This window comes from Ascidiaceihabitans sp. (assembly GCF_039986515.1).
Lineage (GTDB): Bacteria > Pseudomonadota > Alphaproteobacteria > Rhodobacterales > Rhodobacteraceae > Ascidiaceihabitans.
Map to the genome: position 1 here is coordinate 1 of NZ_JBDWQO010000007.1, position 112,815 is coordinate 112,815.

Sequence of the window (112,815 nt, forward strand, 5' to 3'; positions counted from 1 at the left end):
GCATCTTGCCGGAATTCGTCCGTCCGTTTCAGTCCCCTCTCGGGATCATGCTTCGCATAACCCTGCCGGGCGGGGCATAGTTCATCGCCTTTGTTGCAATAAATGCTATCAAAGGAACGGCATCAAACCGCGACAGGTCCAAACCTAGCAAAACTCAACCCCTTACGGACAGCGGAAAATAGCTCGCTGTTATCTACACGCCGTTCGACTGCTTCCAAATCGTTTGCATCCAGAAAAATCGACATCACATAAGGATCACTACCCGTGTGATAACTCGGAAACTTAGCTTGAATGGCCGGCGCGGCTCGGAAATTGCGATACAGTTGACCCACCACGAGCTTTGTTGGCGTACGATGATGCAGTTCCAGCACATATAGGCGGGATTTACCTTGGTAGGTGATGCCTAGCAGGCCATCTGGGGTGCAGAACTTCAGCCCAGTTTCATCTCATGCGACTCGGTTCACCGAAGGCGGTCGGCCATGCAATTTGGGACGGTCAGGATCAGCTTGGTAGTAATGTTGCCAGAAGTCGATCTTTGCGCCCGCGCGAGCGGCCCATTGCCGGATGGCGACGTGGGCTGAGGGGGGCCAGCCTGCATCTCTCAATAGGGCAGCAACTCGACGGTAGCCACTCTCGGGATATTTTCTTGCAGGAAATACCCTGACGTGCAGTGCATATCGACCAAACTGGCGCGTCAGCTCAATCATATCCTCGATCAAGCGTTCTTCGTCAGCGCGTCTCTGCTTTGTTTGGCATCTTGAGATAATGGAAGCTTAGCAAAATAGACGTTTGGAAAGCATGCAGGTTTTATTGGGCTGCTTTGGCGTATGCAGAGGCCAAAAAAAAATGTATGGTCGGTTCAAATGTATGAACAGCCACCGCTCACAAATCCGAATATTGTGCTGAACGACACCGGCGCAAAGAAACTCTGGCGCCGGTGTTCAAGTTGGGGGCCGCAGCTTTAGACCAGCGTTAGGTCGCTCGCCATTTGTCGCCCATCGCGACCTTCGGACATCTCGAACGTCACTTTTTGATTGTCTGCCAGTCCGGTCAAGCCCGACTGCTCTACGGCTGAGATGTGAACAAAAACGTCACTGCCGCCACCATCAGGTGCAATAAATCCGTAGCCTTTTGTGGTGTTAAACCACTTCACGGTGCCATTGGGCATGTCCGTGTCTCCTTTTACGTTTACGTCCACTCTGAAAGTACAGAGCCATTCCTGTGAGCGTTTTGAACAATTCGCCTTGCCAAAAAATTACCCACGGATAACAAGATTGTCCGATAACCAACGAAATCAAGGAAATGACTTGGTATTCTTTTGTATACCAAGGGCGCGTCCCTGACCGAGAGGCACGAAATGAAACTTTACGGATTGAAGAACTGCGATACCTGCCGCAAAGTCTTAAAGGCTTTGCCTGCTTTGGAATTGGTAGATGTGCGTGCGGATGGTATGCCCAAAGATGTGTTGGAACGTGCTTTTCAACAGTTTGAAGAGGCTTTGTTGAACACGCGGTCGACGACTTGGCGGGGCCTGTCTGATAAAGATCGCGAAGGTGCGCCGCTGGATTTGATCGCAGCACACCCTGCTTTGATGAAGCGCCCGCTGATAGATACGGGCGACGCGCTTTTTCTTGGTTGGACCAAAGACACGCAGGCGGCTTTAGGTCTCTGAACGCGGCTGTAAAGCACGGTCAAATGACAGTGGGCCCGCCCCTTTGATCACCAAAATCAAAAGCAACAGAACCCACAATGCGCGTTGGTCGGCAATCAATGCGCCGGACGCCTTGTCGAACCACGCGCCAAGGTCTTTGCCGCCCACGCCGTGACCTGTGACATCAACGATGGATTGCACAGCAACGAAGCCGATCATGCCAAGGGCAGACAAACGCGTCAAAAGCCCGACGACAATCAGGACCGGTAGAATAAACTCTGCCCACGTGCCGCCCAAAGCAATCAGATAGTGCAAAATGCCCAATTGGCTTGTGTCATAGCCCACGGCTTCAACCGCCTTGGGAAAGATCTGGATATAGGCGCTGTCGGACAGTTGGAAAATGCCCATAATCCCATCGCCCAGTTTGGTTTTTGCCGAGACCCAAAAATAGGAAAACAGAACACCTGCAAATACGATCCGTGCCAGTGTGGGCAAAATCCAGTCGTTGCGTTCGATCGCGCCAAAAATGGCAGTGTGAAGCTTTTTCATCAGTTCAGTCCTTTGTGGTCAAATCAGTCAATGCGTTGTTCTGGATAAGCAGCGTCAGAAGCGGGCCAAGATCGTAGTCAGGCGAAACAGCGGCGGCTGCATCTTGGGCATCCCCCATCGCGCCCCCTTGTGCTGTGATACTGAGCCATGCCGCGTCTGCAGCTGTTATGGCATGGGGGTCGGGGTCAAATTCGCGCCGCAAAATCAAAACGGATTGTGCAACATTGCGCGGTTTTTCCGCGCCGCTTACCATGTTGAAGCGCCAGATGTCATGCAGGGGCCAGTCTGACGTGATCACCCGCACATGCGGTGCAAGCTGCAAGGTCGCGTCGTTCAGCGCCTCTGTAGGCACCTCGGCAAAGCGGCCGGGATTCATGGCAGTGCTGTCTGCCGCATGATAACTTTCGCGGATTGCGATTTCCAGACGGGCCACATCCGGAAGATAACCGATATGGGCAAGTGGTGCGAAACCATCCAGAAAATCCGGCATTTGCCCGCCGTAGAACATCATCAAAGGCGAGGACGGAGGGTGGGCCCTTAAAAATAGTCCCGCCAACATGTCGAAGTTCTGGTCGCCAATCAATTTGACAAGGACCGGAAAGCTGGCGCGCAGCGCATCGCGCAACGCCACAGCCACGTTGTTGCGGTACACATCGTATCGACGACCGGCAGGGGCGCCTGCGCCGTCTTGCACGTTGACCGGCACGGGGGCCGTGCCATCCAAAAGTGCGCTGCGAAAGGCAGACAGCGTGGTGGAAGGGGGGCCAGTCATCGCGCTGCCAAATGAACCAATGCATCGGCCCCGCGCTGAGCTTCAAGACGCAATGTCGCCCAATCCGGCACATCGTTGTCCCATTCTATCAACACAGGGCGGGGGCCGGTTTTTGCCAGCGCATAGTCCAATAGATCCCAAACGGGGTCTGCTGCTTCACATCCGTGGCTGTCGATCAGCAATGGGGCGCCGTGATCATCTTGGTCTTCGTCGTGTCCACCAACGTGGATTTCGCCAACGGCTGCCAACGGATAGGCGTCGATGTAGCTTTGCGGGGAATATCCAAGGTTTGTGGCGGAGATAAAGACGTTGTTCACATCCAGTAACAACCCGCAGCCGGTGCGTTGGGTAAGCTCTGCCAGAAAATCTGTTTCGGACCATGTGCTTTCTGCAAAGGCCAAATAGCTAGAGGGGTTTTCCAACAGCATTTGTCGTCCCAGCGTGTCTTGGACCTGGGAAACATGGGCCGCCACACGGGCAAGAGTGGCGTTTGTGTATGGAAGGGGCAAAAGGTCGTTCATGAACTCTGCGCCATGGGTGGACCAAGCCAGATGTTCCGAAAAGCTTGCAGGATTGACCCATGCAACCAGATGTTTAAGACGGGCCAGATGGTCGGGATCCAACGGGGTTTCACCGCCGATCGACAGCCCAACACCGTGCACAGAAATTGCAAATGTTTCTGCAAGGCTGCGCAGTTGTGCCAACGGCCTGCCACCATCGCCCATGTAGTTTTCGGCATGTATTTCCAACCACCGGACAGGGCCGGGGGCGTGCAACAGGTCGCTAAAATGTTGGGATTTATAGCCGACACCGACCGCATCGGGCAAAGGGCGGTGTGCAGGTGAAGTGTCCAGCATGGTAGGCCCTTTCGTCTGTCGTATTGGGAGGTTTGGGCATTGTTCAACGCCCAAACCAAAATCGTCCGGTCAGAAAATTACGCAGGAATGTCGCGTGACAGTTCTTTCAGCGACCCTTCACGTGCTGCGCCGTCTGCTTGTGCAGGCAATTCAATTTCTGCACATGTGCCTGCGTCGACAAGTGTCCATGCGTTGCCTTGATAATCCACTGTAGAGGTTCCAGCGCATGTCGTGCCAGCACCTGCGGCGCAATCATTTTCGCCAGCCAAGGAAACGCCGTAGCATTTTTCTTTGGAAGCAGCATGTGTTGTTGTTGTGGTGGCAGCTGTCATTGCAGCAGCAACAGCAGACGCGAGAGCGACAGATTTCATTGTGTTTGACATGTTTTACGTCCTTCTAGGGCAGGTTAAAACTGAACTTGTGAAGACCAGTCTGGATGTATGCAGGCGATATTACCATTCACGAGCCTGTGTGTCACATGCGCGTCAGGGAATGGGCTTTTTTCCACCCATAAAACAATTGTTTCCTGATGAAATGTTACAGTCGGGCAGGGTTAATCCGCCCGACCTTGTAATATTTCAGCGCAAGTCAGGCGGCGTTGCATCGGCCTGCAACGTTTTTGTTACAGCGTCCAACGCTTCGACGCGTGTCTGTTTTTCGCCAAGGCGGCGTACTGTGACAGTGCGTTCTTCAACTTCGCGCGCACCAACGGCCAAGATCACTGGCACTTTGCCCACAGAGTGTTCGCGCACTTTGTAGTTGATCTTTTCGTTGCGTATGTCGGCTTCCGCGCGCACGCCTGCGGCTTTCAGTTGTGCAACCACATCATGCACGTAGTCATCGGCGTCCGAAATGATGGAAGCCACAACCACCTGACGCGGGGCCAGCCAGAAGGGCAATTTGCCAGCGTGTTCTTCGATCAAGATGCCGATGAAGCGTTCAAAGCTGCCCAACGTTGCACGGTGCAGCATGACGGGGCGGTGTTTGTCGCCGTCTGATCCCACATAGGTCGCGTCCAAGCGTTCAGGCAGCACGAAATCGACCTGATGCGTGCCGCACTGCCAGTCACGGCCAATTGCGTCGGTAAGCACAAATTCCAGTTTCGGGCCGTAAAACGCACCTTCGCCGGGGTTCATTTCAGGCTCGATCCCTGCGGCACGGGTTGCAGCCAGCAACGCTTGTTCTGCTTTGTCCCAAACCTCGTCTGATCCCGAACGCGTTTCGGGCCGATCCGAGAATTTCACACGGAAGTTTTCAAACCCGAGGTCTTTGTAGATCGAGGTTAGAAATTCGATGTAAACGGCGGTTTCCGATTCAATCTGGTCTTCGCGGCAGAAAATATGCCCATCGTCTTGGGTAAAGCCGCGCACACGCATGATGCCGTGCAAGGCGCCCGAGGGTTCATAGCGGTTGCACGATCCAAATTCCGCCATACGCAAGGGCAGGTCGCGGTAGGATTTCAGACCTTGGTTAAAGATTTGCACGTGGCAGGGGCAGTTCATCGGTTTCAGCGCGTTGACGGCCTTTTCACGCGCATGATCTTCGTCCACTTCGACGATGAACATGTTTTCTTGGTACTTCTCCCAGTGTCCCGAAGCCTCCCAAAGCTTGCGGTCCACGACTTGCGGTGTGTTCACCTCAACATAACCGCCTGCGCGTTGTTTGCGGCGCATGAAATCTTGCAGTTGGGTATAAATAAGCCAACCGTTGGCATGCCAGAAAATCTGGCCGGGGGCTTCTTCTTGCATGTGGAACAGGTCCATTTCACGGCCCAGCTTGCGGTGGTCGCGTTTGGCGGCCTCTTCCAGCATGTGCAGGTGGGCTTTCAGCTTTTCCTTGCCGGTGAAGGCCACGCCGTAGATGCGTTGCAGCATTTCGCGGTCACTGTCGCCACGCCAATAAGCACCCGCGATGGACATCAGTTTAAATGCATCGCCGGGCACTTGGCCTGTGTGCTGCAAGTGCGGCCCGCGGCACAGATCTTGCCAGTCGCCGTGCCAATACATGCGCAGCGGCTCATCGCCCGGAATGGCGTCGATCAGCTCAACTTTGTAAGGCTCGCTGTTGTCTTTGTAGAACTGAACGGCCCGGTCGCGGTCCCAGACTTCGGTGCGCACAGGTTCACGTTTGTTGATGATCTCTTTCATCTTCTTTTCGATGGTCAAAAGATCTTCGGGTGTGAATGGGTCCTTGCGGTCGAAGTCATAGTACCAGCCGTCTTTAATAACGGGGCCGATGGTGACGCGAGTGTCGGGCCAGATTTCCTGCACCGCACGCGCCATGATATGCGCGAGGTCATGGCGGACCAGTTCGTTGGCTTGCTCTTCGTCGGCCATGGTGTGCAGGGCAATGGTCGCATCCGCGTCAATGGGCCATTGCAGATCATGATGCGCACCGTTCACAGTGGCGGAGATCGCCTTTTTTGCCAATGATTTGGAAATATTTTCGGCGACTTGGGCAGGGGTGACCCCTGGGTCATAGTCGCGTGCATTGCCGTCGGGAAAGGTAAGAGAGACTGATGCCATCTGGGCACTCCTCGTCAGTTTGGCGCCTACGAAACGCCCGGTTGCGGGTTATGTGTTCGGGCGCTGTTTAGACGGGCGATAAGTCTATGGTCAAGAGGGGCCGTAACTGTTTGGTGGGAAGCGTGCTGAAATCACCAGATTGAGCAGTGCAAAGATCATGCAAAATGCGGCAGCATATCCAAGGGCATCGATGGACCACGTGGAGATGACGAAACTGCCGATCGCCGATCCAATGGCCGCGCCGATGTAGATACAGGCGGCGGTCAGGGCCAAAACCACTGGCGCTTTCGGGCCTGCCAACCCGATCAGCCGCATCTGCTGACCTGCCATAAACGACCATCCCGCCATGGCCCAGATCACGGAGAGGGCAAAGAAAGCGGGTACACCAACAGGCAGATGTGAATATAGCGGCATGATGATCATTTGTGCGCAACACAGAATGATCAGGGTTTTGTACCACCCCAGTCTGTCCGCCATAAAGCCCCCAAGAATGTTGCCCATAACGGCCCCGATCCCTGCCACAATCAGCGTAATCGAGATCATGTCGCGCCCCATTCCCATGCTTTGGCTGAACAGGGGCGCCATGTAGGTGAAAATCACATAGATCGAGCCCAAAAACAGCCCTGTAAAGGCAATCGCAAACATCATGCGTCCGTCTTTCAGGGTAGTGCGCAGATCGCCAAAGGTCACCGCCTGAAATTTCAGACCCGCAGGTACGAAGTGCCAGATCAGAAAGATGCAGGGGATATTCAGAACCACAACACCCCAAAATGCGAAACGCCATCCAAAGGTGTAGGCAATCCATGCGCCAGCTGGCACACCAATGACCTGTGCCAAGCTAAAACCGAACATGGCCGCAGCCAGAACACGCGCCCGTTGTTCGGGGGGGTACAGTCCTGCAACCACAGCCGCCCCGACGGGGGTGAACAAGCCCGCACCGGCAGCCGCCAACACACGCGCGGCCCCCAGCATGCCAAGCGACGTTGCCACAGCAGACAAGATGCCAGAGATCAAAAAGAGGCTTAGACCAAAGGTCATCACACGCCGCCGTCCGATATGCCCCGTCATGCTGACCAACACCGGCGACAAAACTGCGTAGGCCAACGCATACACGGTCATTAAGATGCCTGCGCGTTCTGGCGCCACATTCAATCCTGCGCCCAATGGCTCCAGCACACCGATGATGACAAACGCGCCAACTCCGATCAGGAAATTGCATGTCGAAATGACGGGCAGGATCATTTTGGGGGGCGGGGTGTCGGTGGATGTCATTGCGCACGATATGAAGCGACACAAAAAAAGAGCAAGTACATCGTCGCGTCGCGCTAAGCGTTTATGGTGGATGGTGCAAAAAGCGACAAAATGTCCACGATTTGCGACGATTTGCTGTGGACTCTCTGCGTCAGCCCCTTAAATAGTCCACTATAGGAAACTTTTCACAACCAACGCCCGAGGGTCACATGCCTGCATATAACACGTCATTTGAACTTTCCGTCGAAGACCTCGAACTGATCGAGGACGCCTTGCTCAAAAACAAACTGTCGCTGACGCAAAAGCAGTTGAAAGAAAACAAATCCGAAGTGCCGCAAGATGGCGGGGCCCGCCGCATCCACGATCTGCTGGGCCGTTTGCACAATCAAAAACAGTTTTTCCGCCCGCGTCAGGGTGTGTTTGTCAGCGGCTGACATAGACAACACCATTGGGGCTCTACGATCCCTGAACACCGGAAAACTTCAGCATCCGCATTGCACCTGATCGGTGCAACGCGCATTGTCTGTCCCAAAGGGAGAGACCGCATTGGCTGAAGTTGAATATCTGAACACAGACGCCGGACGACGCATTGCTTACCACCGTACCGAAGGCACAGGCCCTTGGTTGGTGTTTTTGGGTGGTTTGAAGTCTGATATGGAAGGCACCAAAGCTATCCATCTTGAAGCCTGGGCCAAATCCCGTGGACAGGCGTTTTTGCGTTTTGATTATTCCGGTCACGGACAAAGCTCTGGCCGTTTCGAAGAAGGCTGCATCGGGGACTGGGCCGAAGACACAGCCGCCGCAGTTTCTGCACTGACAGACGGGCGTGTGATTTTGGTGGGCTCCAGCATGGGGGGCTGGCAATCTTTGCTGTTTGCGCGTGCGCACCCCGACCGCATGGGCGGGCTGGTTACAATAGCTGCAGCCCCGGATTTCACCGAAGATGGATATTGGGCATCGTTTACAGATGCCCAAAAAGCTGCACTGCAGCAAGATGGGCAGGTCGAATTGCCATCAGATTATATGGACCCCTACATTGTCACGCGGCGCATGATCGAAGACGGTCGCACACAGCTTGTGTTGCGCACGCCGTTGGATTTGCCGTTCCCTGTGCGCATGTTGCAAGGCACCGCAGATTCCGCCGTATCAACAGAGCGCGCCATTGCGTTGCTGGACCATGCCACCAGCCCTGACATGCGGCTGACCCTCGTTAAGGACGCCGACCACCGGTTTTCCGATGATGCATGTTTGAACCTTATAGAAAACGCCGTTTTGGAGGTCATGAACCCATGAAAATGATAGGTCGGTTTTTTGTCCGCTTTGTCCTAACGCTTGTGGCTTTGGGTTTTGCGATGTGGGTGTTCGGGCCCTATGAGCCCGTTGATTACACGACAGATTTTGACGAAACACAATTGGAAGACAGCGTTGATGACTATCTTGCCACACAAGAAGCACGCTTTGATGACATTCGCCCCGACAGCGAAAAACGTGTTGTATGGGCGGGTTCGGAAGGAACGAAAACGGACTATGTGGTTGTGTATTTGCACGGGTTCTCTGCGTCTTCGCAAGAAATCCGCCCGGTGCCTGACGCTGTTGCAACCGATTTAGGGGCCAATCTTGTTTACACACGCTTTCAGGGGCATGGCCGCACAGCAGATGCCATGGGCGAAGGCACCGTGAATGGATGGATGCGTGATACCGTAGAGGCCTTGGCCATTGCGCGGAAAATTGGTGACAAAATCATCGTCTTGACCACTTCGACCGGCGGCACTTTAGCGGCCTTGGCCATGACGCACCCCGAACTTCAACAGCAGGTCGCGGGGGTTGCTTTCATTGCGCCCAACTTCGGTGTGAACAATCCGGCCGCCGCGCTTTTGACCATGCCTGGTGTGCGCGTTTGGGGGCCTGTGGTTGCCGGAAAAACACGCAGCTTCACACCGTTGAACGACGGGCAAGGCCGTGAATGGACCACAACCTATCCAACTGTCGCCGCAGTGCCTATGGCCGCCGCCGTTCAGGAAGCCGTTGGGCGTGATTACAAGGATGTGGCCATACCTGCGTTGTTCTACTACGCAGCAGAAGATCAGGTGGTGATTGCATCCGAGACCGACAAGATTGTCGAAAACTGGGGGGGGGCTGTCACGGTCGAACGCCCTATGTTGGGGGCAGGTGTCGATCCGATGGGCCATGTGATTGCAGGCGATATCATGTCACCCGCCATGACGGCAGCAGCCACAACGACACTTTTGAACTGGATCGGCGGCTTGCAATGATGGAGCAACGCATCAGCTTGATCACGCTGGGTGTGTCCGACATCGGTGTGATGGCTGATTTTTACACTGCACTGGGATGGTCGCGGGTGGACACCCAAGACGGCGTGGTTGCCTTCGATCTGATCGGGCAAACATTGGGTTTGTACCCGCTGCAAGCTTTGGCAGACGACCTGGGTCTGGCGGTCGAAGATTTGGGGCGCGGGGCATCGACCTTTGGGTACAACGCGCGTGAAAAGGCCGATGTGGCCCCTATACTTGCGGCGGCTGAAGCGGCCGGTGGCAAAGTGATTAAAGCCGCCCAAGACGTATTTTGGGGCGGGCATCATGGCTATTTCTCTGATCCTGAGGGAAATATCTGGGAAGTCGCCCACAACCCGTTCAGCCCCTTGGCCGCAAATGGTGCGTTTTGCTGGAACGGGCACGGCTGATGCGGCAACCGCGCAGCATGCGGAGCTTGGAAACACTCGGGCGTGTGCGCTTGTCCAAACACTTCTATATGCGCGACTTTTTGATGTCGGAAATCAGCGCGTTTCACGGTGTGCCGAACATCCCCGAGAACCCTGATCTGACTGTGGAAAACGGAACTGCGTTTTGCACGCAATTGCTTGATCCATTGGAAGAGACCTTTGGACGGATCGCGATCCGCTCGGGCTACCGTGCGCCGGCATTGAATGCCTTTGGCAATCGAAACAAATTGAATTGTGCACGCAATGACAACCCCTTGGAATGTCACATCTGGGACCGTGCGGACGGGGCTGACGCTATTGCGGGGGCGTCCATCGTGGTGCCGTGGTTCGCGGATCAGTACGACAAGGGGCGCGATTGGCGTGATTTGGCATGGTGGATCCACGATCACTTGCCCTATTCGGACATGTGGTTTTTTCCAAAACTCGCCGCGTTCAATCTGGTTTGGCGCAAGACACCTTTGGTGACGATTTCTAGCTATATCGCGCCGCGCGGGACGTTGTTGGGGGCCGGGCAAAGGCCAGAAGAAAACGCAAAGACCCGGGCCATGCGGTATTCGGATTTTCCAAAGTTTCGGGGGATCCGCTACCCCAGTGCAACGCGCTGAAAAGCGCTTTGGGCCGCTTGCACAAAGTGCAGCTTCGGGCCAAAGTGCGCGAAAGTGAAATCAAACGGATGCGCGGATAAAACCGGCAACGATTCCAACTCAAAAGGCAGGCAGAATGGCTGAACCTCTGGTTCTTCTTCCCGGTATGATGTGCGACGCGCGGCTGTTCGGGCCACAAATCGCCGAGCTTTCTGCGGATATGACGGTGACGGTGGCCCCCGTAACACGCGGCGAACGCATCGAGGAAATCGCCTCTGGGCTGTTGGATGAATTGCCTGCGCGGTTCGCGTTGGCAGGGCTAAGCATGGGCGGGATTGTCGCAATGGAAATATTGCGCCGCGCCCCCGACCGTATCACGCGGTTGGCTTTGATGGACACGAACCCACTGGCGGAAACACCCGTTGTCGCTGCGGCGCGGGAACCACAGATTATCGGCGCCCGCACAGGGCGGCTTGAACAGGTGATGCGGGAAGAAATGAAACCAAACTATCTGGCGCCGGGACCATACCGACACGAAGTGCTGGACCTGGTGATGGATATGGCCATGACGCTTGGCGCAGAGGTTTTTGTGCGGCAATCAAGGGCACTTCAACGCCGGCGGGATCAACAGGGCACATTGCGCAAATGCAAAGTGCCGACAATGGTCCTGTGTGGGGCACATGATGCGTTGTGCCCGATCAAACGTCACACGTTTATGGCAGAATTGATACCCTATGCGGAACTCGAAGTGATCGAAGACGCCGGACACCTGCCAACACTTGAATGCCCGGACCAAACAACGGCAGCCCTTCGCAAATGGATGGCGATGCCGTTGGTGTTGCGTTAACCGCCGCCGCTCAGGCATTCTTTTCGCCAAAAATATCCCGGGGAGGCGCATAGCGCCGGGGCAGAGCCCCAATCAACGGAGCAACTTTTATACATCCCATCCGCAAAGCAGGTAAGGTGGGTCCCGACCCACCAACCCTTTATGCAGCCGCGTTTTTATTGGCGGGTTTCTTGACCGGCTTTTTGGCGACGCCGCCGTTTGCGTGGATAAAGTCCATCACCAAAGGACGGATATTGTTGCGCCAGCCACTGCCTGCAAAAATACCGTAGTGGCCTGCACCGGGTTCAACGTGGCTTGCCTTTTTGGCGTCGGGCAATCCCGTGCACAAATCCAGCGCAGCGATGCATTGGCCAGGCGCAGAAATGTCATCATTGCCGCCTTCGACCGTTTTCACCGCAACGGTTGTGATTTTACCGATGTCGATTTTCTTGCCGTTGACCACAAATTCGTTTTTCGCGATTTCGCCATTTTTGAAAATGCGTTCAACGGTGGACAGGTAAAATTCGGCGGTCATGTCCATGACGGCCAGATATTCATCATAAAAGTTGTTGTGTTTGTCGTGCTCGGATGCATCGCCACGCGCAGCACGGGCAATCTGGTCAGAAAACGCTTTTGAGTGTTTTTCCGAGTTCATCGACATGAATGAAGACAACTGCAAAAGGCCCGGATACACCATGCGTCCCACGCCGGGGTATTTAAAGCCTACGCGCTGAATCATCATTTCTTCCAACTGGCCCATCGTGACGCGGTGTCCGAAATCCGTGACATCGGTTGCATTTGCGTCGGGGTCGATCGGGCCACCAATCAAGGTCAGTGACTTTGGCTGTGCGTCAGGTTCATCATCAGCCAAATAGGCTGTCGCGGCCAATGTCAGCGGGGCAGGTTGGCACACTGCAATAACATGTGTGTCCGGACCAAGGTGACGCAGGTAATCGACCAGATACATTGTATAGTCTTCGACGTCGAATTTGCCTGCACTCACTGGGATGTCGCGTGCGTTGTGCCAATCGGTGACGTAAAGTTCGCAATCGGGTAGCAATGAATGCACTGTGGACCGCAGCAGCGTCGCGTAGTGGCCTGACATTGGCGCCACCAGCAAAACGCGTGGCTTTTTGGATGTACGCTTTGCTACCTTGAAATGGATCAAATCGCCAAACGCGCCTTCGATCTCTTTTTCAACAGTCACAATTCGGTCTTTGCCGGACGCGCCTACGATTGTTGGGATGTTCCAGTCAGGCTTTACGACCATGCGCTGGAAAGTACGTTCCGTCACTTCGCCCCACGCCCGCATCCATTCCATCGCAGGGTTTGGGAACAGTGACATTGCGGGGTATGATCCAAGAGCAGCAGCAGATGCGCCAAGCCACTGATTCGTATTTCTGATGGTCTCCATCAGATCGTAAGTGGCCATGTACCGCATCGGTAACTCCTGTATTTACTGCCTTAGGGGCGACTTTGCGTCGTTATGTCCCTTAGCAATCAAACTATAAATGCTGCATTTGAACACAAATGCTGCAAGTGCGAAGATACGAGGGAAAAGTTAATATGACAACCAAAGACACCGCCAATACGGAGTTCTCTGGACAAAACCTCGAGAAAATGAACGAAAATCTACGCAAGGTAGAAGATTTATCGGCGCGTCTAACCCATGTCATGAAGAACCGTGCAGGGCACCAGAAAAGCCTGGATGGCCCGGACCAATCCCTTTTCGGGCAGGCCGCGACAGCCTATTGGTCCGAGGCCGTGCAAAACCCCGCAAAGGTGCTCGAACACCAATTGGATTACTGGTCCAAGACGGTGCAGCATTTTGTCGAAGCTCAACAGTCCCTCGCCAAAGGGAAGCTGGAAGCGCCGCAGGTCCCAGACGCTGGCCCGAAGGATCGCCGCTTTGCCAATCCGCTTTGGGACACGCATCCATATTTCAACTATGTCAAACGACAGTATCAATTGAACGCCGCAGCCCTTGAGCAAGCAGTTGATGATGTCACCGACATGGAACCATTGGAAAAGCAGCGTCTGGCCTATTTCAGCCGTCAGATCGTTGACATGATGAGCCCCACCAACTTTTTGGCCACCAATCCGGACGCATTGGAAAAGGCAGTGGCCACCGAAGGCCAAAGCCTAGTGACGGGGTTGGAAAACCTTGTGTCGGATCTTGAGGCCAACAACGGCGAGATGGTTGTGCGTCTGGCGGACGAAAGCGCGTTTGAACTTGGGGGCAACATCGCGACGACGCCCGGTAAAGTCGTCTACCGCAATCGCATGATGGAGCTGATCCAATTCAGCCCAACCACGGACACTGTACATGCCACGCCCGTGATCTGCTTTCCGCCCTGGATCAACAAATACTATATCCTCGACTTGAAAGAGCAAAACAGCTTTGTAAAATGGGTCACCGATCAAGGCTACACGTTGTTTATTGTGTCTTGGGTCAATCCGGACGCAACCTACGCGGACATCGGCATGGAAGACTATATTGTCGATGGCTATCTGGCTGCGGTGCGCGAAGTCAAAGCAATCACTGGCCAGGATCAGGTGAACGCAATCGGGTATTGCATCGCTGGCACGACGTTGTCTTTGACGCTGTCCTATATGAAACAACAGGGCGACACATCGATCAAATCGGCCACATTCTTCACAGCCCTGACAGATTTCGGAGACCAAGGCGAATTTACGCCCTTCCTGACGGATGATTTCATTGACGGCATCGAAGCAGAGATCGACGACAAAGGCATGCTGCCGTCTGTTATTATGGCGCGCACCTTTTCGTTTTTGCGCTCCAATGATCTGGTCTACACGCCCGCGATCAAAAGTTACATGCTTGGGGAAACGCCGCCAGCTTTCGATTTGCTGTATTGGAACGGGGATGGCGCGAACCTACCGGGCAAGATGGCGCGGCAGTATCTGCGCGGCTTGTGTCAGCGCAACGAATTGGCGACCACAGGATACGATCTGATGGGGCATCATCTGGTATTGGATGAAGTGGATGTGCCTTTGTGTGCTGTCGCCTGTGAAACCGATCACATTGCCCCGTGGAAAGACAGTTACCGTGGCGTGCAAAAGATGGGGGCCAAGAACAAGACCTTTATCATGACCCAATCCGGGCATATCGCAGGTATCGTTAACCCACCGTCCAAAAAGAAATATGGCCACTACACAAACCAAGACATGGGGCTTGGCCACGAGGACTGGCTGGAGGGCGCAGAATTTCATGAAGGATCATGGTGGCCACGTTGGGAAAGCTGGTTGAAAAAACGATCCGGCAAACAAGTCGCAGCACGGGTTCCCGGTGATGCCTCCCATCCTGTTCTGTGCGACGCGCCCGGGACATATGTTGTTGGTAAAGCGCCGCAATAGACCAGCTTTGCGGCCTTGCCACAGCGCTTTTGGTACGCCAAGCTCACAGCAGTGTTGTCGGAGGTAAAGTGATGAATATCGTGTTGGGTCAAATGACATCTCCCATATCAGGGGATATCACGCAGTTGAACGCCATCATCTTAGCGGATGCGCGCCGGACGGAAGCCAACCTTGGCTTTCACTTGGGGCGATTGTCGGGGGGATACAAAATACTGGTCCTCAGCCGGCGTCCGCAAGCCAGCGATTTTGAGTTTTCCGGCACGACCCTGCGATCCGGCGGGCGCGAGGGGCTGCCCGCAGACACAGACCAGAAAGACAAAGAACGCATGCGCATCCATGACGGGATCATGGGCGCACGCGGGGCCGATGGATATGCCGCAATGCAACAAGCGGCGCTACAAAATATTCAGGTCAAAGGGCCACAACGTCTGGTCAAGATTATGCCGGACATCCGGCACAACACAGATATGTCACCCAGCCAGCAATACCCGATGGGCGGAGGCTTTTTGCAGTGGACGCTCAAGAAACCGGGGCTGTCGTTCTTTTGTGCCGCGCAGGTGGCAAAAGACGGGTTGGTTTCGGTGCCGGGGCGGACATTTCAGCTTAACAGCGGCAATTTCGCAAATGATTATCCGCAGCGCGCCGAGTTTCAAAAATACCTTCAGCAGGCTTGATTCTGCCTTGCCGCAACGCAGCATTTCCTTTCGGGATATGCGGAAAGTTATGAAGATTCCGGTACTTTTTCCGTGTGGATTGCGTTTAGGTGTTCGTTAAGTTGCTATAAATAATAGATTTATTCCGAATATATGCGAGTGCAGAAAAATTGCGCTGCAACGCAGAAAAATCTTGCAATGCCGCGCTGCGGCATCTATATCTTTCTACAGAAGCGAAACGGGATGCTCTGAAATGGGATCTCACAATGCAAAAGGAATTATGACAATGGCTAAGACACAAGACATGACAGCGATGTTCAAAGACGTTATGGGTTCTTTCCCCGTCGACATGACAGCAATGGATGACGCGTTCAAAACAACAGCGTCCCTGAACGAAAAATTGTCTACAGTTGCTTTGACAGCTGCTGAAAAATCCGCTGAAGTTTCCAGCAAATGGACACAAGACACGTTGGCAAAATTGTCCGACATGTCCAAAGCAAAATCCGAGCCAGCCGATTATGCAAAAGCAATGACAGATTTCGCATCTGCTTCTGCTGAAGTTGCCGCTGAAAACATGGCCGCTTTCGCTGAAATCGCCAAAAAAGTTCAGATGGAAACAGTTGAGCTGATGATGGCCGCAGGCAAAGACATCTCCGAAGATGCAACAGCTGCAGTCAACAAAGCGACAAAAGACGTGACAACAGCCGCGAAAAAAGCCGCAGCGAAGTAAGCGTCACAAGCTTAGTGTAAAGAGTTTTCGCGCACGTCTCCTCCCTGACACGCGCGAACAAATGGGCGGATCCTTTTTAAGGGTCCGCCTTTTGCATTTGGATTACTGACTTCAAGCCATCCCGTAGCCCGTCGACGACCTTGCGAATGCGGGCCGTGTTGCGCACCTCTGGATGCGCTGTCAGCCAGACGGGGATAGAGGCCACATTCTGCGATGGTATCAGATTGACGACCGTTGTGTCGGCATCACCTATGGCAATTTGGTTAAACCCGACGCCAAACCCCGCACGCACCATTTGCCAACATACAACCTGATCGTCGGACCTAAATTTGAAGTGATCGCGCGTGGCCTCGATGCCCCTTTCGCGCAGCCCGTCCACGATCTGGGTGCTGCGATCATACCCGACCAAAGAATGATGCAGCAGATCTTGCGGTTCATCCAGTCCGCCATTGCGCTGGATATAGGCAGGGGTGGCATAGGCCCCGATCAACATATCGCCCACATGCTGCGCCACCACATCGTTTTGCGTGGGTCGGTACATGCGGACGGCGATATCGGCTTCGCGTCGCGACAAGTTGTTTGTTTCGTCCGATGCGACAATCTCAAACGCGATTTCAGGGTGTTTCACATGCAAGGTTGTTACCAGATCCGGCAGAATGTACGTGGCCATGATCTGGCTGGCGGTGATGCGCACCGTGCCTGTCAGGCCGTCGTTTTGGCCTTCATGCGCCATTGTCAATTTATGGGCGGCATCCGCCATGTCCCTTGCATGCTCCACCAACCGGAAACCGGGGTCCGTAAGGGTGACACCGGTTTTGCTGCGTTCAAACAATCGGGTGCCAAGCTGTTGTTCGAGAACGGAAATATGTCTACTTAATGTGGGTTGCGTGGCGCCAGTGGCCTGTGCCGCTGCCGTCAATGAACCATGCTGCGCAACAGCCGCGAAAGATTGTAACAAGGACCAGTCCATAGTCTACGCATCCATTTTTGAATGATATAATCCGAATTTTCCCAAATGATATTCAAATTATAGCGGGTTATCCAGTCCCCATTGAAACACCATTTCGGGAGAAAACAAATGAAACAGGTCGTGGTTCTTGGGGCAAAGGGGCGTTTCGGACGCTCTGCTGTGACGGCATTTCAGGCTAGTGGCTGGCAGGTGCGTGCCTTCGGGCGCAATTGGACCGGCATAGCGGAAGCAGGCGTGAAGCGGATAACCGGTGACGTGGTGGACGAAGCGGCCCTGAATGCGGCCTGTGCGGGATGCGACCTGATCATCAACGCGGTCAACCCACCCTATGAAGACTGGGCCGCTACGCTGCCTTCGATCACAAACGCCGTGATAAAAGCAGCAAAGCGGGTTGGCGCCACCGTGGTCATTCCAGGAAATCTTTATAACTACGGGGCAGGGTGCCCGCCTGTGTTACGTGAAGACACGGCGTGGCGTCCCACCGCACGAAAGGGGCACATGCGGGTGGACATGGAAAATGCTTACCGCGCGTCCGGGGTGCGTACCATTGTGGTGCGGGCGGGCGACTACATCGATACCGAACAATCGGGCAATTGGTTTGATGTGCAGATTGCCAAAAATGCACTCAAAGGGCGCACCAGCTATCCGGGCGTGTTGGATGCTTTGCATCCTTGGGCGTTCTTGCCTGATGTTGCTGCGGCGACTGTTTTGCTGTGTGAGCAACGCGACGCCTTTGACGCATTTGAAGAGTTCGGATTTGACGGGTACAGTTTGACAGGTCTGCAATTGGCCGATGCGATCGCCGTCGCCGTAAACCGCCCACAAAAGGTAGTTGGGGTGCCGTGGCGACTGGTCAAAGTGATGGGGTTGTTTAACCCAACACTGCGAGAGTTGGCAGAATTGCGCTATCTTTGGAATGTGCCCCACGTGATGGACGGACGAAAACTGATGCAAGCTTTGCCCGGGTTCACGCCAACGCCATTAAAGGATGCGATGCGCATCGCTGTGCGAAAAGACATACGGTAGCGTATGCGCAATATCCTTTCCTTTCGCCAATGATCTGCCTAAGCTGCGTTGCAGCACCATCTATGGGTGCAGCGCAGCACGCGTTCGGGGAGAATTTTTGTGGCAGCCACTCAAACACCATTGTTGATCAAGCGTTACGCCAGCCGTCGGCTGTATAACACCGAAACAAGTGATTACGTGACACTGGAAGATATCGCAGGGTTTATCCGCGACGGGCGCGAAGTCAAAATCGTTGATTTGAAATCCGGCGATGATTTGACCCGCCAGTATTTGCTCCAGATTATCGCAGAACACGAGAGCCGTGGTGAAAGCGTATTGCCCGTAGATGTTTTGAACGATCTTGTCCGCAGCTATATGGGCGGTGGCGCATCGGTCGTGCCTCAATTCCTGCAAGCGTCTTTTGACATGCTGCGGGATGGGCAAAGCAAGATGATGAACAACATGTCTGCCATGAATCCGATGTCCAAAGTGCCCGGCTTCGACATGATGCAAGCGCAGCAAGAAGCGTTCATGAAAGCGATGACTGGCGGCATTGGAACACCCGGTTGGACGGGTGGTACTACTGATGCGCAAAATGAAACGCCATCGCAGCCCTCTGGCGATACCGAAGATCTGGACGCGATCAAGAAGCAGTTGGCGGATTTGCAGGAAAAGCTGTCAAAGCTGTCTTGAATGTGACCCATGGAAGGGTGGGTTTAAACCCACCTTACTGACCCCTATTGCGGACCTAAAAATTGATATATCACGTGCCGTAAGCTCTTGGTGTGTCAACGCTTTCAGAAATCGCCTGCAACAAAACGCTTGCCACTTCATCCAATTCAGATTGCGTCAAACGCACCGGCAAACGTACGTCACACGCCCGCATCAACATGCGCTTGGTCTGTGGCAATTTTGGCAAGTCGGGAATGAACTGCCAATTCCAAAACGCCCGTGCGTTGTCGTCAGATAGCCCGAAAATTTGCACTTTGACCCCGGCGCGCGCTGCAGCTTCTGCAAATCCATACGCTTGCGTATCATCCATGCCTATCAGATTGAACTGAATGGAGTCAGGGGCACGTTCCTCTCCGGGCAACGGGTTTGGTACGGTGATATGCGGCGATTGATCAAGGATCTCAGCCAGATAGTCATGATTGCGCCGCCCGTCTGCAACACGCTGTTCCAATGCGGGCAATTGTGGCCGGATCACGGCCGCGGACAGATTGGACAAACGCAGGTTGTACAGCGGCAACTTGTTTTGCCATGTCGCAAAGGCATCCTGCAGCACTGGGTGTTTTTTCCAGTTATGCTCGTATGCGCCCGACATGATAATCGCGCGTGCCACAAGGTTTGCGTCATCCGTAATCAAGATGCCGCCTTCGCCTGCATTGATCATCTTGTAGGACTGAAAGGAAAAACAACCAACTTTGCCGATGGTCCCGATTTTGCGGCCATTCCAAAGGGTGCCCAAGCTGTGCGCGGCATCTTCTATCACCGGAATGTCCGCCGCGTCACAAAGCGCCATGATTGCATCCATGTCGGATGTATGACCGCGCATGTGGCTGATAATGACGGCTTTTACTGTCGGTAGCTTGGCCTCAAAGTCTTTTAAATCAACGCGGTAGTTGTCGCCCACTTCACACAGCACTGGCAGGCAGTCAGCATGCATGACGGCAGAGGGCACAGCGGCAAATGTAAAGCCAGGGATCAAAACCCGGGCGTCGCGGGGCAGATCAAGCGCCTTGAGAGACAAAAACAATGCGGCAGAGCATGACGACACAGCCAGCGCATACTGACTGCCCATCATCTGGGCGAATTCAGCTTCAAGCAAAGAAACCGGAGCACCCTGTGCTGCTGTATAGCGGAATAGGTCGCCGCTTTGCAGCAAACGGTCAATTTCTGTGCGTGCGGCGGCTGGGATTGGATCAGCATCATGCATATTTGGCGTAGTCATATTTCACATTCCTTATGTGCATCTTTGGTGATACTTAATACACAAGGAAAGCTTTTCCAAATTATTTTAACACGCGTGGCGTTTTGGCGCGGTCCCTAGATCCCCAAACGGTCCCGCAAAGCGTACCAGCTCATCGCAAGGGCCAGCAAAGGTGTGCGCATTGCACCACCGCCAGGAAAGGGTGTCGAGGGAATCGCAGCCATCGCATCAAAGCCGTCTGTTTGTCCTTCGATGGCCTGCGCCATCAATTGTCCCGCTTGCACAGCATTCCCCAACCCGTGTCCCGAATACCCGCCTGCACTTAAAACATTGGGGGCTGCTCGGTACAAAAATGGCAACCGTTTCATCGTGATGGCCAATGTGCCGCCCCACGCATAGTCGATGGGGATGTCTTTCAAGTGCGGGAACACTTGTGTCATAGGCCCACGCACCTTGGCTGCGATGTCTTTGGGAAACCGGTAGCCATAGCTTTCACCACCGCCAAACAAAAGCCGGCGATCATGGCTGAGGCGAAAATAGTTGACGACAAAACGACTGTCGGCGACGGCAACATCACGCGCCAGAACGCGTACTGCTTCGTCACCCAAGGGGGCGGTGGCTGCTATGAAATTATTGATGGGCATCACGCGACTGGCAACTTTGCGGTCGAGATCCCCCAAATATCCGTTGCCCGCCAGAACCACATGCGAGGCAGTGATACGTCCCGCATCGGTGTGCACTGTAGCTGGTGCGCCATGTTCAATTGATTGCGCGTGCGTACCTTCGAAAATGCGCACACCGGCTGCAACGCAAGCGCGGGCCAGACCTAGCGCGAATGCCAAAGGATGCAGGTGGTAACTGCCCATATCCAAAATTCCGCCCCTGTAGTCGGGCGAGGGGCAAATCTGGGCAAAACCCTGTGCGTCAAAACGTTCCAAAGAATAGGCGTAATGCGTGTCCATATGATCTGCGTACCGATGTAAATCGTCCACATCGGCTTGGCTGGACCCGCTCCAGGCCACGCCTTGTTTGACGTGGGCATCGACGGAATGCTCCTTGATCAGATCCAGACACAGGGCGACGGCATCCAACCCCATGCCCCACAAATGTTTGGCGTCATCGCGGCCAACCAATGCCTCAAGACCCTTTTGGTCTACACGCTGGCCTGTGCCCAATTGCCCTCCATTGCGCCCAGAGGCTCCAAAACCCACGCGTTGCGCATCGATCAAAACAACATCGCGCCCAGCTTGGGCCAAGTGCAAAGCAGTTGAAAGGCCTGTGTATCCGGCGCCCACCACACAAACATCCGCTGTCGCAGAACCTTTCAATGGGGCAAAGGGCTGCAAGGGCGTGGTTGTCGCCGCGTACCAACTGTCAGGGTAGGCCCCGCGCCGGTCATTGGAATAAATCAACTGCATGGCACCCCCGCGGTCCGCTTCACCTTGCTTAATAAACCTCCCCCGGAGGGTCCCAAGCCAGAAAACACCTAGACGTTGATCAAAAGATGCTCACGTTCCCAAGGAGAGATTTCTTGTAAGAACTCATCATACTCGGCACGCTTCACAATGGAATACACGCGGGCAAATTCTGTGCCCAGAACCTCGTGTAGATCGGTGGCTTCATCAAAAACGTCCAAAGCCTCACCCAAAGTGCGTGGAATATCACCTTCGCCGTCATAGGCGTCGCCTTTGAATTGCTTGTCGGGGCGACGTTCTTCCATAAGGCCCAAGTACCCACAGGCCAATGATGCAGCGATGCCCAGATACGGGTTGCAATCCATGCCCGCCAAGCGGTTTTCAACGCGACGCGCATTGGGGTCTGACAGCGGAATACGAATGCCGGTGGTGCGATTGTCACGGCCCCATTCAAGGTTGATGGGGGCCGCGTGATCTTTGACGTAGCGGCGATAGCTGTTCACGTAAGGCGCCATAACAGCCAGCGCGTTTGGCATATGGTTTTGCAGACCTGCGATGTAATGGAAAAACGCATCCGTTTCTCCGCCTTGCGGCCCGGAAAAGATGTTTTGCCCCGTTTCGATGTCCAAAATGGAATGGTGGATGTGCATGGCAGAGCCGGGTTCGTCTTTGATCGGTTTCGCCATGAACGTCGCAAAGCAATTGTGACGCAATGCGGCTTCGCGGATCAGACGTTTGAAATAAAACACCTCGTCGGCAAGCTTTACAGGGTCACCATGCAGCAGATTGATTTCCAACTGCCCTGCGCCGCCTTCCTGCGTGATGCCGTCAATCTCAAAGCCCTGCGCTTCGGCAAAGTCATAGATATCATCAATCACAGGACCAAATTCATCCACAGCCGTCATCGAATAGGCCTGACGCGCTGCCGCCGGACGGCCTGAACGCCCCATCATCGGCTCAATCTGTTTGGCGGGATCAATATTGCGCGCAACCAGAAAGAACTCCATTTCAGGGGCGACAACAGGTTCCCACCCTTGGTCACGATAAAGCTGCACAACACGTTTTAATACATTGCGCGGACTAAAACCAACGGGGTTGCCTTTGCGGTCGTAGGCATCATGGATGACCTGCAGTGTCCAGTCCCCTGTCCATGGGGCAGCGGTGGTTGTGGCCATGTCCGGTTTTAGGATCATGTCCTTTTCGGTGAACCCCTCTTCACCCGCAGCTTCACCCCAACCTCCTGTGATCGTTTGATAAAAGATACTATCTGGCAGATGAAAATAATCCTGACGGGCGAATTTCTTTGCAGGAACTGCTTTGCCGCGCGCAATGCCGGGCAGGTCTGAAATGATGCATTCCACCTCGTCCAAAGTCCTGCCATTCAAGTACTCTTTGGCAGGAGCGGGAAGTTTGGAAATCCAGTCGGAGGCCATCAGGCCCTCTCTTTCTTGAAAAATTCGGCCATGTTCTGGCCGATAGTGGCATTGTTGTTGGCCGCGCCCAGTTGCGATGCAGCGTGGTCCAGTCGGTCTTCTTCGACGCCGTCGCCTTTCAGGCGGATCAGGCCTTCGATGGCGGGGCTTTCAAATTCGGGATGGGGCTGGATTGTCCAGATTTGGTCGCCGTACACAAGCGATGCATGGGCGCAAAAACCGCTGCGACCAACAGTACGTGATCCGGGGGGCGGGGTCACAACCTGATCCTGATGCCACGCATTCAAAGCAAGCTTTTGCCCGTTGATTTCATATTCGACGCGTCCAACGGACCACCCACCGTCAAATTTTTCAACGCGCCCGCCCAGGGCCTGGGCGATAATTTGGTGGCCAAAGCAGACCCCGATCATGGGTTTGCCGCTGGCGTGAATATCGCGGATCAAGTTTTCCAGCGGATCTATGAAGGGATGGCTTTCGTAGGCCCCGTGTTTAGATCCGGAAATAAGCCACCCGTCAGCGTCGTCCGGGCCTAACGGGAACTTCATATCTACAACGCTGAAAGTCTCGAATGTAAAGCCGTGACCCTGCAGAAGTGTGCTGTAAAGCGCTTCGTAGTCGCCCAGCTCTGGCTGCAATTCCGGAACGAAATGGCCCGCTTGCAAAATACCGATCTTCATAGAAACCTCTTTGTTTTTGGCAGTCTAAGCATGGATGGATGCCACGGCAATGGGGTCAGACCCGTTCGAGCATAGCTTTCCACCGCTGGTCTTTCGGAACGTCCGTCATCTTTTTCAACTCTTGGCGCTTGGTCATGATCAGATTATCGATCAATTGCGGATGAAAGATGCGGGCCATGAAGGGGTCCGTTTCAAAGGCGTCGATGGCGCTTGATAAATCGCAGGCAAGGCCCGGTAGATTTGCGTCATAGGCATTGCCGACAACAGGGGCCGGAGGGACCATCTGGTCGTCTATGCCGATCATGACACTGCCCAATACGGCGCTCAGCAACAGATAGGGGTTGATGTCTCCGCCAGCGGTGCGGTGTTCAACACGCCGCGCTGTGTTTGGACCGCCCGGAATACGAACGGCGACGGTACGGTTCTCATAGCCCCAAGCGGCAGCGGTGGGCGCATGGGCGCCTGCAACAAACCGGTCGTAAGAATTGGTGTGTGGCGCAAAGATCAACGAACTGCCGGGCATTGCAGCCAAACATCCGGCAACAGCCTGTTGCATGGTTTCGGTGCCCTCAGGGCCGCCGTTGTCAAAAACGTTGTTGCCGTCCTGATCCACGACCGACACATGCACATGCATGCCATTGCCGGCATCGCCGGGATACGGTTTGGCCATAAAGGTCGCAGCCATTGCGTGTTTGCGCGCCAATCCACGCACCAAGGCTTTAAAGGCCCAGGCGTTGTCCGCCATCTCCATGGCCGGACCATGGCGCATGGTAACTTCGAACTGGCCGACGCCCGCTTCGGAAATGGCAGTTTCGGCGGGGATGCCCATCGCAAAAGCACCCGCATAAAGGTCGTCAAAAAATGGCGCAAAAGCGTCCATCTGGGACATGGACAAGATGGCAGAACCATCCAGCGGACGCCCACTGCGCGGGTTAACGGGGGCTTGGGGATGTGCACCGCTGTCATCGAGAAGGGTAAATTCCATTTCAGTGGCGGCGATGGGGGTCCAGCCGCGCGCTTCGAAACGGCTTAAAACACGGGCCAATGCGTGGCGCGGGTCGCCTTCAAAAGCAGCCCCTTCATCGGTGTACATCGACATGGGCACCAAAGCGGATTGCGCATCCAACCAAGGCACGGGCATCGGTGCGCGGCCCGTGGGGCGCAAAACGCCATCTGCATCACCTGTTTCAAAGACCAATGGGCTGTCTTCGATATCTTCCCCCCACAGGTCCAGATTTAACACAGACAAAGGCATACGAACCGCGCCGCTTTCCAGTTTCTTAGCGTAGGATCCGGGAACCACTTTGCCACGCATCTGCCCGTTCAAATCACATGCCGCGACCCGAAACGTTTGAAATTGTCCTAAGTCCATGGGCCTTCCAGTCCTAAATTCTCGGGTTCACCGGATAAGATTTGGCCGCAAGCGTAGTTTTGGGCGTACGTTTGACGGCAAATGACGATTTAAACGGCGGTTGATCGCGCCAAAAATAGAAATCACGATCAACGTCAGAACAATGAAGTACATTGCCAGAATGGGATAGGGAATAAACGGGTTGAAGGTTTTGTCGGCAAAGTAGCTTGCATAATAAAGGGCATCGCCGCGTTGCTGCCACGCTGGAAAACCACTGAAAAAGACCAATGTGGTGGCGTGAAACAAAAAGATGGCTTCGTTGGTATAGGCAGGCCATGCAAGACGCAGCATGGTGGGCCAGATCACGCGTTTGAAGCGTGACCACCCCGACAGCCCATAGGCATCTGCGGCTTCAACGTCACCTTTCGGGATGGACTGTAGCGCGCCGTAAAAAATCTCGCCCGAGTAGGCAGCCGTGTTGCAAAACAAGACGATCAAGGCCCCCAGCCATGCGGCCGTGAACGCATCAAAGAAGGGGGATACGGTCTTAAGCTGCAAAAACAGGAAGTACCCGAAAAAGAACTGGATGAACAAAGGTGATCCGCGAAACAAGAAGATGAACCATTCTGCGGGTTTGCGGACCCAAACATTGCCAGAGGCTTTGCCGACAGCCAAAGCCGTTGCAAAGACAAACCCCGCGATCAGGGCGACGATGCCGAAGTACACGTTCCAGATCATGCCGGACCCGATCAACGTAAACTGCTGGCACAGCGTAAAATCATCACGCGGCAGCAGGCGTTCTCCGTAGCCCACAGCACGCAGCCCGTAGGCCATAATGGTCTCGTAGCAGGTCATGCCGCTTTCCTTTGGGCTTCACCGCCAGATGTGGCTTGGCCTTTGGTCAGCCGGGCCATGATCCGTGACAAAACAACTTCGGATACTTTGGTAAAGGCCAAATAAAACACCAGCAATGCAAGGAAATACCACATCCGCCAATCGCCGTGCGGATAATCCGTGAACCGCGCAGTCTTGTTACCGCCCAATTCGCGGGCCCAATAAACAATGTCTTCGATGCCCAGCAGGAAAAGCAACGGGGTGGCTTTGATCAGGACCATCCACAGGTTTGACAAACCGGGCAGGGCATAGACCCACATCTGTGGCACCAAAATGCGCCAGAATGTTTGGCGCGGTGTCATGCCGTAGCTTTCGGCGGTTTCCAATTGCGCCTTGGGTACGGCGCGCATCGCACCGAACAGAACGTTTGCGGCAAAAGCACCAAAAACAATCGCAAAGGTGAACACCGCGATCATAAAACCATAACTTTCATGAACCCATTGCGGCGCGTTCCCCAGCGGCATTTTGGCCGCTTGGCAAACAACAAAATCGCTGCCCTGACGGATGGGTTGATCCCAATCGGGACATTTGATTTTGTGGCGGGCCCATTCGATCATCTGATCAAGGGCGATCACAAAGAACAGGAAAAACGCAATGTCAGGCACACCGCGCACAACGGCGATATATCCGCGGCCCAACCACGACAGCGGTGTCACGCGGCTGCGTGCGGCGGAGGCACCGGCAAAGCCGAATGCAAGGGCTGCAGGGGCGGTGATGGCAAGAAGCAACAGAACCGTCAGCACCGACCAATAAATCGACATATGTTTGCCGGTGGTCAGGTAACACGCCATCCATTGCCAATCAGGCAAGAGGCTGGGGTCTGTGCAAAAGCTAAAAATGGGATTGCCTCGTGGTGCGGCGCGATTGAAGAATGAAGAGACGGCTGTAGACAGGAAAGAGGGGGCTGAAATTCATCCAGCCCCCGCCGTTCGAGGTCTTAGAACTGACCGCCGATTTCCCATTTGGTCAACAGCGCGTTCAAGGTGCCGTCTTCTTTCATGGAACCGATGGCCGCATCGAATTTGGCGCGCAATTCGCCGTCGCTTTCACGCAGACCCATGCCGACGCCGCCGCCGATCATTTCTTCTTGGGCCAAAAGCATCATATCCGCTTTTTCGTCTGCGATTGGTGTCAGGAACGCTTTGTCGGCCAGAACCGCGTCTGCTTCACCGTTTTCAACGGCTGCGATTGTTTCTTCTGGCGTTGCAAATTCAACCAAAGTCGCACCGGAGGCTGCGATGAAAGACGCCTGAATGGTGTTTGTTTGTGCCGCGATGACGCCACCTTTGATGTCTGCGTCTGCGGACATTGCCAAGTAGGCGGAGGGGTCAGGCAATGTGTAGCCTTGCGTGAAATCAATCACTTCGTCACGCTCGGCTGTGATGGACATGCCCGCGATGATCGTGTCGTAGTTGCCGGATACGAGGTTCGGGATGATGCTGTCCCACTCGTTTGTGACCCATTCGCAGGTCAGTTCGGCACGTTTGCACAGCTCGTCGCCCAATTCGCGCTCAAAGCCGTCGACTTCGCCAGCGTCATTGATGAAGTTGTAGGGGGGGTAGGCGCCTTCGGTGCCCATGCGCACGGTTTTGCCGTGGCCGTCTGCAAATGCCATGCCAGCTGTCAGTGCCAGCGCGGCGGTGCCCAAGATCAGTTTTTTCATAGGTATTCTCCCGTTTGGTTTTTTTGTTTACGTCAGTGCGCGGTGGATGAAAGAAAGCCGCGCAGGCGTTCGGATTTGGGTGCGCCAAACAGTGCCTTTGGCGCCCCTTGTTCTTCAATAAGACCTTGATGCAAAAAGACCACGTGGTCTGATACATCAGCGGCCAGTTTCATATCGTGTGTGACGATGATCATGGTGCGGCCTTCTGCGGCCAAGTCTTTGATCACCTTGATGACTTCTTGTTCCAGTTCAGGGTCCAGCGCACTTGTTGGCTCATCAAACAGCAAAGCTTCGGGTTCCATGCAAAGTGCACGTGCAATCGCCGCACGTTGTTGTTGCCCACCCGAAAGCTGTGCGGGAAACACGTCGCATTTGTCGCCAATGCCCACCTTGTCCAGATACGCTCGTGCGGATTTTTCCACTTCGGACTTGTCACGTCCCAATACGGTCAGCGGCGCTTCCATGACATTTTGCAGAATTGTCATGTGTGACCAAAGATTGAACTGCTGAAAGACCATCGACAGGTTGGTGCGAATTCGCAAAACTTGGCGGCTGTCTGCGGGGCGTCGCCCATGCCCCTGACCCTTCCAGGACACAGGCTCGCCTTTGAAGACGATCTCGCCTTTCTGGCTGTCTTCCAAAAGGTTGCAGCACCGCAAAAGCGTTGATTTGCCGGACCCCGAGGAGCCGATCAAAGACACCACGTCGCCACGTTTCGCTGTGATATCAACGCCTTTAAGCACCTCAAGGGCGCCGTATGCTTTGTGCAAGCCGGATATGTCTATGACGGGTGTGGTTGTGTCTGTCACGATGTGAGATGCATCTTTGTTGAGTCTGTCGATGCAATATAAGGCGGCAAATTGTGTTACTTTGCAACTTGAAAACGACGGTTTTTCAGCAATTTACCTTTCGCTTGCCGTTAGGGCAACTTTGGAATGTCCAACGCGAGGTACGCAGCTTTGGGGATATGAACCAACCCTTTGAGGTGCAAAAGACCCAAATCTTCGGGGGTCGTGGCTTTGATCCCGGCTTGAACAGCACGCGCGATCATATCGGCGTCCGTTGAGTGCGACGTGATATAGGGCAGGCCGGGCGTGGGGACGGTTTTGTCTATGACGCGCAACTGCTTCACAAGTGCGGGATCCTGACGATGCAACATGCGCCACGTCAGCGCGTCCAGCGCTGCGAAATCCGCGTGTCCCTCTGCGACAGACTGTGCGGAAAGCGCATGGTCCCCTGTGGCAGGGCCGGTTTCGAAGGCAAGTCCAGCCTGTTTGAAATGCGCCACAGGTGCTGCCCACCCCGATTGCGAAAGCCCTTCGTTATACGCCATGTTGCGATGTTCAAGATCGCAAAGCGCGTGCGCGGGATCGTCTTTGCGCACCACGATGACGCTGCGGTAAAACCCCGGCGGGCAGCCTTCGATCGCGTAATCCGGCGTGCCGACAAGCTGCACCTTGGCGTGCAAATGGGCGCGGTAGGGCAGGCCGCAGGTTTGGGCCAACAACAAGTCGGGGTTTTGCCAGATGTCCCAAGCATCCCCGCCGCGCGTCAGATCATTGGGGGCATCGTCCAGAGTTTCGCTGATGTTTCGCCACAAAGCGTCTGTCGCAGCGGTGGCATAGGGCATGTCATACATGCCCAAAAATGCGATCAAACTGAAACCCTTTGCCGTGCCAGCGCACTGTCACGATCCGTGACACCCAAAAGGTTGGCAACAAGGCGTAAAAGCGCATCTTCTTCATCAGACCGGTTGCCGTCTGCCAACGCGACTTGCCACAAGGCTTCGATCACAGACAGGCGTTCATCGTAGGCCACAGCATCTTTGATGGCGCGGGTAAAGCGAACGGTGTCAGGGGCTTCGGTTTCAAGTTGTTCCGCATTTTCGCAAAGTGCTGCGACGGCAGCCGGATCAAGACCATAACGCGTCTTGGCGATGGATTCGACGCGTGCGCGTTCGGCGGCATCATAGTGACCATCCGAGCGGGCAACCCGGATCAACAGCGCAGTCAGCGCAAGCCGGGCATCGGTTTCGGGCAAAGGGGCGGGTTCGGGCTGTGTCAGCCTTTTTAAGAAATCTCCAAACATACAGACGGACATAGCCTTCCTGTCCCGCCGCGCCAATGGTTAACCCAAAATATTGATGTTCCCAAACCGCAGGTTGTCCAGTGCCAACCCTTGCGGGTCATCGTTCATGATGATGACGCCTGCAATATCGACGACGCCATTGTTGCGTTCAAAACCAACGGCATACTCATGCAGCCGCTGGACACGCAACGTTGTGATAACCGAACCGTCACGGCGCAGAAACATCACGCGGGCGCGTCCGCCTTCACCGCCGCGAATATCAAAAGCCAACGCCGCTTGGTCTTCATCAAACAGGATTGAAATCGCCCCTTCGCCTTGACCGTCACGGGACGGAAACGCTGCGCGCCCATAGCCGTTTAGCACCTTGTTGCCGCTCATCATAACCAGTGACATCGTCTGGCCCGGCAGACCTGCCTGAGGGGTCAGCGGATTGTTCGCAGGACCGCGAACAGTGTCGAAATCGCCTGTATATCCCAGCGTTTGCCCAACAAAACGCTCTGCCAGAACCACGCCGGGCAAAACCCAAGGATCGTTTATCAGATGGCCGGGACCCATCGTCGCACTTTGGTCTTCAAACGTGATGACACGGGGCAAGGCCAGCGTATTTGGATCGACCTGACAAACAGGTGTCTCACAGGCAAATGCGGGTGCGGCCAGAAGGGCAAAAGGCAGAATAAAGCGAAACATATCTGCCTTATACCACAGGTTGGCTTTAGCCCAAATAGCCTTCGACGATGATCATATTGCCGTCTGATACGTCGACGCGCATAGCCTTTGCCACTTGGTAGCCGTCACTTTCATAGCAGGCCACGGCGTCGGCATAGCTGGGAAATTCAATGACAACGGTACGTGTGTTCCACGTGCCTTCGCGCAGTTCTTGTTGGCCGCCGCGTACCAGAAATTTCGCGCCATATTCAGCCAGCGGTGCGGCGTTGGCGGCGCGATACTTGTCGTAAGCTTCCACATCGTGCACGACGTTATGCGCGATCCAATATCCTTTTGCAGTCATGGGGCAGACCCTTCTAAATCTTTGAGAAAATCTTTGATATGCGTTTTGTTTCTTCGGCCGCGCCGTAAGGTGGGTTTAGCACGAACATGCCGGACCCGATCATGCCGTGACCGGGTTTGGCGGGGGCAAATCGCACCTCATGGCACAGCGCATCGGGATAGGTTTGACGTAGCAAATTGACCATGCCCTCCTGTGCGTTGTTGGCCAGAACCGGATACCAGATGGCGATGATGCCGACATTCCAAGCGCGTGTATATTTGCGCAAGTCTTTGGGGATGCTGACGTAATCTGCTTTGATTTCATAGCTTGGATCAATCAGCATGACACCGCGTCTGGGGGTGGGTGGCAGCAGGCTGTGCGCCATCGCAAACCCATCCGCCTTGTGGCAGGTGGCGGGGTAGGGCGACATGTTCAGTTCCAGCGCCGCATGTTCTGTTGGATGCAATTCGCACAGGTGAATGCTGTCTGTGGGGCGCAACAGGCTGGATGCGATCAACGGCGATCCGGGATAGGCGTTTTCGCCGTAGGTTCCGGCGATTTGCGACAACGCATCCCCGTATGGATGATCCACAAAGGCTTGGCGCAGACGTTGAATACCGGCAGCCGCTTCGGCGGTTTTCAAAGCCTCCGCGTCGGTCAAATCGTATAATGCGCGCCCCGCATGTGTTTCAATATAGCTTAACGGTTTGTCCTTGGCCGTCAGATACCGCAGCATCCAAGCCATCAGGCTATGTTTATGAACATCCGCAAGATTTCCGGCGTGATAGATATGTTGGTAACTGAGCATGGCCGCGATATGAGGCGAAGCAGCTGCCCTGCGCAATGGAAAACGCAGTGGCAGACCGGGTTTTTATGCGGCTAGGGGGCGGCCAACCGCCCCAAGGTGTCTTCGCGCAAACTGGTGATGTATTTTGTACCGTCCGCGGTCTCGATCACACCCGTTGTAAATGCAAAGCCGCCATCCGGATCATGCAGGGTTTCCAGAACCTCACCGGTTTCGCTGATCCGTGCAACCAACCCATAGCGTGTGGCCTTGGGGCGCATGGCGGCGGGCAAGCGCATCACCAGTTTGCGCAAGAACGGCTTGGGGGCCAAATCGTCGGCCTGTTGGGATCTGGGGCTAACGAACCCCATCCAGAATGTGCCGTCTGGGGCGCGGCTGATATTGTCAGGAAAGCTTGGGGTGTTTGCCAAAACGGTTTCCACGGATGACCCGTCAAGGGACACACGGCGCACGGCATAGGCGCCGGTTTCGATCACCAGAAAATGTGTTCCTGCGGCGTTGATCGCAAGCCCGTTTGCAAATTGTAACCCATCAAGGATCACACGGGTCTGGCCCGTTGCAGGGTCATAGCGCAGCACGCGGCCATGGCCGCCGTGTTCCATCAGGTCAAGAAATGAGGCCGGAAAGGTGCCGCCGTTGGCCACAGCCCCGAATCTTGTCGACGCATCGGTAAAATAAATCGAACCGTCGGGGGCGATGTCCAAATCATCGGCGTAGTCGATGGGGGTGCCGTCGACGGTATTTGTCAGGACAGTCACAGTGCCTGCCGCATCCACTTGCACCAACCCTTTGGCGGCGTCTGCGATGTACAAAACCCCGTCATCTGTGGCCGAAATGCCCAACGGCAACCCGCCTGTGTTCGCAAATTCGCTGACTGTGCCATCCGCAGGATCATAGGCCAGAATTGCACCGGAATGGCTGGCCATATAAAGCCTGCCGTCCGCGCCGATGGCCGCATCTTCGGGGCCAAATTCACCGTTCAGCGCAATGCGGTCCATGGCTTGTAGGGCTGTGTTGGGGGAAAACGCCCCTGTGTATCCCTGATTTTGCGGCGCGTCCCATGGCTGCGGATCAATAGGGACGGGCCAAAGCGTCAGATACAACGCCCCCGCCCCCAAAAGAACGGCACTTGCTTTTAAGACAGGTTTCAACATGTGATCAATCTCCGATCCAACGGCCAAGAAAGCGGCCCTTGACCATCCACGACAGCCCAAACGCCCATAGCGCGGCAGCTTCTACCCAGAAGGTGACATTGTACAGGTTCCACCACGTCGGTTTGAACACAAAACTAACGGCCAACGCCCCAATAGATACAATCATCACAGTGCCCATGGCATAGTAAAGCGCGTTGCGGATGCGTTTTGTCTGGGTCAGGCTCCCATCGCTGTTCTTTTGATGCGGATCTGCGGCGGTGAACACAAACAGCGCAAACCACGCGAGAAACACAAAAAGGGTCGCGGCGCTTAGATAGTGCAAGCTGTCTGCGAACGAGAAAAGCGCGAAAGGCGTCACCAAATCCGGCAGGGCAGTGGCGTCGCCCGCGCCTTGCGTAAAGGCCATGATAGGACGGGCCAGAAACGTCGGATCGTCACAGCCATCGCCGCTTGTGGGAAACAGGGCGACACCGATGGCCGCGATCCCGGCCAGACCGGACAACCGCTTTTCGGCGCCCTTTGCGTCTTCGCCCTGATAGACCAGCAAGTACCCCCCGATGAACACGAGTGTGCCGATGAAAATACTGCCCAGAAATGGCGAATAGTAGGTGTGGCTGATGGAATCGCGGAAGCAGGCAGGCGGAATGCCGGGAATGGGACCGGTGAATGTTTGATAGTGGGCACCAACAATCATCACAAAGGGCAGACATAAGGCCAAAAGGCCAACAACAAAGGCCAGCTTCTTTGAACTGATTGCAGCATATCCGTTGTGATCGGGGGCTTGTTGGTAGCGGTGGCTGCTTGTTTGAAAAAGGGACATGGGCAAACTCGTTTGTTAAATGCAGACAAGTTTACCCATTTTACTCAGTTTGGCGAGTGTCGCGTTCTATACGGCTGTCGATTGAACCACCGCGGAACGGTTTAGACCAACCGCGACACATCCTTGGCGGCCCGTACAAAGTCGCGGAACAAGGGGTGCGGATCGAAAGGCTTGGATTTCAATTCGGGGTGGAATTGTACGCCAATAAACCATGGGTGATCCGGCCATTCCACGATTTCGGGCAAAGAGCCATCCGGGGACATGCCCGAAAAGCGAAGTCCGGCCTTTTCAAGCTGTTCTCGGTAGGCAATGTCGACTTCGTAACGGTGCCGGTGACGTTCGTCGATGGCGGTTTTTCCGTAAACTTCGGCCACTTTGGACCCGGCCATAAGCGTCGCATCATAGGCACCCAGGCGCATGGTGCCGCCTTTGTCGTCGCCTACTTTGCGGCTGACTTTGGCATTGCCCTGAACCCATTCCTTGAGGTGATAGACCACGGGTTCAAAGCGTTTTTTCCCTGCTTCGTGGTCAAATTCTTCCGAGCCCGCAGTCTTGATACCCGCCACATTTCGTGCAGCTTCAATGACGGCCATTTGCATGCCCAGACAGATGCCCAGATAGGGGACGTTGCGTTCGCGGGCAAATTGCGCCGCTTTGATTTTGCCTTCGGTGCCGCGTTCGCCAAATCCACCAGGGACAAGGATTGCTTGAAATCCTTCCAGCTTGGTGGCCACGTCGTCCGATTTGTCGAACACTTCGGCATCGACCCATTCCACGTTGACCTTCACGCGGTTGGCCATGCCGCCATGGGTCAGCGCCTCTTTTATGGATTTGTAGGCGTCTTCCAACTGCGTGTACTTGCCCACAATCGCCACGTTCACTTCGCCTTCCGGATTGTTCACGCGGTCCGACACATCGCGCCACACGCTAAGGTCCGGCTTGGGCGCAGGCGAGATTTGAAAGGCATCCAGAACAGCCTGATCCAACCCTTGGGCGTGATAAGCCAATGGCGCATCATAGATCGACGGCAGATCATAAGCTGCCACCACTGATTCCTTGCGCACATTGCAGAACAATGCAATTTTCTCGCGCTCTTTTTCGGGGATCGGGTGTTCGGAGCGGCACACAAGAATATCCGGCGCGATGCCGATGGATTGCAATTCCTTTACAGAGTGCTGGGTCGGTTTTGTTTTCAATTCACCGGATGCTGCAAGGTAAGGCAGCAACGTCAGATGCATGAAGATACACTGCCCACGCGGCTTGTCGTGGGAAAACTGACGGATGGCTTCAAAGAAGGGCAACCCTTCGATATCGCCAACGGTGCCGCCGATTTCGCACAACATAAAGTCCACATCATCACCGCCAACATTCAGGAAGTCTTTGATTTGGTTGGTGACATGGGGGACGACTTGGATCGTTTTCCCCAGATAATCGCCGCGCCGTTCTTTTTCGAGAACCGTGGAATAAATGCGGCCGGAACTGACGGAATCAGTGTTTTGTGCAGGCACCCCGGTGAAGCGTTCGTAATGGCCCAGATCCAGGTCGGTTTCTGCACCATCGTCGGTCACAAACACTTCGCCATGTTCAAACGGTGACATCGTGCCGGGATCCACGTTCAGGTAAGGATCAAGTTTGCGCAAACGTACCGAAAAGCCACGGGCTTGCAGCAAAGCCCCCAAGGCGGCAGATGCCAGCCCTTTGCCCAATGAGGATACAACACCACCGGTGATGAAAATATATCGTGCCATATGCAGGGTCGCTCCCGTGTGCGTCAAACGTAAGATGTGGGCTGAATAGGCAGCCGCAATCCACTGCGAAGTTCGCAGTATCACGGGATTTAAGCCTAACAGGATTCGGATCGGTGAAGCAAGGCAAACCGCAACATCCTGTTACAGGTTTTTGCCTGACCTCAAGGTATAGGTTTAGTCAGCAGATGGCACCAAAGGTGCGTTTTCGCCTTCTGAGGGTGGAAGCAGATCATCGACACCGGGAAGGCCGGGTGCTTCTGCACCAGCTTGTGAAGGTGTGACCCCCAAGCGGTCTACAACAGACGATCCAGACGCATTCTGCGCAGCAATGATCGTTAGGGATACCGACGTGATGATAAACCCAACGGCCAAGATCCATGTGAACTTTGCCATCGGTGACGCAGGTGGGCGTCCCGACATATTGCCACCGCCGCCGCCGCCCATGCCAAGCCCGCCGCCTTCAGAGCGTTGAACCAGCACGATGCCGACCAACCCCAAGGATAGGATAAGATGGATGATAAGGACGACGTTTTCCATAAGGAACCTGACTTCGGTTAAGCGCTTCGCGGGGTATCTATGCAAGTTTGCGCGATGGGGCAAGTGGGCGATTGCCAAAGGGTGCGTCTTTTGTGTGGCTTGGGCTGGACAGCGTGACCGCACCGCGCCATGGTCGCGGCATGCCACATGACCATTCTGACCACGATCACCCGCATGCACTGTTGCCCTCTGACCCCGCGTTGCGCGTCAAGGCACTGGAAACGATCTTGACGCAAAAGGGTCTGATTGATCCTGCAGCGCTGGATGAGATCATCGAAACCTACGAAACCAAGATCGGCCCGCGCAACGGTGCCGAAGTCGTTGCTCGGGCTTGGATCGATCCGGCCTTTCGGGAAGCCTTGCTTGAAGATGCCACAAAAGTAGTTTCCGAATTGGGGTTTTACGGTCGGCAAGGTGAACACATGGTCGCTGTCGAGAACACCAAAGATGTGCACAATATGGTCGTTTGCACATTGTGTTCGTGCTACCCGTGGCCGCTGCTTGGAATTCCGCCGGGGTGGTACAAATCAGACGCTTATCGGGCGCGTGCGGTGCGCGAACCGCGCAAGGTTCTGGCAGAATTCGGAATTACGTTGCCGGAAGACACTGCGATACGTGTTTGGGATTCCACCGCCGAAGTCCGGTATCTGGTTGTTCCGATGCGTCCCGAAGGCACCGAAGAAATGGCGCAGTCAGAACTTGTGGAGCTGATCAGTCGCGACAGCATGATCGGCACTGGATTGGCAGGCCAGACATGACCCGCGTTCATGATATGGGGGGGCGCTTCGGGGATGGCGTCATTGCCCAAGACGCGCAAGATGCCCCAGTCTTCCACGAAGACTGGCATGCACGTGCGTTGGCACTGACACTGGCAGCGGGTGGTTTGGGGCAATGGAATATCGACATCAGCAGACACGCCCGCGAATGTTTGCCACCCATAGATTATGCGCGGTTTTCGTACTATGAAAAGTGGATGGCCGGACTTGCAGGCTTGCTTGTCGATACAGGCGTCGTGACCCGGGCTGAACTCGCAGAGGCGCGCGGCCAAGGCGAAAGCACGTGGGCTGACAAACGGCTGAAAGCGGAAAACGTGGCGGGTGTTCTGGCATCTGGCGGGCCCGCCGACAGACCAAGCGACATTCCAGTGGCCTTCAAACCTGCGGACCAAGTGAGAACGCGCAAGATAACCGGCAACCGGCTTGTCGACGGTGGGCACACGCGGCTGCCAGCTTATGCCGCTGGGGCCGTCGGGCGGATTTTGCGGGTGCATGGGACACATATCTTGCCCGACAGCAGCGCCCATCGCTTGGGCGACGGGGCAGAGCCACTCTATGCCGTAGCCTTCGCCGCATCAGAGCTTTGGGCAAATCCCGAACACCCCAAAGACGAGGTGGTCTTGGATCTTTGGCAAAGCTATCTGGAGCCGGCATGACGCAACCGGAGCCCGTATTTGAAACCCCATGGCATGCGCAGCTCTTTGCACTGACGGTGCATCTGAACGAAGCAGGGCATTTTGTCTGGGCCGATTGGGCGGACCGGTTCGGGGCCACGCTAAAACGGCATGGGGTGAACAAGAACCTGAACGGCGGGGACGACTATTTCAAAGCGTGGCTTGAAACGCTTGAAACATATCTCGACCAGACCGGGGCGGCAGCATCGGCTGAGGTGGAAAGGACGCGGGACGCTTGGGCAGAGGCCTATCAAACCACGGCCCACGGGGCGCCGGTCAAGTTACCAGTCAAGTCTTAGGGGACAAAAACGCCCCCTTGTTCATCTCGCCAATGAAACCTCGGGGTTTGGGGCAGCGCCCCAATCGGGCATTTATTCGCGCGAAAACAGACCCGCTTTAAACAAAAAACGTTGCCAAGCGCCCTTTTGTGGCCACAAGCGGCGCTTGCGCCGCGCCGTGCCCGCCAGCCTGTTGAATTCATGCACGTCGATGATTTTTTCCGCGCACCCACAACCCTCTGCGTTCGCGACTTGGGTATAGTAAAATTTTGTGAAATCTTCAGGACGTTTCGCAATTCTACTCATCCACGTCGTCCATATCAGCCTGACCAGAAAGGGTGCGGCGCACATGGCTCCAACTTAGACCGATTCCCAAAACCACGGACAGGGCAACCAGACCCAACCAGGTGTTCGATCCGGGGTTCTCCAAATTGAGCAGCCCAAAATCATAAAGCACCCATAAAATTGCACCAACCAGCGCCAGGACCAATCCCATGCCAAAAGCCCCGATCGATCGAAGTGTGGCGCGCAGGTATATGATGTAGCCCACCAACAAGAGCAGTCCGGCCAAGACGGCCACGGACAATTGGGCGCTGCCGTTGTCAGAAACCCACGTAATATAGTTGTACGGGGTCGGGTTATATGTGGCGGCCAGCAACACAAAGGCGCAAACCCAACGCAAAAGAAAACCCATAAAACACTCCATTCATCTGTTCGCTGAACCTGCCTGTTCTGGCGCCGCGTGTCCAGATGGTGCGACCAATGTGGGTTTCGGGCATATTTCTGGTTTCGCCCTGCGCCTTGCGTGGGTATACCGACGCGGGTTTGATCAAAGACTCAGCGAATGAAGGACGAAAAGCCATGGCGAATGTTGTTGTTGTCGGTGCCCAATGGGGTGACGAAGGAAAAGGCAAAATTGTCGATTGGCTGTCAGAGCGCGCCGATGTGATTGCGCGGTTCCAAGGTGGACACAACGCGGGTCACACGCTGGTCATTGATGGCAAGGTCTATAAGCTGAACGCGCTGCCGTCCGGTGTCGTGCGCGGTGGGAAACTGTCGGTCATCGGCAACGGCGTTGTCCTTGATCCGTGGCATTTGCTGAATGAAATCAAAACGATCCGCGAACAGGGCGTTGAAATTACACCCCAGACACTGATGATTGCGGAAAACACGCCATTGATCTTGCCGATCCACGGCGAATTGGACCGTGCCCGCGAAGAGGCGTCGTCGAAGGGCACCAAAATCGGCACAACAGGGCGCGGCATCGGGCCAGCCTATGAGGATAAAGTGGGCCGTCGGTCTGTGCGCGTCGCTGATCTTGCCGACGCAGCCACGCTGGAAGCCCGCGTGGACCGCGCCTTGCAGCACCATGATCCTCTGCGTAAGGGCCTTGGCATTGATCCAATCGATCGCGACGCACTTGTGGCGCAGCTGAAGGAAATTGCACCAGCCATTTTGGAATATGCAGCACCGGTTTGGAAGGTTCTTGGCGAAAAGCGTAAAGCGGGCAAACGTATCTTGTTTGAAGGCGCACAAGGCGCATTGCTGGACATTGATTTCGGCACATACCCGTTTGTGACATCGTCTAACGTCATCGCAGGTCAAGCCGCCACAGGCGTCGGTCTTGGACCGACATCCATCGATTTTGTTCTGGGCATCGTCAAAGCCTACACAACCCGTGTCGGTGAAGGCCCATTCCCAACAGAATTGGACGACGCCGACGGTCAACGCCTGGGCGAACGCGGACATGAATTTGGCACAGTGACAGGGCGCAAACGCCGGTGTGGCTGGTTCGATGCCTGCTTGGTGCGACAAACATGCGCGACATCAGGTGTGTCCGGTATCTCACTGACAAAGCTGGATGTTTTGGACGGCTTCGAGACATTGAAGATCTGCACAGGCTACATGCTGGACGGCAAGGCATTGGATTACCTGCCCACGGCCGCGGATGAACAGGCCCGTTGCACGCCCGTCTATGAAGAAATCTCAGGCTGGTCGGAAAGCACCGAGGGCGCGCGGTCTTGGGCGGACCTGCCTGCGCAAGCTATCAAATATGTACGTCGCATCGAAGAGTTGATTGAATGTCCTGTGGCCCTAGTTTCCACTTCACCGGAACGCGAAGACACGATCCTTGTGACGGATCCGTTCGCCGATTGAAAAGGGAACTCTATGGCGTTGTCATATAAAGCACGCAGGCGCTGGGCGCTGGTCGTTTTGTTGGTTGGACTGCCGGTTTACATCATTATGTGCACGGTCGTGATGGCGTGGTTGACCGGTGAAGGCGACGCACCGTTGCCGTTTTTGGTGCAATTGTTGATCTACATCGGGTTGGGTGTGGTTTGGGCCGTGCCTTTGCGCAAGATTTTCAAAGGCGTGGGGCAGGCGGACCCCGATCAGCAAGGCTGATCTTTCAGCTTTGCGAAAACCCGCGACCCAGTGCGCGCCACCCCAAAACACCAACAAGGACCGCGCCAGCAGAGGCCACGTAGAATGGCAGAACCAAAGCGGCATCGCGTGTAAAAACGGTTTCACCCCACCGCACGATCAAACCCGACAAGATTAGACCGATGGGCATCAAGCCCCACGCCAACATGCGGTACAAACTGTTGACCCGCCCCAACAAAACATCCGGAATACTGCGTTGGCGGTAGCTGACAGAGACTGTGTTCCACGTGAGGCCGGAAAACTCGAATACCATGATCATCGCAGCAAGGCTTAGCCAATTTGGCGCATATGCGAACCCGAAAAAGCAGGGTGCTGACACCACCAAACAGACTTGTGCAGTGCGCATCGGCCCGTACCGTTTTATGATGGTTTCGGCTACAAAACCCGCGGCAATGCCACCAACAGCGCCAGCGGCCAACAAAAGGCCGTAGGCTGTGGCGCCTAAATTCAGGTTTTCCTGAACATGTAGAACAAGCGCTATCGCAGACATCTGAAAAAGCAGGTTCCAAGCCCCGGTGATCCACGCCATAGACCGCAACAACGGTGACCTCCGCAGGAAATCGAACCCTTCTTTCAGCTCTGATCGCCAGTTTGGGGCGGACTGCATTTCCGGCTTAAACGCGCCTTTTATCGGCCAAACCAGCCACAACGCTGCTACATAGGCCACTGCATTCAAAGCAAATGGCATGGGAATAATCGTCGCAATCAAAAATGCGCCCAAGGCTGGGCCGATCAGTGAATTCCCGACCAATTCGACACTCCATAGCCTGCCATTTGCAGCCTCTAGGCGTTCATGCGGAACAAGGCTTGGCAGCATGGTTTGGGCGGCATTGTCACGAAAAACCTCTGCACTGCCTACCAAAACCGCTGATAATAACAGCATATAGAACAAGCCGGGTTGCGCCAAACCGGTCTGAGGGGCGTCAGCCAGCGGCATCGCAAGAACCACCGCAACTGTGGCCGCTGCAAAGCCAAATGCGCGCAACACATCCATAGCTACAATCAGCCGGTGTCGATCCACGCGGTCGGTTATGACCCCTGCTGGCAATGCGAAAACGAACCACGGCAAGCGCAACGCGACTGGCATTAACGCGATCAGAAATGCATCGCGTGTCAGCAAAGTGGCCATCCAGGCCCACACGACAGTGGCAACGCCGTCTGCCAGATTGGTCAATCCTGCAGCTGCGACAAAGCGTGAAAACGGAGAGAGCGGGAGAATATGTTTCATACAGGTCCAGTTGGAGGATGAAGCATGGTTGAGGTCAAGGGCAAACGTGCTTCTGCGCGTGCATCGTTTGATGGAACGATGTGTCGCCCCTTCGTGCAACTGCACATTTGTGATTTTGCATGAAAGGCGTCATGCGCGTTCAGCATTAAAAAAGGGTGACGCCCGAGCAGAGGCGTCACCCTTTTGGGTCAGATGCTGCTGGCCGGCGTTAGCCTGCCGCGCGCGCATCCGGTCGGTAGCCGATGTCGCCTGTCACAGCAAAGCGACCACCTTTGATCTTTTCGATCTTACCAGCACGCAAAAGCTGGCCGAAAGAACGCAGACCATCTTCGCGGCTGAACTCTTCCTTTTCCACCTGACGCACTTTGTTCATCAACTGTGGGCGCGAAAATTGGTCGCGGCCTTCGATGAAGGACATATAAGATGCCGCGGCTTCCAAAAGATCGGGTAGTTTCACGGCACCCAATTCCGAAGCGTAGTCAGCAAAGCTATCTGCATCACCGCTGGCGATTTCGGGAGTTGACGCAACCCGGCGTGGCTGCACAGGCCCACGCAGATCCGTTTGCGGGGTATCGACACGTTGCTCTGCCACCAGTTTCAAAGGGGCAGGGCGCGGCGTTGTGTCGGGACGTTCCGACCGGGACCCACCATTGGCAGAAGGGCGGCGCGGTTTGACGGCTTTGGCCAGATCAGTGCGATACGCCACTTCTTGTTTTTCGCTGTCTTCGGCCACAAGCCCGCCGTCAGCTTTTTGGGCGGCAACCGCAGCACGCAAATGCGCAAAGGCTTCGCGATTTTGTGCCCCTTCTGCATCGTCCATCTCGGCGTCTGTTTGGGCCATAAGGCGCGACACATCTTCGTCAGGATTGCTTTCCGCCGCGATGTCAGCCTGCGTTTCGAGGGTTGCGTCCAATGCAATGTCCAAGTCTGACACAGCATCCTCGGACGGCGCAGTTTCCGCTTCGACCTGTGCCAGTTCACGCATCAGGTCGTCTTCGTCTTCGGGTGACAATGAACTTGGGCCAAGGTCCTCTTCGACTTCTTCAAGGTCACCTTCCGCAATAGCCTTTTCAAGATCGGCACGCTTTACCTTGATTACGCGGGCAACACGGCGTGGTGGAGCGGCTTTATTCGGGGCTTGAACGATCTCATCTTGTGCCTGTGCGCCATCCTCAGGCGCTGCGTCAAAGATGTTGTCGGATGCATCTGTAACCGCACCCATGGTGTCGTTAAGCATCGCGTCCAGATCGTCGTCGTCATCTGCATCGGTTTCGGCAACTTCGTTTGCGTCAAAGCTGCTTTCCAACCCTGCCAGAATAGCAGAAATATCATCATCGCCGTCCAGATCATCACTGTCTGTTTGCGTGGCTTCGGTTTTTGTTTCTGCAACCTGATCAGACGCGTCTTCCGTCTGTGTTTCTGGCATCTGAGCGCCAGGTGCGCTTACCGCAGCCATTTCATCGGCAGCCAAAGCAGCTTCAATATCTGCCAATGCGTCACCTACGATGTCGTCATCTTCAGACGCTGTCGCGTCTACTTGGATGTCATCATCGTCTGCCCTGTCATATTGCCCATCATATTCCAAACCGCCATCCACGTCCGCGGCGTCGGGTGTATCCGACACAACGCCAGCTTCAGCGTGTTCATCTTCGGAATAGTCATCATCATCGTCAGAGCTGGTTTCCGCGCTGGAGACAACGGCGCGAATGCGTTCCAGTTTGGCCGCGATGCTGTCTGCGTGTGGCACGATGCCAGCGACAACCGCTGCTTTATCAATGCCCGCATCGCCCAGATTTTCAAAGTTCGCTTCATCAGCGTCTTCAACGCTGCTTTGGGCGAAGAAGGCGTCTGCTTCAGGCAATTCCGCAGCGAGATCGCGGGCGGGAGGTGTGGTTTCGTCTTCAGCTTCATCGGCGGACACGTCGATTTGTGTCGCAGCCAGAATTTCAGCATCGTGAGCTGTGCGTGCGGCTTCATCAATCTGATCTTGTTCAGCCTGCCGCGCTGCAGCTTCTGCTTCCACGCGTGCTGTTTCTGCATCCGCTTCAGCCTGCGCGTCGGCGGCACGTTGTACTTCTGCAGCGGCGCTTTCGTCAGCCAGACGTTTCGCTTCAATCTGTGCCTGAACTGCGTCGGCTTGTGCACGCATTTCTTGTGCACGCATTTCGTCGGCACGCAATTCCTGGGCCTGCATTTGCGCGGCTTGCACGGCGTCTGCATCTGCAGTGTCGTCGTGTGGAGTATCGCTGTCTGCGATCGCTACGGGGTCCGTGGCGCTTAGAACAATCTTTCCCTTGTCCTCGCGGGCTTCCACCCGTCGCGAAATTTCTTTTTCGGCAATACGCGCCAGCATTTCTGCATCGGGTATTGGGGGTTCAGCCCCGAAATAGCGGTCATCAGACGCCAGATCGCGAAAATACTCCGCGATTGCTTTCATGGTGCCAAATGAATCATCAAATCCTTCCAACGTGCACGAAAAGGTGCCGTAGGAAACTGTCAAAATTTTATTGTTACTCATCATAGGATGCTCGTCCTCTGCGGTGGTGCAGTCATTCGTTTACCCTGTTTGGTCGGGCGAAAGCGGCCCGAATCTGTGCCTAGGACGGTATCATTTCTAGGCGACAATGTGGCCAGTTTCCTAAATTGTGTTTAATACACTCCAAATGGATATAATTGTTCACAGTTTAGAGCCAGTCATGCTGGTCGGAGGCGGTCCGGTCGGTGAAAGCGATCTTTCGCAGGTGCTTACCATTGCGCCTACGATTGTGGCCGCGGATGGCGGCGCGGTGCCGGTCATAGAGGCGGGATTGATGCCCTACGCTGTGACAGGTGACTTTGATTCTTTGCCAAAACCCCTGCGCGACGCGCTACCAGATGGGCTGTTACACCATACACCTGACCAGAATTACACCGATTTTGACAAAGCGCTTCGCTTGATTGACGCGCCTGTAGTTGTGGCGGTCGGTTGCATGGGCGGGCGCGTGGATCATCAGCTTGCGGCTTTCCACAGCCTTGTTGCGCGCTGCAATCATCGCTGCGTTTTGGTGGGCCCAGAGGAAATCGTTTTCCACTGCCCCAAACACATAGACCTTCCGACACAGGCGGGGGATGTCGTGTCATTGTTTCCGATGGCCCGTGTGACGGGGCGTTCAGATGGGTTGAAATGGCCGATTGAGGGGCTTGATTTCGCACCGGACGTGTTTGTGGGCACCTCTAACAGGGCTACAGGCCCAAGTGCACTGCATATGGACGTACCGGGGATGTTGGTGATTTTACCCCGCCGCATGTTGGCGCAAGTCACACAGAGACTGGCTGATTTGCCTCAGCTCGCGCAGTGGCCCGCTCGCGCAGCACAATATACAGACCCGCCCCAATCGTAATCGCAATGCCGATGCTGGCGAGAGTGTTGGGCAGGTCCTTGAACACCAGGAAACCGATCAGGGTCGCAATTGGAATTTCCAGATACTGCATCGGCGCCAGTGTGGCGGACGGCGCGTAGCGTAACGACCATGTCATCAATAGATGTGCCAAAGTGCCCAATGTACCAATCGCAAACAGAAGGCTCATTTCACGCGTGTCCGGCGTAATGAGCGTCAACGCAGGCACGTCGACGGACTGCGTTAGAAACAACACTGGTCCCACTATGCAAACAGCCATCACACCACTGACGGCTTGCAGTCCAATCGGGTCCGTCTGTTTGGCGATCTTTCGTGTGACCAACATGAAGACTGCGAAATTCACCGCAACCCCCATAGGCAAAAGCGCCGGCCATCCGACCTCTGCAAAGCTGGGCTGCACAACAAACAAAGTGCCTACAAAGCCCACAAGACATGCAATGACCCGACGTCGTCCGACTTCTTCGCCCAAATAGTATTTGCCCAAAAGCAGCATCAAGAAGGGCATAATGAATGCGATGGCCACCGCATCGGCTAAAGGCAGATAATGTAAGGCGCGAAACATCATACCGATACCCGCAATGTGCAATACCGTGCGCAAGAATGTCAGTTTCAGGACCATTCCGGATATGCGCCACGCGCGTTTGGTCGCCAACACAAGCGGAATAAGAAGAACGGCCTGAACGGCAAATCGCATCAGAATAAGCTGCCCCAAAGGTACGGTTTCCCCTAGTAGCTTCGCCACGGCGTCACCAACCGGTGCTACGATGCAAAAGCCGAGCATTAGGATCACGCCTAATAGGGGTTTGTCTTGGGTCATGCTACGGACCCTAGTTCGCGGGTTTAGGTAAGGCAACGCAGCACTTGCAACGCACGGTGGTATGTTTTGGTGAGGGTCTGACGCTATATGGCGTCAACTTGCTATCAGCTTTGTCTGACTGCGCGCGTGCGGACCCGCGCAGCGCGGGCCGCGCCTGTAGCGGCTAAAGCCACAACAATTGATGATATTGGGCCTGACCATGGGGCTACGTGATGCGAAAACACACAGCCACGTTGGTTAATCCTGTGGCAGGTAAAACCCGTTACGTTCCATTGCGCCCATAAGGGTGTAGTTCAAATCGGGAAACGTCTCGCGGAGCTTTTCTTCGTAAGCGCGGTGTTGCCAGTCTTTGGTGGCTTCCAGCACCAGCAACGGCGCGTTTTTTGCGATGATGCGCTGCGCCCCCAAAACCGCTGGCCATTCGTGTCCTTCTACATCCAGATGCAGCACGGACACTTTCCGTGTTTTTGGCACCAAATCATCCAATGGGGTCACTGCGACTTCGATGGTTTGGCCTTCGGCGGCTTCTTCAACGATTGTGGACATGCCACCCAGAATGCGCCCTTTGGACGAGGTAATCTGCAGGTGCAATGTGTCTGCTTTTTCGCCAACTGCAACAGGGTGCAGTTTAACGTTCTGAATGTTGTTCATCTTCAGTGTCGTGGTCGAGGCGTCAAAGCTGTCGGGGTTTGGTTCAAACGAATGTACCTGACGCTTTCCTGCTGCTTGGGCTAATGCAGGCATGAAATCCCCGATAAAGCACCCGCCTGAAATGATGTCACCGTCGCCAGCGAACTTGCGGATCAGGGCGATCGTGTTGGGTTCATTCACTTCGCCCTTCAGCAAAATACGCGAAACTTCGCGTTTTTTGTACTGCTCAGGAATACAGTAGAACCCGTATTGGTTGACGGCTCTTAGCATGATGCTCTCCCACTCTGCCTTGGCTGTGCGCTTTTGGATGGTCTGCGCAGTTCTTTTGCGCAAACTCTAGGGCGTGTTTTCATCGCAAACCAGTGGGGACGTCACTTTAGAAGCGTGCGTTGCAAATCAGCAATTGGGAACGTTGACGGCAAGCCCTCCAAGGGAGGTTTCTTTGTACTTCTCTGACATATCCATGCCGGTCTGGCGCATTGTTTCGATGCAAGCATCGAGCGGCACAAGGTGGGTGCCGTCGCCGCGCAGGGCCAAAGACGCCGCAGACACGGCTTTGATCGCACCTAACCCGTTGCGTTCGATGCAGGGCACTTGCACAAGGCCGCGCACCGGGTCACAGGTCATGCCCAGATGGTGTTCCAACGCGATCTCAGCTGCATTTTCCACTTGTTCCGGTGTGCCACCCATGGCCGCACATAGGCCAGCCGCGGACATTGCGGCTGCACTGCCCACTTCTGCCTGACAGCCCGCTTCTGCCCCTGAAATGGAGGCGTTGAACTTGACCAGCCCGCCAATTGCGGCAGCAGTTAACAAGAAGTCTTCAACATGTGCGTCGGACGCACCGGGCACATGGTCAAGGTAATAGCGCAATGTGGCGGGCAAAACGCCAGCGGCCCCATTGGTCGGGGCAGTAACCACTTGGCCACCCGCCGCGTTTTCTTCGTTCACGGCCATGGCGTAAACGCTCATCCAGTCGTTGATGGTGTGGGGGGCTTGCTGGTTCAAACCGCGTTCGGCTTGCAAAGCGTCATGGATGCCTTTGGCGCGACGTTTGACCGACAAACCACCGGGCAGAATGCCATCGGTGTGCAGCCCGCGATTGATGCAATCGTTCATCACTTGCCACAGACGGGCGGTGCCCTTTTTCAATGTGTCGGCGCCGCCCCGCGACACTTCGTTGGCGCGTTTCATTGCGGCGATGGATTTGCCGGACTGGGCCGCCATGTCCAGCATTTCCGCAGCAGATTTGAAAGGGAAGGGCACAGGCGATCCTTCATCGGTGTCTTTACCGGCCGCCAATTCGCTTTCGGTCATCACAAACCCGCCGCCTATGGAATAGAACACTTCGCGCAGGGTCACATCGCCTTGGGCGTCGGTGGCCATCAGGATCATGCCGTTGGCATGGCCGTCCAGTTTGGTGTCGTAGTCAAAGATCATGTCTTTTGCCGGATCAAAAGCCAACGGCGGCAGATCGGGCGGGGTTAAGGTGTGGGTGTCGTCCAAAGCCGTCAGGGCCGCCTCGGCGCGGTCATTGTCATAGGTGTCGGGCAAAAAGCCGGCTAAGCCCAGGATCGTGGCGCGGTCGGTGGCATGGCCCACGCCTGTAAACGCCAAGGATCCGTGCAGCGACGCGCGCACACCGGAGAACTCAAAGGGCGACGCCCGCATCATATCCAGAAACCGTGCGGCGGCGACCATCGGACCCATAGTGTGTGACGAGGACGGGCCAATGCCCACTTTGAACATCTCGAAGACAGATAGGAACATATTAAAGGGCGCTTCCGTGTTTTGGTGTTGCGGGACGAGGTGCGGTAAAGGGCTGAGAACCCAAACCTTCGGTGTCCTCCAAATTGCGCACTTCGGGTTGCTTTTCAAGGTGGGCGCACAGCGCGTTGAGGTTCGGATAATCTGCCAGACGAAACCACGACCGGTCTGTGTCGTTCGGATACACCGCAGGCCAGCGCAGCAGGGCGGCAACATAATAATCAAGTGCACCGGGGGTGTCTTGTCCCAGCCAGTTGTGCGGCGTGTCTGCAACTGTGTTTAACGTCTGGAACTGTGCCACAAGCGCCTTTTGCAGCCCGAGACGCAAAGCGGATTGGCCTGCTGCGCCTTCGATATATTTCTCAGGGTAGAATGTCATGCGCAGGGCAGGGTGCACCGTGTTCGACAAATAGAACAGCCATTTCAGGAACGCGCCGCGCGCCGGATCACCGGGGGCGGGGCCGATGGTGCCGTGTGTGTCGGTCAACCACAACAAGATCGCACCTGTTTCAAAAATGGGCCCCTGCGGGGTTTCAAGCGTTGGAATAAGCCCGCTAGGGTTGATCTTCAGATAGGCAACACTGCGTTGCGCTGCTGTGCTGCGGTCCACCAATACGGTGTCGTAGTCGACCCCCAACCGTTCAAGGGCCATGCGGATAATCAGTGACGCATTGTCGGGGGCATAGTGTAAGATGTAGCTCATGAGGTATGCATAAAGCGATTGTGCCTGTGCTATTGGACGCTTTGCGACGGGGTGTGCCTTGATTAAGACGTTTGCAGCGCGTGTTAGGGTTTGTTTGAGTAATTGGAACTAGAAAGACGCAATTGGCCGCGCAAAGGCTGTGACGCGCAGGGTGGTCTTTACCCTCGCCAGCAGGGGCGCGGTTTTCTATAAGGTTTTCAAATACACTCAGGGGAGTCGGCACATGTCCGGAGAACTATCGCCCATCGACAAGGCCAAATTTGTGGCGGCCAAACGTGCGGCTGACTACGTTGAAGATGGTATGCGGGTGGGGCTTGGGACCGGATCAACAGCGGCTTGGCTGGTGCGTTGCCTGGGCGATCAGGTCAAAAACGACGGCCTCAGGATCAAGGGCGTGCCCACCTCTACCCGTACCGCCCAATTGGCCCGTGAAGTTGGTATCGAGGTCATTTCCTTGGATGAAGCCAAATGGTTGGACCTGACCATTGACGGCGCGGATGAATTTGATGGCGACCTGAATTTGATCAAGGGCGGCGGCGGTGCGTTGCTGCAAGAGAAGATCGTGGCCACGGCATCCGATCAAATGGTCGTGATCGCCGACGTCGGCAAGGAAGTGGAAACTTTGGGGGCGTTTCCCCTGCCCATAGAGGTCATCCCGTTCGGCTGGCAAACCACGCAGGCCCTGATCGAAGAAACCCTTATTTCCATAGATGTTCTGGGCCGGCAAGCGACCCTGCGAATGAACGGCGACAGGCCCTTTATCACCGACGAAGGCAACCACATTCTGGACCTGCATCTGAACCGCATTGGCAACGCCCGCCAGCTCTCTATGGTGATAAACCAGATGCCGGGGGTGGTTGAAAACGGATTGTTTATCGATATCTGTGACGCCGTTGTCATCGGCTATGGTGACGGACGCGTGGAAGTGCGCGACATCAATGAAGGTACTGTGGAAACGGATCGACTCGACTTTGTAGAAAGCGACAATCTGTTTTCCGATTTGGCGGACTGATTTTATGGAACGCAATCGTTTTGCTGGCACGCCGGATGCATCTAAACGCCTTCCGTCAGCTTGAATTTATCTAGAAGTAGGACCCTGAACATGAACTTTGATTTTGATCTTTTCGTCATTGGTGGCGGATCAGGGGGCGTGCGTGCGGCCCGTGTTGCGGCTGGAGAAAATGGCGCAAAAGTCGGATTGGCGGAAGAAAGCCGGTATGGTGGCACCTGTGTTATTCGCGGCTGTGTGCCCAAAAAGCTCATGGTGTTTGCGTCCGGCTATGCCGGGATCGAAGCGGAAGCAGGCGCTTATGGTTGGGATGTCACTTTGGGCGATTTCAACTGGGACCGCTTCAAAGTCAAACTGCACGCGGAACTGGACCGTCTGGAAGGCATCTACCGCCGTTTGCTGTCCAATTCCGGCGTGGAAACATTTGATCAACGCGCCACAGTCAAAGACGCGCACACCGTCGTTCTGGCCGATGGCACCGAAAAAACCGCCAAACACATTCTGGTCGCAGTAGGTGGGCGCCCAACACGTCCCGACACGCCGGGTGCGGAGCTTGGTATCGTGTCCGACGATTTGTTCGATCTGCCCGAATTGCCCAAGTCGATCCTGATTGTCGGCGGTGGATACATCGCATCAGAATTTGCGGGGGTGTTGAATGGGTTGGGCACAAAAGTGACCCAGTTCTATCGCGGAGATCAGATTTTGCGCGGCTTTGACGATGAAGCCCGTGGGTTGGTTGCCGAGCAGATGATCGAAAAAGGCATTGATCTGCAAGTGAACACCAATGTCGCGGACATGGAAAAGCGCGAGGGCGGCATTTGGGTCAAATCGACCAATGGTGACGAGGCTTTGTTTGACCAGGTGCTGTTCGCGACGGGCCGCGCCCCCAACACGGATGGTCTGGGCCTAGAAGCGCTGGGCGTTGCCTTGGACAAAGGCGGTGCCGTTGAGGTGACGCCCTATTCACAAACGGCTGTACCGTCGATCTACGCCATCGGTGACGTCACCAACCGCGTCAACCTGACGCCAGTTGCCATCCGTGAAGGCATGGCATTTGTCGAAACAGTCTTCAAAAGCAACCCCACCCCCGTGGACCATGATCTGATCCCGTCAGCCATCTTTACGCAGCCTGAAATGGGCACGGTCGGCATGGGCGAAGAAGAAGCCGCAGCCCTTGAACGGGTTGAGATTTACGCGACCACCTTCAAGCCGATGCAATCGTCCTTTGCAGGGCAACCGGACCGCGTGTTGATGAAGCTGGTGGTGTCTGAAGCCACGCGTAAGGTTTTGGGCTGTCACATCGTCGCACCGGCGGCCGGTGAAATGATCCAACTGGCGGGAATTGCCGTTAAAATGGGCGCCACAAAAGAGGATTTTGACCGTACCGTGGCTGTTCACCCGACAATGTCGGAAGAAATTGTAACGATGAAGACCCCGACACGGGTCGTGGGATGAAAACCAAGGGTCGGGCGGCTTGATTTCTTAGCATGAAAGCACAGGTAATACGTAGCAATTCACTGGACGTCGGGGCCAGCGTGTATATCGTACGCAATCTCGGCAAAGTATGAGGGAAGAACAACATATGGCTGGCAATTCAGGCGGTCCTTGGGGCGGCGGCGGCAATTCAGGGGGCAACTCTGGCGGCAATCGCGGCAACAATGGTGGTGGTCGTAACAACGGCGGCAACAATGGCGGTGGCAACAACGGGGGCCGTGGGCCCGAAGGCGAGGGGCCACAAATCCCTGAAATTGATGAGCTGATGAAAAAAGGCCAAGAACAGTTGCGCGTCCTGATGGGCGGCCGTGGCGGTGGCAATTCAGGTGGCGGTGGCGGTCGCGGTACTGGTGGCGGCGGTGGTCCTGCTCTGACACGCGGTACGATTGGCCTTGGCGCTGTGGCAGCCGTCGTACTCTGGGGGCTGTCCAGCTTCTATACCGTGCGTCCTGAACAGCAGTCGATCGAACTGTTTTTGGGTGAATTTTCCGCCATCGGCACAGAGGGTTTGAACTTTGCGCCTTGGCCACTGGTTAAAGCGGAAGTGTTCAATGTGACCACCAACCGCACCGAAACCATCGGCGTGGGCGGCAATCAGGGCTTGATGCTGACAACAGATGAAAACATCGTCGACATCGACTTTGAAGTTGTCTGGAACGTCAAGAACGCCAAAGATTTCAAATTCTCGTTGCGCGATCCGGAATCGTCGGTCGTGGCGATTGCCGAGGCCGCGATGCGTGAAGTGATTGCGCAATCCGAACTGGCACCAATCCTGTCACGGGATCGTGGTCAGGTAGAACAAAACGTTCAGGTTCTGATCCAAACGACCCTTGATAACCGCAAGACCGGCATTAACGTGTTGCGTGTAAACGTCAAAAAAGTCGACCCGCCAGAGCAATCGGTGCAGGTTCAGGACGTGGCAGGCAACACATCCGTGGTGTCCGTTGTGGACGCGTTCCGTGATGTTCAGGCCGCAGAACAGGAACGCGACCGTCTGGAACGCCAGGCGGATGCTTATGCAAACCGGCGCACAGCCGAAGCGCGTGGTGAATCCGCGCAGCTTTTGGAAGCCGCTGAAGGCTACCGCGCCCGTGTCGTCAACGACGCTGTGGGTGAAGCTAGCCGTTTTGTCGCTGTTTTGCAGGAATACAAAGCCGCACCTGAGGTCACTCGCAAACGCTTGTACCTTGAAACCATGGAAAAAGTCCTTGGCGACGTGGACAAGATTATTCTTGAAGACACAGGTGGCGCTGGCGGCGGCGGCAACGGGGTCGTGCCATACCTGCCATTGAATGAACTACGTCGTGGAGGGTCGAACTGATGCGCAACACTACATTTTTGCTACCGATTGTCGTGCTGATTGCTGTCGGCATTTTGTCGTCTCTGTTCATCGTGGATGAACGCGAAAAAGTTCTGGTTTTGCGCTTTGGTCAAATCAAACAGGAAATCACCGAACCCGGTTTGGGGTTTAAAGTACCGCTTCTGGACGAAGTTGTGCGCTACGAAGACCGTATTTTGTCAGTGGAAACGGATTTGATCGAAGTCACGCCTGCAGATGAACGCCGTTTGGAAGTCGACGCGTTTGTTTTGTACCGCATCGACAACATCCGCCAGTTCCGTCAGGCTTTGGGTGCGGGTGGTGAACGCGAAGCTGCCGTGCAGTTGCAGGGTATTTTGAACTCGCAAATCCGGACCGTATTGGGTGCGCGTGGCGTGACATCCAATACAATCCTGTCGCCTGAGCGCTCTGCCTTGATGAACTTGATCCGGGATCAGGCCAACAGCCGTGCATCCGCTTTGGGTCTGAGCATTGTGGATGTGCGTTTGCGTCAAACAAATCTTCCTTTGCAGAACTTCGATGCGACATTGCAGCGGATGATCGCGGAACGGGATCGTGAAGCCACGGACGAACGTGCCCGTGGACGTGAAGCGGCCCAGCGTGTGACGGCCCAAGCGGACCGGACCTACGAAGAAATCCTGTCCGAAGCCCGTCGTGATGCCCGCATCATTGAAGGTGAGGCCGATGCCGAACGGAACAAAATTTTTGCAGAAGCCTATGGCCAAGACGCTGAGTTCTTTGAATTCTACCGGTCTTTAACGGCGTATGAGAATTCTCTGAAAGGGGTCAATTCCACTATGGTCATGTCCCCTGACAGCGAGTTCTTCAACTACTTGCAAAGTGACACGGGCCGCGCCTCCGAATGATCGGGGTGGTTCTTCTGGCCCTCGGGCTGGTGCTGATTGTTGAGGGGCTGGCGTACGCGCTGGCCCCTTCGCTTATTGAGCGTGTGCTTGAAATGCTGCGCAGCTTGCCCATTCCGGCGCGACGTCAAATGGGGGCGCTTGCCATGGTGTCCGGTGTGATACTTGTATGGGCGGCGTTTCAGATGGGCGTCTCACTTTAAAAACCTGCCACGGACTTGGGCGCTATGGTTGTGTCATTGGAAAAACGGGGGGCGCCGGAAGGGGGCACCACCCATCTTTCCGAAAGACCTCGCAGTTGCGCGGCCTGGCCTTGCGCACGGTGCGTTCACACTTTGGTAACGTCTTCTTGAAAAGGATAAATTGCGTTTCATCTTTGATGTTGCAGTTGCGCCACCCTACATTCAGGATAAGCGTGCAAACGCATCAACGTGCGAAACGGCCATAATGGCCCAGATTATCTACAGGAGACGACGAATGCAGCCCAAAGCGGTAGCCCAGTCGAAGAAACTTCCATCCATTCATTACATGCGGGCCTTGTGGCTTGGCGCTTTGGCATTGGCCTTTGTCATTGTGCAAGCCGTTGTTGCGCAAGCGCGCCCAGAAAGCCTTGCGCCTCTGGCCGAGAAAATCAGCCCATCGGTGGTCAATATCACCACGTCTACCGTTGTGGCGGGGCGAACGGGCCCACAGGGCATCGTGCCTGAAGGGTCACCCTTCGAGGACTTTTTCCGTGATTTCAATGATCGCAATGGTCAGGGTGACCGTCCCCGCCGGTCGTCCGCACTTGGGTCCGGCTTTGTCATTTCCGAAGATGGCTATATCGTCACCAACAACCACGTCATTGAGGGCGCGGACGAGATCCTGATTGAATTCTTTTCGGGCGAAGAACTGCCTGCCAAACTGGTGGGAACGGACCCCAACACAGACATCGCATTGTTGAAAGTCGAAGCCGACGCGCCGTTGCCTTTCGTGCCATTTGGAGACAGCGATTTGTCCCGGGTTGGCGATTGGGTCATCGCGATGGGCAACCCGCTGGGACAAGGGTTTTCCGTGTCTGCGGGCATCGTATCCGCACGCAACCGTGCGTTGTCAGGCAGCTTTGACGACTATATTCAAACCGATGCTGCGATCAACCGCGGGAATTCGGGTGGTCCGTTGTTCAACATGAACGGTGAAGTCATCGGCGTGAACACAGCGATCTTGTCCCCGAATGGCGGCTCCATCGGTATCGGATTTTCCATGGCATCGAACGTGGTCACGCGTGTTGTCGATCAATTGCAGGAATTTGGTGAAACCCGCCGCGGTTGGTTGGGGGTGCGCATTCAGGATGTGACGCCAGACATTGCTGAATCAATCGGCATGGACACCGCAACGGGCGCAATGGTGACATCTGTTCAGGATGGCCCGTCCAAAGACGCAGGCATGGAAGACGGTGACGTGATCCTGAACTTCGCTGGTGTGGATGTCAAAGACACGCGCAGCCTTGTGCGTCAGGTGGCCAACAGCCCGGTGGGTGAAACGGTACGCGTCTTGGTCTTCCGTGATGGCAAAACAGTGACGTTGAAAGTCACTTTGGGCCGTCGTGAAGAAGCGGAACGGGCGACACCTGTGGCCGCAGATGCGCCTGAGAGTGAAGACAAGGAACCTGCGACAAAATCCATGCTTGGCCTAACCCTAAGCCCGTTGACGGACGAACTGCGTGAGCAACTTGGTGTTGATGGCGATATGCAAGGGCTGGCCGTGACAGAGGTAGATGAAGCGGCAGAGGCTTATGAAAAGGGTCTTCGCGCAGGCGACATTATCACCGAAGCGGGCCAACAAAAGGTCAGCTCTATTGCAGATTTGGAAACGCGGTTGGCGGAGGTGAAAGAAGCAGGGCGTAAATCACTGCTGCTTTTGGTGCGCCGTGCCGGTGATCCCCGATTTGTGGCACTGGGCTTGGGGGAATAAGGCCAAGCCGCCAGTTCTTAAAAGCGTAAGGCGCCCCTTGGGGCGCCTTTTTCATGCGGCTTTGCAGTGGCTGCCGCTGCATTTTCAAGTGTGTAAGGTGTGGCTTGCCGCACCGCTATTGTGTGCGTTCCACAGCAATAAGGCCCAGTTTTCGCGCTGTGGCCAGCGTCAAAACGGCTTGTTCAAAGCCGTCTTCGGATTGTAACTTGCGGATGGCTGTGCGTGTGCGGTTGTCCATTAGACCGCTTGCAGGGCCTTTGTAAAACCCGCGGGCTGCCAACGCCCGCTGCAAGCTGGCAACAAAATCATCGGTGAAGGCTGTCACGCAGACGATTTGCGTCCAGACTTCGCGGCGTTCTTGCACAATCTCCTGGCGGCTCTCTTTGCGGTAAATGGCGGGCTGTTGGATGCGCCCGTCAGAGGACACTTGCGCGGGTTGCACCAGAATCTCGCGTTCTACTGTTTCGATGACTGCGGGACTGACACGGTTGCCCCAGCATGTGCCTGATGCAGCGTCCGCGGGGGCCGTTTGAACGATCTGGAACTTGCTCAACTTGCCACCTGTTGAAGCCCCGGGAGGGGTGCATGCACCAAGAACAAGACACATGCTTATCAGGAAACGGGGGGCAGGGAACATCGGATCGGCCTGTTTGCTTTTGTTTCATTTAGACTAGGTCGTTTTCAGGCCGCTGCATAGAGGGCGAAACATGCACCAGCTGGTCCAGCATAAATGAAACATCTTCAATGTTCTCCGCCAAAATGTGGGTCACGCTGTGGGCACGTTGCAAACGGCCCGTCACCCGCAACATGCGCCCTGCAATAACAGCGCGGCGAAACTGTTCGTATTTATTGCGCCAAACGATGACATTGACTACGCCGGTTTCGTCTTCCAACGTGACAAAGATCACGCCTTTTGCCGTGCCGGGGCGCTGACGTAAAATGACGAGACCGGCGACGGCCACACGCGCGCCTTCAGGGGGTAAGTGTAATTGCTGAGCGGTCAAGCAAGACGGCGGGCGGGGCCAGAAATGCGGGGATTGGTGGAACTGAGGGGAAACGACTCGCATGGAACAAAGATAGAACAAATGCCCTGAGCGGCAAGAACCAATATTGATGTGTCGCAAAAGGGGTGGCGTGTCTTAAAACCCACCGTTAGACAGTCTTGGAACAGTTTTTCAAGGGGGCAGAAATGGCCAAAATCACTTATATTGAGCACAGCGGCACCGAACATGTTGTGGACGTTGCAAATGGCATGACTGTCATGGAAGGCGCACGTGACAACAACATCCCGGGGATCGAGGCCGATTGCGGCGGTGCATGTGCATGTTCAACATGCCATGTCTACGTGGATCAGACATGGGTGGAAAAACTGCCCGGCAAAGATGACATGGAAACCGACATGCTCGATTTTGCCTATGAACCGAACGAAACGACATCGCGGCTCACGTGCCAGTTGAAGGTCACAGATGCATTGGACGGCTTGGTCGTGCGGATGCCCGAAAAACAAATCTGATGCTGAAGGGGGCGCGGCGTCTGCTGTTTCGTCTAAAGCAAACCTGCGCCCGCCACGCGGTGCTGACCCTGTGCCTTTGGCCAGCCTTGGCAGCGTCAGATACAATTCAGTCCGCTGAATACACAGACCCCACCACGCGCTACACTCATGGTGTGTTGGGGGATGCAATTGAACATGGCAGCTTGCGTTTAACGCTCCAGGACGGGCGCAAGGTCACCATAACCCTGCCGCAAAGCGATGTGTTCGAAGACACCCGGCCGCGTCTTGCCGATCTTGACGGTGACGGGGCTGTCGAAGTGATCACGGTGCAGAGCAATGCCCGACTAGGGGCTAAGCTGGCCATCTATAATGCTGAGGGTGAGGTTGCAGCAACACCCAACATCGGCACACGCAATCGCTGGTTGGCGCCACTTGGGGCCGCAGACCTTGATGGCGATGGCACACAAGACGTGGCCTTTGTTGATCGTCCGCATCTTGCCAAAACCCTGCGCATTTGGCGTTTTGAAAATGCAACGCTGACGCAAATTGCAGAGCTGCCCGGTTACACCAACCACAAGATCGGCGAGCGTGACATCGCGGGGGGAATAAGGCATTGCAACGGTGCGCCCGAGATGGTTTTGGCGAATGCCAATTGGACACAGCTTGTTGCGATTACGTTTCAGCAAGAAAGGTTCGACGTCAAAACGTTAGGCCGCGATACATCCCGCGACAGTTTTGCCTTAGCTATGACATGTCAGTTGTAACTTACGCCTTGCTTTCTTTTCGCCAAAAATATCCTGGGTGAGGGCCAAGGGCCCGAGGGCGAAGCCCTCAAAACGGTGCGGCTGGGCGAAGCCCTCAAAACGGTGCGGCTGGGCGAACCCTCAAATCTAGACAATTGAGCGAAGACCACCCACGCGCCGCTAGCCCAAAGCACGCCAACCAATATCACGGCGACAGAAGCCCTCGGACCAATCTATCTGGTCAACCATAGCGTAGGCGCGTGTCTGCGCTTCGGCCAAAGACGCGCCACGTGCTGTGACGTTCAGAACGCGGCCTCCTGCGGCAACAATCATTCCGTCTTTCTTGGCTGTGCCCGCGTGAAACACCATGTTCATGCTGTCTTCGGGCAAAGCATCCAATCCGCCAATGACAGAACCTTTTTCGTAAGCGCCGGGATAACCCGAGGCAGCCAAAACAACTGTAACCGCGTGATCGTCCGCCCAGTTAACTTGTGCCTCTGACAAACGGGTTTCAGCGGCGGCGTGCATCAGATCAAACACCTGTGCGCCAAGACGCATCATCAAAACCTGACATTCCGGATCGCCAAAGCGCACATTGTATTCCACCAAACGGGGATGGCCGTCCTTGATCATAAGGCCTGCATAAAGCACGCCCTGATAGGGGGTGCCGCGCTTGGCCATTTCGGCCATGGTGGGGCGTATTATTTCAGCCAAAGCTTTTTCAGCAATGGCATCCGTTAGAACCGGGGCAGGGGAATAAGCGCCCATGCCGCCTGTGTTGGGGCCGGTGTCGCCGTCGCCCACACGTTTGTGATCTTGGGCGGTGCCAATCGGCAGGACAGTTTCGCCATCACACAAGATGAAATAGGACGCTTCTTCGCCGTCCATAAATTCCTCGATCACGACTTCTGCGCCTGCCGCACCAAAGGATCCGTCAAACATGTCATCGATGGCGGCTTCCGCCTGCGCTACGGTTTCTGCGATGATGACGCCTTTGCCGGCAGCCAAACCGTCGGCTTTCACAACAATTGGGGCACCTTGCGCTTGCACATAGGCTTTTGCAGCTGTTGCATCCGTAAAATGACCATAGGCGGCGGTCGGGGCACCTGCCGCATCGCAAATTGCCTTGGTGAAGGCTTTGGACGCTTCCAGTTCTGCGGCAGCTTGGCTTGGTCCGAAAACCAGATACCCATCTGCCCGCAAACGATCGGCAACCCCAGCGGCCAACGGTGCCTCCGGGCCGATGATCACAAAATCAATGGCTTGAGCTTCGCAAAACCGGCTGACGACCCCCGCGTCCTCAATGTCAAAAGATGCACATTCCGCGATGGCCGCGATACCTGCGTTGCCGGGGGCTACGATCAGCTTGTCGCATTTCGGGTTCTGCATCACAGCCCAGGCCAGACTGTGTTCGCGTCCGCCGCTGCCAAGGATAAGAATGTTCATAATGGCGCTCCTGCGGATACGTTGATGGTGGTGGCAAAGCATTGTGGCTTGGCCTTTGTTGCGGGCCGTTTTAAGCTGCGCGGACAGTGAGGTAAAGGCGAGACATATGGACCTGATCGACAGCCCGGAACCGGGCAGCAACACGCCTGAATTTACCGTCTCGGAAGTGGCAGGATCGGTCAAGAAGCTGATCGAAACTGAACTGGGCTGGGTGCGCATCAAAGGCGAAGTGGGGCGGGTTGTGATTGCACGGTCCGGACATATGTATTTCGATCTCAAAGACGACCGGTCGGTGCTGTCGTGTATGACTTGGAAGGGGCAGGTTTCGGCCCTTGGGATGGTGCCCGAAGAAGGGATGGAAGTTGTTGCCGAAGGCAAAATGACCGCGTCCGGGTTTCAGTCAAAATTTGCTTTGAACGCACAACGCATCGCAGTCGCGGGTGAAGGGGCGTTGATGGCGCTGTTGGAAAAGCGCAAGAAACAGCTGGCCAGCGAAGGGCTGTTCGAAGACACCCTGAAACAGCCTTTGCCTTATCTGCCGGATGTGATCGGGGTCGTGACGTCTCTGCAAGGGGCGGTCATTCGTGATATTTTGCACCGTTTGCGGGATCGCTTTCCGCGCAAAGTCCTGATCTGGCCTGTGGCTGTGCAGGGCGCGGCCTGTGCGCCCGAAGTGGCGCGCGCAATCGCAGGGTTCAACACGTTGCGCCCCGGTGGGTCTATGCCGCGCCCCGATTTGCTGATTGTGGCGCGCGGGGGCGGGTCTGTCGAAGACCTGTGGGGGTTCAACGAAGAGATCGTGGCACGAGCCGCCGCTGCATCGGACATTCCGCTGATTTCTGCGGTGGGCCATGAAACGGACACAACATTAATTGACTTCGTATCGGACAGACGTGCGCCAACGCCAACGGCAGCCGCGGAATTGGCCGTACCGGTCCGTCACGAACTGGCCGCTTGGGTGGATCAGGCAGAGGCGCGGATGACAACGGCCCTGTCGGGTGGGCTGACGCGTCGCGCACAACGATTGCGCGATGTCGCGCGGGCCTTGCCGCGCCCGACCGCTTTGGTGGAAACGCCGCGTCAGCGTCTGGACTTGATCGGGGACCGGTTGGGGCCCGCTTTGATGGCAGGGGTTCAAAGGCGTGCGGTTGCTTTGTCTCAAACCAGCGGCGGTTTGAGACCCTCGACGTTGCGGCGTATGATCGTGGACGGGCAACGGCGTTTGGATGGGTTGGCCGCACGCTTGGCCCCGGCTTTGCAGCGAAATATTCAGGCAACAACAGAACGTTACATGTCCCGCACGGCGCGTTTTGATGTGGCGCGGTTGGGGCATGACGTGCAGCAACGCCGGCAAGACCTGGAACAGGTTGTGGCGCGGATGACTGACGCAGGATCGCGACGTCACACAGACCTGTCACGCAAAGTTGAGGCGATGGACCGACTGCGTATGACCTTGGGGTATAAAGCCACACTGGCGCGGGGGTTTGCGATTGTGCGCAGCGACGGAGGTGTTGTGACCACCAAAAAGGACGCCAAAGCCGCGCAATCGCTGGACATCGAATTTGCCGATGGGGTGATGTCTGTGGGTGCTGGCACGGCCAAGCCACGTAAGGCGGCAGCCAAGCCGCCAGAGCAAGGGTCGCTGTTTTAACTCTGTTATTGAACATTCGTGTCCGCCGACTAGGCGGATATTTGGCACGAGATACCGAAGACTAAACAAACCGGCTTGTAAGGTGCGGCTTGCCGCACCGAGGCATCTGCCAGCTTCCGTTTAAACGCCAACTTTTGGCCCAAGGCAGATCATGTCTTCGTTGACGTCCTGCGCCTCGTATAGATCAAGGGATTCGGGGTTGTTCTTGAATTTCGCGATCAACCCGGACCCGCCGACTTCAAAGCTCCAGCATTGTGGTTCGGGGCGGTCCTCGTAGACAAAACAGATATTGCCGGGGCCATCCTCGTACCAACGTCCGTCTTTGCAGTCGCCATCCAGAAATGACCATCGCACGCGCATGTTGTCCAGATACACTTCGGCCCCATAGGCTTCGCCGCCACGGCCAAAATACAAGGTTTTGCCTTTTGTGTAGGTGTCGAATTCAGCCCCGCTCATCGGTTCGGCTTGCGCGGGAACCGTCAAGGTGATCGTCGTGAGGCTCAGGGCGAGGGCTATAAGGCTGCTGTTCTGTATCATCATACAAGTTTGGCACGCGGGCTGCGATAAGGCCACCCTTGCGCGACAAGGCAGCCCCTTGAGGCGCGATTTGTCGCGCAGGACGAGGGGCCGTTTTACGGTCCCATTCCGCGACCCTTGCGTTCATAACCCGCATCCAAATCGGTGGAAACAATGCAATAACGGCCATGACAGGCAACGCATGCGGCAGCATAGGCATCGTGTCACCGTCCAGATCCAGCTGTGGAAAAGCACGGCCGGGGTGTAAATGGTGTTCCGAATGGCGCGGCGCGTTCAACATCATAGCGCTTGAATACCAATGTGGCGCATTCCAAGCATGCGCCGGCCCGATGGGTTCATATTTGCCGTCTGCAAGGATTTTGCGCCGCAATCCGTAATGTTGCACGTAATCAGACAGCAGCAATTGTCCCACAGAATACAAGGCAAGCCCGACCAAAGTGACGACGCCGATAACACCGCCAATCGCAAAGGCCGCAGCCATCGTGCCCAAAGACAGCATGCTATATAACACATAAGGATGCCGCCACATGGGCGTATCCCGGCTGGCCCGCGCCCGTGCCATGCTTTCTGCCTTGAACCCCGCGGCATAACTTTGTGTCCATGCGCGCCACGCAAAGGCATAAAACCATTCGTTCAGCCGCGATGAATTGGGGTCTTTGTCTGTTGAGGCATAAACGTGATGCACACGTAGATGCGCACTGGCGTGGTGTCCAAACAACAATGAGCTGTAAAGCGCCACACCCAACCTGCGGGGCCAACGCGAGGTGCGATGGATCAATTCATGTGCATTGGAATTGGACACTTGCCCGAACCACAGGCTGGCGGCCGCCACAATCAGGTTTTTTTCCAGTGCTGTCAGGTGGTTGCCGCGGCTTACGGCCCAAACAACACAGCCCATCAGCACAAAATGAACCAGCCCCAGTGTCACGGACAACGCAAGGCCATCGCTTTCAAGTGGTGCTTGCCAGTCTTCTGGGGTTAATTTGTCCAGAAAAAACACGACCAGCGTGATGGATGCAACTGCCACACCTGTCCATAGGCCGCCGTAAAAGCAGGCCAAAAGAATACACAACACAGGCGTTGTGCTGGCTATGGCAAAGCGTGACATCGGTAGAATCGCTCCTTGGGTGATCGAGATTGTCACATGTTCGTCTCAACGCTGCGTAAACAGGAATTTCACTGGTTTGGTGACGCCTATGGGAAATCCTTGCGACGCTTGTGCCCTGTGATGTTCTGAAATCCACTTTGATCTGTCGTTTTTGGGGTCATGCCGTCTGCGTGACACTGATAGATTGTGCCAAACAGTGATGCGAAGGACGGCGCCCATGGCCCTAGACAACAACGACAAATCCGGTGTTTGGAAATCAGGCAAAGGCAAGGGCCGTCGCCACACAAAAGGCCGTCAGCTGGATGATCTGGCGTGGTCACAGGTGCAAGACCTCTTGGGGGATGCGCCGCGTCGGCGCGACCTTCTGATTGAACACCTGCATAAAATTCAGGACGCCTTTGGTCATCTCAGCGCAGCACATCTGCGCGCACTGGCCGAAGAAATGCGGATGTCCATGGCCGAGGTCTACGAGGTCGCGACATTCTATGCCCATTTTGATGTCGTCAAAGAAGACGACACACCGCCCCCTGCACTGACCATTCGCGTGTGCGATTCCCTGTCTTGTGAACTGGCAGGGGCACAGGCGTTGAAAGCCGCCCTTGAAGACGGTTTAAACCCCGAAGAAGTGCGCGTGTTGCGCGCCCCTTGCATGGGGCGGTGCGACACTGCACCTGTTTTGGAACTGGGTCACAATCACGTCGACCATGCGACTGTGGAAAAGGTCGAAGCAGCCATCGCGGCAGGCGATACACATGCCCATGTGCCAGATTACCAAACATATGCCGACTACGTAGCTGATGGCGGTTACAGCGCCTTGACCGAATTGCGCAACTCCGGCGATTGGGAGGACGTTCAGGCCAAAATCAAGGAAAGCGGTTTGCGCGGCCTTGGGGGGGCGGGTTTCCCCTCTGGCACCAAGTGGGGCTTTGTGCGTGCGAACGCAGGGCCAAGGTATCTGGCTGTAAACGGGGACGAAGGCGAACCAGGCACCTTCAAAGACCGGTACTATCTTGAACGCACGCCCCATCTGTTTCTCGAAGGTATGCTGATCGCAGCTTGGGCCGTCGAAGCGGACACGGCATTCATCTATATGCGTGACGAATACCCGGCGGTTCTGGAAATTCTTGCGCGTGAAATCAAAGCCTTGGAAGAGGCAGGCGTTGTAGAGCCGGGATATATCGACCTGCGACGTGGCGCCGGGGCCTACATCTGTGGCGAAGAATCCGCGATGATCGAAAGCATCGAAGGCAAACGCGGCATGCCCCGACACCGCCCGCCGTTTGTGGCGCAGGTTGGTGTGTTCGGCCAACCGACCCTCGTGCACAACGTCGAAACCCTGCATTGGATCGCTCGGATCTGTCGTGAAGGCCCCGAATGCCTGAACGCAACCGAACACAATGGCCGCAAAGGGTTGCGCAGCTATTCTGTGTCCGGCCGTGTGGCCAATCCCGGAGTGTTCCTGTTGCCAGCCGGTTCCACCATCACTGACATCATTGATGCGGCAGGCGGGATGGCAGAGGGCCACAGTTTCAAAGCCTACCAACCGGGCGGCCCGTCTTCAGGGCTGTTGCCTGCGTCTATGAACGACATTCCACTGGATTTCGATACGCTGCAGCCCCACGGCACTTTCATCGGCTCTGCTGCGGTCGTTGTTCTGTCTGATGCAGACAAGGCCCGCGATGCAGCCCTTAACATGCTGCGGTTCTTCGAAGACGAAAGCTGTGGCCAATGTACGCCTTGCCGCGTTGGATGTGAAAAGGCCGTTAAGCTGATGCAGGCCGATACATGGGATCAGGGGTTGCTGACTGAGCTGTGCACCGCCATGAGCGATGCATCAATCTGCGGGTTGGGCCAAGCTGCACCCAACCCGATCAAACTGACGATGCAACACTTCGGCGACGAAATCTAAGACGCAACGGTCGCGGCGCGGGGTTCGTTGGTGCAGACAAAGGCTGGTTTCAGCCTTTGTTGCTGTACACGCGGCAGATACATCCTTTGGTCCGGATGGATTTGCACAGCTGCGCTGCCGCTTTTTGACTGCTGCGCCCGACCCGGGCCATGACGTAGCTGCCTGTGCGTGCGGCGCGTGATTTTATAGTGAGATAATCGATTTTTTCTTGTGCGACCAAACTTTTGCACCGCGATGTAAGTCTGCGCAGGTTCTGTTTTGCTTCGCTTTTTGTCGCACCAAAAGCCAATTGCGCACCCCAATCTTTCAAAGCTGGTTCAGGTCGTTTGTATTTTGTGTATGTCCGGTTTTTGGCCATATTCACGCATGCCGCCAGAAACGGTTGCGCCCCGTTCAGCCGAAAGTCATGCGTTTTTGGCGGCGTGTCGCGCCATGTCTCGGCGGTAAGTCCGGTGATGATTTGCACATAATTCACGGTCTCGCGTGCCAGCCCTTTGCCGTCTTGCGTAAACCCGTCTGCGCGGCGTTCCCCGCCATTGTATGCCACCGCCGCCAAACCTGCATTGCCGTAGGTGCGTTGCAGAACACCCAAATATTGCGCTGATCTTTCAATGGCTTGTGCTGGGTTGTAGCTGTCGGGCAGATTGCGCTGCTTGGCCGTTCCCGGCATAAACTGCGCGATACCTTGTGCCCCCGCGGGGCTTAGTGCGTTGGGATCAAAGCGGCTTTCCTGCCAAAGCAGCCGCGCGAAAAAGCCCGCATCCAACCCGTAACGGCGTGCCGTGTTTTCTATTTGCTGACAGGTATCAAAGGCAAAAAACGCGGGCCGGATACAGTCTTGTGGTCCCGCTGCACGCAAGGAACACATGGTGCCGTGTTCTTGTGCGTGCAGTGGTGAACCCCACAAAACGAGACCCGTCAAAAGGGCGAAAATCATGTCTTGTCTTTTCATGTCTGCGCCCGCGTATTAGGTGAAGGTCATACAATTATCGGGGCATCATGGCTTTTTTCAAGAAACTCAAGGACCGTTTGTTCAAATCTTCATCGAAAATCGATGAAGGTCTGGAGGCGATCGTCGAAGATGGTGGCGATGAAGAACAGGTAGACGCTGTGCAAATTGAACAGCGGGCCCTTGCAAACGAACCTGTAGAAATTATTCCTGAGCCTGAGCCTGAGCCTGAGCCTGAGCCTGAGCCTGAGCCTGAGCCTGAGCCTGAGCCTGAGCCTGAGCCTGAGCCTGAGCCTGAGCCTGAGCCTGAGCCTATTGTGCAGACTGCACGTGACCCTGCACCGGATGTGGCCGTTGCTATCCCTGCCAGCGCATCTGAACAGCCTTCGAAACCGGGCCTTGTGGGACGGCTTTTCGGCCGTAAAGAATCCAAGACAGTTGTGCGCCGCACATTGGATGACGACATGCTTGAACAGCTCGAAGAGCTGTTGATCGCGGCAGATATGGGCGTGGATACAGCGCTGCGCGTGACAGCGAACATGGCCGAAGGGCGCATGGGTAAAAAGCTGTCGGTTGATGAAATCAAAGCGCTGCTTGCTCAGGAAATTGCGCGCATCATGGAACCCGTGGCACGCCCGTTGCCGATCTACCCGAAAACGCCGCAGGTGGTTTTGGTGGTCGGGGTGAATGGGTCGGGCAAAACCACGACGATTGGTAAACTGGCCAGCCAGTTTCAGGCCGCAGGCAAAAAGGTGGTGATCGCAGCGGGTGATACGTTCCGCGCGGCGGCCGTTGAACAATTGCAGGTTTGGGGGGAACGGGCCGGTGTGCCGGTGCTCACAGCCCCCGAAGGCAGCGATCCCGCAAGTTTGGCCTTTGATGCGATGACGAAGGCCGAAGAAGACGGCGCTGACCTGTTGATGATCGACACCGCCGGACGTTTGCAGAACCGATCCGATTTGATGGAGGAACTTGCAAAGATCGTGCGGGTGATCCGCAAGAAAGATGAGACAGCACCGCACAACACACTTTTGGTGCTGGATGCGACAACGGGTCAAAACGCGGTCAATCAGGTCAAGATCTTCCAAGAGGTGTCTGATGTCTCTGGGCTTGTTATGACAAAACTGGATGGCACCGCAAAAGGTGGTGTGCTGGTGGCGCTTGCAGACAAATTTGGTCTGCCTATTCATGCGATCGGGGTCGGGGAACAAATTGATGATCTCGCAGCCTTTGATCCCGATGACTTCGCAAAGGCATTAAGCGGAGCGGAATGATGCCGCGTCTTTTTGTGAAAAAAATCCTCGGGGGTGAGGTGCGCAGCGCTGTTGGGGGCAAACTCCCCCCTGCAACGCCAAGGACATCTCCACCTTGTTGGACGATCTTGCGGTGACCGACTGGTTGATCTCGATTGAAGGCACGGCGACGGGGCATCAGGTGGCTTTGATGCTGGCGATTATGGCGGCCTTCTTACATGCGGTCTTTGGGGCGCTGCAAAAAGGACGGCACGACCCTTGGCTGACGCGCGGAGCGATTGATGCAAGCTATGGGTTGATGGCCGCGCCGTTTGCGCTGTTTGTCGTGCCGTGGCCTGAACCCCACATGTGGCCGATCTTTGCGGCCGTTTGGGTCATCCATATTATCTACAAGGTTCTGCAGGCGATGGCCTACACGCGGGGCGCCTACACTGTCGTTTATCCTGTGGTACGCGGTACAGGGCCGCTTTTTGCGGTGATCGGCGCTTACCTGATCTTCGACGAGACGTTTTCGGGTGTGCAATGGTTTGGCGTGGCGGTGTTGTTGTCGGGGATTTTTGGGCTGGCGATTTACAATTTGCTGTATTTGGAAGCTGAACGCGACACGCTGAACATGGCACTGGCGCTTGCTGTGCTGACGGGGTTGTTCGTGGCACTTTACACCACATATGACGCATATGGGATACGGGCCACGGTGAACCCGTTTACGTTTCTTGCGTGGTTTTTCATGATCGACGGCACGGCTATGCCGCCGGTTGCATTGCGGCGGTGGCTAAAAATGGAAAACCGGCCTGCGTTGGGGCCTTTGATGGTGCGGGGTGCCATCGGGGGGATTGTCGCCTTCCTGAGCTTTGGCGCTATCATGATGGCAACGCGGCTTGATAAGGTGGGCGAAGCGGCAGTGTTGCGCGAAACCTCAACGGTGTTTGCAGCTTTGATCGGTTGGTTGGTGTTGAAAGAAACAGTGGGCCCGCGGCGCATCGCTTTGATGGCGTTGATCGCACTTGGCGCAGTGATTGTGGAAATGGGCGGCTAGGCCGCCCGGATAGGATGACAAACGTGACAGGCGATACTTCGAACAAACCCTCGGACAGAAAAGACATCAATCCGTTTTTGAAAACGGCGCTGGAACTTGGCCCGGTCATTTTGTTTTTCATTGCGTACCTGCGCATGAAGGATGATTTATTTACCATAGGGGGCACGGAATATGATGGATTTATCGTTGTTACAGCAGCCTTTATCCCGCTTTTGATTGCAAGCACCGGCGCGCTTTGGTGGCTGACTGGTAAGCTGTCCAAGATGCAGGTGGCCACGCTGGTTTTGGTTGTTGTCTTTGGTGGCCTGTCCGTATGGTTGAACGACGACCGCTTTTTCAAAATGAAACCAACGATGATTTATGTGCTTTTTGGCGGCGTTTTGGGGTTTGGGGTCCTGCGGGGGAAATCCTATCTGAAGTACGTGATGGAAGAGATGATGCCGCTGAAAGACGAAGGCTGGATGATTTTGACCAAACGTGTGGCGCTGTTCTTTCTGGCACTTGCCGTGGCCAATGAAATTGTGTGGCGCACCATGAGCACCGAAACATGGGTTTATTTCAAAACCTTTGGCCTAAGTGCTGCGCTTTTTGCGTTTTTCATGACGCAAGGGCGCTTGTTTCAAACCTACAGCTCCGAGCCCGACGAAGAGGCCTGACGCGACGGGTCAGCTGTCCGAAAAGCGGTCGCTGCGCAGGGCGACGGCGAACTTAGCGGCAAAATCGCGGGTGAACATCGCAATCAACGCCAGATGTTCGGCGTCCATAGAAATAGATGACACAGAAGAATCCCGGAAAATGTTAAATGCAGGTCGAGCAAAGCAGACCTTGAATGGCGAAATTGCGCCAACCACTGCCGCAATACGTCACGTTTGAAAATTGTTTTCTGGCTGTGCGCCCCTAAAGCGGGGCAGATAGGCCTGCTTGGGGTTTGTGCATGAAGGGCAAAAGCCGTGCGAAACGCTGCGAGCCGACAGGGGGCAAGGCATGTCGCAAAGCGGCCAAAGGTGTTTCGCTGGGGCGCCGCAGAAGTGAATTGTAAAACGGCATGAGGCCCGGGCGCATATAGGCGGACCAATGGCTGATCCGCCGCGCTGCTGGTGCGATGTCGGCACCCGTCAATCGCAGTCGCTGCAGGGTAAGATCGCAATCAATTTCGATGTTGACCGCGTTGGGCGCAAAAAGGCCAGCCCCGACGGCACGGTCACTTGGGGTTGCGGCTTTGATCAGAGTTTCAAAGCCCGCGTCGAACAGATCATTTTCACGGCTTGTGATGTTAAACAACTCTAATGCTTGCCCCGCATCTGTGTGCAGGGCCGATGATGCGCGGCTTTGATAACTGGCGGCGGTCAGGATTATGGCGCGTTGGATGCTGTGGGCGGGAAGATGGTGCAATGCCTCAAAAAACACCTCTGACCCCATAGAATGGCAAATGACATGCACGGCACGCGCCGGTGCTGTGCGTTTCACGATTGCGATCACCTGCGCCAGATTTTGCCCTGCCTGCGCTGCTGTGCGCAGTGCGTGCCACAAGGTGCCACGCGCACGCCACGCAAAAGCGACGGCAAGGCCTTCGTTCGGGTCACGACCCGCAAACCCCAGCGCTGCGGGCCAACTGTCGCGTTTGTGCCCCAAAGGCGCATCAAAAATCGAGGTATGTGGGCAAAAACGCGGGGTTTCAGGATCGTATTTGAAGCCATGGACCATAATAATCACCGGACCCTTGGACCGTGCCGCAGTCTGGATGACCCGACGGGCCGGAACAGGGCTGCCATGCAATTGCGGGCCTTCGGATGTGGCATTTATTCGCAGCAATGGCATCTGGTGCTTTCCTTTGGGGGCACCAAAAGGCGGTGCCAATGCGATCAAGGCCTAAGGCTTGGGCGTGAAACTCCGGTTACGGGTGCGTCACGGTGTTGACGGGCTTCACGCAACGGCGTAGGTGAAGTTTGTGGCGATTTGTTACCGGATTGCGGGCCACGTGCGGCTTGGGGGCGACCCCAAAGACCACGCAAAAACTGCTAAAAGGTCAGGATGAAGCCCCCCTTCGCTTGACTTTGCGTTCGGGGGTTTTTTCGTGGTTGGCCCTTTTTGCAACCCGTGGAGAGAAGATATGACCGACACTTGGAATCCACGCACCAAAGCGGTGCATTCCGGCACACGACGCAGCCAATACGGCGAAGTTTCTGAGGCGATTTTTCTGACACAAGGCTTTGTGTACGCAAGCGCCGAAGACGCAGCCGCCCGTTTTGAAGAATGCGGACCGGATGAATTCATCTATGCGCGTTACGGCAACCCGACAGTCAAAATGTTCGAAGATCGCATGGCCGCTTTGGAAGGTGCAGAGGATGCCTTTGCCACGGCCTCTGGGATGGCGGCTGTGTCTGGTGCGCTCATTTCCATGCTGAAGGCGGGTGACCATGTGGTGTCATCACGTGCGCTGTTCGGGTCGTGTCTGTATGTGTTGGAGGACATTCTAACCCGCTACGGCGTCGAGGTGACATTTGTAGACGGGACCGATCTGGATCAATGGCGCGATGCAGTTCGGTCCGACACCAAAGCCGTGTTCTTTGAAAGCATGTCGAACCCGACGCTTGAAGTGATCGACATCACCGCCGTTTCCGAAATTGCCCACGCTGTGGGTGCGTTGGTGGTGATTGATAACGTTTTTGCAACGCCGGTCTATTCCAAGGCTTTCGCGCAAGGCGCTGATATCGTTGTGTATTCCACAACCAAACACGTAGACGGGCAGGGCCGTGCGCTGGGCGGTATCGTGCTGGGGTCAAAGCAGTTTATTCGCAAAACGCTTGAACCTTACATGAAGCACACAGGGGGTTCTATGTCTCCGTTTACGGCGTGGACGCACCTGAAGGGCTTGGAAACCATGGACCTGCGTGTACGTGCCCAAACCACAAGCGCACAGGCGATTGCAGAGGCATTGCAGGGGCAAAGCGGGTTGAAGCGCGTGATTTATCCCGGCCTGAAGGATCATCCACAGCACGATCTGGTCGCGCAGCAAATGGGCAAGGGCGGCACGATGTTGGCCCTTGATCTGGCAGGCGGGCGCGAGGCGGCGTTCAGGTTTCTGAATGCCGTCAAGATTGGCATTATCTCAAACAATTTGGGCGATGCCAAAACCATCATGACGCATCCATCAACAACGACACATCAGCGACTAAGCGACGCGCAAAAGGACACTTTGGGCATCACTGACGGTTTGGTGCGCATTTCGGTAGGCATAGAAGATACGGATGATCTGATCGCAGACCTGCAACAGGCGGTAAATGCGGCACGGTCATAAGACCGCGACTGCCGAATGAAAAAGAAATGAAGCAAAACCTGCGCCTTGCGTGATCCAAGCGTCGGTTTTGCCCGTACTTCTAGTCGTAATTGGCAATTAGATCACACACACACTATGTAAGGTGTCGAAACGATCATACAGGGGGGCCACTTAATGAATATTCATTCGCCCGATATCACAGCAATACCCGAACGCGACGAAGCCGAAGCCGCACTTGATGTGCTGCGCCGCTGGGCTGAAACCGCAACGACGACAGAGATTTTGGAACTTGACCCGTCGGTGGCCAAGTTGATCCCGGGAAAGACGTCTGTCGATTATCCCGCGCTGTCGCGCAAATTTCCCGACGGATTTGTCGTGGACGACGCCTACAAATCCACTCTGCCTGATTTGCAAAATGGTCCGTCCAGCCTGATCAAAGGTGCAAAGCAGCAAATCCAGCATGTGGGCATCTCAAATTTCCGCTTGCCGTTGCGCTTTAAAACCCGCGATGCGGGCGAGCTGATGCTTGAGACCTCTGTTACGGGGTCAGTCAGCCTTGAAGCTGACAAAAAGGGCATCAACATGTCCCGCATCATGCGGTCCTTCTACAAGCACGCCGAAAAGGCGTTCAGCTTTGATGTGATCGATGCGGCACTGAACGACTACATTACCGATCTGGAAAGCTTTGATGCGCGCATTCAAATGCGGTTTAGCTTTCCCATGAAGGTGCAAAGCCTGCGCTCGGGGCTGTCTGGGTACCAATACTACGACATCGCGTTGGAATTGGTTGAAAAAGACGGCCTGCGCCAGAAGATGGTGCATCTGGATTATGTCTATTCGTCCACATGCCCCTGTTCTCTTGAATTGTCCGAACACGCCCGCGCGACACGTGGGCAATTGGCGACGCCGCACTCGCAACGTTCTGTGGCGCGTGTGTCGGTGGTGTTGGACAATGACGCAGGTCCCCTGTGGTTCGAGGATTTGATCGAAGCCTGCCGTCGCGCTGTGCCAACCGAAACACAAGTGATGGTGAAACGCGAAGACGAACAGGCTTTTGCGGAATTGAATGCGGCCAATCCGATCTTTGTGGAAGACGCCGCACGTTTGTTCAGTGAACAGCTTTTGGCAGATGTCCGCATCGGCGATTTCCGGGTCATTGCCAGCCATCAGGAAAGCTTGCACAGCCATGACGCCGTGTCCGTTCTGACCGAAGGCCAAACATTTGCGCAAGACAGTTTCGACCCACGCCTGTTCGAGACCCTGTTTCACACGGGCTGATAAGCGACTGGTTCGTTTCAAAAACGCCCGCCCTGCGCCCCGTCTTGCACAGCGCAGTGGCGGGCGTTTTGCTGTTTTGGGGCATCTTGGTGCGGACATGCGTCAGAAGCGGTTCGGCTATGCAAAACTGTAAGTGGTGACTTTCTGCGTTGCAGCATAAGTTGGAGGGACTTCAAACACCCCCCTCAGGAGACCTGAAAATGGCCCTTTCAGACATGCACCGCCCCTCTGCAATCCATGCAATCGGTTCTTTTTTCACAAGCATATTTAATGCTTTGATTGATGCGCGGATGCTGCGGATTTCTGCGGAAGCGCGCGCACAGAAAATCGAAATTCTGAATGCAAAATCCGATGCAGAACTGGCTGAAATGCATCTGAAACGGGATGATATTCCGGCATATGTGTTCCGCGATCTGATGTATTCGTAACGACGCGCGACACGGCGTGGTGCGGGACCGCGCGCCGGCTATGGCTTGCATCTGCTTGACATAACCGCTCTGTCGCGCCAACGCTTGGCATTATGTTGGATCTGCGTCCTGTCGGATATGTGATTGGCCTATTGGTCACTGTTTTGGGCGTAGCGATGCTGCTGCCTTTTCTGGTGGCTATTGCCGAAGGGGACGGGTACTGGACAACCTTCGCACAAAGCGCCGTCATCACGATCATCGCGGGCGGGCTTATCGCACTTAGCTGTTCGAATGGCGTAAAAGAGGGCCTGACCATCCAGCAGACGTTCTTGCTGACCACAGGCGTTTGGCTGGCTTTGCCTGTTTTCGGGGCGTTGCCATTTGTTCTGGGCGCAACGGGTGCCAATTTCACCGATGCGTTCTTTGAGGCGATGTCAGGCCTGACGACAACCGGATCGACCGTCTTTTCCAACTTGGACACGTTGCCAAAAGGCCTGTTGTTGTGGCGCGGTATTTTGCAATGGTTGGGCGGCGTCGGCATTATCGTGGTCGCCATGGTGTTTTTGCCCGAATTGCGCGTCGGCGGAATGCAAATCTTCCGCTCCGAGGGTTTTGACACGTTCGGAAAAATCCTGCCGCGGGCGACCGAAATCGCATCACGCATTTCCGTTATTTACCTTGGGCTGACCTTGACCTGTGCCTTGTCCTACATCGCCGCTGGCATGAATGCCTTTGATGCAACGGTGCATGCCATGACCACAATCGCCACGGGTGGTTTTGCGAACTACGACGCGTCTTTCGGGGCATTTGACCCTTCGGCAGAATATGTCGCGACTGTCTTTATGCTACTGGCTGCTTTGCCTTTTGTGCGTTTCGTGCAGTTGACCGCAGGTACGGCGCGACCTTTGCTGCAAGACACCCAAATCCATGCGTTTTTTGGCACCGCTGTGGTGATCGTGTTTTTGATTGCAGGATGGACCCTATGGCAGTCTGAGGCCGCTACCGAACTGACGCTGCGCAAGGCCTTGTTCAACACTGTATCTTTGCTGACAGGTACCGGGTACGCCAGCGCGAACTACATGCAATGGGGCAGTTTTGCCGTGGCGGTTCTGTTCTTCACAGGGCTTATCGGCGGCTGTGCGGGGTCCACGGCATGTTCTATCAAAGTGTTCCGTTACCAACTGTTGTTTGCGTCGATCCGGGCACAATTGCAAAAGACCCGCTCGCCCCATGGCATCTTCACCCCCCGTTACGCAGGGCGGACTGTGGGGGATGACGTCCTAAGTTCGGTGATGTCGTTCTTCATGTTCTTCACTGTGACTTTGGGGGTGCTTGCGGTGGCCTTGGGCATGACGGGGCTCGACTTCACCACATCCGTTTCAGGTGCTGCGGCAGCCCTTGCCAACATTGGCCCTGGGCTGGGCGCCGAGATTGGTCCCGCTGGCAATTTTGCCAACCTGAATGACACAGCCAAATGGCTGCTGGCCACAGCCATGCTGCTGGGGCGCCTCGAACTTCTGGCGGTCTACGCCATCCTCACCATTCAATTCTGGAGAGCTTAAATGCCCAACACCGAACAAAAGCCTTTGGGCGCTCAAATCTCGCACATGCTGAAAGACCGCGGGGTCGATGTGATCTTCGGGATACCGGGCGTGCACAATCAGGAAATGTACCGTGGCATCGAAGAGGCGGGGATCACCCATGTTCTGGCGCGTCACGAACAGGGTGCAGGGTTTATGGCCGATGGCTACGCGCGGGCCACTGGCAAGCCGGGGGTGGCTTACGTGATCACGGGGCCGGGGCTGTGCAACATCATGACGCCGATGGGGCAGGCGTATAGCGATAGCGTGCCGATGCTGGTGATCTCATCCTGTCTGGACGAAATCGCGGCCACCAAAGGGCAGCTGCATCAAATGAAAGACCAACGCGGCGCGGCGGCCACCGTGTGCGATTGGTCAGAAGAGGCACGAACAGCCGAGGCGGCCTATACGCTCATTGACCGTGCGCTGACCGAGTTTGAAACAAATCGCCCCCGCACAAAGCACATCCAAGTTCCGATTGCGCAGCTTGAGGCGCGTGCGCCCATGCCGCCAAAGCGAGTGGCCAGCGAATTCTTGGGAAAGGACGGCCGAGATGTTTATGCCGTCAATAAAATCGCCAATGCTTTAAAAACAGCGAAGCGCCCAATCATGATTTTAGGTGGGGGGGCCACGACCGGCAGCAGCATGTACGGTAAAATTGCGACACGATCGGGTGCGGCTGTGTTTTGTACTTATGCGGGACGTGGCATTATCGACGGTCATCATCCGCTATATTTGGGATCCACGCTTGGTCGCCCCGATTCAGCAGATGTTTTGGCCAAAGCCGATCTGCTTTTGGTGGTTGGTTCGGAATTGGCCCCCGTTGATTTGTGGCGGGATGAGTTGGGGCACAGTTGTCCTATGATCCGGGTCGATATTGATGCCTCGCAGATGCACGGTGAGCTTCAAGACGGTGATATGCAAATCGTGGCTGGTGCCTATGAGCTGATGGAAGCAGTCTATGATGCACTCGCCGATCACACACCGCAAACGGACTGGAAACCTGCTGAAATCGCCGCCACCCGCAAACGCTGGCGGGCCGAGATCGAAGCCGAACGCCCAGGTATCCCGGCCGTAGCCGACGCGGTCAAAGCCTGTTTACCAGACAACACAATGATCTACTCCGACATGACGCAATTCGCCTACGCGGCTAAAGAAATCTGGGACATGGACCGCCCCAACCACTGGCACCATCCAACTGGTTTCGGAACGCTAGGGTACGCCACCCCTGCCGCAATCGGCGGGGCCGTCGCGCGGCCCGACAAACCCACAATGGCGATCATTGGCGACTATGGCTTCCACTATACGATGGCCGAACTCGGGGTTGCAGTCGAACTCGAATTGCCTCTGCCAATCATTCTGTGGGACAACGGTAAACTCAAAGAAATTGAGGATTCCATGGTGCGTGCCCAGATCGCACCCAACGCGGTTGTTGCTAAAAATCCCGACTTTTGCAAATTGGCAGAAGCGTTCGGCGCACATTCATGTGCTCCAACGACGCTTTCACAGATGCAAGACGAAGTGGTCAAAGCATTTCAGGCAGACGGACCAACTCTGATTTACGTGACACCGGAAATCACCGGCTGAGCCAGCTTCCTTTCGCGACAAATACTTTGGGGTCCGGGGCAATGCCCCGGTCCAACTGTGACACCACGCGCAACTTAAAAACTTGTGCGGTAAGGTGCACCTTGGTGCACCCGCCAATATTAGTTCCAGCAGCTGACCAGGACGGTCATATTCACTGCAGATGCTGCGATGTCCTCGGGGGGCAAAGCGGCAGCGTTGGTCGCGCGATCAGCGGAACGGCCAGCCTGAGACAAAAGATCCTGAATGACAGTGCGGTCCAGCGAAAAGCTGACATTCGCAGGCAGTTGCTGCCCTGTTTCGGGTGCAGGCAGCAACATACCCAGAACAGCGCCGGACGCATCCAGAACAGGGCCGCCCACATCGCCGGGCAATGCGGATAAGGCCAAACGGTTCAATCCGGCTTCACCACGCAGACCACGGACGTCCGCCAGTGTTCCAAATGTGATCGAAGCTGCACCCAGAACACCCTCATAGCTGTATCCAGCAACTGCAACTTCGCTTTGAAGCCTCGGGGTGTTTGCGCTGAATGCGGCAACTGTCAAAGGTGCCAGCGCGTCTTTGGGCGAGAGTAGGGCGATGCCTCGATCCGTGTCGGACGCCAGAACTTCGGCTTCGTATTCCTGATCCAGGGTGATGCGGGTGCATGATGCCACTGCGTCTGAACTTGTTACCACAGCGCCGCGTGCATCAACGTAAAAACCGGACCGCGACAGCTTGGGCTTACGCACCTCAAGGCCAGCGACCAGATCCACGGCTTGTTCATCGGCTGATCCCGCTGTCGGGTCCAACGCGCCGTTCAGTCGGGCAAAGCTTTTGTCCATCTGGGTCAACAAACGCGTGCGACGGGCCTCATCCCCGGCAGGCCAAATCAAGGTAAATCCTTTGACTTCGCCGTTTTGCAGAGACACCCGTGTCTCGGACACGATCTGATCATTTTCACCAACCAGCACAAAGCTGTTTTTGCGACGCTCACGCGGTCCGTCCAGTGGTACAATCTCGAGGGTCTGCATGATGTCATACAGGCCAAACAGCGTGGACTGATCACCCGCTTGGCTTATCAGGTACACTTGGGCGGCGATGTCACCGGTGGACGTGTAGTGGGCAAAGGGGGATTCGTGTTTGTCGAAGGCCACCACGGCGGTGGGCAACAGCATTTCGATACCAGCTTGCGTGTCTTGAACCATCTGCAAGCCAAGGCCTTCCAGAACAGCGTTATACTGTCGCAACAATTCCGCGCGTTGCATGGTTGTCAGGATGCCTGTGATTTCCAGGCCCTGGGCCGCTTGCCATCCTGCCATGGAATTGCGGGTGCCGCGACCGTATGCGCCGTCAATCGCGCCATCATAAACACCAGCCCATTTCAACGCCACCTGAAGCTCTTTTCGCTCATCCGCCGATAGCAATTGTTCACTGCGACGTGCCTGATTTGGCGTCTCATCTGCGGGTTCGGGTTCTGCGACAACAACGGGTTCAGGATCGACTTCAGTGGATGCGGTGGTTTGGGCGTTTTCGGGGGCCGCAATCGCGCCATTTTCCAAAACATTGGCGCCCACTGGCCAAAATTGCTGCCGAAAGCCGCTGGAAAACGCGATATAGGCGTCACGCGGGATCAACCGATCACGACGATACGTGCGCAAGACGATTTCGGCGTCGCGGCGTGTGTATGGGCCAAGGGCGATGCCGTACCAACCGCCGGGCAGGGCAAATCCGTTAACATCTTCCAGATTGGCGGCATAAGACCGCGCACTTTCCGTGGCTTGACGTAAACTTGGCTGCGCTTCCACTTGGACCCAAACCACATCATTTGACGTTTGGGCCGCCATCGGCACCACCCACGCAAACAAAACCATTACCGCAGCAGCAACCCTGTGCATCATTTCGCCTTAACCCTATGTCCTTGTACCTGTTGCGCGCAAATAAGCAGGAAATTGCCATAAACACCATGGGGGAATACCGGTAAAAGAAAGCCACACGCGCAATTGACCCTTTTGGCCACACACCATAGGAAAGGCCGCAATTCACGGCATTTGCCAAGCGTCAATCGGGACATGCAGACATGAGCACAATCGCACCGCGTTCGTTTCAGGAAATCATCCTGCGGCTTCAGTCTTATTGGGCATCAAAAGGCTGTGCGATTTTGCAGCCCTACGACATGGAAGTCGGGGCAGGGACGTTCCATCCCGCCACCACGCTGCGGTCTTTGGGCACGAACCCGTGGGCTGCCGCCTATGTGCAGCCTTCGCGCCGCCCCACAGACGGGCGCTATGGCGAAAACCCGAACCGTCTGCAGCACTATTACCAATACCAAGTGCTCATCAAACCCAGCCCCCCCGATCTGCAAGAGCTGTATCTGGGGTCGCTCGAAGCCATTGGCGTGGACATGGACCTGCACGACATCCGCTTTGTTGAAGACGATTGGGAAAGCCCAACACTTGGGGCGTGGGGCCTTGGCTGGGAAGTCTGGTGTGACGGCATGGAAGTGTCACAATTCACGTATTTCCAACAGGTTGGGGGGCATGATTGTCACCCGGTCTCAGGTGAGCTGACCTACGGGCTAGAGCGTTTGGCGATGTACATCCTTGGCGTCGATCACGTGATGGACATGCCGTTCAACGATCCCCAAACGCCCATTGCACTGTCTTACGGTGACATCTTCAAACAAACCGAAGAAGAATATGCGCGCTGGAACTTTGATGTGGCCAACACAGACGTATTGCTGCGGCATTTCGAAGAGGCGGAAGCGGAATGCAAAAGCATTCTATCACAAGCGCATGACGACCCGAAAACAGGCAAACGCATTGTCATGGCGCACCCCGCCTACGACCAGGCGATCAAAGCGAGCCACATCTTCAATCTTTTGGACGCACGCGGCGTGATCTCGGTCACTGAACGCCAAGCCTACATCGGACGCGTGCGCACACTGTCCAAAGCCTGCGCAGACGCTTTTGTGCAAACGCGGGCCGGTGGGTTTGTCGAGGCCGCTGAATAATGGGGAAATTTTTAGCTGTGTTGTTAGTTGGCAGTGCCTTTGGGGCGGGAATTTTCATGTATTACCTGCAAGTCTACGGGTTCTACGACGAGGTCGTAGGCGGTGACGTGCAGCTTGTGTCGGTCGTCGACGACCTGCCCGAAACCATCAGCTTCGACAATCTGCAAGCCATCGACGCCGACAGCTCACCCCTGCGCTACCGCGCGTGTTTTACCACAGACCTTAGCCTGTCATTGCTGTCCGAAACCTACGTAGGCTTAGAAACAGCAACCCCGCGCAACGCGCCCGAATGGTTCGACTGCTTTGACGCCGCCGCCATTGCCGCCGAACTCGAAGCCGGTACAGCCATTCCATTCCTTGGTGGCAAAAACGTCGAATTCGGCGTCGATCGCATCGTGGCAATCACCGAAGACGGGCGTGGCTACGTCTGGCACGACCTGAATGACTGCGGCGACAAGGCCTATGACGGCACCATCGTCGGCGAAGAATGCCCCAGAAGGGAAACCGAATAATGCCTGATCTTCTGATTGAACTGTTTTCCGAAGAAATCCCCGCGCGCATGCAAACCCGCGCCGCTGAGGACCTGAAAAAGCTGGTCACAAACGGCATGGTTGAGGCCGGGTTGACCTACGCCTCTGCCGCCGCATTTTCCACGCCGCGCCGCCTGACCCTGACGGTTGAGGGGATGCTGGACGCGTCCCCCACGACCGTGGAAGAACGCAAAGGCCCCAAAGCCGACGCGCCCGAAAAAGCCATCGAAGGCTTCCTGCGCGGCGCTGGCCTAAGCCGCGACGACCTAGAGGAACGCGAAACGCCCAAAGGCAACATCCTGTTTGCCAAAATCACCAAGCCGGGCCGCCCGGCAGCGGACATCGTGGCCGAGGTGTTAGAACACGCGATCCGCAATTTCCCATGGCCCAAATCCATGCGCTGGGGCAGTGGTTCCTTGAAATGGGTCCGCCCATTGCACTCCATTCTGGCGATCACCGTGGCCGAAGACGGCGCAGAAGTGATCCCGATGGACGTCGACGGCATCACGTCGTCGGACATCACCGAAGGCCACCGTTTTATGGCCCCGGGCCGCTTTTCGGTGACGTCCTTTGACGACTACACAACCAAGCTGAAACGCGCCTTTGTGGTGCTGGACGCGTCCGAACGCGCCGACACCATTTGGCACGACGCCACCAACCAAGCCTTCGCCAATGGGCTGGAAGTCATTGAAGACGCAGGCCTTTTGGCCGAGGTCGCAGGGCTTGTCGAATGGCCGGTGGTCCTGATGGGCACCATCGACGATGACTTCCTTGGTCTGCCGCCAGAGGTTCTCAAAGTCTCGATGAAAGAACACCAAAAGTTCTTCTCCGTCAAAAACTCCAAAACAGGCCGGATTGAGCGGTTCATCACAGTCGCCAACCGCGAAACCGCCGACAATGGTGCGACGATCCTTGCGGGTAACCAAAAGGTGCTGTCCGCACGTTTGGCCGACGCCAAGTTTTTCTGGGAAAACGACCTGCGCGTCGCCAAGGCGGGCATGAGCGAATGGCTCGACGCCTTGAAAAACGTGACCTTCCACAACAAACTCGGCACCCAAGCCGAATTGATCGAACGCATGGCCAACTTAGCCCGCGAAATCGCCCCCCATGTGGGCGCAGACCCCGACATGGCCGAAAAAGCGGCACGCTTGGCGAAAGCCGACCTTAGCTCCGAAATGGTCTACGAATTCCCAGAACTTCAAGGGCTTATGGGGCGGTATTACGTTGAGGCTTCAGGCGAAGACGCAGCGATTGCGGCAGCTTCTGAGGAACACTACGCTCCATTAGGTCCGTCAGATGATGTGCCTACAGCGCCGGTTTCTGTGGCGGTGTCTCTGGCTGAGAAAATCGATAAGCTGGTTGGGTTCTGGGCGATTGATGAGAAGCCAACAGGGTCAAAAGACCCGTTTGCGCTGCGCCGCGCAGCTTTAGGGATCATTAGAATTGCTCTGGAAAACGAGCTGACCGCCCCGTTGATGAAATTAGGGGTCAGCGACGCGCTGCTTTCCTTCATCCACGACCGCCTCAAAACCTACTTGCGTGATCAAGGTATCCGCCACGACATCATCGATGCCTGCATTGCGATGCCAAACAACGACGACATCAACCTTTTGGTCAAACGCGCCCGTGCCCTGTCTGAAACACTCAAAACAGACGACGGCGAAAACCTGATCCAAGGGTTCAAACGCGCCAACAACATCCTCTCCCAAGCGGAAGAGGCTGACGGCGTCGAATATTCCTACGGCGCTGACGTCAAATTCGCGGAAACCGACGAAGAACGCACGCTTTTTGCAGCGCTCGACGCAGCAGAGGCCAAAATTACCCCGGCGATGGACAGCCAAGACTTCCAAACCGCAATGGCTGCCATGGCAACCCTGCGCCAACCCATCGACGCGTTCTTTGAAGCGGTGCAAATCAACGCAGACAACCCAACTGTGCGACGCAACAGGCTCAATCTGCTCAGCCGCATCCGCACAATCTGCTCAAGCGTGGCAGACCTGACCAAAATCGACGGCTAATCCCTTCATCTTGGCAAAAATACCTCGGGGGAGGCCGCAGGCCGGGGGCTGGCCCCCCTTCGGCTTGCCCGTTAACCTTTCTTAACTCTTGTCACATCAAGTTTACATTCTATGCTGCACCCAATACATGAGGTGCTGCGGTGCAGAATAATCCAAACACAACACTGGTGACGCAAACAGCGCCGATCGCGACAGCGACACATGGCGGGCGGGCGAAATGCCTGCAACGGCTGGTGCGGCTTGATCTGCCGGTGCCGACAACTGTCGCCCTTAGCTTTGATGCGGTGCACAAAATCGCCCAAGGGGAACTGCCGGACATTGAAGCCGTACTGAAACAGTTTCCCGATGATGCACTGCTTTGTGTGCGTCCGTCTTCTGAAGATCCTGACTGGGGTGGTCCGGGGGCCGTGTTGAATATCGGGATGAACGATGCCAGCCACGCGACTTTGTGCCGTGATTTGGGGTCAGATGCCGCTACAACGCTATATATGCGATTTGTGCAATATTATGCGGTGCATGTTGCCAGACTAGATCCCGATATGTTCGATAATGTAACAGGGAACGGGCCCGAAGGGTTGAAAGAAACCCTACGTGCCTATGAGGACGAGACCGAAGAAAGCTTCCCCGGCAACCGTGCGACGCAGCTTGGCGCGGTGTTGCGATCAATGGCACGTGCATGGGATGGCACATCCGCCCGTTTGCTGCGCCAAGCCAAAGGTGCTCCTGCCGAAGCCGGTTTGGGGTTGGTGGTTCAGCAAATGGCCTTTGGCGTTGGCATCAAGAAAAGCGGCGCAGGCGTTTTGCAGCTTGTCGACAGCAACACAGGGCTGCCGCAAATCACCGGACGCTATTTGCGTCAAAGTCAGGGGCGCGATGCGTTGCAAGCCGAAGCAGAAGCATTGTACCTGACAAAAGACCCTCGTGGGCCGTCTTTGGAAGAACAAGAACCTGCGCTGTTCAAACAGCTTCAGGACCATGCCGCGTTGATGCGGGTGAAATTGCGCGAAGAAATGCAGGTGGAATTCACTGTAGATGACGGTGTTTTGCACATTCTGGATGGTGTACGTGTGGCCCGCAGCCCGCGTGCAGCTGTGCGTATCGCTGTGCAGCTTGCCAAGGACAAGATTATTCCGCAGCAAGAGGCTGTGATGCGTGTCGAGCCGAGCATGCTGAATGAATTGTTGCACCGCCAAGTCGACAAAGATGCGGCGCGTGACGTCATCGGGCATGGGATCGCTGCCAGTCCCGGTGCGGCCACAGGTCGGATCGTGTTTACGGCTGCAGAAGCACAAGCCAGCGCGTCACGCAACGAAGATTGCGTTTTGGTCCGCCGTGAAACGTCGCCCGAAGATATTCGTGGCATGCACGCGGCCAAAGCCGTTTTGACAGAACGGGGCGGTATCACCAGCCACGCAGCTGTGATCGGGCGCGGCATTGGCCTGCCGTGCGTTGTGGGCGTGTCCGACATCCGGTTTCAGACCAATGACAAGCAGTTGATGCTCAAAGACGGGCGTATCATCAAACAAGGCGACGTGATCACCATTGATGGCACCAGCGGGGATGTATTGTTGGGGGCGCCTGCGATGCAGGAAGCCGTACTAGACGACGCATTTCAAAACCTGATGGATTGGGCAGATGCGGAACGCGACATCGGCATTCGCGCCAATGCAGATACCCCAGCCGATGCTCAGACCGCACGCAATTTCAACGCGCAAGGTATCGGTTTGTGCCGCACGGAACACATGTTTTTCGACATCAACCGTCTGACGGTGATGCGCGAGATGATCTTTGCCGAGACAGGCGAGGACAGGCGCGCTGTCCTAGAGCGCTTGTTGCCGATGCAGCGGGACGATTTTACGCAATTGTTCCGGATCATGGAGGGCCAGCCAGTCTGCATTCGACTTTTTGATCCACCCCTACATGAATTCCTGCCGACAAATCGCAGTGGACAGCGCGAGCTTGCCGAAGCTTTGGATTTGCCCTTGTCCGATGTAACGCGGCGCATTGAAGCCATGATGGAATATAACCCGATGCTCGGTTTGCGCGGTGTGCGCCTTGGTGTGACAGTGCCGGAAATTTACGAAATGCAGGCCCGGGCGATTTTTGAAGCCACCTTGGAAGCCAGCCGCGACGGCGACCCCGTCGTCCCTGAAATCATGATCCCGTTGGTCAGCGCCAAACGCGAAGTTGAATTGGTCAAAACCAACATTGATAGCGTTGCGGCGGCTGTTCACAACGAACGCGGTGAAAGCTTTGACTACAGACTGGGTGTTATGGTTGAAACGCCACGCGCTGCATTGCGCGCCGGTGACATTGCACAGCATTGCGCCTTCTTAAGTTTCGGGACCAACGATCTGACGCAAATGACCTATGGATTAAGCCGCGATGATGCTGGACGGTTCATGTCTGATTATGTGCGTCAGGAGGTCTTCCCCGAAGACCCGTTTCACACGCTGGATCTGGACGGGGTGGGAGAGTTGCTGGAACTGGGTGCCACACGGGGCCGCAAAACGCAGCCCGATGTGACGTTGTCGATCTGTGGTGAGCACGGTGGTAATCCCGAATCAATCGCATTCTGTCGCGCCCGTGGTTTTGATTATGTTTCATGCTCTCCGTTTCGGGTGCCAGGTGCGCGTCTTGCCGCAGCCCAATTGGCCATCGCCCACAAGACATTGTGATAAACAGTGCAACACCCGCGAAATAAGGGGTTTTGTAGCTGGTGAACCTAGGCTGCGGCGCATGACGCGGGTGTGCTGAAAACGTGATAAACTGGACCTTAACCAATTTTCTGCGTATGTGGCCCCATCTGAAACGACACTAGGCTGCCGCATGCGTGTACTTCTTTCCTTTTTGATGGCTCTGGCCATGTCCATTCCCGTTTCGCTTTTGGCGGGGGATGAACAGGCAAAAAAGCTGTTGCGCAATGAGACGCGCGGCTTGAACAAAGTCTCCAAAGACAGGTTGAATGGGCTGGTGCAGGTCGTGGACCAAAGCGGCAGCGATGTTGTGTTCTCAAAATCCTGGCTTGACGCGCAACCCAAAGCAAAAGGCAACGCCCAGTGGAAATGTCTGTCTGAAGCGCTGTATTTTGAAGCTCGTGGCGAGACCGTGAAAGGTCAATTCGCTGTTGCTGAGGTGATCTTGAACCGGGTCAAAAGCACACGGTTTCCCGGCTCTTTGTGTGGCGTGATCAACCAGGGCACCGGCAAGAAATACGGGTGCCAATTCACCTACACCTGCGACGGCAAACCGGAACGCATCAACGAACCAAAATCCTACGAGCGTGTTGCAAAAGTGGCCCGTGCGGTAATTGATGGCCGCGCCCCCGATTTGACCAATGGGGCCACGCATTATCACACAACAGCCGTACGCCCGCGTTGGTCCAAAGTGTACACCAAAACAGCACGGATTGGCGTCCATATCTTTTACCGTCACACGTACCGCACTGCATCGAACTGAAAAGCGGCCATCTGTCTGTAGGTATCCAGCGCAATGGGATGCCGCATATGGGTGCTGCTCTGGCGTAAACGACGCTGTCCTCAAACGGCAAAACCGTCTATGCAGGCGCTGCTTGCCCTGTTGAAAGACCTGTCTCATGACCACTGAAGTCCGTCTCGCTTTTGCGCATCCCTCTGAGCGTGCCGATGCGACCCCCCATGGCGACCAGCCACTTGATCGCATTTCCGTGCGCAATCATACGGTAGATGTCGAAATCGGCGCGTTTCAGGCAGAGCGCGGGGTCACGCAACGCATCAGCTTTAACATCGTTGTGGAAGTGCAACCGCTGACCGGCCCCATCGAAGATGATGTGGACCGCATTCTAAGCTACGACAAAGTCACCGAAGCGATCGCATTTGAACTGGCCGACGAGCGGCTTAACTTGTTGGAAACACTCGCAGAACGTGTTGCGGATCGCATTTTGCTAGAACCACAAGCAAAGCGCGTCTTTGTGCGCATCGAAAAACTGGATCGCGGACCGGGCGCATTGGGTGTGGAAATTGTCCGCGCACGCGCCGCAAGTGATTTGGCCAGCATCGAGGAAGAAACGCCATTGCACCCAGAACTGGTGTTTTTGTCGAACGCAGCGCTGGGATCGCCCCATTTGGGAGGCTGGATTGATCAGTTGCAGGCAGGCGGGCGGCCTTTGATCGTATGTGTCGAAGCGTCTGATGTGCCAGCCCCGCAAACAGGCCACAAAATGACCCAACGCCGCGTCGATCTGCTGGCAATTGAGCAAAACGCGTGGGTTCTGGCTGCAACGGACGAACGCTGTGTTGTCGTGGAAACGCGTACAGAACTGGACTGGGGTATGCGCAATGACCAGATTTGTGTTTGGGCGCCGTCCAAGATTGTGTTGGATGCGGTTGATGGCCCTTCCGCTGGCCCAAAAGACGCCGTGGCACTGGCTGCGTGGTTCGCCCAAACCTGTGACGCCCAAGAGCTGCTGGTGATCGGTGCAGAGGCGCCTGAGGACAGTGCTGTGACCGTGCGCACCATGTCTGCGGACAGCGACCGGGTTTAAGCGTCATGCGCTATGTCCGTCCTTTGGTCCAGGTTGGCAGCACCCGCCCCGATGATGCCTTGCCCCTTGCAGGCGGGTGGGGTTGGTTCACCCATATCGAAATTTTGTCGCGTCGCCACACATCCCGCGTGGCATCTGTATCCGAATTGACAAGCGCAGAAAGCGCGGCTCTGACAACGCAACGCAGCCTGATCTCTGATATGACCTTTGATGTCCCCCGATTGATGGGCATTGTGAATGTGACGCCTGACAGTTTTTCGGATGGGGGTGAAAACGCGGCCCCTGAGATGGCTTGCCAAACGGCATTGCAGATGATCGGGCAGGGCGCGGATATTTTGGACATCGGGGGTGAATCCACACGACCGGGTGCGCAAACGGTCGCGGCAGATGATGAAATTGCACGTGTAGCCCCCGCGATTGCTGCCATACGGGCCAAAACCACGCATCCTATTTCGATCGATACCCGCAAAGCGGCGGTGGCGGATGCTGCTTTGGATGCAGGTGCAAGTTTGGTGAATGACGTCGCAGGGTTTACGTTTGACGCGGGCTTGGCCCCTTTGTGCGCAAAGCGTAACGTGCCAGTTTGCGTGATGCATGCGCAAGGCGATCCTGCGACAATGCAAAAAGATCCGCACTACGAAAACGTTCTTTTGGATGTGTATGACTTTTTGGCAGAGCGGATCGAAACCCTGACCCGTCAAGGCCTGTCACGGGGTCAGATTATTGTCGATCCGGGGATCGGTTTCGGGAAAAACATGACGCATAATCTGGCGTTACTCGAAAAAATCAGCCTGTTTCATTCCCTTGGCACCCCCATCTTGCTGGGCGCATCGCGCAAACGCTTCATCGGCACCCTTGGTGGCGCATCAGAACCACAAGATCGCGACGCGGGGTCAATTGGCGTTGCGTTGGCTGCACTGGGGCAAGGGGTGCAAATTGTACGGGCCCATGATGTGGCCGGACATGCACAAGCCATTGCGCTATGGCGTGCAGGCATGGCACATAACTGACATGACAAAGCTATTTGGTACCGACGGCGTGCGTGGCACGGCCAACATTCATCCTATGACAGCCGAAATGGCGCTGCGCATCGGCGCGGCGGTGGGGCGGTATTTCAGGCGCGACGGCAACAGCGCCCACCGCGTTGTGATCGGCAAAGACACGCGGCTTTCGGGGTATATGTTCGAAAATGCGCTGACGGCCGGGCTGACATCGACTGGCATGAACGTGCTGCTTTTGGGGCCTGTGCCGACGCCCGCCGTGGGGTTACTGACGCGGTCCATGCGTGCGGACCTTGGGGTGATGATCTCGGCCAGCCACAATCCGGCACAAGACAACGGGATCAAATTCTTTGGGCCAGATGGGTTCAAACTGTCCGATGCGGTCGAGGCCGAGATCGAGGCGCTGGTCGCTGCAGGGGTTGAGCCCACGGACGCCCCCAACATCGGCCGCGCCAAACGGATTGACGACAGCCGGTTTCGCTATATCGAGCGGGTGAAATCATCGTTCCCTCGGCAAATGCGGCTTGATGGCATGAAGATCGTGATCGACTGCGCCAACGGGGCCGCGCACCACGTCGCCCCCATGACGCTCTGGGAATTGGGCGCGACGGTGATCCCTGTCGGCACTTCCCCAAACGGGCACAACATCAACGAACATTGCGGTTCAACCCACCCCCAGACAGCCGCCGAGGCCGTGGTTGCCCATGGCGCAGACGTCGGGATTTGTCTGGATGGCGATGCGGACCGCGTGATCCTGCTGGACGAGACGGGCAAGGTCGGCGACGGCGATCAATTCATGGCGCTGATGGCGTCGCGTTGGGCAGCTGAGGACAAGCTGAAAGGCGGGGCTTTGGTGGCGACGGTCATGTCGAACCTTGGACTAGAACGGTTCCTTGAGGGCAAAGGCGTGCGGCTGGAGCGGACAAATGTCGGCGACCGCTACGTGGTCGAACGCATGCGACAAGGCGGGTTCAATCTGGGCGGGGAGCAATCAGGTCACATTGTGATGACGGATTATGCCACAACAGGTGACGGGCTGATGGCAGGGCTACAGTTCTTGGCCGAAATGGTACGCAGCGAAAAGCGGGCGTCCGATTTGATGCACAACTTTAATCCCGTTCCGCAACTTCTTAAAAACGTGCGATATTCCGTCGATCAAAAGCCACTTGAGGACGCCCATGTCCAAGCCGCAATCACCCAAGCCGAAGCAGACCTCGTCGGCAACGGCCGCCTGCTGATCCGCAAATCCGGCACAGAACCGCTGATCCGCGTGATGGCGGAAAGCGAGGATGAAGGCATTTTGAATGCGTCAGTTGATGGGATTGTGCGGGCTGTTGAAGAGGCTGTGGGGGGATAGGTGGTGTTCCGCAAATGGTGAAGGTCTTCTTCGAGCCCATTTTGCACATCCGTTCAGCCTAGTCTAATGTTCGCGTGCACAGTAAGAACAGGGAACATCAATGTCCAACTCAGCCGATACTGATCGTGAATACGCGTATTTTCGAGCGACAGGTTCTTTTGATCCAATTCAGTTAACAAACGAACTCGGTTTGGAGCCGTCCGAATGCTGGGAAACTGGCGAAGAGTTTGAAGTGAGAGGCAATAAGCACAATCGGAAAAGCTCATGTTGGAAAATGGATAGTGGTCTGCTCGATACTGAGAACTTAGACAGTCACATCAATGAATTGCTTCGAAAGTTGCGGCCAAAGCGGGATAGCATTCTTCGCGCATCTACGCTCGCTAAACTTCAAATTGTCTGTGTTGGCTTCTATTATCAGAGCTTTAGTTGGGAGCCCAATTTTGAGCACCAAAAAGAGATCACAACACTCGGTATTGGCTTCTGGTTTGACACATACAGTTTTGGTGATTATCACGAAGAAATGGTTGATTTACGAGAGCAGCTTGGCGTTCGAGCGGACGTCGATACTAACGTTGTCTGATTTGATGGCTTGCAATCGCTTAGTCGACATTCGACATCTAAACTAACCCATCACCGCCCAAACAACCGCTTAAACGCCCCATATTGGCTCAAACCAACCCCCGCCAAAATCAGCATCATCGCCCAGAGCAGCGAGGGGGGCAGTGGCTCGTTCAGCAGCCATGCGCCGAGCAGGACGGACCACAAAGGCACCTGATAGTTGGTGAGCGACATGAACACAGGCCCCGCGGTGCGCACGACGTAGGTGCGCAGGAAGTTGGCGGCAGCGGTGGGGATCAGGCCGAGGAAGGCGATGACCAGCAGTGTGTTCGTGTCGGGCAGGGGTGGTGGGCCTTCTACGATTATGGCCACGGGGATCGTGATGCAGGCGGCGATCAGCAGCAAGACGGTGGCCAACCCAATGGTGTCCACGGCGGGCAGGCGGCGCATCAGGATGGAACTGAAGCCGTAACACATCGCCGCCGAAAGACAGGCAATGCGCCCCGGTGTTTCCAGCGAAGCCCCTGTGCTTTCAAAGGCTTGCGCGCCGATCAGGATCACGACGCCTGCGAACCCGATCCCAAACCCTAGTGATTTGCGCCATGTCATGCGTTCACCGGGCACGAGGAAATGCGCCAGCGGCAAGACCATCAAGGCCACCGCCGCCATGGACACCCCCGCAAAGCCGCCGGTGACATATTGCTGTCCCCATGCCAGCAACATGAAGGGCACCGCAGAGCTGAGGGCGCCGATGATAGTCAGGGTCGCGAGTGTGCTGCGGTTTGGTTTTTCGCTGAACAGGCGCACGCCCATGGCCAGCCAGATCGCTGTCATCAGCACCGCGCCAAATCCGATGCGCCCTGCGGCCAGCCAGAAGGGGGTGATGCCGCGCAAGGCGACTTCGGTCACAAGAAACGTGCCGCCCCACGTCAACCCGAGGATGGCGACAAAAAGCCAGCTGCGTCCGGTGATGTCGGGTTGCGGTGCGTTCATTGTGCTGTCCTTGCGTTAACCTGTTGTTAATAAACAAGGTTTCGCGGCGAAACCGATGGGGGTATGGCTGTGGTGTCGCAGCGTTTCGCCACGAAAAAGGCCCGGACGTTTCCGACCGGGCCCCTTGGGGTCAAATCGACCTTGTCTTAGTTCTTGGCTTTGTCGACCATTTTGCCCGCAGAAATCCACGGCATCATGTCGCGCAATTTGCCACCAACAACTTCAATCTGGTGCTCGTCGTTGGACCGGCGCGAAGATTTGATTGTGGGCTGGCCAACAGCGTTTTCGAGCATGAAGTCACGTACGAATTTGCCGGACTGGATGTCTGACAGAACCGCTTTCATGCGCGCCTTTGTCTCGTCGTAAGGCAAGATGCGCGGGCCGGACACGTACTGGCCATATTCCGCTGTGTTGGAGATGGAATAATCCATGTTGGCAATGCCGCCTTCATAGATCAGGTCCACGATCAGCTTGGTTTCGTGCAGGCACTCGAAGTAGGCCATTTCAGGCTCGTAGCCCGCTTCGACCAGTGTTTCAAAGCCCATGCGGATCAGTTCAACGATACCGCCACACAGAACGGCCTGTTCGCCGAAGAGGTCCGTTTCGCACTCTTCGCGGAAGTCTGTTTCGATGATGCCGGAACGCCCGCCCCCGATGGCAGAGCAATAGGACAGACCGATTTCCAGCGCTTTGCCGGATGCGTCTTTGTCCACAGCAACAAGGCAAGGCACGCCGCCGCCTTTGGTGTATTCGCCGCGCACCGTGTGGCCTGGGCCTTTTGGCGCCATCATCACAACGTCGATGCCCGCTTTTGGCTCAATCAAGCCGAAGTGCACGTTCAGGCCGTGGGCGAATGCGATTGCTGCGCCTTCACGGATGTTGTCGTGGACATATTTTTTGTATGTTTCTGCCTGCAATTCGTCGGGCATTGTGAACATGATCAGGTCGGCCCAAGCTGCGGCTTCGGCGATTTCCATTGTCTTCAGGCCTTCGCCTTCGGCTTTGGCAATCGAAGGGGAGCCTGCGCGCAGGGCAACAACCACGTTCTTCGCACCGGAATCGCGCAGGTTCAGCGCGTGGGCGTGGCCTTGGGAGCCGTAGCCCAGGATCGCCACGTTCATGTCTTTGATAAGGTTCACATCGCAATCGCGATCATAGTATACACGCATTGTGTTTTCTCCGAGTTGATATCTGAACGCTTTATACGCAGCCTTTTTCCCAGATGCAGCGTTGCATTTTGGGTTTATTTAACTACAAACGTGAAAAACAATTCGCCGAAACTATAGATTGCGAAATTTTCATGCTTGATGATCTGGATCGGCGTATTTTGCGACAATGGCAGGCTGACCCGTCCCTTTCGCCGTCCGAACTTGCACAGAGGTGTGGGGTCAGCATGGCCAAGCTGGCGCGTCGTCAGGGGCGGTTGCAAGACGCAGGTATCGTCAAAGGGGTTCAGGCTGAAATTGACTGGACGGCGTTGGGCTATTCTGTCGAAGTGTCGTTGCGTGTCACATTGGACAAGACGGTTGGGCGGGCATTTGAGGACTTCTTTGATGCGGCGCGTTTGGTGCCCGAAGTGATAGAAATGCAGACATTTTTGGGGCGTGTGGATGTACGTTTGTCAGTGATCGCCCGCGATATGGGCCACTACCAGCACATATACCGCAACCGGATTTTGACCTTGCCCGGTATCGCCGACATCGAAGCCTTGATGCAGGTGGCTTTGATCAAATCCAATGAAAGCCTTCCGCTATAAGGGGCGCATATGACTGAATATGATGAAATAGACTTCGCACTTTTGCGGGCATTACAGGTTGATGCTACGCAAAGCGCCGGCGCATTGGGCCGCATCGTGGGTCTGTCACAACCCGCCACATGGCGTCGTATCAAGCGCTTGCAATCTGCCGGGGTGGTGAAAAACCGCCGATTGCATCTGGATGCAGAAGCTGTCGGGTTCGGAGTCACGGTGTTTTTGGGGGTGAAACTGGCCACAAAAGGGCGCGTCAGCCTTGAGGATTTTGAACGCGCGGTCAGCGCCATCCCCGAAGTGCAGCGCGTCGAACATGTTTTGGGGCTGTATGATTACCGTTTGCGTGTCGTGGCGCGGGACTTGCCGGATTTCGAACGCGTGTTACGGCGCCGCATCATGACGTTGCCCGGTGCGGGTGAAGTCGAAGCCAATGTGTTGCTGAGCGAAGAACGGCTGCCGGGGCCTCTTTGATCCAACCACGATAGGGTGCGCGATTTGCCCCATCGGAACGCTTTGCCGTCCATCGGATCGGTGGCCCTGACACAAGCCGCTTTGTGCACCCAAGTATACTTTGCCTTTTGCGGGCTCACCGTCATATTCCTTCTTTGAATGTAGGGAGAACAGACAAATGGCGTTGCTTGAAACGGTAGATCCAAACGGACTTGAAGAGTTTAGCGTGGTGTTCACTGACCGCAGCCTGAACCACATGAGCGTGGCGTTTCAGCAAGTTATGAACGACATCTCCAGCATGCTAAAAGAAGTGTACGCCGCTGATGCAGTGGTTGTGGTGCCCGGTGGCGGGACGTTCGGCATGGAGGCCGTCGCACGCCAGTTTGGCAAGGATGCCGATGTATTGGTCGTACGCAATGGCTGGTTCAGCTACCGTTGGAGCCAGATTTTCGACATGGGGGGCTTGGCGGCCTCAACCACGGTTTTGAAAGCCAGTCAGACAGGCAACGCAACTGTTTCACCCTTCGCACCGGCCCCGATCGCAGAGGTCGTTGACGCAATCCGCACCCAAAAACCCGATGTTGTGTTTGCGCCGCATGTGGAAACATCCGCGGGTGTGATCTTGCCCGATGACTATATAGCCGCCATGGCGGCCGCAGCCCATGATGTCGGGGCCTTGATGGTTCTGGATTGTATCGCCTCGGGTTGCGCTTGGGTCGATATGAAAGCCACCGGTGTCGATGTGTTGATTTCGGCGCCACAAAAAGGCTGGAGCGCCTCACCCTGTGCCGGTTTGGTGATGTTGTCGGATCGTGCAATTGCGCGGATGACCGAAAGGCAGTCAGACAGCTTTGCAATTGATTTGGGCAAATGGCACGCGATTATGCAGGCGTATGTCGGGGGCGGCCATGCCTATCACGCAACTTTGCCAACAGACGCTTTGCGCGACTTCCGCGATACAATGCTGGAAACCAAAAGCTACGGGTTTGGGCGTTTGAAAGACGCACAATGGGCGCTTGGAACGGCTGTCCGCGACATGCTGGCCGCCAAAGGCGTGGTGTCTGTGGCAGCACAAGGATTTGGCGCACCGGGCGTCGTGGTCAGCTACACGTCGGATGCAGACATTCAGAACGGCAAACGCTTTGCTGCAAAAGGCATGCAAATTGCAGCCGGTGTACCGTTGCAATGTGATGAACCCGAAGATTTCAAAACTTTCCGTATCGGATTGTTCGGGTTGGATAAATTGTATGATGTTGAAGCAACAGTGGATCGTTTGGGACGTGTTGTGGATCAGGTGCTGTAAACGGCTCCCGTTTTTCGGCACACTTAAAGCACGGGAAAGGGATGCACAAAGTTTGCAGCTATTTTCCCGTCCCCAATCCCATTTGCATTAGCGTTTTGCGCACGGGCCCCAACACGTAGATCGCGTTCAATCCCATGGCCCGCGCGTCGCGTAGGGCAGGGTGTGCGACTTGGCTGGCTCTGTTCAGCAGATCAATGCCGGTCACACGCAGGCGCACGTCGGACAGGCGCGCTTTTTGATAAGCATCCAGCATGTCCGCATCGCCAAGGCCATCGGGGTTCGCTTTTGCAAATTCCAGAAGCGTCGCGGTGTCTTGCAAGCTCATGTTCAGGCCTTGGGCGCCGATAGGGGGCATAACATGGGCCGCCTCTGCGATCAGCGCAACCCGTTGCCCCCGCATTTCGGTCGCGGTCTGGCTGATGATGGGCCAAATGGTGCGGTTTGACGCAAGCGTCAAAGGGCCAAACAGCCCGCAGCTGCGTGTCGTCATTTCGGCCTCGAACGCGGCGACATCCATATTATGGCGGGCTTGAGATTTGGGGCCGTCGTCCATCCATACCACCGCAGAACAAGGTTTCCCTTGGTAGTCGGGCAGTGGCACCAAGGTGAAAGGGCCGCCTGTGCGGTGAATTTCCGTAGACACATTTTCATGTGGCACGGTGTGGGTGACCGCGAAGGCAAGCGCCTTTTGACCATAGCGTTTTGTGGTCACGTCAATGCCTGCCGCTTGCCGCATAGGCGATGTGCGCCCGTCAGCTGCGATCACCAGTTTTGTGTTGATTTTGCTGCCGTCCGATAACCCAACCCGCGCTGTTTTTGTGCGGGTGAAAAGGGTGGTTGTGGCGGTACCGGGGCGGAAATCCACTGTGTCGAGGTGGTCCAACCGGTTCAGGATTTCGCGGCGCAGTATATAGTTGGGAAAATTCCACCCAAAGGGCGCATCTGAAATATCAGCGGCGTTAAATTCTTTGGTGATGCGCGCTGTTGGCGCCTGCCCACCGGCGTCGACAATGCGCATGATTTGCAGCGCCGCAGAGTAGGGCGCAATGTGGTCCCAAATGCCTGCGTCTTGCAAAACACGGCTAGCAGGTTGCAACATGGCTGTTGTACGCATATCCGCCCCGACCGCGTCACGTTGCGTGACCGGGGGTGTAGGATCAACGCAAATCACATGAAATCCCGCAGTGCCGAAGGCGGCCGCGGCCGTTAGCCCGGCAATGCCGCCACCGGATATCACGATATCGCAGGTTTGGTTGGTCATGTGCGCACCTATGTTTGTCGTATTGATGAAGCGATTAAACTATAGTTAGGGCGCGTATGGCCTTTTGACCAAGCGGCATCCTGTCCTACCCCGTCAACTCCTGCAAAAATGCCGTTAGATCATGGGTATGATGATGCAGGTAAGGTGCATCTTGACGGGTTTCGGCGACATGGATCGTTCGCATTCCCATGGCATGGGGCACTTCCAGATTGCGCAATTCGTCTTCGAACATCGCAGCGTTTTGTGTGTCTATGCCATCTGTAGCAAAGACCTGTTGAAAGGCTTCGGCACGGGGTTTGGGCACGTAATTTGCGTGCTCAACGCCGTAAACCGCATGAAACAAGCCGTCTAACCCACGGGCTTTTAACACGTTTTGCGCGTAAGGCTCTGTTCCGTTTGTGTAGACGATTTTGCGCCCGGGCAGGTCTTTGATCATTGCAGCCAACGCCATGTCTTTGGTCATGTGGCTTAGGTCGATTTGATGCACGTCGTGCAAAAAGGGCCAAGGCGGGACACCGTGTTCATGCATTAAGCCTGCCAATGACGTGCCGTAGGTCTGCCAATACTGCACCCGCAGCCTGTCGGCCTCAACGGCATCAACACCCACAGCATCCATCACAAAATCGCGCATTTTGACTTCGATCTGATCGAACAAACGATCGGTCGGTGGATAAAGCGTGTTATCAAGGTCGAAGACCCAGGCACGGACATGGGAAAAGGCGCTTTGCAACATGGGGCCTTGCATAGCAGGCATGGTATTGCATGCAAGATCAAAGCCTTGCGCATCGCTTGACGTGCGTTAAGGTGATGGACCTTTTGTGATCGGATCCTTGCTATGAAATCGAACCCCACTGACGCCTATTCCATGATCCTCGAAGCGATTGATGTTGGGGTCTACAAGCCTGGTGACCGCTTGGTAGAAAGTGAATTGGCGGAACGCTTTGGTGTGTCGCGCACACCCATCCGCGAAGCTTTGCAGCGTCTGGAGACCCAATCGCTTTTGGCGCGGGACGGACGGAGCCTGATCGTGGCGTCTTTGGATCACAATCAAATGGCAGAGCTTTATGTGGTGCGTCGTGAACTGGAAGGGTTGGCGGCGTCTTTGGCTGCGCGGCACGCAAATGAGGAAGAAGTCAGTATTCTGCGTCACATGGTCGAACAAGATAACGCACTTGTGGACGATGCGGCGGCATTGGCCCGCGCAAATCGCCGTTTTCACAAACAAATCCACCTTGCGTCGCACAACCGCTATCTCGTGCAGCAGCTGGATTTGGTGCATCGGACGATGGCGTTGATGGCGACCACGTCGCTGGCGGCTCAGGGGCGCGGGGCGATCGCACAGCGTGAACACGATGCCATTGTCACTGCGATTGAAGCCAAAGACGAAGCGGCCGCAGGTGCGGCGCTGCGTGAACATATTTCTGTGGCATTCATGACCCGCTTGAAACAGGATGCGGCGCGACGCGAAGAAGAAGCCTAAGCGCCAAAGGCTTAAACGCTTGGCGGTCAGCTTGTGTCGGCAGATGGCGTGTCGGTGCGGTGGGCCACACCGTGTTCGGTTTTGTCCCAATAGAACGGGTCTGTGATCATCTCGTAGAGGGCCTTGTAACTGGCTAAAGCGCCAAGGGTAAAATAGACTGGCATGGTTGGAACCCATGCCATCAAATGGCGGTGTGGACGCCCCGACACAGCCACCAGCCCCATGGCCAGAGACAGCAATTCAGCGCCAATAAACAAGAACATCATCGCCACCAAAAGATCCGCCCCGAACATGCCTTGCGCGGGATGGGCTAGGCCCAAAGGCACAAGCCAGAAGGACCATAAAAGCGGGGCCAAGGCGAATTGCGAAAACGAGGCCAGAAAAATCGCCTGAAGCCCCATAAACCGCACAAACCCAAGGTCTTTCATCAGCTGGCCCGGTGCCCGCATGTGCACGCAATAGGTGATTAAAAACCCTTTCAACCATCGCGACCTTTGCCTGACCCACGGCCACGCGCGGCAGTTTGCCTCTTCATGGGTGACGGTGGGCAACAGTTCAGTGACATATCCGTGCCGCGCCAACCGGACCCCCAAATCTGCATCTTCGGTGACGTTATGCGCGTCCCATCCCCCCAGTTTCTCCAAAATATCGCGTTTGAAGAAAAGAGTTGTTCCCCCCAAAGGGATCACAAGCCCAAGACGGGCCATGCCGGGCATGACCAGCCGCCACCACGTTGCGTATTCGATGGTGAAACACCGTGAAATCCAGTTTGTGCGCGGGTTGTAATAGTCCAGAACACCCTGCAAACATGCTGTGTTTTCAGGGGCTTGGTTGAAGCGCATAACGACTTTTTCGATCTGATCCGGCTCAGGGGCGTCTTCGGCGTCCCACACCCCGATAATACTGCCATGACAAAAATCCAGCGCGTAATTCAACGCGCGGGGTTTGGTGGTTGGGCCTGCGGCTTCGGGGACTTCAATCACGCTGATCCAAGGGGGCAATTCGGTGTTTGCAAGGGTGTGGCGTGTGATGGTGTCTTTGACCTCTAGCACCAAAACGACGTTAAGCAAGGATTTGGGATACGTCAGCCGCGACAAGCGTTTTACCAACGCACCTGCGATTTCTTTTTCGCGCAACAGCGGAACCATGATGGACACACGTGGCAGTCGAAACTGGTTTTGGTCGAGGGTCGAAACCTCTGGACTGTGGGCAACTGATTGCACGATCTGCGCAAGAAAAGCGCCACTTTTCAGCACTGTGGTTAAGATCAGGGTGAAAACAGCCCAGACCACCGCGAGCCCGATCATCAATTTGGGTGCCACCAATAAACTTAACAAAAGCGCCCCGAAGACTGCGATGGCAAGACCGTTGCGGTTCGGAATTTTGCGGCCCCAATTGCGGCAGCTTTCGATGCTGGGCACGCGGGCCACAGCCTTTTGGGCCAATTCAAACCCATAGAGGCGACTCAATTGGGTCTGAATGTGCATCGGGTCAGCGATGACGGGCAACATTGTGGTACGCAAACTGCCAACACAAGCGCGGAAATGGTCAAATTTGGCAGGGTCGTTGGTGGCCACAAGAAGGGTGTTGCCGATCCATAACCATGGCACCACACGGTGTTTCAAGCATAGCGTGGCAGGCAAGGCGTCTGCCATGCCAAGGCGTGGTTCGTCTTGGTTCAGGTCAATGCGTTGGGCGTTATATTGTTTGGACAATGTATCAAGGATGACGTCATCACTGATCAATCCGTCAGCTTTCAAAATATCACCCAACCGCGCATCAATCCGCGCCTGAAGCCCCATGGCATTGACCAGATCGGTTTGGCTGATTGCGCCCGTATTCACCAAATGCCGCCCGAAGGGGGCGGGTGCCACATCGGGCACCACGCCGGCCGGGTCTGCAAATCTGAGCCTTGGATCACTCACGTCGAAAGCCTTTGGATGAACTGCGTCACCCAATGCTCCTGCCTGAGCAGAGTTAATGGTCCGTTAAAATTTGAAGCGCCGTTAACGAAGCGCAGCATTTTCAACCACAGAGTGTTGAAAATGCTAAAAAACTTAAGCGCGTGCGGCCATGGCCTCTGCAAAACGTTCAAAAAGATAGAAGCTGTCTTGTGGCCCCGGGCTGGCTTCGGGGTGGTGCTGCACTGAAAACACCGGACGATCTTTCATGCGGATGCCACAGTTCGACCCGTCGAACAGCGAGGTGTGCGTTTCGATGATGCCGTCGGGCAGGCTTTGCGCATCTACAGCAAACCCGTGGTTCATGGATGTGATTTCGACCTTGTTTGTGTCGTGGTCTTTCACAGGGTGGTTTGCGCCGTGGTGGCCGTGGTTCATTTTGACGGTCTGTGCGCCAAGTGCCAGTGCCAGCATCTGGTGGCCGAGGCAAATTCCAAAGACGGGCAGGGTGGTTTGGTTCAGAACGCCCTGAATCATCGGCACAGCATATGCACCAGTGGCGGCAGGGTCACCGGGGCCGTTGGACAGAAACACGCCGTCCGGTTTATGGGACAGGACGTCTTCAGTGGTTGCGGTGGCAGGTAGAACAGTCACATCGCAACCAGCAGATGCGAGGCAGCGCAGGATATTGCGTTTGGCGCCATAATCGATGGCGACAACTTTGTATTTGGGGGCTTCCTGACGGGTGTAGCCGTCGGGCCAAGCCCACCGCATTTCATCCCAGCGATAAGACTGGGCACAGGTGACTTCACGCGCCAAATCCATACCTTCCAGGCCTGCAAAAGCACGGGCTTTTGCGACCAGCGCCTCAACGTCAAATTCGCCGTCCGGATTGTGGGCCAACGCCACGTGAGGTGCGCCTGCCTGGCGGATAGCACGGGTCAAGCGGCGTGTGTCCACACCACCGATCGCGATACGCCCACGTGTGGCGAGCCAGTCACCCAAAGGTCCCGCGCTGCGCCAGTTGGACGGGGTGGTTGGCATCCATTTCACAACCATACCAGCGGCCACAGGATCTGCGGTTTCGTCATCTTCCGGGGTGACGCCGGTGTTGCCGATGTGGGGGAAGGTGAACGTCACAACCTGACCTGCATACGACGGGTCGGTCATGATTTCCTGATAGCCCGTCATGGCGGTGTTGAAACACAGCTCTGCTGTGGTTTCGCCAGTTGCGCCAAAGCCGATGCCGTAAAACAACGTCCCATCCGCAAGAGCCAAACAGGCGGTGGGGCGGTTGGGGGCGGAAGCGGTCATGGGCGAGCCTCTCTTGCAGAATCTGAGCAAATTTGTCGGAACTTAATGCCGTGGTCTGTTCGGGTCAAGTGGATATGTGTTTTGTAAATTGTTTTAAATCAACGGGTTAGCAAATTGAGAGATGGTTGCGCTGCACTGCGGCAAACGGTAGAGTACAAGGCTGTGAGGCAACCCGTGGGGATGGGACATAAAATGGACTTGAGAACCAAGATATCGACGGATTTAAAGCAGGCGATGAAAGACAAAGCGGCTGATCGTTTGTCGACGCTGCGCTTGATCAACGCCGCCATCAAAGACAAGGACATCGATGCCCGTGCCAGCGGCGCAGACGAAGGTGTCGCCGAATCCGATATTCTTGCGATTTTGGGTAAAATGGCCAAGCAACGTGCTGACAGTGCCCGTGTCTATGAAGAAGGCGGCCGTTTGGATTTGGCGGAACGGGAACAGGCGGAAATTGCGGTTATTGAAGAGTTTTTACCAAAACAACTAAGTGATGAAGAAGCCGCCGCCGCCGTTGAGGCCGCCGTTGTGGAAGTGGGCGCCGACAGCATCCGCGATATGGGCAAGGTGATGGGCGCTTTGAAAGCCAAATACACCGGCCAGATGGATTTCGGCGCTGTGGGGCCAATGGTCAAGGATCGCCTTTGTTCGTAAGCTGCGGGTGCACCAAGGTGCACCTTACGCGATTGAAGCGGTAAGGCGGGGTTCAGCCCGCCTTTTTTCTTGGGGTTTAGCGTTTCAATGCCCGCAAGAGATCGTCGTATAGTTCAATCCGTTCTTCCTCGCTCAGGAATGCTCCGATTTCGACCTCGCGTCCGTTGCCGCGCAGCGTAACGTAATGCGGCACCGGACCGTCGGAGTCGTATTTCACAGCTTGGGTCCAATAGCGATTACATTCCCAAATCTGTTGGTCGCCCTTGGGATTGGTCCGCACCAACACGGCCGCGTCCTCACTCAGGGTCAAAACTTCGACGATCTGGCGCGCTTTGTGGTTTCGTTGCAGCGCAAAGTAGATGCCCCAGACCGCCAGCAATAAAAATGGCAAAAGCCCCCAAAGGATCGGTGATCCGAGCAGTGGCAATGTTGGGATCAGGATCAAGGTGAATGTAGACAGCACGAATGCAGCCATGCCTTTTGGCGGCAAGCTTTCATGTGGCCAAAGCTGCATGACTTCAGGGCTGCTATGTGGTGGGTTGGTCCAGTGGTAAGGCATGTCTGCGTGTCTGTGGTTGCTGTCTACAAACAATAGCTTTGGATCCCAGTTGGCAACATGCGACGTTTCGTTCAGGGGCAGAGGTGCATCAAGATGCACCTTACGATTTGGTTTGAGGGATGAACCGCATACGCCAGACAACTGGTGCCAATATTATTACCATCAGACCTATCACAACGGCCACTTGGGCGCTGATATGGATATGTTCCAATATTGCATTGTGTCGGAGAGCTTCAAGAAAGGCGTCTTGGCTGGTGTGGGGGAGAGGGTCGTAGGTTCCACTTTCGGCATAATACGCGGCGATCTGACACGTCACAGTCGTCCAAAGGGCTGTAAGAACAAGTCGTTGTGTCCGCTTCCCCATCCACATGCGTGTGAGGTAGAGCCATAGCGCAAATCCCAAGAACCAAAGCCCAGGCGTTGCAAATCGGGACGCAGGTGGAAACGGTATGAACCGGACCCCGGCATCCGTTTGGTATACCGCGTCCTGCAGGTGCAAATACAGCGTCAAATGGCCGACGCTGGCAAACAGGATACCTATCCCCAAAGCATGCCAAGCTGGACGCATCTGAATCACACCGAGAACCAGACCTAGTCCAAAAACGGCGCCTGTGGTGCCGATATATAGTGCATCTGGTGGGGGTGGGGACGCCAGCAACATGGGCTTACCTGCAAATGGACCACGTGGATCTACACATTGGTGTCAAAAATAAAGGCCCCAACCGCCGTTGGGGCCTTTTGATGTTTATGAACCTTGTCAGTTTAGTGACCTGGCTGCTTGTCCCAGTCTTCCTGCTTTGGAAGAATTTCGAACGTGTGCTCTGGGGGAGGAGACGGCAATGTCCACTCCAGCGTGTCCGCGTATTCATTCCATGGGTTGGCTTCCGTCACACGCGCACCTTTCAGCAGCGTGTAAGCAATGATGCCGAAGAAGAACAAGAAGGACGCAAAGCTTAGGAATGCGCCGTAAGACGACCATACGTTCCAGTAAGCAAATTGCTCAGGGTAGTCGATGTAACGACGTGGCATGCCCTGACGGCCCAGGAAGTGCTGTGGGAAGAACGTCAGGTTGGCCCCGATGAACATCGCCCAGAAGTGCAGCTTGCCCGCCCATTCAGGATACATACGGCCCGACATTTTCGGCAGGTAGAAGTAGATGCCTGCGAAGATGGCGAAGACCGCGCCCAAGGACATCACGTAGTGGAAGTGTGCCACAACGTAGTATGTGTCGTGATAGTAACGGTCCACAGCGGCTTGCGACAATACGATCCCTGTGACCCCACCAAGTGTGAAGAGGAACAAGAAACCGAAGGCCCAAAGCATTGGTGTTTTGAACTCAATCGAGCCGCCCCACATGGTCGCAATCCAGCTAAAGACCTTGACGCCTGTGGGCACCGCGATGACCATCGTCGCCAACATAAAGTAGGCTTGCTGGTTCAGTGACATGCCGACTGTGTACATGTGGTGCGCCCACACAACAAAGCCCAACACGCCGATTGCGATGATCGCCCAAACCATTGGCAGGTAGCCAAAGATCGGCTTGCGCGCGAAGGTCGCGATGACGTGGGAAATGATGCCAAAGCCGGGCAGGATGATGATGTAGACCTCTGGGTGCCCAAAGAACCACAGGATGTGCTGGTACAAGACCGGATCGCCACCGCCTGCTGGATCAAAGAAGGTGAACCCAAAGTTACGGTCCATCAAAAGCATTGTGATCGCGCCCGCCAGAACTGGCAAAGACAACAGGATCAGCCAGCTTGTGACAAAGATCGACCATGAAAACAACGGCACCTTGAACAGGGTCATGCCGGGGGCACGCATGTTCAGGAAGGTTGTGATCATGTTGATCGCGCCCAGAATGGACGAGGCACCAGAGACGTGCACCGCGAAGATCGCAAGGTCCATGGACATGCCACCTTCGTTCACCGACAGCGGTGGATACAAAACCCAACCGACACCGGACCCAAGCTGGTCGTTGCCACCCGGTGACAGAACAGAGCAGACCGCCAATGTTGTACCGGCGACATAAAGCCAGAACGACAGGTTGTTCATGCGTGGAAAGGCCATGTCAGGCGCGCCGATTTGCAACGGCATGAAGTAGTTGCCAAAGCCGCCGAAGAGCGCCGGAATAACCACAAAGAACATCATCAAGATGCCGTGGCCTGTGATCAGAACGTTCCAGAGGTGTCCGTTTGGAATACACTCTCGCGCAGCGTCTGCAATAAAGCGTGCGCCACCTGACTCAGGCGCACACATGTACTGCACGCCGGGTTCCATCAGCTCAAGGCGCATGTAAACGGTGAATGCTACAGAAATAAAGCCAACAAAGGCTGAGACAAACAGGTACAGAATACCGATGTCTTTGTGGTTTGTGGACATGAACCAACGCGTGAAAAACCCGCGATCGTCTTCATGGTCGTGCCCGTGAATGGCTGCGTCTGCCATGCGGTGCCTCCTGATAATGGTGTGATCCACGCAACGGTTCCCGCGTCACGTGGGGATTCCGCTCGGTTCTAATGGACGAATGGTTACTGGGCAATGTCTGAAACTTGCCTGAAAGCGGAAAAATATCCGTGTCAGCAGGGGTTTGCGTTGTAATCTATGGCTTTGTGGGGATTATCGCCTTGAAACCTGCGACGATGTGACAGGTCTGATTGAACCTTATATGCACAATCGCGCAAGTCGGATGTCTTTCAGCGGCACAATCCGGGCGAAAACGGTGTGACATAGCTGCGATGTGGAAACGTACCAATTGTTTGAGCGTTTTGTTCCTCTACGAGGTGCTGGTCGCTGCCTGGCTTTGGGTGTCTGGCATTTCTTAGGCAGAACGCAGAAAGACTACGTTTGGTGCATAGGTTTGTGCAACATCTGCGGTGCGATCCGGTAAGCGTTCCATAAGGGTACGTGCCTCATTGCCGCGCAAGACCGGGCGGCTGGTGGTGGAATGTGCGGCATTTGCCATGTCAAAACCATCGGCTACGGCCCAGACCTTACCATTGTCCAGAACCCTCTCTGGCATGTCACCCAAAAACAGGCTTTCAACCCAGACACCTTCCACATGCATCAAAGCATGGTGTTCCAGCAGGATGTGGTAGTAGGTGACGTCGAATTCAGCGGCCTGCTGGTGCACCATCCCGTAACCAAGCGCCGTTTTGGCCGCGACAAGCACCTCGGGTTTGTCGAACAGATATTGCGCGGCAGGGTCGTTGATCAGCAAACGGTGGGCTGGCGACAGATGCAGGTCGCGGGTGTTGCCAAAGCTGCCGGCAGGCAACACGACAGGGCGAAAATTGCGGTTTAGACGTTGTTCGGCAGGTGAATAGCTTTGTTGGCTGATGGCTTTGATCGGCATAAATCCAGCATCGCGGGTGATGACCGCATCGCCGGGCCGCAATTCTTCAATGGGTAGTTCACCTTTGCGGGTCATGACGCGGGTGCCTGCTGTAAAACAGGGAATTGTCATGTCTGTTTGGGGCCGGGTTTCATGGTGCCACGCGCCGGTTTGTGCCGTGCCGGGAAAACCGAAAGGCAAACCACCCAGTTTTGCTGTGCTGATGTATTCTTGGCTGTCCGTGTTTACCAAGATCAGGTTGTCCACACGGTTGCGTGTGCGCGGCATTGGGTCGGCCAAATTCATCCGGGCACGCCCGCGCAGGCGATCATCGGATGAAAATTCATGCAACAGCCCCTCGTACTGTGACCAGATTTGAAACGGACCAAGCGGCACGGCACAGTGGGACACGTTCTGCAGCGTGATAGTTTTCATATGCGGCATATCATGGCTTGTGGCGTCGTAGCGCTGATCCGTCACGTATAGCCCGTCCAGTTTATCTTGCATGGCATGTTCCTTTACATCCGTAGCGACGTGGTTAGCGGCGAAAAGGGGCGACAATCGGGCGAAGCTGCGGGTTTTGGGTGACCCAACTGCGGCGGAGTACAGGCAAAGTGGGTTGGGCGGGTCAATTGCCTCAATTTTGTCAAAATTGCTCTAAATTTGTACCTTCCAGGGCCCAGTCAGACCCAACTCTGCGTCTTTTTCAGCTGTCAAAGGTGAATGAACCTGACAGAGATTGGAAAAATACATGGCGACCAACGACAACACCAATCCCGGCACCGAAGGCGATCAAACGCTGACGGGAAGCACGTCAAACGACACCTTGACCGGTGGGTTTGGCAACGACACTTTAACCGGTGGCGCGGGCAATGACGTGTTAAGTGGCGATAGACCCGTCTAGGGGGCGTGGCATTTCGAAACCTTCGACAAGGATTTTACCTCTGCCGCTGGGCAGGCGTTTGATATCGAAGACGGCACACGCACCGGGTCGGGTTATGTGTCTGATTTCAACGAAGGCGGGCTGACCAATTCGGTGCGCGGCACCACAGGCAATCCCGAAGATTTTGGCGTTGTATATACAAGTACGCTGAACACGACAGCAGGCGGCACGTACCGGCTGACAACGGCTTCGGACGATGGGTCTACGATCCAGATCTTTGATTCAGCGGGTAATCCTGTCAGTTTTGCTAACCAGACCGGCGGCACGCTGGACTATTTGAACAACGACTTTGACCAACCCACAACCACGCGCTTTGGCGATGTGGTCCTTGATCCGAATGAGACATACACCATCCAGATCCGCTATTGGGAGAATCTTGGGGGATACATTATCTGCCACGATTTCGGTCACGGGCACACCTGCGGGCGTTGAAGGCGACGATTCCATCGACGGGGGCGCAGGCGACGATGTGCTGACTGGCGGGGCAGGCGATGACGTCTTTGTCTACAACCCCGGTGACGGCAATGACACGATCACCGATTTCAACGCGGGCAATTCCGGCGTTCTGGATGACAACGACCAAACCAACAATGATTTTCTGGACCTCAATCAATACGACACCTCGATCTTCGAGTTGCGCGAAGACTTGAATGATGACGGGGTTTTGAAGCAATCTGTTGGAGATTTCACCGCCGGTGCCATGATTGAAACCGATCAAGGCCTTGTCGCGGTCGAACAGCTGACGACAGATATGAAACTGCAGACGTCCGACAACGGCGCACAGCCTGTGCGGGCTATTTTGTCCCGTATTGTGGATGGTCGGGGAAAATTTGCTCCGGTTGTGATCGCCAAAGGTGCGCTGGCAACGGCGACACGATTTTCCGCAAACCGGTTGCAGAAGTCACATATTACCACATTTTGATTGATCGACATGAAATCATCTATGCGGAAGGGGTGCCCACCGAAAGCTACCATATGGATGATGCCGCGCTGCACGACGATGATGTCGCCCTAGAGCTGCAGGACCTGTTTCCAGAGCTGTTGCGCTGTGCAAGCGAAAGTGCGCGGGTGACATTGCGCGGGTACGAAAAGCAAGCGTTGCAGGCTTTGCCCCCCTAGAGTCGTATCCACAGACCTTAAGCCGTGTTGAAAACTTGATCGAAGCTGCGCCGCAGCGCGACATCTACGTCGTCCATGCTGACCGGCAGGCCAAGATCGACCAAGGACGTCACCCCATGTTGGGTGATGCCGCATGGCACGATGCCTGAAAAATGGTCCAGATCGGGTTCCACATTGATGGAAAGACCGTGAAAACTGATCCATTTGCGCAACCGGATGCCGATGGCTGCAATTTTGTCTTCAGCCAGCGAGCCATCCGCCATGAGCGGTTTATCGGGACGTTCAACCCAGACGCCCACACGGCCTTCGCGGATGTGGCCGTCGACGTTGAATTCTGACAGGGCCGCAATCACCCAAGCCTCAAGCTGTTGCACGAACAGGCGCACATCGCGCCCCCGCTTTCCCACATCCAGCATGGTATAGGCCACCCGCTGGCCGGGACCGTGATAGGTGTATTGGCCACCCCGTTTGGTGTCGAACACTGCAAACCGGTCGGGATCGGTCAGGTCTTCGCGCTTGGCCGATGTGCCTGCGGTGTAGAGCGGCGGATGTTCGACCAGCCAGATGCATTCGGGCGCAGTGCCCGCTGCGATCTGTGCCACACGGTCTTCCATCCAAACCTCTGCCATGCGGTATTCTGTCAAACCGGGGGCGGTGATCCATTCCATAGGCTCAGGCGGCCTCGTTCAGGGTTTGTTGCAAGATTTGCGCATAATTGTCTGCGCCTTGGGCACCGGTCACCAGATATTTTCCGGCAAAAATCATAGAAGGCACCCCCGACACGCCGCGCGACGTCCAGAACTGTTGTTTTTCACGCACAGTGTCCGCCAGTTCACCCGTGTCGATGACGCGGGCGACATCCACCGGATCAAGGCCAACCGATGCTGCGACGTCAATCAACACCGCACGATCGGACAGGTCGCGCTGGTCAGTGAAATGCGCATCAAAAAATGCCATCTTCAGCGGATGTTGCACCCCTTGGCTGAGGGCAAAGTCCAGCACTTGGTGCGTTAGAAACGTGTTCCACATCCGGCTGTCCGGCGTCCAGTTGAACTGAAACCCCAGTGACGTGCCAAGGTCGGTCATTTGTTGACGCGCCGCTGCGGATTGTTCGGCGGTGCTGCCGTATTTTTGCTGAATATGTTCCGAGGTGTTTTGCCCTGTGACTGGCATGTCGGGGTTCAATTCGAAGGGATGCCAGCGGATACGCGCACCGATACCCGTTGCAGCCAATGCCTGTTCGAGTTGCTTGTAACCGATAATGCACCATGGGCACATCACGTCCGACACGATGTCTACATCCAAAACGGGACCTTGGGGGGCTGTATCTGCCATGCGTTTCTCCGGGGAATGATCTGTTGGTGGTAAGATCATGCCCCTTGATGCGAATTGCAAGGCCGCGCCTTGTCTAAGAAACAGTCACATACGGAGGTGTGATCGGTCCCGGCATCGGGGACGCGCCGCTGGCATCATTGGTGATTTGTTTGGCCCCCAAAAGATGCAAATAGCTGTTGTGGTTGTGCTGTCCGCCGATCTGCTCAAAGAAATGGAGGTCGGGCAGGGGAACGCTTTGGGTCAGGGCCTGCTGCGAGGGTTGCGCCCAAGTGCCGGCCAAGGATGCAATGTGGGCCGCATAATTCACCAGTTTTTTGATGGCGTAACCTTCCCAGTCGTCAGGAATGGGACCGGGAATGGACTTGGTGATAATGTCCATGATCGCGTCATACCCCAAAGGCACGATGTCCAACGGATTTATCACAAACCAACAGTCCACATTGTCAGCGACCCAAGTGGCAAATGCAGGATTGCCAGACGTCGGAGGGGCGAATGCAAACCCTTTGAAGGTCGCTGCAATGCCGGGGATGTTGTTCCACCCGTTCTGAAGGGCCGCTTGCATCATAGGGACAAGGGCCGCGCCCTGACTATGACCATTCACATAAACCGTTTGCCCCTGTGTGATCTGGCCCGCGACATAGGCTTGCAGCGTCAGTCCGGTGTCCGGATCTTTGGCATCCAGCATCTCCGACAGGGCATTGTGGAATTCAGTAGACACCGCAGCGCCCGTGGTATTGCCAGTGGGAAACGTTGTTTGGCCACTTGGCAGATCTTCAAGACGCGACAGAAATTGCGTCGTTGTGCCCCGTAAATTGACAGCCAATTCGCCTGAAACCGTATTCAGGGCGACATAGACCAAATTGTCGGTCAGGGGGGTCTGCACTGGCCCCCAGACAACGGTCCACGTGTGATCTGCGCAAAATTCATTGCTGTTCAACTGGCCAGTTATGCGGGCTTTGACCACGCTCATTGGGGGGTATTCGCCGGCTTTGGAATCTTTGGTGTCAGCGGCATAAGCGAGAGCAGCTAGCGTCAGCTGGACCTGCGCCTGAGAAAGCGGAAAAGGATTTGTCATGAAAATTCCATGCTTTGTGAATGATTTTGTAAAAATGACTACGCGTATAGCGGGAGTTTGCACTGAGTTTTGCTTTACGTCAATTTTCTCTTCACATCTGTGCGCAAGGGGGGTAAAGCCTGCTCACCATCCATGGCGTGCGGTCGTGGCGGAATGGTAGACGCGCAGCGTTGAGGTCGCTGTGGGGTAACACCCGTGGAAGTTCGAGTCTTCTCGACCGCACCAATCTCATAAATTCGAACGATCCGGCCGATTTATCTTTTGAGTTCGGAAAATGTCCGAACGGGCGCACTAAAATTCTCTTACATTTTGTAATTTGCACCGCGGCCTTTCTGACACTGGCGGCGCTAGCCGTTTGCGTATCGTGTTCCAAATTTGTGGGAATCAAGCGATTGGGCTTGGCCAAATTATAGTAAGATATCAAGGCACTGAAACGACGAAGGGCCACCCGAAGGTGACCCTATCGTTAACCACCGGGGTATGGTGGTTATATTGGAGCGGGCGAGGCGATTCGAACGCCCGACCCTAACCTTGGCAAGGTTATGCTCTACCCCTGAGCTACGCCCGCTTCCTTGAGAGGCGGAATATAATCGCTACACAAAACCTGCAAGGGCTAATTTTCAAGAAATGCAAAAAAAATGAGTTATCGCGACGGAAGGTCTTTGGCGCTGCGTATTAAGGGCATGACGAGACGACGATGCAGCAACTGCACCTTGCAAAACTGCGCTGATATTTTTTGGAGGGTTCGATGGATTCTATCTTCGGAAAAAGTACCGGTGCAGTGTGCCGGCGCAAAGAGACGCAGAGGCCTGCGCATCGTTTTCTAAAAATAAAAACAGGAGGTTAAGATGAGTGTTTTAGGTGATTTAAAGCTGGCGCTTCTGGTCGTTTTCATCGGCATCGGAAGCGCTGTCCAATCGGACGCGGGAAGTTTGCACTTAGATGCGCATGGGGATGTGTGCATCATGGCCACTCAATAGGCTGCAATCCCCAAAATGGGTCTTTGGAGGTGCGCGACGCCAATGTTGTGCCGCGCGCCCCCGTCTTATGGGAAGTGCTTAAAACAACGCGTGCGCCAAAAGACCCAACGCGGTGAACAAAATCATCGAAAAGGTCAAAACCATGCCGCCGACACGCAACCCCATGATCTGCGGGTGCTTTGAGAATCCGATTGCATGCATGACCCGACCAGCCACCAACATGATGCCAAGGACATGCAATGCCACTGGCGGGGCCCCTTGGATTTCCGAAATGAGCAGCAGAATCAGACCCATTGGTGCGTATTCGCCGCAGTTGGCCTGCGCACGCATGCGTTGTTCCAGATCTTTGTGGCCTTGGTGCCCGACCGACACGCGATTGCCACGGCGATAGCGCACAACGCGAACGCTAAGGGCGATGAACAGCAGGGCAATAAGACCCGCGTAAAGTGATGTAATGACGAGGGACATAGGGCTTCCTTTTTCTTGATCGCACAGTTTTCGCACGGGGCGGTGGAACTGACCAGCGCTTTGCGGAGGGGGGAATCGTGATCAGTGCTGTTTGTCAGCTGGCTTTAACAGTGTGTAGATTAAGCGCTGCCTGAAACTTGGTGAAACGGGGATGCCATCTCGTTGCGGTTTGCAGTTTTGCGCTGGACAGGGATTGGTCAAGCGTCGGGCCTTTGGCCCATGCCCCGTGCGCTTGCATCACGTCGGCCACGCTGCGGACCACTGTGCTGCTTTGGCTCGCATAGAAGTGCGTGATCGTGTTTGCGATGTCGCCGACCCGCACACCTTGCTGTGCCACGGCGTTGAAATGTCCGCGTAGATCGGGACATACCAACAGATCGCAATAGGCCCGTGCCAGATCGTGCCGTTCTATCAGCGGCCATCTTGTGTTGGGTTTTCCCCAAATTTCCACCGGATCATGGGAACGGGCTGCGTCGCGAAACCGTTCAAAGACCCCACCGCCATCCAAATGATACACCATGGCAGGATGTATGACTGCGACAGACAGATGACTGGCCTGTAACAAGCGCTGCGCATGATGCACCATCCACGCAAAGGCGGGCAGGGGATCGAACGCAGATGTTTCGGTGGCGGTGTTGCCGCCAGTGTCGCCATAAAGCCAGCAGCCCCCAGTGTACAAAACCCGTAGCTTGGGTCCGGTGCGTTCTGCATCCGCCAACAGTTGTGAGACAACACGATTGTCGGCCTCGGCCATATCGTCGCCAAATGTTGCGGCGGCTTGAACAAACGCGTCGTGAGACAGGGCGGCAGGCATCCAATGGGCGGGATCCATCATATCGCCGCGCAAAACTTGCGCACCCATAGCTTGCAGGCGATGATCCGACGCTGCAGACCGGCTTAAGGCTGTAACACGGTGGCCCCTTGCCACAAGTTCAGTGACTAGGCCCGTGCCAATGGACCCTGTGCCACCCAGTAAAAAGACATCCAATGTCATCGCGTATCCCCCGGCAGTGATTTTGAACGAGGGTGGCGCCTGAAGTACGCTTTAGGTCAAGATCTGAAGTGATGTCAGTCGTCAAACCCCACAAAACGGGTCAGGTTTTCGACAGGACGGCGCCGGGATACGACCGCGTTGGCGTCGAAACTGTCATCCGGCCAGCCCATTGCCACACAGGTCATGATGATCTGGTCGTCGGGAATTTGGGCGATTTCGCGCACAACAGGGCTTTGCATAATACCCTGACCGTTGATCACGCAGCCCAATCCTTTGGACCATGCCGCCAAAACCAACCCGTAAGTGACGGCGCCAAGGTCAAAATGTGCGATGGTGCCGCCCGGCTCCATGGACTTGTCGTAGCACACCACGATAGATACAGGGGCATCGAATTGGCGAAACCCGCGCATGACCCAATCCAGACGTTTTTCCTTGTTATCGCGTTCAATGCCCATGGCCTCAAACAGCTGTACCGCTATCTCGATCTGGCGATCGCGGTGTACACCTTCATATGCGCCATGGTCCTGAATTTCGCGGCTTGGCGGCACGCCTTCCATCATGCGGCTTTGATTGCCCATGCGCACTTTGTTCAGGGGGGCACCGGTCAACACATGTAAATGCCATGGCTGCGTGTTCATGGACGACGGTGCACGGTTGGCCAGGGCGATGATCTCTTCGATCAGCTCTTTGGGAACGGGTTTGTCTTGATAGCCGCGGATGCTGCGGCGGGTTTTCATCGCGTCGTCGAGGTTCATGTGCGGTCTCCCTTTGCGCGTCAACTTTGGCGCTGGGCGGGTTCGGGTCAATCGCGACCTTACGGAATTTTGACACATCAAACGAAAAACGACGGCCGCTGGGAGGAGCGACCGCCGTCTTGATGAACCTGCAGCGTCAGGGAGGAGGAGAGACCCTGCAGGTTATTGGGTGCAGTATGCGGCAGCATCTTAATGGGAGGAGAAAGATGCTGCCGCTATGCACAGACGCACCAAGGGAGGAGAGGGCGCCTGATCCGGTTTTTGTCTTTGGACCTTCGGGTCCGGTGTGAAAATGCGGTGACACCCTAAAGGGAGGAGAAAGATGTCACCGCGTAAAGCAGACGCTTCAAGGGAGGAGGAAAGAAGCGCCTGATCTCGTTGTCTTAGTTCAGGTACGCGGCCTCATAGGCCAAACGTCTGATTTCGCTGCGGTTGATGCCCAGATCAGCCAGATCGCGGTTGGTTAGGCTGGCCAGCTCATTGAACGTGGCGCGGTAAACGCGGCGCTTTGCGCGACGTGTCGCTGCGGCGTCAAGCCACTGTGCCAGTGTTGCCAATACGCGACCTGTCAGGTCATTGCGTGCGGTTGCGTCTGTAAAGTATGCCATGATTATCTCGTCTTTCGTTGGCTACTGCGTCGTTCGTTAGGGGTAACATATGCCAATGCTGCGCTTGCACAATGATTAGTTTTTCAATGCTGCCATGCAGCAACTGCATAGCGTTAACCTTGAAATTCAAGCGCTTAATAATAATGCGGTTTGCGAATTAAGTAGGCCATGACGGAATGCCTTGTTCTTTTGTTCAAAAAGCACAATTACACGACTGACGATATTAAAGGAGACGCGCCATATGTCCGTGACCAAAGAAGACGTCCTATCCGCTTTGTCCCGTGTGGGGCTGCCAGGCGGCGATACACTGGTCAGCCGGGACATGATCCGTGCGGTCACGATCAACGGCGACAGCGTCAGTTTTGTGGTTGAGGCACCGACGCCCGAAATCGCCACCCAGATGGAAGGGGCGCGCAAAGCCGCAGAAGCCGTTGTGATGGAATTGGACGGGGTGTCCAAAGTGTCTGCCGCCTTGACGGCGCATGGCCCCGCCGCAAAAGCCCCGCCGCCCAACTTGAAAATCGGCGGCCATCCCAAGCCGCAAGACGGCCCAACCAAGCCGTCCGGCGTACAGCGCATTTTGGCGATTGGATCGGGCAAAGGCGGCGTTGGCAAATCCACCGTGTCTTCAAACCTTGCCGTCGCCTTGGCCAAACAGGGCCGCAAAGTTGGCCTGCTGGACGCCGACATCTACGGCCCCTCGCAACCGCGCATGATGGGTGTGAACAAACGCCCCGCATCGCCGGATGGCAAAACGATCATTCCTTTGCACGCCCACGGCGTCACCCTGATGTCCATTGGTTTCATGATGGAAGAAGGCAAAGCTGTCGTCTGGCGTGGCCCCATGTTGATGGGCGCGCTGCAACAGATGCTGGGGCAGGTGGAGTGGGGCGAGCTGGATGTGCTGCTTGTCGATCTGCCCCCC

At 55.6% G+C, this 112,815-nt stretch carries 113 protein-coding genes, 2 tRNA genes and 1 pseudogene (1 of these 116 only partly in view); 55 read left to right on the forward strand and 61 right to left on the reverse strand.

The features are described 5' to 3' along the window. Positions 1-961: 961 nt before the first annotated feature. Complete coding sequence (locus ABJL60_RS02605; protein WP_348286357.1) at positions 962-1,168, reverse strand: cold-shock protein; 207 nt, start codon at positions 1,166-1,168, stop codon at positions 962-964. Between the two features lie 189 nt (positions 1,169-1,357). Here ABJL60_RS02605 and ABJL60_RS02610 point away from each other — a divergent pair, with 189 nt between their 5' ends. Next, positions 1,358-1,672, forward strand: coding sequence for an ArsC/Spx/MgsR family protein (locus tag ABJL60_RS02610; protein WP_348374650.1), 315 nt, complete (start codon positions 1,358-1,360; stop codon positions 1,670-1,672). Here the strand turns inward: ABJL60_RS02610 and ABJL60_RS02615 are convergent. The 6 genes from ABJL60_RS02615 to ABJL60_RS02640 all read right to left on the reverse strand — a co-directional run bounded on the left by ABJL60_RS02615 (position 1,661) and on the right by ABJL60_RS02640 (position 7,626). Next, positions 1,661-2,200 carry a DoxX family protein gene (locus ABJL60_RS02615; protein WP_108828968.1) on the reverse strand — a complete coding sequence of 180 codons (540 nt, stop codon included), beginning with the start codon at positions 2,198-2,200 and terminating at the stop codon, positions 1,661-1,663. The genes ABJL60_RS02610 and ABJL60_RS02615 overlap by 12 nt on opposite strands. A gap of 4 nt (positions 2,201-2,204) precedes the next feature. Next, complete coding sequence (locus ABJL60_RS02620; protein WP_348374651.1) at positions 2,205-2,972, reverse strand: DNA-binding domain-containing protein; 768 nt, start codon at positions 2,970-2,972, stop codon at positions 2,205-2,207. Then, positions 2,969-3,829: a DUF692 domain-containing protein gene (locus ABJL60_RS02625; RefSeq protein WP_348374652.1), complete on the reverse strand. Its 861-nt coding sequence runs from the start codon at positions 3,827-3,829 to the stop codon at positions 2,969-2,971. Before ABJL60_RS02625 ends, ABJL60_RS02620 begins: the two co-directional genes overlap by 4 nt. Before the next feature lie 77 nt (positions 3,830-3,906). Next, positions 3,907-4,212, reverse strand: a complete 306-nt coding sequence (locus ABJL60_RS02630) for a DUF2282 domain-containing protein (RefSeq protein ID WP_348286349.1) — start codon at positions 4,210-4,212, stop codon at positions 3,907-3,909. Positions 4,213-4,407: 195 nt separating this feature from the next. Further along, positions 4,408-6,354, reverse strand: a complete 1,947-nt coding sequence (gene thrS / locus ABJL60_RS02635) for a threonine--tRNA ligase (protein WP_348374653.1) — start codon at positions 6,352-6,354, stop codon at positions 4,408-4,410. A 90-nt stretch (positions 6,355-6,444) separates the two neighbouring features. Beyond that, entirely contained in the window at positions 6,445-7,626 is a 1,182-nt protein-coding gene (locus tag ABJL60_RS02640; protein ID WP_348374654.1) for an MFS transporter, read from the reverse strand. Positions 7,627-7,814: 188 nt separating this feature from the next. On the opposite strand from ABJL60_RS02640, the gene ABJL60_RS02645 reads away from it, so the two are divergent. The 6 genes from ABJL60_RS02645 (at position 7,815) to ABJL60_RS02670 (ending at position 11,776) form a co-directional block, all read left to right on the forward strand. Next, entirely contained in the window at positions 7,815-8,039 is a 225-nt protein-coding gene (locus tag ABJL60_RS02645) for a hypothetical protein (RefSeq protein WP_348374655.1), read from the forward strand. Positions 8,040-8,151: 112 nt separating this feature from the next. Then, the gene (locus ABJL60_RS02650; protein WP_348374656.1) at positions 8,152-8,898 is read left to right on the forward strand and encodes an alpha/beta hydrolase; all 747 of its coding nucleotides are present in this window, start codon (positions 8,152-8,154) and stop codon (positions 8,896-8,898) included. Beyond that, entirely contained in the window at positions 8,895-9,878 is a 984-nt protein-coding gene (locus ABJL60_RS02655; RefSeq protein WP_348374657.1) for an alpha/beta hydrolase, read from the forward strand. Before ABJL60_RS02650 ends, ABJL60_RS02655 begins: the two co-directional genes overlap by 4 nt. After that, on the forward strand, positions 9,878-10,306 hold the full coding sequence (locus tag ABJL60_RS02660; protein ID WP_348375348.1) for a VOC family protein: 429 nt from the start codon (positions 9,878-9,880) through the stop codon (positions 10,304-10,306). The genes ABJL60_RS02655 and ABJL60_RS02660 overlap by 1 nt, the downstream gene beginning before the upstream one ends. Before the next feature lie 17 nt (positions 10,307-10,323). Further along, positions 10,324-10,950, forward strand: coding sequence for a hypothetical protein (locus ABJL60_RS02665; RefSeq protein ID WP_348375350.1), 627 nt, complete (start codon positions 10,324-10,326; stop codon positions 10,948-10,950). A 115-nt stretch (positions 10,951-11,065) separates the two neighbouring features. Continuing rightward, entirely contained in the window at positions 11,066-11,776 is a 711-nt protein-coding gene (locus tag ABJL60_RS02670; RefSeq protein WP_348286338.1) for an alpha/beta fold hydrolase, read from the forward strand. A gap of 139 nt (positions 11,777-11,915) precedes the next feature. Here the strand turns inward: ABJL60_RS02670 and phaZ are convergent, their stop codons facing one another. Further along, positions 11,916-13,196, reverse strand: a complete 1,281-nt coding sequence (gene phaZ / locus ABJL60_RS02675; protein ID WP_348286336.1) for a polyhydroxyalkanoate depolymerase — start codon at positions 13,194-13,196, stop codon at positions 11,916-11,918. A 125-nt stretch (positions 13,197-13,321) separates the two neighbouring features. Between phaZ and phaC the strand changes: the two genes are divergently transcribed. From phaC to ABJL60_RS02690, 3 genes are all read left to right on the forward strand, one after another. After that, entirely contained in the window at positions 13,322-15,133 is a 1,812-nt protein-coding gene (gene phaC / locus ABJL60_RS02680) for a class I poly(R)-hydroxyalkanoic acid synthase (protein ID WP_348374658.1), read from the forward strand. 71 nt (positions 15,134-15,204) lie between these two features. Beyond that, positions 15,205-15,807, forward strand: coding sequence for a hypothetical protein (locus tag ABJL60_RS02685; RefSeq protein ID WP_348374659.1), 603 nt, complete (start codon positions 15,205-15,207; stop codon positions 15,805-15,807). A 265-nt stretch (positions 15,808-16,072) separates the two neighbouring features. Next, the gene (locus tag ABJL60_RS02690) at positions 16,073-16,516 is read left to right on the forward strand and encodes a phasin family protein (protein ID WP_108828957.1); all 444 of its coding nucleotides are present in this window, start codon (positions 16,073-16,075) and stop codon (positions 16,514-16,516) included. A gap of 76 nt (positions 16,517-16,592) precedes the next feature. On the opposite strand, the gene ABJL60_RS02695 is transcribed toward ABJL60_RS02690, so the two are convergent. After that, complete coding sequence (locus tag ABJL60_RS02695) at positions 16,593-17,474, reverse strand: LysR family transcriptional regulator (protein WP_348286330.1); 882 nt, start codon at positions 17,472-17,474, stop codon at positions 16,593-16,595. A 120-nt stretch (positions 17,475-17,594) separates the two neighbouring features. Between ABJL60_RS02695 and ABJL60_RS02700 the strand changes: the two genes are divergently transcribed. Together ABJL60_RS02700 and phaR are read left to right on the forward strand one after the other, a co-directional pair. Beyond that, entirely contained in the window at positions 17,595-18,512 is a 918-nt protein-coding gene (locus ABJL60_RS02700; protein ID WP_348374660.1) for an NAD(P)H-binding protein, read from the forward strand. 99 nt (positions 18,513-18,611) lie between these two features. Further along, positions 18,612-19,184, forward strand: a complete 573-nt coding sequence (gene phaR, locus ABJL60_RS02705; RefSeq protein WP_348286326.1) for a polyhydroxyalkanoate synthesis repressor PhaR — start codon at positions 18,612-18,614, stop codon at positions 19,182-19,184. Positions 19,185-19,254: 70 nt separating this feature from the next. Here the strand turns inward: phaR and ABJL60_RS02710 are convergent, their stop codons facing one another. The 18 genes from ABJL60_RS02710 to secG form a co-directional block, all read right to left on the reverse strand. Then, positions 19,255-20,442: a DegT/DnrJ/EryC1/StrS family aminotransferase gene (locus ABJL60_RS02710; RefSeq protein WP_348374661.1), complete on the reverse strand. Its 1,188-nt coding sequence runs from the start codon at positions 20,440-20,442 to the stop codon at positions 19,255-19,257. A 95-nt stretch (positions 20,443-20,537) separates the two neighbouring features. Beyond that, entirely contained in the window at positions 20,538-21,839 is a 1,302-nt protein-coding gene (locus ABJL60_RS02715) for an FAD-binding oxidoreductase (protein WP_348374662.1), read from the reverse strand. 68 nt (positions 21,840-21,907) lie between these two features. Then, a complete protein-coding gene (locus tag ABJL60_RS02720) occupies positions 21,908-23,269 on the reverse strand; it encodes a glutamine synthetase family protein (protein WP_108828951.1) in 1,362 nt (453 codons plus the stop codon). Beyond that, positions 23,269-23,946: a type 1 glutamine amidotransferase gene (locus ABJL60_RS02725; protein ID WP_348374663.1), complete on the reverse strand. Its 678-nt coding sequence runs from the start codon at positions 23,944-23,946 to the stop codon at positions 23,269-23,271. The genes ABJL60_RS02720 and ABJL60_RS02725 overlap by 1 nt, the downstream gene beginning before the upstream one ends. A 55-nt stretch (positions 23,947-24,001) precedes the next feature. After that, positions 24,002-25,318, reverse strand: a complete 1,317-nt coding sequence (locus tag ABJL60_RS02730; RefSeq protein ID WP_348374664.1) for a glutamine synthetase family protein — start codon at positions 25,316-25,318, stop codon at positions 24,002-24,004. A 27-nt stretch (positions 25,319-25,345) separates the two neighbouring features. Beyond that, entirely contained in the window at positions 25,346-26,152 is an 807-nt protein-coding gene (locus ABJL60_RS02735) for an ABC transporter permease subunit (protein ID WP_348374665.1), read from the reverse strand. Then, the gene (locus ABJL60_RS02740; RefSeq protein WP_348375352.1) at positions 26,149-27,030 is read right to left on the reverse strand and encodes an ABC transporter permease subunit; all 882 of its coding nucleotides are present in this window, start codon (positions 27,028-27,030) and stop codon (positions 26,149-26,151) included. The genes ABJL60_RS02735 and ABJL60_RS02740 overlap by 4 nt, the downstream gene beginning before the upstream one ends. A gap of 98 nt (positions 27,031-27,128) precedes the next feature. Beyond that, positions 27,129-27,854, reverse strand: coding sequence for a transporter substrate-binding domain-containing protein (locus tag ABJL60_RS02745; RefSeq protein ID WP_108828946.1), 726 nt, complete (start codon positions 27,852-27,854; stop codon positions 27,129-27,131). Positions 27,855-27,886: 32 nt separating this feature from the next. Beyond that, positions 27,887-28,663: an ATP-binding cassette domain-containing protein gene (locus tag ABJL60_RS02750; RefSeq protein ID WP_348374666.1), complete on the reverse strand. Its 777-nt coding sequence runs from the start codon at positions 28,661-28,663 to the stop codon at positions 27,887-27,889. Between the two features lie 110 nt (positions 28,664-28,773). Continuing rightward, complete coding sequence (locus tag ABJL60_RS02755) at positions 28,774-29,511, reverse strand: PhnD/SsuA/transferrin family substrate-binding protein (protein ID WP_348374667.1); 738 nt, start codon at positions 29,509-29,511, stop codon at positions 28,774-28,776. Next, entirely contained in the window at positions 29,508-29,942 is a 435-nt protein-coding gene (locus ABJL60_RS02760) for a TerB family tellurite resistance protein (RefSeq protein WP_348286309.1), read from the reverse strand. The genes ABJL60_RS02755 and ABJL60_RS02760 overlap by 4 nt, the downstream gene beginning before the upstream one ends. A 39-nt stretch (positions 29,943-29,981) precedes the next feature. Further along, the gene (locus ABJL60_RS02765; protein ID WP_348374668.1) at positions 29,982-30,629 is read right to left on the reverse strand and encodes a hypothetical protein; all 648 of its coding nucleotides are present in this window, start codon (positions 30,627-30,629) and stop codon (positions 29,982-29,984) included. A gap of 25 nt (positions 30,630-30,654) precedes the next feature. Continuing rightward, positions 30,655-30,951: a DUF1330 domain-containing protein gene (locus ABJL60_RS02770; protein WP_348286305.1), complete on the reverse strand. Its 297-nt coding sequence runs from the start codon at positions 30,949-30,951 to the stop codon at positions 30,655-30,657. Positions 30,952-30,964: 13 nt separating this feature from the next. Then, on the reverse strand, positions 30,965-31,738 hold the full coding sequence (rlmJ, locus tag ABJL60_RS02775) for a 23S rRNA (adenine(2030)-N(6))-methyltransferase RlmJ (protein WP_348374669.1): 774 nt from the start codon (positions 31,736-31,738) through the stop codon (positions 30,965-30,967). Between the two features lie 71 nt (positions 31,739-31,809). Then, positions 31,810-32,889: an SMP-30/gluconolactonase/LRE family protein gene (locus ABJL60_RS02780; RefSeq protein WP_348374670.1), complete on the reverse strand. Its 1,080-nt coding sequence runs from the start codon at positions 32,887-32,889 to the stop codon at positions 31,810-31,812. A gap of 4 nt (positions 32,890-32,893) precedes the next feature. Beyond that, positions 32,894-33,709: a hypothetical protein gene (locus tag ABJL60_RS02785; RefSeq protein WP_348374671.1), complete on the reverse strand. Its 816-nt coding sequence runs from the start codon at positions 33,707-33,709 to the stop codon at positions 32,894-32,896. A gap of 101 nt (positions 33,710-33,810) precedes the next feature. Continuing rightward, the gene (locus tag ABJL60_RS02790; protein WP_348286297.1) at positions 33,811-35,457 is read right to left on the reverse strand and encodes a CTP synthase; all 1,647 of its coding nucleotides are present in this window, start codon (positions 35,455-35,457) and stop codon (positions 33,811-33,813) included. Between the two features lie 174 nt (positions 35,458-35,631). After that, positions 35,632-35,994 carry a preprotein translocase subunit SecG gene (gene secG, locus ABJL60_RS02795; RefSeq protein WP_348286295.1) on the reverse strand — a complete coding sequence of 121 codons (363 nt, stop codon included), beginning with the start codon at positions 35,992-35,994 and terminating at the stop codon, positions 35,632-35,634. A gap of 140 nt (positions 35,995-36,134) precedes the next feature. On the opposite strand from secG, the gene nthA reads away from it, so the two are divergent. From nthA to ABJL60_RS02810, 3 genes are read left to right on the forward strand one after another with little or no spacing between them, the layout of a single operon-like run. Continuing rightward, entirely contained in the window at positions 36,135-36,752 is a 618-nt protein-coding gene (gene nthA / locus ABJL60_RS02800) for a nitrile hydratase subunit alpha (protein WP_348374672.1), read from the forward strand. Beyond that, the gene (nthB, locus tag ABJL60_RS02805) at positions 36,749-37,426 is read left to right on the forward strand and encodes a nitrile hydratase subunit beta (protein ID WP_348286291.1); all 678 of its coding nucleotides are present in this window, start codon (positions 36,749-36,751) and stop codon (positions 37,424-37,426) included. Before nthA ends, nthB begins: the two co-directional genes overlap by 4 nt. Beyond that, positions 37,423-37,743: a nitrile hydratase accessory protein gene (locus ABJL60_RS02810; RefSeq protein ID WP_348374673.1), complete on the forward strand. Its 321-nt coding sequence runs from the start codon at positions 37,423-37,425 to the stop codon at positions 37,741-37,743. The genes nthB and ABJL60_RS02810 overlap by 4 nt, the downstream gene beginning before the upstream one ends. Before the next feature lie 72 nt (positions 37,744-37,815). Here the strand turns inward: ABJL60_RS02810 and ABJL60_RS02815 are convergent, their stop codons facing one another. Continuing rightward, the gene (locus tag ABJL60_RS02815; RefSeq protein WP_108828933.1) at positions 37,816-38,028 is read right to left on the reverse strand and encodes a hypothetical protein; all 213 of its coding nucleotides are present in this window, start codon (positions 38,026-38,028) and stop codon (positions 37,816-37,818) included. Then, entirely contained in the window at positions 38,021-38,416 is a 396-nt protein-coding gene (locus ABJL60_RS02820; RefSeq protein ID WP_348286287.1) for a DUF6524 family protein, read from the reverse strand. The genes ABJL60_RS02815 and ABJL60_RS02820 overlap by 8 nt, the downstream gene beginning before the upstream one ends. A 167-nt stretch (positions 38,417-38,583) precedes the next feature. Between ABJL60_RS02820 and ABJL60_RS02825 the strand changes: the two genes are divergently transcribed. Both ABJL60_RS02825 and ABJL60_RS02830 read left to right on the forward strand, forming a co-directional pair. Further along, entirely contained in the window at positions 38,584-39,879 is a 1,296-nt protein-coding gene (locus ABJL60_RS02825) for an adenylosuccinate synthase (protein ID WP_348286285.1), read from the forward strand. A gap of 12 nt (positions 39,880-39,891) precedes the next feature. Next, positions 39,892-40,128 carry a DUF2842 domain-containing protein gene (locus ABJL60_RS02830; protein ID WP_108828931.1) on the forward strand — a complete coding sequence of 79 codons (237 nt, stop codon included), beginning with the start codon at positions 39,892-39,894 and terminating at the stop codon, positions 40,126-40,128. A 4-nt stretch (positions 40,129-40,132) separates the two neighbouring features. Here the strand turns inward: ABJL60_RS02830 and ABJL60_RS02835 are convergent, their stop codons facing one another. Continuing rightward, positions 40,133-41,395 carry an MFS transporter gene (locus ABJL60_RS02835; protein ID WP_348374674.1) on the reverse strand — a complete coding sequence of 421 codons (1,263 nt, stop codon included), beginning with the start codon at positions 41,393-41,395 and terminating at the stop codon, positions 40,133-40,135. A gap of 208 nt (positions 41,396-41,603) precedes the next feature. Continuing rightward, positions 41,604-43,913, reverse strand: a complete 2,310-nt coding sequence (locus ABJL60_RS02840) for a hypothetical protein (protein ID WP_348374675.1) — start codon at positions 43,911-43,913, stop codon at positions 41,604-41,606. Between the two features lie 178 nt (positions 43,914-44,091). Between ABJL60_RS02840 and ABJL60_RS02845 the strand changes: the two genes are divergently transcribed. Beyond that, entirely contained in the window at positions 44,092-44,775 is a 684-nt protein-coding gene (locus ABJL60_RS02845; protein ID WP_348286279.1) for a thiamine diphosphokinase, read from the forward strand. On the opposite strand, the gene ABJL60_RS02850 is transcribed toward ABJL60_RS02845, so the two are convergent. From ABJL60_RS02850 to ABJL60_RS02865, 4 genes are all read right to left on the reverse strand, one after another. Continuing rightward, positions 44,693-45,610, reverse strand: a complete 918-nt coding sequence (locus ABJL60_RS02850; RefSeq protein ID WP_348374676.1) for a DMT family transporter — start codon at positions 45,608-45,610, stop codon at positions 44,693-44,695. The two genes, ABJL60_RS02845 and ABJL60_RS02850, sit on opposite strands and share 83 nt — an antisense overlap. Before the next feature lie 237 nt (positions 45,611-45,847). Then, on the reverse strand, positions 45,848-46,531 hold the full coding sequence (locus ABJL60_RS02855; protein WP_348374677.1) for an FkbM family methyltransferase: 684 nt from the start codon (positions 46,529-46,531) through the stop codon (positions 45,848-45,850). A gap of 126 nt (positions 46,532-46,657) precedes the next feature. Further along, positions 46,658-48,031: an L-serine ammonia-lyase gene (locus tag ABJL60_RS02860; RefSeq protein WP_348374678.1), complete on the reverse strand. Its 1,374-nt coding sequence runs from the start codon at positions 48,029-48,031 to the stop codon at positions 46,658-46,660. Between the two features lies 1 nt (position 48,032). Then, positions 48,033-48,731: a glutathione S-transferase family protein gene (locus ABJL60_RS02865; RefSeq protein WP_348374679.1), complete on the reverse strand. Its 699-nt coding sequence runs from the start codon at positions 48,729-48,731 to the stop codon at positions 48,033-48,035. Between the two features lie 223 nt (positions 48,732-48,954). On the opposite strand from ABJL60_RS02865, the gene rpiA reads away from it, so the two are divergent. The 6 genes from rpiA to ABJL60_RS02895 all read left to right on the forward strand — a co-directional run bounded on the left by rpiA (position 48,955) and on the right by ABJL60_RS02895 (position 55,389). Continuing rightward, positions 48,955-49,743, forward strand: coding sequence for a ribose-5-phosphate isomerase RpiA (gene rpiA / locus ABJL60_RS02870; protein ID WP_348286271.1), 789 nt, complete (start codon positions 48,955-48,957; stop codon positions 49,741-49,743). Positions 49,744-49,833: 90 nt separating this feature from the next. Continuing rightward, a complete protein-coding gene (gene gor, locus ABJL60_RS02875; protein WP_348286269.1) occupies positions 49,834-51,195 on the forward strand; it encodes a glutathione-disulfide reductase in 1,362 nt (453 codons plus the stop codon). A gap of 127 nt (positions 51,196-51,322) precedes the next feature. Further along, positions 51,323-52,555, forward strand: coding sequence for an FtsH protease activity modulator HflK (gene hflK / locus ABJL60_RS02880; RefSeq protein ID WP_348374680.1), 1,233 nt, complete (start codon positions 51,323-51,325; stop codon positions 52,553-52,555). Beyond that, the gene (hflC, locus tag ABJL60_RS02885; protein WP_348374681.1) at positions 52,555-53,439 is read left to right on the forward strand and encodes a protease modulator HflC; all 885 of its coding nucleotides are present in this window, start codon (positions 52,555-52,557) and stop codon (positions 53,437-53,439) included. The genes hflK and hflC overlap by 1 nt, the downstream gene beginning before the upstream one ends. Beyond that, complete coding sequence (locus tag ABJL60_RS02890; RefSeq protein WP_348286263.1) at positions 53,436-53,639, forward strand: DUF2065 family protein; 204 nt, start codon at positions 53,436-53,438, stop codon at positions 53,637-53,639. The genes hflC and ABJL60_RS02890 overlap by 4 nt, the downstream gene beginning before the upstream one ends. A gap of 274 nt (positions 53,640-53,913) precedes the next feature. Continuing rightward, on the forward strand, positions 53,914-55,389 hold the full coding sequence (locus ABJL60_RS02895) for a DegQ family serine endoprotease (protein ID WP_348286261.1): 1,476 nt from the start codon (positions 53,914-53,916) through the stop codon (positions 55,387-55,389). A 115-nt stretch (positions 55,390-55,504) separates the two neighbouring features. Here ABJL60_RS02895 and ABJL60_RS02900 read toward each other — a convergent pair whose 3' ends face one another. Both ABJL60_RS02900 and ABJL60_RS02905 read right to left on the reverse strand, forming a co-directional pair. Beyond that, complete coding sequence (locus ABJL60_RS02900; protein ID WP_348374682.1) at positions 55,505-55,942, reverse strand: peptidoglycan-binding domain-containing protein; 438 nt, start codon at positions 55,940-55,942, stop codon at positions 55,505-55,507. A 112-nt stretch (positions 55,943-56,054) separates the two neighbouring features. Beyond that, positions 56,055-56,456, reverse strand: a complete 402-nt coding sequence (locus ABJL60_RS02905; protein ID WP_348286257.1) for an OB-fold nucleic acid binding domain-containing protein — start codon at positions 56,454-56,456, stop codon at positions 56,055-56,057. Positions 56,457-56,578: 122 nt separating this feature from the next. Between ABJL60_RS02905 and ABJL60_RS02910 the strand changes: the two genes are divergently transcribed. Then, positions 56,579-56,902 (forward strand): 2Fe-2S iron-sulfur cluster-binding protein, encoded by a 324-nt coding sequence (locus ABJL60_RS02910; RefSeq protein WP_348374683.1) that lies wholly within the window; start codon positions 56,579-56,581, stop codon positions 56,900-56,902. Next, positions 56,902-57,645: a VCBS repeat-containing protein gene (locus ABJL60_RS02915; RefSeq protein ID WP_348374684.1), complete on the forward strand. Its 744-nt coding sequence runs from the start codon at positions 56,902-56,904 to the stop codon at positions 57,643-57,645. The genes ABJL60_RS02910 and ABJL60_RS02915 overlap by 1 nt, the downstream gene beginning before the upstream one ends. A gap of 159 nt (positions 57,646-57,804) precedes the next feature. Here the strand turns inward: ABJL60_RS02915 and purD are convergent, their stop codons facing one another. Further along, positions 57,805-59,070: a phosphoribosylamine--glycine ligase gene (gene purD / locus ABJL60_RS02920; protein WP_348286251.1), complete on the reverse strand. Its 1,266-nt coding sequence runs from the start codon at positions 59,068-59,070 to the stop codon at positions 57,805-57,807. Positions 59,071-59,176: 106 nt separating this feature from the next. On the opposite strand from purD, the gene xseA reads away from it, so the two are divergent. Then, positions 59,177-60,721, forward strand: coding sequence for an exodeoxyribonuclease VII large subunit (gene xseA / locus ABJL60_RS02925; RefSeq protein ID WP_348374685.1), 1,545 nt, complete (start codon positions 59,177-59,179; stop codon positions 60,719-60,721). A gap of 120 nt (positions 60,722-60,841) precedes the next feature. Here the strand turns inward: xseA and ABJL60_RS02930 are convergent, their stop codons facing one another. After that, positions 60,842-61,177, reverse strand: a complete 336-nt coding sequence (locus ABJL60_RS02930; RefSeq protein WP_348374687.1) for a hypothetical protein — start codon at positions 61,175-61,177, stop codon at positions 60,842-60,844. Then, the gene (locus ABJL60_RS02935; RefSeq protein ID WP_348374689.1) at positions 61,164-62,366 is read right to left on the reverse strand and encodes an alkane 1-monooxygenase; all 1,203 of its coding nucleotides are present in this window, start codon (positions 62,364-62,366) and stop codon (positions 61,164-61,166) included. The genes ABJL60_RS02930 and ABJL60_RS02935 overlap by 14 nt, the downstream gene beginning before the upstream one ends. 217 nt (positions 62,367-62,583) lie before the next feature. Between ABJL60_RS02935 and ABJL60_RS02940 the strand changes: the two genes are divergently transcribed. Continuing rightward, positions 62,584-64,275 (forward strand): NAD(P)H-dependent oxidoreductase subunit E, encoded by a 1,692-nt coding sequence (locus tag ABJL60_RS02940; RefSeq protein WP_348374690.1) that lies wholly within the window; start codon positions 62,584-62,586, stop codon positions 64,273-64,275. Between the two features lie 49 nt (positions 64,276-64,324). Here the strand turns inward: ABJL60_RS02940 and ABJL60_RS02945 are convergent, their stop codons facing one another. Continuing rightward, a complete protein-coding gene (locus ABJL60_RS02945; protein WP_348286241.1) occupies positions 64,325-65,227 on the reverse strand; it encodes a lytic transglycosylase domain-containing protein in 903 nt (300 codons plus the stop codon). Positions 65,228-65,274: 47 nt separating this feature from the next. On the opposite strand from ABJL60_RS02945, the gene ftsY reads away from it, so the two are divergent. The 3 genes from ftsY to ABJL60_RS02960 all read left to right on the forward strand — a co-directional run bounded on the left by ftsY (position 65,275) and on the right by ABJL60_RS02960 (position 68,169). Next, complete coding sequence (ftsY, locus tag ABJL60_RS02950; RefSeq protein ID WP_348374692.1) at positions 65,275-66,498, forward strand: signal recognition particle-docking protein FtsY; 1,224 nt, start codon at positions 65,275-65,277, stop codon at positions 66,496-66,498. A gap of 112 nt (positions 66,499-66,610) precedes the next feature. Continuing rightward, positions 66,611-67,513, forward strand: coding sequence for an EamA family transporter (locus ABJL60_RS02955; RefSeq protein WP_348375353.1), 903 nt, complete (start codon positions 66,611-66,613; stop codon positions 67,511-67,513). 14 nt (positions 67,514-67,527) lie between these two features. After that, on the forward strand, positions 67,528-68,169 hold the full coding sequence (locus ABJL60_RS02960) for an inner membrane-spanning protein YciB (RefSeq protein WP_348285189.1): 642 nt from the start codon (positions 67,528-67,530) through the stop codon (positions 68,167-68,169). 241 nt (positions 68,170-68,410) lie between these two features. On the opposite strand, the gene ABJL60_RS02965 is transcribed toward ABJL60_RS02960, so the two are convergent. Next, on the reverse strand, positions 68,411-69,331 hold the full coding sequence (locus tag ABJL60_RS02965) for an alpha/beta hydrolase (RefSeq protein WP_348374694.1): 921 nt from the start codon (positions 69,329-69,331) through the stop codon (positions 68,411-68,413). 292 nt (positions 69,332-69,623) lie between these two features. On the opposite strand from ABJL60_RS02965, the gene metZ reads away from it, so the two are divergent. From metZ to ABJL60_RS02990, 5 genes are all read left to right on the forward strand, one after another. Next, positions 69,624-70,811, forward strand: a complete 1,188-nt coding sequence (metZ, locus tag ABJL60_RS02970; protein ID WP_348285191.1) for an O-succinylhomoserine sulfhydrylase — start codon at positions 69,624-69,626, stop codon at positions 70,809-70,811. Positions 70,812-70,964: 153 nt separating this feature from the next. Further along, a complete protein-coding gene (folE2, locus tag ABJL60_RS02975) occupies positions 70,965-72,068 on the forward strand; it encodes a GTP cyclohydrolase FolE2 (RefSeq protein WP_348374696.1) in 1,104 nt (367 codons plus the stop codon). 200 nt (positions 72,069-72,268) lie between these two features. Further along, positions 72,269-72,496, forward strand: a complete 228-nt coding sequence (locus ABJL60_RS02980) for a hypothetical protein (protein ID WP_348374698.1) — start codon at positions 72,269-72,271, stop codon at positions 72,494-72,496. Positions 72,497-72,588: 92 nt separating this feature from the next. Beyond that, positions 72,589-74,037 (forward strand): TrkH family potassium uptake protein, encoded by a 1,449-nt coding sequence (locus tag ABJL60_RS02985; RefSeq protein ID WP_348374700.1) that lies wholly within the window; start codon positions 72,589-72,591, stop codon positions 74,035-74,037. Next, entirely contained in the window at positions 74,038-75,642 is a 1,605-nt protein-coding gene (locus ABJL60_RS02990; RefSeq protein ID WP_348374702.1) for a 5-guanidino-2-oxopentanoate decarboxylase, read from the forward strand. A 119-nt stretch (positions 75,643-75,761) separates the two neighbouring features. Here ABJL60_RS02990 and ABJL60_RS02995 read toward each other — a convergent pair whose 3' ends face one another. Then, positions 75,762-77,519 carry a serine protease gene (locus ABJL60_RS02995; protein WP_348374704.1) on the reverse strand — a complete coding sequence of 586 codons (1,758 nt, stop codon included), beginning with the start codon at positions 77,517-77,519 and terminating at the stop codon, positions 75,762-75,764. Positions 77,520-77,698: 179 nt separating this feature from the next. Between ABJL60_RS02995 and ABJL60_RS03000 the strand changes: the two genes are divergently transcribed. The 9 genes from ABJL60_RS03000 (at position 77,699) to ABJL60_RS03040 (ending at position 88,639) form a co-directional block, all read left to right on the forward strand. Then, on the forward strand, positions 77,699-78,631 hold the full coding sequence (locus ABJL60_RS03000) for a glycine--tRNA ligase subunit alpha (protein WP_108828903.1): 933 nt from the start codon (positions 77,699-77,701) through the stop codon (positions 78,629-78,631). Then, positions 78,628-79,143 (forward strand): DUF6446 family protein, encoded by a 516-nt coding sequence (locus tag ABJL60_RS03005; protein WP_348375355.1) that lies wholly within the window; start codon positions 78,628-78,630, stop codon positions 79,141-79,143. Before ABJL60_RS03000 ends, ABJL60_RS03005 begins: the two co-directional genes overlap by 4 nt. Continuing rightward, positions 79,143-81,179 (forward strand): glycine--tRNA ligase subunit beta, encoded by a 2,037-nt coding sequence (gene glyS, locus ABJL60_RS03010; protein ID WP_348374706.1) that lies wholly within the window; start codon positions 79,143-79,145, stop codon positions 81,177-81,179. The genes ABJL60_RS03005 and glyS overlap by 1 nt, the downstream gene beginning before the upstream one ends. Before the next feature lie 140 nt (positions 81,180-81,319). Beyond that, entirely contained in the window at positions 81,320-83,857 is a 2,538-nt protein-coding gene (locus tag ABJL60_RS03015) for a putative PEP-binding protein (protein ID WP_348374708.1), read from the forward strand. A 151-nt stretch (positions 83,858-84,008) separates the two neighbouring features. After that, entirely contained in the window at positions 84,009-84,638 is a 630-nt protein-coding gene (locus ABJL60_RS03020; RefSeq protein WP_348374710.1) for a cell wall hydrolase, read from the forward strand. Positions 84,639-84,774: 136 nt separating this feature from the next. Beyond that, positions 84,775-85,701: a dihydroneopterin aldolase gene (locus ABJL60_RS03025; protein ID WP_348285199.1), complete on the forward strand. Its 927-nt coding sequence runs from the start codon at positions 84,775-84,777 to the stop codon at positions 85,699-85,701. Positions 85,702-85,706: 5 nt separating this feature from the next. Then, entirely contained in the window at positions 85,707-86,711 is a 1,005-nt protein-coding gene (gene folP / locus ABJL60_RS03030; protein ID WP_348374712.1) for a dihydropteroate synthase, read from the forward strand. Between the two features lies 1 nt (position 86,712). Continuing rightward, positions 86,713-88,059, forward strand: coding sequence for a phosphoglucosamine mutase (glmM, locus tag ABJL60_RS03035; protein WP_348285228.1), 1,347 nt, complete (start codon positions 86,713-86,715; stop codon positions 88,057-88,059). A gap of 100 nt (positions 88,060-88,159) precedes the next feature. Then, positions 88,160-88,639, forward strand: coding sequence for a DUF4279 domain-containing protein (locus tag ABJL60_RS03040; RefSeq protein WP_348285201.1), 480 nt, complete (start codon positions 88,160-88,162; stop codon positions 88,637-88,639). Positions 88,640-88,689: 50 nt separating this feature from the next. Here the strand turns inward: ABJL60_RS03040 and ABJL60_RS03045 are convergent, their stop codons facing one another. Continuing rightward, the gene (locus tag ABJL60_RS03045) at positions 88,690-89,610 is read right to left on the reverse strand and encodes a DMT family transporter (RefSeq protein ID WP_348285202.1); all 921 of its coding nucleotides are present in this window, start codon (positions 89,608-89,610) and stop codon (positions 88,690-88,692) included. Between the two features lie 146 nt (positions 89,611-89,756). Further along, complete coding sequence (gene ilvC / locus ABJL60_RS03050; RefSeq protein ID WP_348374714.1) at positions 89,757-90,779, reverse strand: ketol-acid reductoisomerase; 1,023 nt, start codon at positions 90,777-90,779, stop codon at positions 89,757-89,759. A gap of 131 nt (positions 90,780-90,910) precedes the next feature. Here ilvC and ABJL60_RS03055 point away from each other — a divergent pair, with 131 nt between their 5' ends. The 3 genes from ABJL60_RS03055 (at position 90,911) to ABJL60_RS03065 (ending at position 93,113) form a co-directional block, all read left to right on the forward strand. Next, positions 90,911-91,366 (forward strand): Lrp/AsnC family transcriptional regulator, encoded by a 456-nt coding sequence (locus ABJL60_RS03055; protein WP_348285203.1) that lies wholly within the window; start codon positions 90,911-90,913, stop codon positions 91,364-91,366. A 9-nt stretch (positions 91,367-91,375) separates the two neighbouring features. Then, complete coding sequence (locus tag ABJL60_RS03060; RefSeq protein ID WP_348285204.1) at positions 91,376-91,831, forward strand: Lrp/AsnC family transcriptional regulator; 456 nt, start codon at positions 91,376-91,378, stop codon at positions 91,829-91,831. Positions 91,832-91,988: 157 nt separating this feature from the next. Further along, positions 91,989-93,113 (forward strand): aminotransferase class V-fold PLP-dependent enzyme, encoded by a 1,125-nt coding sequence (locus tag ABJL60_RS03065; RefSeq protein ID WP_348374716.1) that lies wholly within the window; start codon positions 91,989-91,991, stop codon positions 93,111-93,113. 58 nt (positions 93,114-93,171) lie between these two features. Here ABJL60_RS03065 and ABJL60_RS03070 read toward each other — a convergent pair whose 3' ends face one another. Beyond that, on the reverse strand, positions 93,172-94,374 hold the full coding sequence (locus tag ABJL60_RS03070; RefSeq protein ID WP_348374718.1) for a UbiH/UbiF family hydroxylase: 1,203 nt from the start codon (positions 94,372-94,374) through the stop codon (positions 93,172-93,174). Between the two features lie 85 nt (positions 94,375-94,459). Further along, positions 94,460-95,107 (reverse strand): pyrimidine 5'-nucleotidase, encoded by a 648-nt coding sequence (locus ABJL60_RS03075; protein WP_348374720.1) that lies wholly within the window; start codon positions 95,105-95,107, stop codon positions 94,460-94,462. 102 nt (positions 95,108-95,209) lie between these two features. Here ABJL60_RS03075 and ABJL60_RS03080 point away from each other — a divergent pair, with 102 nt between their 5' ends. After that, the gene (locus ABJL60_RS03080; RefSeq protein ID WP_108828890.1) at positions 95,210-95,854 is read left to right on the forward strand and encodes a GntR family transcriptional regulator; all 645 of its coding nucleotides are present in this window, start codon (positions 95,210-95,212) and stop codon (positions 95,852-95,854) included. A gap of 26 nt (positions 95,855-95,880) precedes the next feature. Here the strand turns inward: ABJL60_RS03080 and ABJL60_RS03085 are convergent, their stop codons facing one another. Together ABJL60_RS03085 and carA are read right to left on the reverse strand one after the other, a co-directional pair. Next, positions 95,881-97,779 (reverse strand): glycosyltransferase, encoded by a 1,899-nt coding sequence (locus ABJL60_RS03085; RefSeq protein WP_348374722.1) that lies wholly within the window; start codon positions 97,777-97,779, stop codon positions 95,881-95,883. Between the two features lie 132 nt (positions 97,780-97,911). Beyond that, positions 97,912-99,069, reverse strand: coding sequence for a glutamine-hydrolyzing carbamoyl-phosphate synthase small subunit (carA, locus tag ABJL60_RS03090; protein ID WP_348374724.1), 1,158 nt, complete (start codon positions 99,067-99,069; stop codon positions 97,912-97,914). Between the two features lie 192 nt (positions 99,070-99,261). Between carA and ABJL60_RS03095 the strand changes: the two genes are divergently transcribed. After that, positions 99,262-99,723, forward strand: a complete 462-nt coding sequence (locus ABJL60_RS03095) for a GatB/YqeY domain-containing protein (RefSeq protein ID WP_108828888.1) — start codon at positions 99,262-99,264, stop codon at positions 99,721-99,723. Positions 99,724-99,799: 76 nt separating this feature from the next. Here the strand turns inward: ABJL60_RS03095 and ABJL60_RS03100 are convergent, their stop codons facing one another. From ABJL60_RS03100 to ABJL60_RS03115, 4 genes are all read right to left on the reverse strand, one after another. After that, positions 99,800-100,282, reverse strand: coding sequence for a DUF2244 domain-containing protein (locus tag ABJL60_RS03100; RefSeq protein WP_348374726.1), 483 nt, complete (start codon positions 100,280-100,282; stop codon positions 99,800-99,802). Between the two features lie 100 nt (positions 100,283-100,382). Beyond that, the gene (locus tag ABJL60_RS03105; RefSeq protein ID WP_348374728.1) at positions 100,383-100,943 is read right to left on the reverse strand and encodes a hypothetical protein; all 561 of its coding nucleotides are present in this window, start codon (positions 100,941-100,943) and stop codon (positions 100,383-100,385) included. A 101-nt stretch (positions 100,944-101,044) separates the two neighbouring features. Beyond that, positions 101,045-102,727: a cytochrome c oxidase subunit I gene (ctaD, locus tag ABJL60_RS03110; RefSeq protein ID WP_348285211.1), complete on the reverse strand. Its 1,683-nt coding sequence runs from the start codon at positions 102,725-102,727 to the stop codon at positions 101,045-101,047. A gap of 373 nt (positions 102,728-103,100) precedes the next feature. Continuing rightward, positions 103,101-104,120 carry a Hint domain-containing protein gene (locus tag ABJL60_RS03115; RefSeq protein ID WP_348374730.1) on the reverse strand — a complete coding sequence of 340 codons (1,020 nt, stop codon included), beginning with the start codon at positions 104,118-104,120 and terminating at the stop codon, positions 103,101-103,103. 244 nt (positions 104,121-104,364) lie between these two features. Here ABJL60_RS03115 and ABJL60_RS03120 point away from each other — a divergent pair, with 244 nt between their 5' ends. The 3 genes and pseudogenes from ABJL60_RS03120 to ABJL60_RS03130 all read left to right on the forward strand — a co-directional run bounded on the left by ABJL60_RS03120 (position 104,365) and on the right by ABJL60_RS03130 (position 105,675). Beyond that, the gene (locus ABJL60_RS03120) at positions 104,365-104,517 is read left to right on the forward strand and encodes a hypothetical protein (RefSeq protein WP_348285213.1); all 153 of its coding nucleotides are present in this window, start codon (positions 104,365-104,367) and stop codon (positions 104,515-104,517) included. 96 nt (positions 104,518-104,613) lie between these two features. Then, positions 104,614-104,988, forward strand: a complete 375-nt coding sequence (locus tag ABJL60_RS03125; RefSeq protein ID WP_348374732.1) for a hypothetical protein — start codon at positions 104,614-104,616, stop codon at positions 104,986-104,988. Then, positions 104,894-105,675: pseudogene (locus ABJL60_RS03130) on the forward strand (Hint domain-containing protein). The gene ABJL60_RS03125 and the pseudogene ABJL60_RS03130 overlap by 95 nt, the downstream one beginning before the upstream one ends. A gap of 17 nt (positions 105,676-105,692) precedes the next feature. On the opposite strand, the gene lipB reads toward ABJL60_RS03130, so the two are convergent. The 3 genes from lipB to ABJL60_RS03145 all read right to left on the reverse strand — a co-directional run bounded on the left by lipB (position 105,693) and on the right by ABJL60_RS03145 (position 108,085). Beyond that, entirely contained in the window at positions 105,693-106,343 is a 651-nt protein-coding gene (lipB, locus tag ABJL60_RS03135) for a lipoyl(octanoyl) transferase LipB (RefSeq protein WP_348374734.1), read from the reverse strand. Between the two features lie 4 nt (positions 106,344-106,347). Beyond that, positions 106,348-107,010 (reverse strand): DsbA family oxidoreductase, encoded by a 663-nt coding sequence (locus tag ABJL60_RS03140; protein ID WP_348285217.1) that lies wholly within the window; start codon positions 107,008-107,010, stop codon positions 106,348-106,350. 73 nt (positions 107,011-107,083) lie between these two features. Further along, positions 107,084-108,085, reverse strand: coding sequence for a hypothetical protein (locus tag ABJL60_RS03145; RefSeq protein WP_348374736.1), 1,002 nt, complete (start codon positions 108,083-108,085; stop codon positions 107,084-107,086). Between the two features lie 139 nt (positions 108,086-108,224). Between ABJL60_RS03145 and ABJL60_RS03150 the strand changes: the two genes are divergently transcribed. Further along, positions 108,225-108,310: transfer RNA gene (locus tag ABJL60_RS03150), tRNA-Leu, on the forward strand. A gap of 268 nt (positions 108,311-108,578) precedes the next feature. Here ABJL60_RS03150 and ABJL60_RS03155 read toward each other — a convergent pair. From ABJL60_RS03155 to ABJL60_RS03175, 5 genes are all read right to left on the reverse strand, one after another. Next, positions 108,579-108,653: transfer RNA gene (locus tag ABJL60_RS03155), tRNA-Gly, on the reverse strand. A gap of 490 nt (positions 108,654-109,143) precedes the next feature. Continuing rightward, a complete protein-coding gene (locus ABJL60_RS03160) occupies positions 109,144-109,533 on the reverse strand; it encodes an MAPEG family protein (protein ID WP_348285220.1) in 390 nt (129 codons plus the stop codon). A 94-nt stretch (positions 109,534-109,627) separates the two neighbouring features. Next, the gene (locus ABJL60_RS03165; RefSeq protein ID WP_348374737.1) at positions 109,628-110,527 is read right to left on the reverse strand and encodes an NAD-dependent epimerase/dehydratase family protein; all 900 of its coding nucleotides are present in this window, start codon (positions 110,525-110,527) and stop codon (positions 109,628-109,630) included. A 74-nt stretch (positions 110,528-110,601) separates the two neighbouring features. Beyond that, complete coding sequence (locus tag ABJL60_RS03170) at positions 110,602-111,282, reverse strand: nitroreductase (protein WP_348285222.1); 681 nt, start codon at positions 111,280-111,282, stop codon at positions 110,602-110,604. A 383-nt stretch (positions 111,283-111,665) separates the two neighbouring features. Then, on the reverse strand, positions 111,666-111,890 hold the full coding sequence (locus ABJL60_RS03175; RefSeq protein ID WP_348285223.1) for a DUF1127 domain-containing protein: 225 nt from the start codon (positions 111,888-111,890) through the stop codon (positions 111,666-111,668). Positions 111,891-112,131: 241 nt separating this feature from the next. Between ABJL60_RS03175 and ABJL60_RS03180 the strand changes: the two genes are divergently transcribed. Beyond that, a protein-coding gene (locus tag ABJL60_RS03180; protein WP_348374739.1) for an Mrp/NBP35 family ATP-binding protein crosses the window boundary here: on the forward strand, positions 112,132-112,815 show its 5' portion. Its footprint extends 387 nt past the window's final position; only the first 684 of its 1,071 coding nucleotides appear in the window; its start codon is at positions 112,132-112,134; its stop codon lies off the right edge, out of view.

Coding starts and splice junctions, on each gene's coding strand:
- ABJL60_RS02790 (WP_348286297.1), bottom strand. CDS start 35,457: ATGGCACGATATATTTTCATCACCGGTGGTGTTGTATCCTCATTGGGC.
- ABJL60_RS02910 (WP_348374683.1), top strand. CDS start 56,579: ATGGCCAAAATCACTTATATTGAGCACAGCGGCACCGAACATGTTGTG.
- ABJL60_RS02770 (WP_348286305.1), bottom strand. CDS start 30,951: ATGACTGCAAAAGGATATTGGATCGCGCATAACGTCGTGCACGATGTG.
- ABJL60_RS03075 (WP_348374720.1), bottom strand. CDS start 95,107: ATGTTGCAAAGCGCCTTTTCCCATGTCCGTGCCTGGGTCTTCGACCTT.
- ABJL60_RS02945 (WP_348286241.1), bottom strand. CDS start 65,227: ATGAAAAGACAAGACATGATTTTCGCCCTTTTGACGGGTCTCGTTTTG.
- ABJL60_RS02640 (WP_348374654.1), bottom strand. CDS start 7,626: ATGACATCCACCGACACCCCGCCCCCCAAAATGATCCTGCCCGTCATT.
- ABJL60_RS03095 (WP_108828888.1), top strand. CDS start 99,262: ATGGACTTGAGAACCAAGATATCGACGGATTTAAAGCAGGCGATGAAA.
- ABJL60_RS03175 (WP_348285223.1), bottom strand. CDS start 111,890: ATGGCATACTTTACAGACGCAACCGCACGCAATGACCTGACAGGTCGC.
- ABJL60_RS02935 (WP_348374689.1), bottom strand. CDS start 62,366: ATGTCACGCTTTGCCATAGCCAGCACAACGCCTGTGTTGTGTATTCTT.
- ABJL60_RS02820 (WP_348286287.1), bottom strand. CDS start 38,416: ATGGGTTTTCTTTTGCGTTGGGTTTGCGCCTTTGTGTTGCTGGCCGCC.
- ABJL60_RS02815 (WP_108828933.1), bottom strand. CDS start 38,028: ATGAGTAGAATTGCGAAACGTCCTGAAGATTTCACAAAATTTTACTAT.
- ABJL60_RS03060 (WP_348285204.1), top strand. CDS start 91,376: ATGACTGAATATGATGAAATAGACTTCGCACTTTTGCGGGCATTACAG.
- rpiA (WP_348286271.1), top strand. CDS start 48,955: ATGTCCGGAGAACTATCGCCCATCGACAAGGCCAAATTTGTGGCGGCC.
- nthB (WP_348286291.1), top strand. CDS start 36,749: ATGACCCGCGTTCATGATATGGGGGGGCGCTTCGGGGATGGCGTCATT.
- ABJL60_RS03080 (WP_108828890.1), top strand. CDS start 95,210: ATGAAATCGAACCCCACTGACGCCTATTCCATGATCCTCGAAGCGATT.
- hflC (WP_348374681.1), top strand. CDS start 52,555: ATGCGCAACACTACATTTTTGCTACCGATTGTCGTGCTGATTGCTGTC.
- ABJL60_RS03065 (WP_348374716.1), top strand. CDS start 91,989: ATGGCGTTGCTTGAAACGGTAGATCCAAACGGACTTGAAGAGTTTAGC.
- ABJL60_RS02660 (WP_348375348.1), top strand. CDS start 9,878: ATGGAGCAACGCATCAGCTTGATCACGCTGGGTGTGTCCGACATCGGT.
- ABJL60_RS02625 (WP_348374652.1), bottom strand. CDS start 3,829: ATGCTGGACACTTCACCTGCACACCGCCCTTTGCCCGATGCGGTCGGT.
- ABJL60_RS03020 (WP_348374710.1), top strand. CDS start 84,009: ATGCGTGTACTTCTTTCCTTTTTGATGGCTCTGGCCATGTCCATTCCC.
- ABJL60_RS03025 (WP_348285199.1), top strand. CDS start 84,775: ATGACCACTGAAGTCCGTCTCGCTTTTGCGCATCCCTCTGAGCGTGCC.
- hflK (WP_348374680.1), top strand. CDS start 51,323: ATGGCTGGCAATTCAGGCGGTCCTTGGGGCGGCGGCGGCAATTCAGGG.
- ABJL60_RS02690 (WP_108828957.1), top strand. CDS start 16,073: ATGGCTAAGACACAAGACATGACAGCGATGTTCAAAGACGTTATGGGT.
- ABJL60_RS02725 (WP_348374663.1), bottom strand. CDS start 23,946: ATGAAGATCGGTATTTTGCAAGCGGGCCATTTCGTTCCGGAATTGCAG.
- ABJL60_RS02850 (WP_348374676.1), bottom strand. CDS start 45,610: ATGACCCAAGACAAACCCCTATTAGGCGTGATCCTAATGCTCGGCTTT.
- ABJL60_RS02865 (WP_348374679.1), bottom strand. CDS start 48,731: ATGAGCTACATCTTACACTATGCCCCCGACAATGCGTCACTGATTATC.
- secG (WP_348286295.1), bottom strand. CDS start 35,994: ATGGAAAACGTCGTCCTTATCATCCATCTTATCCTATCCTTGGGGTTG.
- ABJL60_RS03100 (WP_348374726.1), bottom strand. CDS start 100,282: ATGCCTTACCACTGGACCAACCCACCACATAGCAGCCCTGAAGTCATG.
- ABJL60_RS02905 (WP_348286257.1), bottom strand. CDS start 56,456: ATGCGAGTCGTTTCCCCTCAGTTCCACCAATCCCCGCATTTCTGGCCC.
- ABJL60_RS02835 (WP_348374674.1), bottom strand. CDS start 41,395: ATGAAACATATTCTCCCGCTCTCTCCGTTTTCACGCTTTGTCGCAGCT.
- ABJL60_RS02785 (WP_348374671.1), bottom strand. CDS start 33,709: ATGTCCCTTTTTCAAACAAGCAGCCACCGCTACCAACAAGCCCCCGAT.
- purD (WP_348286251.1), bottom strand. CDS start 59,070: ATGAACATTCTTATCCTTGGCAGCGGCGGACGCGAACACAGTCTGGCC.
- ABJL60_RS02605 (WP_348286357.1), bottom strand. CDS start 1,168: ATGCCCAATGGCACCGTGAAGTGGTTTAACACCACAAAAGGCTACGGA.
- ABJL60_RS02620 (WP_348374651.1), bottom strand. CDS start 2,972: ATGACTGGCCCCCCTTCCACCACGCTGTCTGCCTTTCGCAGCGCACTT.
- ilvC (WP_348374714.1), bottom strand. CDS start 90,779: ATGCGTGTATACTATGATCGCGATTGCGATGTGAACCTTATCAAAGAC.
- ABJL60_RS02965 (WP_348374694.1), bottom strand. CDS start 69,331: ATGCCATTGCTGCGAATAAATGCCACATCCGAAGGCCCGCAATTGCAT.
- glyS (WP_348374706.1), top strand. CDS start 79,143: ATGCCTGATCTTCTGATTGAACTGTTTTCCGAAGAAATCCCCGCGCGC.
- ABJL60_RS02710 (WP_348374661.1), bottom strand. CDS start 20,442: ATGACTACGCCAAATATGCATGATGCTGATCCAATCCCAGCCGCCGCA.
- ABJL60_RS03040 (WP_348285201.1), top strand. CDS start 88,160: ATGTCCAACTCAGCCGATACTGATCGTGAATACGCGTATTTTCGAGCG.
- ABJL60_RS02615 (WP_108828968.1), bottom strand. CDS start 2,200: ATGAAAAAGCTTCACACTGCCATTTTTGGCGCGATCGAACGCAACGAC.
- ABJL60_RS02655 (WP_348374657.1), top strand. CDS start 8,895: ATGAAAATGATAGGTCGGTTTTTTGTCCGCTTTGTCCTAACGCTTGTG.
- ftsY (WP_348374692.1), top strand. CDS start 65,275: ATGGCTTTTTTCAAGAAACTCAAGGACCGTTTGTTCAAATCTTCATCG.
- ABJL60_RS02685 (WP_348374659.1), top strand. CDS start 15,205: ATGAATATCGTGTTGGGTCAAATGACATCTCCCATATCAGGGGATATC.
- ABJL60_RS02895 (WP_348286261.1), top strand. CDS start 53,914: ATGCAGCCCAAAGCGGTAGCCCAGTCGAAGAAACTTCCATCCATTCAT.
- ABJL60_RS02730 (WP_348374664.1), bottom strand. CDS start 25,318: ATGGACTTAGGACAATTTCAAACGTTTCGGGTCGCGGCATGTGATTTG.
- ABJL60_RS02830 (WP_108828931.1), top strand. CDS start 39,892: ATGGCGTTGTCATATAAAGCACGCAGGCGCTGGGCGCTGGTCGTTTTG.
- ABJL60_RS02930 (WP_348374687.1), bottom strand. CDS start 61,177: ATGAGCGGGGCTGAATTCGACACCTACACAAAAGGCAAAACCTTGTAT.
- ABJL60_RS02825 (WP_348286285.1), top strand. CDS start 38,584: ATGGCGAATGTTGTTGTTGTCGGTGCCCAATGGGGTGACGAAGGAAAA.
- nthA (WP_348374672.1), top strand. CDS start 36,135: ATGCCACATGACCATTCTGACCACGATCACCCGCATGCACTGTTGCCC.
- ABJL60_RS02665 (WP_348375350.1), top strand. CDS start 10,324: ATGCGGAGCTTGGAAACACTCGGGCGTGTGCGCTTGTCCAAACACTTC.
- ABJL60_RS02855 (WP_348374677.1), bottom strand. CDS start 46,531: ATGCTAAGAGCCGTCAACCAATACGGGTTCTACTGTATTCCTGAGCAG.
- ABJL60_RS02960 (WP_348285189.1), top strand. CDS start 67,528: ATGACAAACGTGACAGGCGATACTTCGAACAAACCCTCGGACAGAAAA.
- ABJL60_RS03165 (WP_348374737.1), bottom strand. CDS start 110,527: ATGACATTGGATGTCTTTTTACTGGGTGGCACAGGGTCCATTGGCACG.
- ABJL60_RS02890 (WP_348286263.1), top strand. CDS start 53,436: ATGATCGGGGTGGTTCTTCTGGCCCTCGGGCTGGTGCTGATTGTTGAG.
- ABJL60_RS03145 (WP_348374736.1), bottom strand. CDS start 108,085: ATGACAAATCCTTTTCCGCTTTCTCAGGCGCAGGTCCAGCTGACGCTA.
- folE2 (WP_348374696.1), top strand. CDS start 70,965: ATGAATATTCATTCGCCCGATATCACAGCAATACCCGAACGCGACGAA.
- ABJL60_RS02845 (WP_348286279.1), top strand. CDS start 44,092: ATGCTGGTCGGAGGCGGTCCGGTCGGTGAAAGCGATCTTTCGCAGGTG.
- ABJL60_RS02645 (WP_348374655.1), top strand. CDS start 7,815: ATGCCTGCATATAACACGTCATTTGAACTTTCCGTCGAAGACCTCGAA.
- ABJL60_RS03055 (WP_348285203.1), top strand. CDS start 90,911: ATGCTTGATGATCTGGATCGGCGTATTTTGCGACAATGGCAGGCTGAC.
- ABJL60_RS02700 (WP_348374660.1), top strand. CDS start 17,595: ATGAAACAGGTCGTGGTTCTTGGGGCAAAGGGGCGTTTCGGACGCTCT.
- ABJL60_RS02630 (WP_348286349.1), bottom strand. CDS start 4,212: ATGTCAAACACAATGAAATCTGTCGCTCTCGCGTCTGCTGTTGCTGCT.
- ABJL60_RS02840 (WP_348374675.1), bottom strand. CDS start 43,913: ATGAGTAACAATAAAATTTTGACAGTTTCCTACGGCACCTTTTCGTGC.
- ABJL60_RS02760 (WP_348286309.1), bottom strand. CDS start 29,942: ATGTTTGGAGATTTCTTAAAAAGGCTGACACAGCCCGAACCCGCCCCT.
- ABJL60_RS03115 (WP_348374730.1), bottom strand. CDS start 104,120: ATGCAAGATAAACTGGACGGGCTATACGTGACGGATCAGCGCTACGAC.
- folP (WP_348374712.1), top strand. CDS start 85,707: ATGCGCTATGTCCGTCCTTTGGTCCAGGTTGGCAGCACCCGCCCCGAT.
- ABJL60_RS02980 (WP_348374698.1), top strand. CDS start 72,269: ATGGCCCTTTCAGACATGCACCGCCCCTCTGCAATCCATGCAATCGGT.
- ABJL60_RS02780 (WP_348374670.1), bottom strand. CDS start 32,889: ATGTTGAAACCTGTCTTAAAAGCAAGTGCCGTTCTTTTGGGGGCGGGG.
- phaZ (WP_348286336.1), bottom strand. CDS start 13,196: ATGCGGTACATGGCCACTTACGATCTGATGGAGACCATCAGAAATACG.
- ABJL60_RS02810 (WP_348374673.1), top strand. CDS start 37,423: ATGACGCAACCGGAGCCCGTATTTGAAACCCCATGGCATGCGCAGCTC.
- ABJL60_RS02995 (WP_348374704.1), bottom strand. CDS start 77,519: ATGATGCACAGGGTTGCTGCTGCGGTAATGGTTTTGTTTGCGTGGGTG.
- ABJL60_RS02610 (WP_348374650.1), top strand. CDS start 1,358: ATGAAACTTTACGGATTGAAGAACTGCGATACCTGCCGCAAAGTCTTA.
- ABJL60_RS02860 (WP_348374678.1), bottom strand. CDS start 48,031: ATGTTCCTATCTGTCTTCGAGATGTTCAAAGTGGGCATTGGCCCGTCC.
- ABJL60_RS02670 (WP_348286338.1), top strand. CDS start 11,066: ATGGCTGAACCTCTGGTTCTTCTTCCCGGTATGATGTGCGACGCGCGG.
- ABJL60_RS03120 (WP_348285213.1), top strand. CDS start 104,365: ATGGCGACCAACGACAACACCAATCCCGGCACCGAAGGCGATCAAACG.
- ABJL60_RS03140 (WP_348285217.1), bottom strand. CDS start 107,010: ATGGCAGATACAGCCCCCCAAGGTCCCGTTTTGGATGTAGACATCGTG.
- metZ (WP_348285191.1), top strand. CDS start 69,624: ATGACCGACACTTGGAATCCACGCACCAAAGCGGTGCATTCCGGCACA.
- gor (WP_348286269.1), top strand. CDS start 49,834: ATGAACTTTGATTTTGATCTTTTCGTCATTGGTGGCGGATCAGGGGGC.
- xseA (WP_348374685.1), top strand. CDS start 59,177: ATGGACCTGATCGACAGCCCGGAACCGGGCAGCAACACGCCTGAATTT.
- ABJL60_RS02940 (WP_348374690.1), top strand. CDS start 62,584: ATGGCCCTAGACAACAACGACAAATCCGGTGTTTGGAAATCAGGCAAA.
- ABJL60_RS02990 (WP_348374702.1), top strand. CDS start 74,038: ATGCCCAACACCGAACAAAAGCCTTTGGGCGCTCAAATCTCGCACATG.
- lipB (WP_348374734.1), bottom strand. CDS start 106,343: ATGGAATGGATCACCGCCCCCGGTTTGACAGAATACCGCATGGCAGAG.
- ABJL60_RS02765 (WP_348374668.1), bottom strand. CDS start 30,629: ATGTTTCGCTTTATTCTGCCTTTTGCCCTTCTGGCCGCACCCGCATTT.
- ABJL60_RS03045 (WP_348285202.1), bottom strand. CDS start 89,610: ATGAACGCACCGCAACCCGACATCACCGGACGCAGCTGGCTTTTTGTC.
- ABJL60_RS02985 (WP_348374700.1), top strand. CDS start 72,589: ATGTTGGATCTGCGTCCTGTCGGATATGTGATTGGCCTATTGGTCACT.
- phaC (WP_348374658.1), top strand. CDS start 13,322: ATGACAACCAAAGACACCGCCAATACGGAGTTCTCTGGACAAAACCTC.
- ABJL60_RS02745 (WP_108828946.1), bottom strand. CDS start 27,854: ATGAAAAAACTGATCTTGGGCACCGCCGCGCTGGCACTGACAGCTGGC.
- ABJL60_RS02915 (WP_348374684.1), top strand. CDS start 56,902: ATGCTGAAGGGGGCGCGGCGTCTGCTGTTTCGTCTAAAGCAAACCTGC.
- ABJL60_RS02715 (WP_348374662.1), bottom strand. CDS start 21,839: ATGCAGTTGATTTATTCCAATGACCGGCGCGGGGCCTACCCTGACAGT.
- carA (WP_348374724.1), bottom strand. CDS start 99,069: ATGACCGCTTCCGCCCCCAACCGCCCCACCGCCTGTTTGGCTCTTGCG.
- ABJL60_RS03170 (WP_348285222.1), bottom strand. CDS start 111,282: ATGAACCTCGACGACGCGATGAAAACCCGCCGCAGCATCCGCGGCTAT.
- ABJL60_RS02735 (WP_348374665.1), bottom strand. CDS start 26,152: ATGACCTGCTACGAGACCATTATGGCCTACGGGCTGCGTGCTGTGGGC.
- ABJL60_RS03160 (WP_348285220.1), bottom strand. CDS start 109,533: ATGTCCCTCGTCATTACATCACTTTACGCGGGTCTTATTGCCCTGCTG.
- thrS (WP_348374653.1), bottom strand. CDS start 6,354: ATGGCATCAGTCTCTCTTACCTTTCCCGACGGCAATGCACGCGACTAT.
- rlmJ (WP_348374669.1), bottom strand. CDS start 31,738: ATGCTCAGTTACCAACATATCTATCACGCCGGAAATCTTGCGGATGTT.
- glmM (WP_348285228.1), top strand. CDS start 86,713: ATGACAAAGCTATTTGGTACCGACGGCGTGCGTGGCACGGCCAACATT.
- ABJL60_RS03070 (WP_348374718.1), bottom strand. CDS start 94,374: ATGACCAACCAAACCTGCGATATCGTGATATCCGGTGGCGGCATTGCC.
- ABJL60_RS03105 (WP_348374728.1), bottom strand. CDS start 100,943: ATGTTGCTGGCGTCCCCACCCCCACCAGATGCACTATATATCGGCACC.
- ctaD (WP_348285211.1), bottom strand. CDS start 102,727: ATGGCAGACGCAGCCATTCACGGGCACGACCATGAAGACGATCGCGGG.
- ABJL60_RS02720 (WP_108828951.1), bottom strand. CDS start 23,269: ATGGCCTCCGACTGGATTTCCAAACTTCCCGCTCCTGCCAAAGAGTAC.
- ABJL60_RS03000 (WP_108828903.1), top strand. CDS start 77,699: ATGAGCACAATCGCACCGCGTTCGTTTCAGGAAATCATCCTGCGGCTT.